We start from the raw sequence: 89529 nt of genomic DNA, 5'->3' as shown, positions 1-89529 counted from the left end.
CGGGGATCGACACCGCAACGCCGACATCGGCATGCTTGTGCTTGACCATGGCGCTTTCGGTCCACGAGGCGTTGGCATCCGGCACCGCCTTCAGCGCCATCGCCATCGCCTTGATGACCATGTCGTTGACCGACAGCTTGTAGGCCGGGACATCGCCCTTTTCGGTCTTCTTCATCGGCGCCGCGGCATTGATCTGCGTGCGCAGCGCCAAGAGCGCATCGAGTTCGCAGTCTAGCGTCAGGTAGAAATGCGGGATGGTGGTCTTGGCCTCGACCAGGCGGCGCGCGATGGTCTTGCGCATGTTGTCATGCGGAACGAGCTCGTAGGAGCCTTCCTCGAACAGTTTCAGCACCTGATCGTCCGACATCGCCTTTACTGGCGCGGCAGGAGCAGAGGCCGGAGCCCCAGTGGGCGCAGCCTTCGCGGCAGGCGCCTTGGCACCACCGCCGGCAATCGCCGCGTCGACATCGGCCTTCACCACCCGGCCATGCGGGCCTGTGCCGGTCACGGCGGACACATCGACGCCGGCTTCCTTGGCGATACGACGCGCGAGCGGCGAAGCGAAGATGCGCTCGCCACCTGCATGGCCGTTGGCAACCGGAGCCGCCTCTGCCTTGGGCGCGGCAGGGGAAGGTTCAGCCTTTGGTGCCTCGGCCTTCAGTGCTTCAGCCTTGGGCGCTTCAGCCTTGGGAGCCTCGGCTTTCGCCGGCGCAGCTTCACTACCGCTTTTCGCGGCGGCGCCGGCGTCCTCACCTTCGGCGGCGAGCACGGCGATCAGCGCATTGACCTTGACGCCTTCGGTACCCGCGGGAACGACGAGCTTTGCAACCGTGCCTTCATCGACAGCCTCGACTTCCATCGTTGCCTTGTCGGTTTCGATCTCGGCGATCACATCGCCCGGCGAAACCTTGTCACCTTCCTTCACGAGCCACTTTGACAGATTGCCTTCTTCCATCGTGGGCGAAAGGGCCGGCATGGTGATGTTGATTGGCATTTTGTCCTCCCGCCGGGTTCAGCGATACGCGACGGCTTTGACCGCCTCGATGACCTCGCCGACGTTCGGCAACGCCAGCTTTTCGAGGTTGGCCGCATAAGGCATCGGCACGTCCTTGCCGGCAATGGTGATCACCGGAGCATCGAGAAAATCGAAGGCGCGCTGCGAGACCTGGTTGGCGATATGGTCGCCGACCGAGCTCTGCGGGAAGCCTTCCTCCACCACGACCAGCCGATTGGTCTTCTTGACCGAAGCGATGATGGTGTCGAGGTCGAGTGGGCGGATGGTCCTGAGATCGATGATCTCGGCATCGATGCCCAGGCCGCGCAGTTCCGCCTCCGCCTTGACCGCGTAAGTCATGCCGATGCCGAAGGAGACGATGGTGACGTCCTTGCCGGTCTTGTGAATGCGCGCCTTGCCGATCGGCAGCACGAAATCATCCAGCTTCGGCACGTCGAAGGACTGGCCATAGAGGATTTCGTTCTCGAGGAAGATGATCGGATTCGGATCGCGGATCGCTGCCTTGAGCAAGCCCTTGGCGTCGGCCGCGGTGTAAGGCATCACCACTTTCAAGCCCGGAATGTGGCTGTACCAGGCGGCATAGCACTGCGAATGCTGGGCGGCGACGCGGGCGGCGGCGCCGTTCGGTCCACGGAACACGATCGGCGCGCCCATCTGGCCACCGGACATATAGAGCGTCTTGGCGGCGGAGTTGATGATCTGGTCGATCGCCTGCATGGCGAAATTGAAGGTCATGAACTCGACGATCGGCTTCAGGCCGGCCATCGCCGCACCGACGCCAACACCGGCAAAGCCATGCTCGGTGATCGGCGTGTCGACAACGCGCCGCGGCCCGAATTCCTGCAGCAGCCCTTGCGTGATCTTGTAGGCGCCCTGGTATTCGGCGACCTCCTCGCCCATGACGAAGACATCGCCGTCGCGGCGCATCTCCTCGGCCATCGCGTCACGCAGAGCTTCGCGCACCGTGGTCGAGACCATTTCGGTGCCGGCCGGAATGTCCGGATCTGCGGCGATTTCAGTTTTCGGGGCGGCGGCGACAGGTGCCGCGGCCGGCTTTGCGGCTTCCGTCTTGTCGTCGGCGGCCGGAGCCTCTGCCTTCGCCGGCGCTTCCGCCTTGGCGGGAGCCGAGGACTTGCCGACGTCGGCAGCGCTTTCGCCGTCCTGCAGCAAGACGGCAATCGGCGTGTTGACCTTGACGCCTTCGGTGCCGGCGGCGATCAGGATCTTGCCCAGCGTGCCTTCGTCAACGGCTTCGACTTCCATCGTCGCCTTGTCGGTTTCGATCTCGGCGATGACGTCGCCGGCGACGACCTTGTCGCCCTCGTTCTTCAACCACTTGGAAAGATTGCCCTCTTCCATGGTCGGCGAAAGGGCGGGCATGAGAATTTCGATCGGCATGTCCTTGCCCTCCCGTTACAGTACGATATCGGTCCAGAGCTCGGACGGATCCGGCTCCGCGTCGTTCTGGGCAAATTCGGCGGCGTCGGCGACGACGTCGCGAACCTCCTTGTCGATGGCCTTCAATTCGTCCTCGGTCGCCCACTTCTTCTCGATCAGACGCGCCTTGACCTGCTCGATCGGGTCATGCTCGGAGCGCATCTTCTGCACTTCTTCCTTGGAGCGGTATTTCGCCGGATCGGACATCGAGTGGCCGCGATAGCGATAAGTCTGCATTTCGAGGATCAGCGGCCCGTTGCCGGCGCGGCACCATTCGGCGGCGAGATCGCCGGCGGCCTTCACCGCGCGCACGTCCATGCCGTCGACCTGGATGCCGGGAATCTTGAACGAGGCACCGCGATGCGAGAAGTCGGTCTCCGCCGACGAGCGCGAGACCGAGGTGCCCATGGCATACCGGTTGTTCTCGATGATGTAGATGACCGGCAGCTTCCACAGCGAGGCCATGTTGAAGCTTTCATAGACCTGGCCCTGGTTGGCCGCACCGTCACCGAAATAGGTCAGCGAGACATTGTTGTTGTCGCGATAGCGATTGGCAAAGGCAAGCCCGGTACCGAGCGACACCTGTGCGCCGACGATGCCATGGCCGCCGTAGAAGTGCTTTTCCTTGGAGAACATGTGCATGGAGCCGCCCTTGCCCCTGGACAGACCACCGCGGCGGCCGGTCAGTTCGGCCATGACGCCGCGCGGTGAAAGCTCCATGGCCAGCATGTGGCCGTGGTCGCGATAGGCGGTGATCATCTGGTCGCCCTCGATCAGCGCCATCTTCATGCCGGTGACGACCGCCTCCTGGCCGATATAGAGATGACAGAAGCCGCCGATGAAACCCATGCCGTAAAGCTGGCCGGCCTTTTCCTCGAAGCGACGGATGAGCAGCATGTGCCGGTAGGCGGCAAGCTCTTCATCCCTGGTGAATTCGGCGGGCTTGGGGGCAGCAAGCCCCGATTTACCGTCGGATCTGGATTTGGCAGGCGCTTTTCTGGCTGCGGTGGCCATGCATCACTCCCTGTTGGCGTCTCTTTGCGGACATTAGAGCAGGATGAAATCTGCTCTGGGGAGATCAGCTCCTCCCCACCGATTTATGGGAAGGCTAACACGCGCCAAAGCGTTGCGCCATGCCGAATTTGCATAGCTGGCATGCGCCTAAGCGATTAAAAACATTGAAAATATTGGCGATTAACTTGATATCGGTTATTTCGCTGAGACCGGCAACATGATGGTTATTTCGTCAGCCTGGGACAGATTGAGCGCCCTGCGTGCCTGCTCGTCGAGCATGTCCTTCTCGATCGTACCTTCATGCATGAGCCGAACGCGCCGTTCGAGTTCCATCCGGCGCGCCTTGATCGCATCGAGCTGACCTTGCAGCGCAACCGTCTGGGCTTCCAGCTGATATTTCGAGTTGATGCCGAATTCACCGTGATAGGCATGGAAGCCGAAATAGGCGAGGAACGCCACGCAAAGCGAGGGGATTATCAGCCGGCCGGTGTTTCTCTGTTTGTGCTGACGCGTCCACATCGCTCGAATCCTCGCGGCCGCGAACTCGGGCGACCCAGGATCTTTTTCGCCCGATTGTGCTTAACGGACGGTTACGGATGACCGCCCTAGCAGCGCCGAAATGAAAAAGGGGCGGTAATGCTCCCGCCCCTTCATGCGACGTCCGAGAATCCGAATGTTTTCGGATCAACCCTTCAGCATCGACTTGCCGGCGTAGCGCGCCTGCTTGCCGAGTTCTTCCTCGATGCGGATCAGCTGGTTGTACTTGGCCATGCGGTCCGAGCGCGACAGCGAGCCGGTCTTGATCTGTCCGCAATTGGTGGCAACGGCGAGATCGGCAATGGTCGAATCCTCGGTTTCGCCCGAGCGGTGCGACATGACGGCGGTGTAGCCGGCCTTGTGCGCGGTCTCGACGGCGTCGAGCGTTTCCGTCAGCGAACCGATCTGGTTCACCTTGACCAGGATCGAATTGGCAACGCCCATGCGGATGCCGTCGCGCAGCCGCGCCGTGTTGGTGACGAACAGATCGTCGCCGACCAACTGGGTCTTCTTGCCGATCAGGTCGGTCAGGTACTTCCAGCCTTCCCAGTCGTCCTCGGCCAGGCCGTCCTCGATCGTGATGATCGGGTAGTCGGCGGCAAGCTTGGCCAGGTATTTTGCCTGGGCCTTCGGGTCACGCGTCTTCTTCTCGCCCTCATAGACGTAGTTGCCGTCCTTGAAGAATTCGGTCGCCGCGCAATCGAGGCCGAGCGCGACCTGTTCGCCCGGCTTGAAGCCGGCCTGCTCGATCGATTCCATGATGAAGTCGAGCGCGACCGGCGCGCTCTTCAGATTCGGAGCAAAGCCGCCCTCGTCGCCGACATTGGTGTTGTGGCCGGCGTCCTTCAGCTTCTTCTTCAGCGTGTGGAAGATTTCCGATCCCCAGCGAACGCCTTCGCGAAGCGTCGGCGCGCCGATCGGAAGGATCATGAATTCCTGGAAATCGATCGGGTTGTCGGCATGCGCGCCGCCATTGATGATGTTCATCATCGGCACCGGCAGGACATGCGCCTTGGTGCCGCCGACATAGCGGTAGAGCGGCAGGCCGGCGGCATCGGCGGCCGCCTTGGCCACCGCCAGCGAGACGCCGAGAATGGCGTTGGCGCCAAGCCGGCTCTTGTTGGGCGTGCCGTCGAGCTCGATCATGGTCTGGTCGATGTGGATCTGGTTTTCGGCTTCCATGCCGCCGATCGCCTCGAACAGCTCTCCATTGACCGCCTCGACGGCCTTGAGCACGCCCTTGCCGAGATAGCGGGCACCGCCGTCGCGCAGTTCGACAGCCTCGTGGGCACCGGTCGAGGCGCCCGACGGCACCGCGGCACGGCCCATCGAGCCGTCTTCGAGAACGACATCGACCTCGACGGTCGGATTTCCACGGCTGTCCAGGATTTCACGCCCGACAATGTCGATGATGGCGGTCATTGCGATGTCCCCGATTGATCGATTGAAAGCGTCGCGCACGTCTTAGCCAAAGTGCCGCAAAAGGCAATCGGCCTGCTTGCAATTATTGCCGTGGCGTCAGACCCGGCGATTCACGAAGCACAAATCGCTGTCATCATAAGTCATGCCATCGGGCACGGATTTCGGGTATGGCTGTTGTCGCGCGGGGCGAAACAGGAGGAGTTTCGCCATGTCTGAGTTGAGCGGTATCGTGAGTCTGTTCCTGATCGCGGCTGCGTTTCTGACGTCGTGCGACAATCAGCAGTCGCCACCCAAAGCCTTGGCGCCGCTACCGGCCTTGCACATCAGCGAATAGGCCGCGACCTGAATCAAAAAAGGGCCCCGTCTTCGCGGGGCCCTTTTTGATTGCAGCCGTCAATGCCAGTAGGGCGTAACCTTGTAGTAGTCGTAAGATGCGTCACGCGCCGTCTCGCCATCCGCGCCGGCCAGCTCGTTGATCGAATAGGCAGGCGCCGCTTTCAGCTGCTCCTTGGAGAACGGCACGATGTAGCCGCCCTTGTCCTCGTCATAGTCGAGACTCGCCCACGGGATGGCGTGATACTTCTCGCCGATACCGAGAAATCCGCCAAAGCCAATCACCGCGAACATGATGCCGTTCGACGTCTTGTCGAGCATGATATCCTCGATGCTGCCAATGCTTGTGCCTTCGGTATTGTAGACGGACGTGCCGATGACGCGCGAAGCAGCAATGGCTTCGGTATGGCCTGTCTGCGTTGTCATGGTGTGCTCCTCGTTGTCGTTGATCTAGACTTTGACAATGAGGGGCGGAAGCGAAAGTTCCCGACTTTTTTCGGCTACGGGCAGCTACTCCGCGAGGATGAAGGTAACCTTCATATTGACGCGATAGGCAGCGATCTTGCCGTCCTCGACGACGATCTTCTGGTCCTGGATCCAGGCGCCTTCGACGTTCTTGAGGGTCTTCGATGCGCGCGCAATCCCCTTTTCGATGGCGTCCTGAAAGCTCTTCTTCGACGACGATGTGATTTCGGTGACGCGGGCAACGGACATGGCTTCCTCCTGCCAAAACGCTTATTTGCCAGGCAAGCGTACAGCCGGCTTGTGCCTTCCACAAGCGCCGGCAGGATGCGCCTGGCTCAGCGAGCCTTCGCCACCCGGTCGAAAGCCATCAGCCTCTCCAGGAGTGCCGGCATATCCTTCAGCGGCAGCATGTTCGGGCCATCGGAAGAGGTCGAGTTGTCGGGATCCTGGTGGGTCTCGATGAACACGCCGGCAACGCCGACGGCGACAGCCGCGCGGGCCAGCGTCTCGACAAAGCGACGTTCGCCACCCGAGGAACCACCCTGCCCGCCAGGTTGCTGCACCGAATGCGTGGCATCGAAGATCACCGGCGCGCCGATCTCGGCCATGATCGGCAAGGCACGCATGTCGGAGACCAGCGTGTTGTAGCCGAATGACGCGCCGCGCTCGGTGGTCAGCACATTGGCGTTACCCGAGCCGGTGATCTTGGCGACCACGTTCTTCATGTCCCAGGGAGCGAGGAACTGCCCCTTTTTCACGTTGATGACCTTGCCGGTTTTCGCGGCGGCGACCAGCATGTCGGTCTGGCGCGACAGGAAAGCCGGAATCTGCAGGACATCGACATGCGGCGCGACGATCGCGCACTGTTCCTCGGTATGGACATCGGTCAGCACCGGGAGCGAAAATTCCTTGCGCAGCTCGTCGAAGACGGGAAGTGCGGCGTCCATGCCGGCGCCGCGCGTCGCCGACAGCGAGGTGCGGTTGGCCTTGTCGTAGCTGGTCTTGTAGACGAGGCCGATCCCGAGCTTGCCTGTCAGTTCCTTCAGCGCGCCAGCCATGTCGAAGGCATGCTGGCGCGATTCGAACTGGCAGGGGCCAGCGATCAGCGACAGGGCCGCGTTGTTGTCGAAGACGACATTGCCGACGGTTACCGACGAATTGGGCGCCGTCGAAGTGGACGCTTGGGGCTTGCTCATTTGATCTCCCGGAAGATGAAAGCCGCGCCCTGTCCGGATGCCGGCTGCACGACGATATCATTGCCCGATATATCGTGTTTGATGGAATTGGCTGCAAGCAGCCTCGAGGTGACATCGGCGTGCCGGACCGAAAAGACCACCGCGGCGAAGCGAAGCTCGGTTGGCGCGCCGGCCGACACGCCAAAGCGTGAGGTGAAAGACGCAGGGTCAAGCACGTTCAAGATTGCATTCGGCAAATGAAAGGTGCCGCCCTGCCCGCTGGCGGTTGGATCGTCCATCGCTACCGAAATCAACCGGCGCTGCTCGGCAGGCTGGCCGCTGACCGCCACCACTTCGACGATGCCGGTGGCACCGTTGGCGTGGGCCTGCAGCGCCGCGCGGTCCACTTTCGGAGCATTGACCCGCTCGCAGGCAAAGAGAAAGGCATCCGTAGCCTTGCTGCCAGACGCAAAGGCGAGCTTGAACGATGCAATGTCGCTCTTGCCCGCTGTGTCGGTGAAGGCGCGCGAAAAGCCCAGCATGTCTCCCGCCGAGATCCCGGCCTCGACATAGCGTGCATGGTCGGCGTCGGCATTGCCGGTGGCAAGAACCATGGCGGAAAAGCCGTCGTCTCCTTGGCTGTCACGATAGACGCGGTCGCGCGCGACGAACACATTGCCGTCGGCAATGGCCTTCGTCGCTGCCTGTTCATCGCCGATCGAGATCGGCTCGAGATAGGTGCCATCGGCGAGGAAAACACAGCAATTTTCCGTTCCGAAGGGATGGATGCCGGTCGGTGCGACGACGAAGCCAAGCGCGGTGAGCCGAGCTCGCGCCACGTCGAGGCTGCGCACAGGCAGCACCAGATGATCGAGCGGATAGGTACCGGCAGCTGTTGTTCGGGTCATGGAGCGCGATGTGCATCATTCCGCAAAGCGGTTCAAGGCTTGATCGCATCCCGACCGCCGGCGACCTCGTAACCACCACCAGGGATGGTTCCGATCTCCTCCTGATTTGATGATTTGCGTCCGGACATCCCCCGCGCGGGGGATGCCGCGAATTCCGCCTTGGACGATTGTCGCGGCGTCGCGATTCGACATCGAACGGCGACTATTGCCCTGCTTGCATGGCTGGACTGAACGACGGATGACGGGCAACAGCATGCTCAGGATCTTGCGGATCACGCCGCATTTCTACCGGCCTGGCAAGTGGCCGATCGGGTTCGATCCGGTCGGTGGATTGCAGAACCAGTCATGGACGATCGCGCAAGGCATGGACAGGGCCGGCGCAGCCCAGACGGTTCTGACCACCTACATTCCCGGCAGCCCAAGGCACGTGCAACTGTCCGCGACGATGCGGGTCAAATGCACCGGCTTCTGGCTGCCGGAATTCCTGGCCGGCCCGTTGCTCTGCTTCAGCTGGTTTCTGGGCGCGATACCGGAGCTGCTTCGGGCCCGACACCGCTATGATGTCGTCCACATCCATTTCAACCACTCGATCTGGTGCAGGATCATCGCCGTCATCGTCAGCAGGTTGAAGATACCGCTCGTGGTGTCGATGAATACCCAGCTGTGGTCCGGGTTCCAGAGTGCGCTTCGGCTCAAGGGCAGGCCTTACGACATCACGCGCTGGCTCGAAAAACTGGCTTTGAGGTCAGCCGACCGGGTCGTCGCGCTGACCGAGACATTTGGCAGGAACACGGCGAGCGAGTTGGGACTTGATGCCTCGCGCGTCGATGTGATCCCCGACGCGGTCGATGTCGACGCTTTTCGACGGCCGATCACTCCGGCGGCGCTCAGGGCCTTTCGGGCCGAGCACGGCATCCCCGAAGGGCGGGCTATCGTCAGTTTCATCGGTCGGGTCAGCGCGGAAAAGGGCTGGCAGGATCTGCCCAAGCTTGTCGAGCGCCTGTCCGAAAAAGGCGCGTTTCTCTTGATCTGCGGGGACGGCCCCGACCGCCGCAAGCTTGAAGCGGCACTGACCGCGATTTCGCGCCCAGGCTGGTGGGCCATTACCGGATTTGTCGCTCCGAGCGAGGTCAAGAAGGCACTCAAGATTTCCGACGTCATGATCCTGCCGTCAAGGCGCGAAGTGTTTGGCAGCGTGCTGCTCGAAGCGATGGCGGCAGACGTGCCGGCGGTTGCCTATGCGGTCGGCGGCGTGACTGACGTGGCCGGCACTCCCGGGGCATTGGCACTCGTACCCGAAGGACGGCGAGAGGAGTTCGCCGACCGTACACTTCAGCTGGTTGCCGATGGCGAAGCAAGGGATGTGCTGGTTGCGCGAGGGCATCGGCGGGTAAGAGATTTTTCGCTGGATTCGGCGGTCGCGCTCAACCTCGACCTCTATGCTTCGGTTCTCGCTGGCTCGAAGAACGGATCCCGACACCCGATCGAGATTCTGGCTCTGCAGGAGGACGGCGGCTCGCCGGATGGTGTTTGATCAATTTCGTCACCACCCGCAGCCACGGCTATACCGTTCGCCATCTGGTCAACCAGTTGGGCAATGCGCGCCGCTGGAGTTACGAGCGCCTGTTCCGGCAGAAGGAACTGCGTTCCGGCACCTGGGTGTTCACCGATCACGAGCGGCTTTCGAATTTCGAGATCGCATTGGCTGCCAAGGTCGCAAATCGGCTCGAGCGCGGCGGGGCCCGCGTTCTCAATCACCCGGCCCATGTGCTGGGCCGCCATGATTTGCTGAAAGCCCTGAGCGCGGCAGGGATCAATCGCTTTTCGGCCTGGCGTTGCGAAAGTCGGCCACGCCCGAATTCCTTCCCCGTCTTCATCCGCAACGAGTTCGACCATCTCTCCGCCGACCTCGAGTTGATCGCGGATCAGCCAGCGCTTGACGCAACGTTGAGCCGGATGCGGGAAAACGGCATCCCTTTGGCCGGCAAGCTGGTGATCGAATATGCCGGCCAGGAGGTGAGTCCCGGTGTCTGGCAGCGTTTCGCCACCTACCGCGTCGGCCATCGGCTGATCGCTCATCACAATGTCGTCGATTTTCGCTGGGCGGCCAAGGACGTGCAGGACAAGCAGCGTCTGCTTGCCCACCCGATGTTCGAGACATTCCTCGAGAACGAGCGCCGCTTCGTCGAAGGCAATATGCATGAGGGCGTGCTGCGCCAGGCCTTCGACCTTGCCGGCATTGACTATGGGCGCGCCGATTTCTCGCTGGTCGACGGGCGTCCGCAGATATTCGAGATCAACACCAATCCGGCGCACGGTTCCCACAACACAATCTATCGGGAAACACATCCCCAAAGGGTCGAGACCCAGAGACTCGCGGAAGACAGGCTGTACGCGGCACTGCGGGATGCGAACCTGCCGGTCGGTGCCCGCATCGCTCTCGACGATCCCGCGCTGTTTCCACAACAGGCGTTCAGAAGACTTTTTACGGGGTTGAAGCGTGCTTGACCTCGCCGCACGAAATTCCAATCGGCCGATCCTCATCGAAGCGACCGATCGCTTCGATTTCGGTTCGGACGAATATCGGCGGCTGTTCCCCAATGCATCGGCATCGGCTTTCCAGCACCCGGACTGGCTCACGGCTTTCTACCGCAATGTCTCGCCGGCACATGACGCCGAACCGCTGGTGGTTACCGGTCGAGATGGGCGCGGCGAACTCCAGCTGCTCGTCCCGCTGGTCCGGCGCAAGAGCGGCGATGCGGCCGGCTCGGTCGAATATGCCTCTCTCGGCGTCACCGACTACGTCTGTCCGATCGTCGCCAGGGGCATAAGGGTCGGCGTGCAAACCGCGCAGCATTTTCGCGATGTCCTCGGTTTCCACGCGGGCCTGAAAATCGGACCCGTTCATCATAACCATCTGCATCAATGGCGTTCGCTGCTGGGGGTCGAACCATCCACGCTCGACTTCGGCGCGCACGCCGTGCGCTACGGTTCTCCCTACTTGGAATGGCGCAGGATCAACCTTCGCCCCGAACGCGCGGCTGGGCTTGACCGAAAGGCGCGCAAGCTTGCCGAAGCCGGCGGGCTGCAGTTGGAGCTGGTCGAGCCAGGCGACGAGCGTCAGGCGCTGGTCGCTGCGCGTGACTTCCGCGCCGGGCGCTTTCCGGGCGACCCGCTGCAGACGGCACACGGCCTCGAGTTCTATGTCGATGTCGCCACGAACGGTGCACGTTCCGGCCTGGCGCGAACCTATCGCCTAGCCTCGAAGGCTGGTCCGGTCGCCTTTGTCTTCGGGTTGGTGGATGGCGAGTGCTTCCGCTACATCCTGCTTGCCTGCGATTACGGCGCCTATGCGCGCTATTCTCCGGGTTTCCTCGTGCTCGACCATGTGATGGCAGAGTGGGCCGCCGACGGCGGCACCATCTTCGATTTCACCATTGGTGACGAACCGTTCAAGGCCGACTTCGGCTGCAGCCGCACGACGATGCACGAGTTCCGCTTGTGACAATCCTGCCGCCCCTGCCAATGGAAACCAGCGGCGTTGCCACGCGCCGCCTTGCCGTCGTTATCCCGGCCAGAAACCGCCGCGAAAGCCTGCCGCGCACGCTGGCGTCCGTTCTTTGCAGCCCGCGAGTGGATATCGAACTGGTGGTGATCGACGATGGCTCGACCGACGACACCGACAATTATCTGGCGTCCCTCGATGACCCGCGCCTCTCATGGCGCCGCATGCCGGTGCCGGCCGGCGCCAACCGGGCTCGCAATGAAGGCGCGGCACTGTCGCGTGCACCGCTCATTGCCTTTCTCGATTCCGATGACGCCTTCCGCCCCGGACGCATCGACAGGTTGATCGGCTTCTTCGACGAGAACCCCGATATCGCCTGCACCATAGACGGCTTCAGCGACATTTCGGACAGCACCGAACGTGTACACCGATTGCCCCGTCTCACACCCGATGGAGAAAAACTGCGGCAGCTCCTGCTGTGCCACTGTATCCCGCTGACCAATTCGACCGTCACTGTTCGCCGCGAGGCCTTTGCCGCGATCGGCGGCTACGATCCGGACCTGCGCCGCCATCAGGATCGGGAACTGCTGCTGCGGCTGGCGAGGCAGTACCGCATCGCTTTCGGCACTGCTACCGACGTCCTCAAATATCGATCGGCGAACTCGATCTCACGCACCCATGCCGGCTACATAAGAGGGCTGGACGATTTCGTGGCCCGCTGTCCCGATTATCAATCTGAAGGCTACGGGCCGATCCTTAGCTATCTGACGATACGCGGCGCGCTGAAAGCGGCGGCGCAAGGCCATTTCGGCACCGCGTTGGCCGAAGTGAAGGCCTGGCGGAAGGCTGGCAACCTGCCCGGCGGCCTTCACGTGCTACCCGGCTATTTCGTGGGACGCCGAAAAAGGCACCTATTGCAACAAGGCCTCGATCAGCTGCCGGCCACGACATCGGCCGAATAGCGCAGTTCGCGCAACGGTTTGACCTTGCTGGTGGTCTGCGCATAGAGCGGGTGCGCCTTGTAGGCGGCCAGCGCGGCGTCATCGGCGAACTCCGCGTAGACCACCACATCGACCTCATCCGACAGCGGATCCACCTTGGTGTTCAGCGTCACCTCGAAGAGGCTGGAATGAGGAATGTTGCCGAGCGCAAGCAGGCCCGTGCGCACCGCCTCCACATCCTCCTTGCGCTGCGCGCTGAAGAAAACAATGTGCCGGATCAACCCCGCCTCCTCGATCGAAATGCCGGGGTCTTTTGTGATGACAGAACGGTCACGTCAACCGACAACGATGTCGCGGCGGCGGTCGTTCGGATGGGCGCTAGATCTTGCCGGTCACGTATCGCACGACATGCGTTACGTCCCTGACCGTCGTGTCGAGATACCGGCCCTGATTGTAGAGGCCGTCCCAGATCAGGAAAAACGCGGCGGCGGCAATGACGATTACATAACGCATGGCTAAAACTATCGCACAAGCGCGGTTGCAGCCATAGGCGTTTTTGGTGCGTTCGGCCTATGCTGTGCAAAGGCAGATCCAAGCCTGCGATCGCCGGCCGCCTTGGCACAGCCCAGCTCGCAGCCTGCCTCTTGAAGTTCCCCCTCATGACGTGGAAGATTGTCGCGGGGATTCACTGGGAAGCGCTGAAGCTCTGGTCAAAGGGCGCGCGCTTTCGTTCGAGCCCGCCCGTCGCCGAACCGGTCAGCTACCGGGAACAGGCAACGGCGTTCGAACCTGGCGAATGAACCGCGAGAAGAGGAGGTCGGCAATTTGCGCCGACACCGCGGAAGTCCGGGGGCATGCGATGGCTTACAAGGAACATCATGGCGTAGCGTCGGGCGACGCGGTCAGGCTGGATGAATTCAATTTCGCCGAGATCGTCAAGGGCCTGCCGGCCAAGGCGCGCATGGTGCTGTCGGCAGCGATGAACCTGCCGCGCGGTACGCTGAAGGTCAGGATGCCGGACGGCCGCGCCGTCCTCGTCGGAGGCAAAGGACCCGGCCCCGACGCCGAACTGGTGCTCAAGAACTGGCGCTTGCCCGGCCGTGCCTTTTCCGGCGGTACAATCGGCGTTGCCGAATCCTACATGGACGGCGACTGGGAAAGCCCTGACGTGACCAGCTTCCTGGAGCTGTTCGTGGTGAATTCGGCCATCGGCGAACGTGTCGCCGGCGGCGCCAGCTGGCTCATCAACACCGTTCAGCGTATTCGCCACTGGTTCAACGAGAACACGCGCACCGGCTCGAAGCGCAATATTTCGGCGCACTACGACCTCGGCAACGCCTTCTACAAGGAATGGCTCGACCCGAGCATGACCTATTCCTCGGCGCTCTACGCGACCGGTGCCAACGACCTGGAGGGCGCCCAGGCCGCCAAATATCGCGCCCTGGCGAAGGACACGGGGATCGGCCCGAAGGACCACGTGCTGGAAATCGGCTGCGGCTGGGGCGGCTTCGCCGAATTCGCGGCGCGAGAGATCGGCTGCCGTGTGACCGGGCTGACGATCAGCCGCGAGCAGCACGACTTCGCCAAGGCACGCATCGAAAAGGCCGGGCTTGCCGACAAGGTCGACATCAAGCTGCAGGACTATCGCGACGAAACCGGCACCTACGACCGCATCGCGTCGATCGAGATGTTCGAGGCGGTCGGTGAGAAATACTGGCCGGTGTTCTTCGGCAAGATGAAAGCCTGCCTGAAACCCGGCGGCACCGCGGGCCTGCAGATCATCACCATCAACGAAGCCGCTTACGACACCTATCGCGCAAGGCCGGATTTCATCCAGCGCTACGTTTTCCCCGGCGGCATGCTGCCGACCCCGTCGATCCTGAAGGCGCTCGGCAAGGATCATGGCCTTGCCCATCTGCGCGAGCGCGTATTTCCCGATGACTATGCGCGCACGCTCGCCGAATGGCGGCATCGCTTCTGGGCGTCATGGGAGAAGATCGTCCCGCTCGGCTTCGACGACCGCTTCAAGAAGCTCTGGGAGTTTTACCTGCACTACTGTGAGGCCGGCTTCCGCGCCAGCTACATCGACGTGCGCCAGGTGGTCTACAAGGCGTAATTCCACGCCGTGACGGCGTGGAATCGAGTTTGCGCTGCCCTTCTTTCAAGCCTCGCTCAAGGGCAGAGCCGACTCCCCACGATCTCGGATGACAAAGGATCATAGAAGGATGCGATACTTCGCGAATCCTGCCTCGCCTTCACCCACCGGTTCGATCTTCAGCGATTTCACCTCCGCTATGAAATCCTTCGCCTTGGCGCCGGTTTCGAACAAAGCGCTGGTTCCAGGCAGTGGGGCAAACGACCAGTTGTCGTCCGCCGACGGGTTGATCGTGCCCTGGCTTACGATGTAGCGAACGATGACGTCACGATTGGTGTCCGGCGCTTCGTAAATGATCTTCGAGGCATTGATGTCGGGGAAATTGCCGCCGCCGCCGGCACGATAATTGTTGGTCGCGACGACGAATTTTTGTTTTATATCAATTGGTTTGCCATCGAACATCAAGTCGATGACACGGTTGGCGCCGGCATTCGCCAACCCGCCCTTGGCATCGTATTTCGGCGGCTGCGAGAGATCGATCTTGTAGGTGACGCCGTCGATGACGTCGAAATTGTAGGATGGGAAGTCTGTGTTGATGAGCGCCTGGTCCGCCTGGCCCGGCTCGATCCTGTTGAAGATGCCGGCAGACATTTCCAACCATTCCTTGACCTCGGCCCCGGTGATTTCGACGGCCCGTACGGTGTTCGGATAGAGATAGAGATCGGCAACGTTCTTGATGGCGATGTCGCCTGCCGGCACATCGGTATAGTAGTCGGCGCCGTTGCGCCCGCCTGCCTTGAAGGGAGCGGCGGCCGACAGCAGCGGTACATCCTTCCATTGCGTGTTCTTGAGAATATCCCTGAGGTACCAGGTCTGCGCCTGGCTGACGACCTGCACCGACGGATCGTCGGCGACCAGCGCAAAATAAGAATAGAGCGGGGCAGAGGTCTTGCCGACCGGGCGGCGCACATATGCCAAGGTCGCCTGGTGGTCCTGCTCGAGCGCCGCTATGATGCGCTTGTCGTCCGGGACGGTCGGCTTGTTCTTGTTGTCGACACGTTCGAAGATCGGCCGCGCCTCGGAAGTCGCGGAAACGACCTTCCATTTCGATCCGTCGCGCTCCAGCATCAGGTCGATCAGCCCCATATGCGAGCCCCAGAAGCCGGCCATTACGGCGGGTTTACCCTGCAGCGTGCCCTTCTGTGTATCGACGCCCTCGAGCGACTGGAAATCCTTCTTGCCCGGGAAAACCAGGTGCTGGTGCCCGGTGAACACCGCATCGATGCCGACGACGCCGGCGACGAAGAACGATGCGTTCTCCATCATGCCGCCCTGCTTCACGTCGATGCCGGAATGCGAGAGCGCGATCACGATGTCGGCGCCTTCCTCCTTCATCTGCGGCACCCAGGCCTTGGCCGCCTCGACGATGTCGCGCGTCTTGACGTTGCCCTCGAGATTCTTGAGGTCCCAGACCATGATCTGCGGCGGCACGAAGCCGATGATGCCGATCCTGATCGGTTGCTCGGCGCCCGAGCCGTCCTTGATCTTCTTGTCGAGGATGACATAGGGCTTGAGGTAGAGCTTGTCGTCGCGCGGGCTCGCGGCGAGCTCGGTACCACGGATAAGGTTGGCGCAGACGAACGGAAAATTGGCGCCTGCCAGCACCTTGTCCAGGAACGACAGGCCGTAATTGAACTCGTGGTTGCCAAGCGTCGAGCACTCGTAGCCGAGCAGGTTCATGCCTTTCATGACCGGATGGAGATCGCCGTCCTTCATGCCCTTCTCGTAGGCGATGTAGTCGCCCATCGGGTTGCCTTGCAGCAGGTCGCCATTGTCGATCAGCATCGCATTGGTGGCTTCCTTGCGCACCGCGTCGATGAGGGAAGCCGTGCGCGACAGGCCCATCGTGTCGTTCGCTTTGTCGGCGTAGTAATCGTAGGGCAGCACGTTCACATGGATGTCGGTGGTCTCCATGATCCTGAGATGCGCCTGATTGGCCTGCGCGCGGGCGGAGAACGGATGCAGCACGATCAGCGCTCCTGCGGCGGCGGCTCCTGCAAGGAGATCGCGGCGGGAGACGGGATGGAGCAGTCGGGACATGTTTTCTCCTTCTTCGACGACGTGACACGCCCTGCCCCGAAGCGAACTTGGCGCTGAAATCCATCCGAGTCCATTCAAGAAGTTGCGCGTATCGGATCGTCAGTCGATCAGGAGCAGACGACATGCGGATGAATGATCCGGACGGAGAAATCAGCCCTTGTCGTCGTCGCCTTGCGTGATCAGCCGCGCGCTGCGCTGGCCCGTCACGTAAATCCACAGCCAGCTCAATGAAACCGCCAGCCGGTTGCGAAAGCCGATCAGGACATAGATGTGCGCGATTCCCCACAGCCACCAGGCCGCCCAGCCGGTCAGCTTGATCCAGCCGAAATCGATCACCGCGGCGCGCTTGCCGATCGTGGCGAGATCGCCGTCATGCCTGTAGCGGAATGGCCGCGGGGTTGCGTCTCCGGCAAGCCGCGCCCTCAGCGTCGCGGCAACATGCTTGCCCTGCTGCTTGGCGGCGGGCGCCACGCCGGGAACGGGGCGCCCATCGGGGCGCAGCACGTGCGCGGCGTCGCCGATGACGAAAATCTCCGGACTGCCGGGTACAGTCAGATCGGGCTCGACGAGCACCCTGCCCGCCCGATCCGCCGCCGCTCCGAGCCATTCGGCGGCTGGCGAAGCGGCAACGCCTGCGGCCCACAGGATGGTCCTCGCCGCCAGTTGCTTGTCGCCAAAGACGACGCCCTCGGCATCGCAACGCGTGACGGCCCGGCCGAGTTCGATTGTCACGCCGAGCCGTTCGAGCGCTTTTCTGGCATAGTCGGAGAGTTTCGGCGAAAAATTGGCAAGTATGCGATCGCCGGCCTCGATCAGAACCACGCGCGTCTGCTGTGTATCGATGTTGCGGAACTCACCGCGCAACGTGTCATGCGCCAGTTCGACGATGGTGCCGGCAAGCTCCACGCCGGTTGGCCCGCCACCGACGATCGCCAACGTCAGCAACGCCTGGCGTTTGGCGGGATCGGTTTCCCGCTCGGCCTGCTCGAAGGCCAGAAGAATACGGCGCCGGATCGTCGTGGCGTCCTCCAGCGTCTTCAGGCCCGGTGCGAAAGGCTCCCACTCGTCATGACCGAAATAGGCGTGGCGCGCTCCGGTCGCGAGCAGCAGCGTGTCGTAGGCAACAGCACTGCCATCATCGAGCAGCACGCGCTTGCCGGCACGGTCGATGCCGGCGACATTGGCGAGCAGCGTCGTAACGTCCTTGCGGTTGCGCAGGAGGTGGCGGATCGGCCAGGCGACCTCGGACGTGGCCAGTGCCGTGGTCGCGACCTGGTAGAGCAGCGGTTGGAAAAGATGGTGGTTGCGCTTGTCGATCATGGTGATGCGCACCGGCGCTCCGCCAAGCGCGCGGGTGAATTCGAGACCGCCGAAACCCGCGCCGACAACGACGACATGATGGCTGGCTTGGTTCACTTCATTTCACCCTGACGGTAAGAATGCCTGTCCTAGATGTAGGTATTTTTGTGCAATGCAGCAACAGAAGGGACGGTGCCCGGGACTCGCCGTCCCATGTCGTGAATGCACAAGTTATATCGTGTCGCGAGGTATAGCGTCATCCAACACGCTATGAGGTGATGCATGGCCAACGATCATGACGACCAAGGTCCGGCGCAGTATTCTTCGCCGCCTTGCTTCATGCATGAACTCGACCCCGAATTCCGGGCGCCGCTGTCCGACTGGAGCGATGTGAGGCGCTGGCGCAAGGCAGAGCGGGAACGGTTGATCGCCGCTCGTCTTGCCGTTTCGGCCGACGCGCGGACGGTGATGTCGCAGCGCATTGCAGAAGGCCTCGACTCGGTTATCAGCGAGATCAGTGGTCGCATGGTCAGTCTCTACTGGCCGTTCCGCGGTGAACCGGACTTGCGGCCATGGATGGCGTCCATCAACGAGCGTGGCGGCCGCACCGCGCTGCCCATCGTCGTCGAGAAAGGGCAACCGCTGATCTTCCGTGCCTACAAATCCGGCGACCGGTTGGAAAAAGGCATCTGGAACATCCCGATCCCCGCCGAGGGCGACCCGGTTCTGCCCGACATCGTCATTTCGCCGATCGTCGGCATTGATCCGGCAAATTATCGCCTGGGCTATGGCGGCGGCTTCTTCGACCGCACGCTGGCCGCGATGCCGTTCAAGCCACTGGTCATCGGCGTCGGCTATCAACTGCAGCGCATCGCCACCATCTATCCGCAGCCGCACGACATCCCGATGGATCGGATCGTCACCGAGGCCTAAGAGCCTGCATGGAAAATGAGACCGGTCGGATTTCTGTCTCGCCGCGAATATGATTCACCCTTGAAATATGGACACGACAGCAGCGAGGCCGGTTGGCCGGGATCGCCTGACGTAAAAACACGTCAGGTACGGACCGACGCGTTTCAATCGACCCATAATCCACCGTGCGGTAGCGCAAATGTAACGTGACAAAAAACCGACTTGGTCGATAAATAACCATGCCGCAGCGGAGCGTTTCGACATGCGGCCTGGGCGGATCCAGCAGTGTCAGGTCGCTCTTGGATTGTCTGCTCCACAACGGGTGACAAGATGATCGGACGAACTTTAGCGGCTGCCCTTGCCATCGCGTTTTCCTTGTCGCCTTCGCATGCCCAACCACAGCATCGTTTGCCGAGCGGTTACAAATGGGGCCGCTGCCTGCTTGTTGTTGACGGTCAGACCCGCATATCCGGAAGATGCTCCTATCAAATCGAGACGGGCGGCGATTTCAATATCCAGGGGCCTCGGCAAGTTTTTGCAGGTATCGACTATCCCGATACGCATAGTGGGGCCGGTGAAATGTCCGAAGATTACTGGGCAGTTGTCTACAAGGACGGTGATGTTTGGGATGGCTATGCGAACTCGGACATTCGCGAAACTCACGGTGATGAACGTTGGGCAGAACTTCGCCGCGAAGGCGCATGCTATGTTGGAAAGGGCGTCCGGGTATGCCTTTGGCGTTAAGCCATTTCCGGCTTCATGCCCATCGCCGTGCGGTCGACGATCTCACGCAAGGCGAATGACGAGTTGATCTTCGTCACATGCGGCATGGCCGACAGCCACTCCTTGTGAATGCGCTCGTAGTCGACCAGATCCTTTGCCGCGATGCGCAGGATATAGTCGTATTCGCCCGACATCAGGTGGCACGACAGCACGTTGGGGCAGCGCTTGATCGCAGCCTCGAAATCCGACAGCGTCTTCTCGAACTGCCCCGACAGCGATATGTGCACGATCGCCGTCATCTGATGACCAAGGGCCGCATTGGAGAGCCGGGCGTGGTAGCCGCGAATGGTTCCGGATTTCTCCAGATTGTCGAGACGGCGCGAGCAGGCCGACTGCGACAGGCCAACCTTCTCTGCAAGAGCGGCATTGGGTATCCGTCCATCCTTCTGCAAAGCCTCGAGAATGGCGATATCAATCCTGTCGAGCGGCATTATTCGTGAATCCTGCGAAAATCTGGCTGTTCCACGCAACGATTATCGAAACTTGCCCACGCCCGCAAGCGCATTCGCAAACACATGCGCAGCGATTCATGGTTCACTCCGCCAATACAGGGAACGAGCCCAAAAGGGCCGGATCAGGAGAAGAAAATGCGCGTCGGCTGCCCCGAGGAAATCAAGAACCACGAATATCGTGTCGGCCTCACGCCCGGCTCGGTCCGCGAATATGTCGCTCATGGCCACGAAGTGCTGGTCGAGACGGGTGCCGGTGCCGGCATCGGCGCCGATGACAACGCCTATCGCGCCGCCGGCGCGACGATTGCCAAGACCGCTGCCGATGTGTTCGCCAAGTCGGACATGATCGTCAAGGTCAAGGAACCGCAGCCCAATGAATGGGCGCAGCTTCGCGATGGCCAGATCCTCTACACCTATCTCCACCTGGCTCCGGATCCGGAGCAGACCAAGGGGCTGCTCGCTTCCGGCGTCACGGCAATTGCCTACGAGACCGTGACGGACGACCGTGGTGGCCTGCCGCTCCTGGCGCCGATGTCGGAAGTTGCCGGACGACTGTCGATCCAGGCCGGCGCGACGGCGCTGCAAAAGGCCAATGGCGGCCGCGGCGTGCTGCTCGGCGGCGTGCCCGGCGTGCTGCCCGGCAAGGTCACCGTGCTCGGGGGCGGCGTCGTCGGCCTGCATGCCGCCAGGATGGCGGCGGGCCTTGGCGCCGACGTCACCATCATCGACCGCTCTATCCCGCGCCTGCGCCAGCTCGACGACCTCTTTGCGGGCCGTGTCCACACCCGCTACTCGACCGTCGAGGCGCTCGAGGAAGAATGCTTCTCGGCCGACATCGTCGTCGGCGCCGTGCTCATCCCGGGCGCCGCCGCGCCGAAGCTCGTCACCCGCGAAATGCTGTCCGGCATGAAGAAGGGGTCCGTGCTGGTCGACGTTGCCATCGACCAGGGCGGTTGCTTCGAGACCTCGCACGCGACGACTCACGCCGAACCCACCTACGAGGTCGACGGCGTCATCCACTATTGCGTCGCCAATATGCCTGGCGCGGTGCCGGTCACCTCCGCCCATGCGCTCAACAACGCAACGCTGCACTACGGCCTGCAGCTCGCCGACAAGGGACTGAAGGCGCTGGTCGACGACCATCACCTGCGCAACGGGCTCAATGTCCACAAGGGCAAGATCACCAACCGCGCGGTCGCCGAGGCGCTTGGCTACGAACTGGTCGAGCCGAAGGCTGTCCTGGCTGCCTGATTCCACGAAAAGACAGCTTCCCCCGTCTAAGTCGCCGGCCTATGCCGGCGACTTTTTTTGGGGGGATCGAAGGCAGAGAAGCCCGCTTTCCAGGCAAATCGGAAACGAAAACCCGTGGCGCAACGGCACTTTGCCTATTGTTGTTGCATTTTTGTCATTCCCTAAATTAGCCACCCCCTGCTAGAGGCATTTCGGGCTTATTATTGAGGGGTACGGGCTATGTTCATTCGCACGTCTGCGAAATCTATTCTCTTTTCCGCTGTTTCGATCGTGGCTTTGATGTCTGCTGCTCATGCGGCCGACGTCGTGCAGCCGGTTGAAGAAGCAGCAGGCTTCAACTGGAGCGGTGTCTATGTCGGTTTCGGCGTCGGCGCCGGCGCCAACGTGCACGAACTGGGCAGTGATTTCACTCCCATCTCGCTGAACGGCATTGGTGGAGAAGGCGTCTATGGTGAATTGACGGTTGGCTACGACTATATGGTCTCGCCGCGCTTCCTGCTCGGCGGTCTGCTTGACGCTCACGTCGGTAACATCGAAACCTCGCTGGATGTTGGCGGATTGAGCGCTTCGATCCAGGAGACCTATGGTTTCGACGCCGGGTTGCGAGTGGGCTACCTCTTCACGCCGAACACTCTGGGCTACGTGCTGGGTGGCTATTCCTGGCAGAAGTACAAGCTCGATACGAACGCTGGATTCGGCTTCGATTGGGACCAGAGCGGATATTTCGTCGGAGGCGGCATCGAAACGGCCATCAACAGCAATTGGACGATCAAGACCGAATATCGTTATACCCGCTTCGGCACCAAGGGGGATCTCCTTTCCGAGGCCGGCATCCCCTCGCCGGATGGCGCGCTCAACCTCGACACCTCGCGGCACACTTTCCAGGTTGCAGCCAATTATCGCTTTGGCGCCCGGAACGGCGGCGCGTCTACCTTTGAAACTCCGACTTACAACTGGACCGGTTTCTACGCCGGCGGTGCCCTGGGCGCAGGCGCATCCGTGCACCAGATCGAAATCCCACCGCTTGCCGGTGCCAAGTTCAACGGCCTCGGTGGCGAAGGCGCGTTTGGCGAGTTGAACGTCGGCTATGATCATGACTTCGGCAACTGGGTCGCCGGCGTCATGGTCGATGCCCGCTACTCCGGCATGACCTCGAAGCTGGACCTTGGCGGCGGATCCATCAATGTCGATACCGACTACGGTTTCGATGTGCTTGGCCGCGTCGGCATGAAAATGAATGAATCGACCCTCGCCTACGCACTCGCTGGCTACAGCTGGCAGCATTTCGATCTGAACGCTTCCGACCCGATCGGCGATATCCTCGACTGGGGCTCCAGCGGTTTCTCAGTTGGTGGCGGTTTGGAAACGGCTGTGTCTAGCAACGTCACCGTCGGTCTCGAGTATCGCTATTCGCAGTTCGCCAAGAAGGATTTCTCGTCGGAGTTGGGGCTGCCCGAGGACTCCATCACCTCCACTTCTTCCTTCCATACCGTGCGTCTCGGCGCGAAGTACAAGTTCAACTAAAAGCCCTCCAGGCAAACAGTTGCAGCCCGTCGGCCTGGCCGACGGGCTTTTTCTTTGCTCGGAGAACTGTTCGGGCAAACCGCAGGCAACAAAAAAGCGGAGCCAAAGCCCCGCTTCCTCGGTATCGAGATTTCCCGCCGGTTCATCCGCGGTCGGCAAATCGATCGACAATCGCTTTCTATCGCGACTATGCGACGGGAGTAAGACAGCCGCATCCAGCCGCTATCTTCGCCTCACGCGCGCTCGATGCGGCACTGGTAGCAATTGTTGCGCGCCGAGCGAACATGGACGTAGGCGATATCGTCGCGTTCGAACAAGGTCTCGGCTCGCGCGGTAATTGCTCCGGTCGGGATGACACCACCGCTGCCATAGACGATGCGGTCGTCCCTCCCGTAGCCGCGCACGATGTAGTCCGGGCTTTCGAGAATCTCGGGCAACACCTCACTCTCGGCGGCGCGTTCGCATTCTTCGGCATGCAGGAAGATCGGCCCGGTTTCGGCGTAGGGCTGAGGGTCCGGAAATGGCCGATAAGCCAGAATGAGATAGGCGTCGCCAGCGGCGATGTTCTTCAGACAATGCCGGCAAGGCATGCCGTCACCGTCGGAAACCTGTCGCTCGGGCGTGTGGCCGTAGGCATCCGGGCCGCCAAACTGCAGGGCCCTCACATCTTGGGTCGGCAGGGCTTTGAACTGAATGGTCATGGTGAAAATCTCCGGTGTCGTCGACCAGAAATTATGCGCCAAGGCCGATGCTTCCCACCCGATTCCTGCCAAGTATCGAGGACGGTCGACTTTCAGCGATCGGCCCTCGTCCAACTCCGAACGCATCAGCGATCTCTCGATCCGGCTTTGAATGAGCCGGCAAAGTAAGAACCATCGACGTTCGTCAATCAGCGGATGAAATCGTCGAAGCGGCGCAACGTCACCCTGCGGTTTCGCCAGTTCTCGTTTTGCGTCGGCACGAGCAGGAATTCCTCGCCATAGCCGACAGTCTCGAGCGCATAAGCCGGCACGCCGAACTCGTGCACCAGCGTGCGCTTCAGCGAGGCGGCGCGCTGTTCGGACAGGATCTGGTTCGACTGGAACGATCCGACGGCGTCGGTGTGCCCCTCGATCAGGACGCGGGCGCCTGGGTTGCGGCGCAGGATGCGCTGCAGCGCGTCGGCGATGGTCTCGATCTTGTTATATTGCGAACTGGAAATGGCCGCCGAGCCGAAAGCGAAGTTGATCGACTGGATGTCGATCGAGCGTGCCATGCGACGCAAATCCGGCCGGCGCTTGAATTCGCGGATGGTGACGCGCTCGTTCGGCCGCAGCTTCACCCGGGGGGCTGCCTCGAGCTTTCGCTCGATGGTCGCGGCCGACGGCGTTGTCGCCTGGGCAGATGCAAGGCTCGGCATGGCAATTGCCGCGATCAGCGCGGCGGCAAGTGTACGGCGGGTCAGCATGTCTTTGTTTCCTTCGGGCTCGGCCGCGTTGATAATGCGGCAACATGCCAAAGGCAGCCTGAAGCGCCGATGAACGGAGGGTTCAGATTCCGGCTGATGTCACGGCCGCATCACGCTGGCCGAACGCTCGGCGAAAGGCAGCGGATGCACGATCTCCTTCTTCTGCGCCACCGGCGCAAAGCCGAGCTTCTGGTAGAGCGGCAGGGCCGCCGGATGATCGAGGGTGCAGGTCTGCACCGCCACCCGCTTCGGCCCGTACGACCATGCGGCGGCAATCGCAGCACCGAGAAACCAGCGGCCGATGCCTTGCCCGGTCGCATGTTCCATCATGCCGAAATAAGCGAGTTCCACTTCTTCCGGCAAATGTGGCTTGAGGTCGAAGAAGCCGGCCGGCGCGCCATCGAGATAGAGCACCCTGATATCGCGATCTTCGCGGTGGATGCCGGCCGCAAGCTCGTCGTCATCCAACCTCAGTACATTGACCCAGTGCCATTTGCGCCCCACCCGGTCCATCAGGTAGCGGTAGAAATGCAAGGGAATGTCCTTGGTCTTCAGCAGTGCGATCTGACGGTTGTAGGGCACAGGTGGCGAATAGGCCGGCGGCACATGCATCTCGAGAAATGTCACGGTGACTTCGATGTCTTCCAGCACGCCGTTGTCCATCGTCGTCATTCCTTGCCGGTCACAACAGGCGTGTCGGAGAGCCCGCCCCACTCCGCCCATGAGCCGTCGTAAAGCCTGTTGTCGGTATGGCCAAGCGTTTCCAGCGCCAGCGTGACCACCGCGGCAGTGACACCAGAACCGCAAGAGGTGACGACAGGCTTCGACAGGTCGATGCCGGCCTCCTCGATCACCTTGCGCAGACGATCCTTTGACAACAGCACGCCGTTTTCCGACAGCGCCGAATAGGGCAGATTGCGCGCGCCCGGCATATGGCCGGAACGGACGCCGGCGCGGGGCTCGGGCTCGGTGCCGGCAAAGCGGCCCGGTCCACGGGCATCGGCGATCTGGCTTTCCCTGGTGTCGACGATCCGGCGCATGTCGGCGAGGCTGGCGACGCGACCAGCGTCGAAATCGGTGTAGAATACGCTTGGCGCGATCTTCGTGGGTTCGGCCGTTACCGGCCAGCCGGCCGCTTTCCAGCCATCGAAGCCGCCGTCCAGAATATAGGTCTGGAAAACACCCATCACGCGGAACATCCACCATGCCCGGGGGGCGGAGAAGAAGCCCGGGCCATCATAGACGACGATGGTATCGTCGGCCGAAACCCCCATGGCACCGACATATTGTGCAAAATGCTGCGGCGACGGCAACGTGTGCGGCAGGGCAGAATCGGGATCGGAAACCGCATCCTGATCCAGGAACCGAGCGCCCGGAATGTGCGCCGCCTCGTATTCGGCGCGCGCGTCGCGTTTTTGCGCAGGCAGATACCAGGACGCATCGATGATCACCAGGCCAGGCTGGCCAAGGCGCGTCCGCAGCCAATCCGCATCGACAGTGAAGGGGCTATCCTCGGCCATTCTTGTTCTCTCTACCCTGGGCAAAAGCGTTTTGTATCAGGCCGCCGGCATCGGGCCAAAGCGGATGCGGAAGCGCCGGTTCTCGCGACCCTTCTTCTCGATCTTGCCGATGTGGATTTCGCCGACTTCGCCGGTGCTTTTGACATGTGTGCCGCCGCAAGGCTGGCTGTCCACCGAGGCGTTCTCGCCGATACAGACAAGGCGGATCCTGCCGGTACCGACCGGCGGCCGAACGTTCTTGGACTTCACCAGGCCAGGGTTGGCAGCCAGTTCCTCATCGCTTATCAGCCTGGTGAAAATCGGGTGGTCGGCGCGCACCAGGTCCATCAGGCGCGCCGTCACCTCTTCCTTGCTGAAGCTGGCATCCGGAATGTCGAAATCGACACGGCTGTCGTCCTCGGAAACGGAAGCACCCGTGATCGGGAATGGGCAGACGACGGTAAGCAGATGGCAGGCGGCGTGCATGCGCATCAAGAGGTGCCGCCGCTCCCAGTCGATCGCCAGGCTCACCTTCTCGCCGACCTCCGGCACGGCATGATCCGGCGCCGGCACGTGGATGATCTCGTCCTTGGTCTCACCGGAAATGGTGGCGGCAATGGCGACGCGGCTGCCATCGGCGCGTTCGAGATGGCCCGTATCGCCCGGCTGGCCGCCTGAGGTGGCGTAAAAGATCGTCCGGTCGAGAATGATGCCGCCACGATCGTTGACGGCGACGACCGTGGCGTCGGCCGTCTTCAGATAGGCGTCGTCGCGAAACAGCGCTTCCGTCCTGTACGCCATCACGCGACCTTTTCGAATGGCACCGAAATCCTGCTCTTTAGCTCCATCCAGCCTGGTACAGGCAGCTTCTTTTCGCGCAGGAATTCCGGGTTGAACAGCTTCGACTGGTAGCGGGTGCCGTAGTCGCAAAGAATGGTCACGATGGTGTGGCCGGGGCCCAATTCCCTGGCCAGCCGGATCGCGCCGGCAATGTTGATGCCGGTCGAGCCGCCGACGCAAAGGCCTTCCTCCTGGATCAGATCGAAGACGATCGGCAGCGCATCCTCGTCCTTGATCTGGAAGGAGAAGTCAGGCGTGAATCCTTCGAGATTGGCGGTGATGCGCCCCTGCCCGATGCCTTCGGTGATCGAGCTGCCCTCGGACTTCAGCTCACCGCTGGTGTAGAAACTGTAGAGCGAGGCGCCCAGCGGATCGGCGAGTGCGATCTTGACGTCCTTGCTCTTTGCCTTCAGCCCGAAGGCGACGCCGGCCAGCGTTCCGCCCGAACCGACAGCCGAGACAAAACCGTCGATCTTGCCTTCGGTCTGGTTCCAGATTTCCTGTGCCGTGGTGCGGATATGGCCGTCGCGGTTGGCGACATTGTCGAACTGGTTGGCCCAGATGGCGCCGTTCGGCTCCGTCCTCGCCATCTGCTCGGCCAGCCGGCCCGACAGTTTCACGTAATTGTTGGGATTCTTGTAAGGAACGGCAGGCACTTCGATCAGCTCGGCGCCAAGCAGCCTGATCGTATCCTTCTTCTCCTGGCTCTGCGTGTCGGGAATGACGATGACGGTGCGGTAGCCGAGCGCCTTGGCGACCAGCGTCAGCCCGATACCGGTATTGCCGGCGGTCCCCTCGACGATGACGCCGCCGGGCTTCAGGAGCCCGCGCTGTTCGGCGTCGCGGATGATGAACAGACCGGCGCGATCCTTGACCGACTGGCCCGGATTCATGAATTCGGCCTTGCCAAGGATCTCGCAGCCAGTTTCTTCGGAAGCTTTGTTGAGGCGGATCAGAGGCGTGTTGCCGATCACGTCGATCACAGAACGGGGCATTCAGGATTCCTTTGTGCGGTGCGCCGAAACCCTAGAAACCCGAAGCTTCGGTTTCAAGGCAAGAATTTGTCTGGTCCAGTCGCATTTGCAGTGCTGTTGTTGCGACAACGCTTCCCGGGACCGACCTCATGCCCCACTGTTCATTTCCGCCTGGCGTTGAAAAGCAGCTTTTCATTCGATTTCTTCATCGCTAGAGCAAAGCAGGCACAAGTCGACAGGGCGCAGCATGACACTCTACCGGGCCAACCCGAAGCACGGCGTCGCCTGGATCACGGGCGGAAGCAGCGGTATCGGCCGCTCGTTGGCCAGGGATCTGGCGTCCCAAGGTTATGCCGTCGCGGTGACGGCGCTCGACGATGATCCGATCGACACGCTCGTCGTCGAGACCGCACAGATGCCGGGCAGTGTCACCGCTTTTCCCTGCGACGTCACCGACGAGCCGCGCATGGCCAGAACCGTCGCCGCGATCGAGAAGGAACTCGGGCCTATCGTGCTCGCCGTCTTCAATGCCGGAAACTACATATCGACACCGGGTGAGGCCCTCGTCGTCAAGGACTTTCGCCGGTCCTTCGAGGTCAACTATTTCGGCATCGTCAACGGCCTGGTGCCGCTCATCGAGCGCATGCGTGTCAGGGCACGCGGCCATGTGGTGCTGGTCGGTTCGGTCACCGCCTATTTCGGTTGGCCGACCACGGCCGCCTATGGCGGCACCAAGGCGGCGATCAACATCCTGGCGGAATCGCTGAAATATGATTTCGACAAGATGAATGTGCGCATCCAGGTGATCAATCCGGGCTTCATCGACACGCCGCTGACCGAGAAGAACATGCTGCCGATGCCGGGGCTGATGCCGGTCAGCCGGGCGTCGCGCCGCATGGCGCGGGGCATCAAGTCCGGCGGCTTCGAGGTCACCTTCCCGCGCCGGACTAGCTGGCCCCTGAAGCTGCTCAGCCTGTTGCCGAGGCCGCTGTGCAGAGGGGTGATCAGCCTGATGACCAACTGGAAGGCGCGGCCGCTGCACTACGACCGCAAGCCGCCAATCGAATAGAACGCCGCCGAAAATTGGCGGCTCCCTGCCGGCCGTTGCCTGTTTTTGGCCGCGGCCATAGGTTGAGAATTGTAGCGTGGAGTCCGCGATGGGGCGACGGGTTGTGCTTGCTGTGCTGGTCCTTGTCACCGTCCTCGCACTGGCCTTCGTGCTCGGCCCGCGCGTTGCTGTCGACACCACGATCCATTTCGATCCTTCGGCCATCGGCGACGACCCGCAGGCCTATGTGGCAAGAGTGGAAGCAGCCGTGCCCGGAATCCGCGATGGGCTGGACAAGGAGATCGTCTGGGCAAATCCTATGGTTCATGCCAGGACGCCGCTGTCGATCGTCTATATCCACGGCTTTTCGGCATCGAAGGGCGAGATTCGGCCGCTGCCTGACGACGTGGCCGACCAGCTCAACGCCAACCTCTTCTACACCCGCCTTACCGGTCACGGGCAGGATGGCGCGGCTATGGCGCGAGGCAGCGTCAATGCCTGGATCAACGACTATGAGGAGGCGATCGCCATCGGCCGGGCAATCGGCGACAAGGTGATCGTCATCTCGACCTCGACCGGCGGCTCGCTGGCGGCATGGGCCGCGACGCAACCGGGCGCGTCGGACGGGGTGGCGGCGATTGCGTTCATCTCGCCCAACTTCGGCGTCAAGGCATCCGGCGCCGAAATCCTGACCATGCCGTGGGGCAAGCTGATCGCCAAACTCGTCGCCGGCAAGGAACGCAGCTTCGTGCCGCGCAACGCGCTGCATGAGAAATTCTGGACCTATCGCTACCCGATCGAAGCGACCTTGCCGATGCAGGCGCTGACCGAACTTGCCTATGGCGCGCCGGCCGAGAGGGCGACCATCCCTGCCCTGTTCATCTTTTCGGATTCGGACAAAGTGGTACGGCCCGATCGCACCCGCGAAATCGCCGGGCGCTGGGGTGGTGCGCACGAACTGGTGCCGGTCGACGACACTGGCGACCCTGATAACCATGTCATCGCCGGCGACGCGTTGTCGCCGTCGACCACCGCCTTCCTCGCGCAGAGGATTGTTGTCTGGATCGAAGCGGTGGTGAAGTAAGGCGCGGACGAAAAGGGCGGCCGAAGCATCGCTTCAGCCGCCCTTTTCTGTATCAGTCACGGGCAGTCAGCCAGCCCGAAGCTTGGCCGACTACAACCCAAACTGGTTTACGCAGCCCGCGCCGCGGGCCGCTTGCCGCCGAAGCGGCGCTTGTTGTTGCCCTTGAAGGGCTTGGCGCCTTCCGGCTTGCGCTCGCCAGCGAAAGCCGGCTTGTCGCCGAAGCGCTTCTTCTCACCGCCCGGCCGCCGGCCGTCACGACGACCATTGCGGTCGTTGCGGTCATTGGCGGGCTCGAAGCGCTCGTTCTTTTCAGCCGGATTGCGCTGCGGATCGGGGCTGCCGAGATGGTCGGCAACGATCGGCAGCTTGGTGCGGATGATGCGCTCGACCTGGCGCAGCTTGCTGTTTTCGGAGGGATCGCACAGCGTGATGGCGATGCCGTCCATGCCGTTGCGGCCGGTGCGGCCGATGCGGTGGACGTAGCTTTCCGCTTCGTCCGGCAGGTCGAAATTCACGACATGGCTGATGCCGGGCACGTCGATGCCGCGTGCCGCGATGTCGGTCGCGACCAGAATGCGTACCGAACCTTCACGGAAATCGTTCAGTGCCTTCTGACGGGCATTCTGCGACTTGTTGCCGTGAATGACGGCGGCCTTGAAGCCGTCGCGCTCGAGGTCCTTGGTCACCCGGTCGGCGCCATGCTTGGTGCGCGAAAAAATGATGACGGATTTCATCGCTTCGTCGGCGAGCATCGTCGACAGCACCTGGCGCTTCTGCTTGGTGCGGGCGAAGACGACGCCCTGCACGATCTCGACCGCCGCGGTGCTATGCGGCGAGACTTCGATGCGAACCGGATTCTTCAGCAGGCCCTTGGCCAGCTCTGCGATCTCATCCGGCATGGTGGCCGAGAACAGCGCCGTCTGGCGATCGGGCGCGGTCGCCTTGGCGATGCGCTTGACGTCGTTGATGAAGCCCATGTCGAGCATGCGGTCGCCCTCGTCCAGCACCAGCCATTTGGTGTCGGAGAGAATGAGGTCGCCTTCGCGCACCAGGTCGGTCAACCGGCCGGGCGTGGCAATAAGGATGTCGACGCCGGGGGCTACCTTCTTCACCTGGCTGAAGCGCGAGACGCCGCCCAGCACGAGTGCGGTCGAGACATGCGCGCCCTTGGCGAGGATCTTGATCGTGTCCTCGATCTGCACGGCGAGTTCGCGCGTCGGCGCCAGAATCAGAGCGCGCGTCGTCTTGGCGCGCCGCTTGGTGCCGAGTGCGATGATCTTCGACAGGATCGGCAGTGCGAAGGCCGCGGTCTTGCCGGAGCCGGTCTGCGCGATGCCGAAAATGTCACGGCCTTCCATCTGCGGCGGAATTGCCTGCGCCTGGATCGGCTTGGGCTCGGTGAAACCGGCGGCATGGGTGGCCTTGAGCAGCGCACCCGTAATTCCCAGTGCTGCGAAACCGGAGAGTTCCCCAGAGTCCTTACCGGGCAAAGTGTTTTCGTTGGTCAAAATAATCTTCTTTCACGCGGCCTCTGGCCGCAAACATCAATGGCGGCAGGGCGCAACCTACCGTCGGATAACATTGTCATGGAACGACAAGGCGGCGGACGATTTCGTCCGCGCGGCTGCGCTGTCGTGCCCGCAGGCATCATGCCACGGGGCTTTTTCGCCACCTTGCCGATCAACCGGAAAGAGGGAAAACAGACGCAACCAGTCTCATTCGTCGAGAAGGCCGGATAGTCCCGGCCCAAGCGCCTATGCCGCCGCATATGGCCCAGTTCGCCGCCAAATGCAAGGGGCGCCATGCTGCAGCGCAACAAAACCATGATCAAGGGGGTGCTTGCACTCGCCTGCGAGCATCATTACCACGAAATGCAGCCTGCGCGGGAGATCGGCCATGAAAGATGTACTCAAGGAACTCGAACGCCGTCGCGACATAGCCCGCATGGGCGGCGGCCAGCCCCGCATCGACGCCCAGCACAAGAAGGGCAAGCTCACCGCGCGTGAACGCATCGAGGTCTTTCTCGACGAGGGCTCGTTCGAGGAGTTCGATATGTATGTCGAGCATCGTTCGACCGATTTCGGCATGGAGAAGACGAAGATCGCCGGCGATGGCGTCGTCACCGGCTGGGGCACGGTCAATGGTCGCCCGGTCTACGTCTTCGCCAAGGATTTCACCGTGTTCGGCGGTTCGTTGTCGGAAGCCCATGCCGAGAAGGTCATCAAGGTGCAGGAGATGGCGCTGCGCAACCGCGCACCGATCATCGGCCTTTACGACGCCGGCGGGGCCCGCATCCAGGAAGGCGTGGCCGCACTCGGTGGCTATGCCGAGATCTTCCAGCGCAATGTGCTCGCTTCCGGCGTCATCCCGCAGATTTCTGTGATCATGGGGCCCTGTGCCGGCGGCGACGTCTATTCGCCGGCCATGACCGACTTCATCTTCATGGTGCGCGACACCTCCTACATGTTCGTCACCGGACCGGACGTGGTGAAGACCGTCACCAACGAGACGGTCACCGCCGAGAGCCTCGGCGGCGCCTCGGTGCACACGACGAAATCCTCGATCGCCGACGGCGCCTATGACAATGACGTCGAGGCGCTCCTGCAGATGCGCCGCCTGGTCGACCTGCTGCCCGCTTCCAACACATCGGAGCTTCCCGAGATCGAATGCTACCAGTCGGTCACCGACCACGATCCGTCGCTCGACCGGCTGATCCCCGACAACGCCAACAAGCCCTACGACATCAAGGAACTGATCCTCAAAGTTGCCGATGAGGGCGACTTCTTCGAGATCCAGCAGAATTTCGCGAAAAACATCGTCACCGGCTTCGGGCGGGTCGAAGGCCGCACGGTCGGCTTCGTCGCCAACCAGCCGATGGTGCTGGCGGGCGTTCTCGATTCGGACGCCAGCCGCAAGGCGGCGCGCTTCGTGCGCTTCTGCGACTGCTTCTCGATCCCGATCGTCACCTTCGTCGATGTTCCCGGCTTCCTGCCCGGCACGGCTCAGGAATATGGCGGGCTGATCAAGCACGGCGCGAAACTCCTGTTCGCCTATGCCGAAGCGACCGTGCCGAAGATCACCGTCATCACCCGCAAGGCCTATGGCGGCGCCTATGACGTGATGGCGTCGAAACATCTGCGCGGCGACATGAACTATGCCTGGCCGACGGCGCAGATCGCGGTGATGGGCGCGCGGGGCGCAGTCGAGATCATCTATCGCAAGGACATCGGCGACGCTGAGAAGATCGCAGCTCATACAAAGACTTACGAGGATCGCTTCCTGTCGCCCTTCGTCGCCGCCGAACGTGGCTATGTCGATGAAGTGATCATGCCGCACTCGACCCGCCGCCGTATCGCGCGAGCGCTCAGAATGCTGCGCAACAAGGATATGCAGAACCCCTGGAAGAAGCACGACAACATTCCGCTGTGAGCTGAATGTCGCCGGCATCGCAAGCGCCGTTGATCAACGCCTGCCTTGGGCAGCGACCAGTTCGCGCAACACTGGCACCAGCGCCAGTGGCAGATCCTCGGCGATCAGACCCGGCCCGAACCGGCTGCCGGCTTCGGCATGGATCCAGACCGCGGCGCAGGCCGCTTCGAAGGCTGGCATGCCTTGCGCTAACAGGCCGGCGGTGATGCCGCACAGCACGTCACCCGAACCGGCGGTGGCAAGCCAGGGCGCGCCGTTGGAATTGATCGCCGCCCGGCCATCGGCAGCAGCGATCACCGTGTCGGCGCCCTTGTAGACAATGATGGCATTGGCACGCGTGGCCGCCGCGCGCGCTTTGTCCAGCTTGGACGAGGCATCGTTGCCAGCGATGTCGGGGAACAGCCTGGCGAACTCCCCCTCATGCGGCGTCATCACCAGGGCCGGCGCGTTCGCTTGGCGAGCGGCTTCGAACAAAGCGTCCGGTGCCTCGCGAAACGAGGTGATCGCGTCGGCGTCGAGGACCAGCCCCTCAATCCTGGTGGAGGCGTCCCTCGGCTGGCTGGCCAGTAACGTGAGTGCGAAGGTCCGCGTTCTTTCACCGACACCAAAGCCGGGCCCGAGAACAAAGGCCGACGGCCGGCGTTCGCCGACAAACGCCTCGATGTCCGCGATGTCGTCGGTCTTGCGCAGCATGATCGAGGTCAGATGCGCGGCATTCGCTTGAATGGCGCTGCCGGGCGAAAGCACGGTCACCGCCCCTGCCCCGCTTCGGGCCGCGGCCAATGCCGACAACCGCGCCGCGCCCGTCGCGCCAGGGCCGCCGGAAAAGATGCCGGCGTGGCCGCGCTTGTATTTGTGCGCGTCGACGGCTGGCACCGGAAAATGGTCCAGCCAGAGCACCGGCGTGTTCTCGAACGTCCGCGGCTGGAGCCGCGCGATGATGCCGTCGCCGATGCCAATATCGGCGAGCACGATCTCGCCGCATCGTTCACGGCCCGGCAAGAGCAGATGGCCGGGTTTCTTCCGCGCGAAGGTCACGGTGGTGTCGGCGAAAAATGCCTTGCCGAGCACTTTGCCGCTGTCACCGGAGACACCGGAAGGCAGGTCGACCGCGATGACCGGCAAATGCAGATCGGTGGCGATGTCGACCGCCCTGACGGCATCGCCGGACAGCGGCTTGGACAGTCCTGCCCCATAGAGCGCATCGACCACGATCGAGCCGGCCTCGGGATCAAATCCAGACAGGGGCCGAGGCTTGATCGGACATTCGGCGGCAGCGAGCGCTGCATCGCTTTGCGGCCGCGGTGCGCCGGATGCCCAGATGGTGACGCCGACGCCACTGCTGGCCAGGAAGCGTGCGACGACGTAGCCATCGCCGCCATTGTTGCCGGGGCCGCAAAGCACATGGATGTGCGTCGCCGCCGGATAGCGCTTGAGGACCTCGGCCGCGACCGCTTCGCCGGCCCGGCGCATCAATCCGATACCGTCGGCCGGGCCGTCGGAAATCGTCAGCCGGTCGGCCTCGCCCATCTCGGCGGAAGAAAGAAGTTCGTTGCTCATGGATTGCCGATCCGCATTCGATCAAGCATTGTCCGGTTTTCGATCCGAAGCAAAGAGGAGTTGTCGCGATCTGCGGCCATATCGTCGGGACGGGACGTGGCAGGCGCAAAACTGCCCACCAAATGGGCGATATGCCTAACTATTATGCGGGCGCAGGCGCTGGCGCTGTGTAGGCTCCAGCAGCCCATGCCGTATCCGATGCAGCGAATGACGCGAATTTGCATTCGCGCGCGGCTCGGCTTTGAAATCGTAGGAGACCGCTTCGAATCCGTCCAATTGGCACAGTTCGTGCTAGATGGAGGCGCAAGCGGGGGCTCACAACCCGTTTTTTTGGCAGTGGAGGCCACTTTTTACATGAAAAAGATCGAAGCGATCATCAAGCCATTCAAGCTGGACGAAGTGAAGGAAGCGCTTCAGGAGGCCGGACTGCAAGGCATCACCGTTACAGAGGCCAAAGGTTTTGGCCGCCAGAAGGGCCATACCGAACTCTACCGCGGCGCCGAATATGTCGTCGATTTTCTGCCCAAGGTTAAGATCGAGGTGGTACTTGGCGACGACGCCGTCGAAGGCGCGATCGAAGCCATCCGCAAGGCGGCCCAGACCGGCCGTATCGGCGACGGCAAGATCTTCGTCTCCAACATCGAGGAAGTCGTGCGAATCCGCACCGGCGAAACAGGCATGGACGCGGTCTGAGCCGACCCCGCCATCCTTCGAAACGTCATCATCAAAAAACGTCATCACACAGGGATAAATGACATGACGACAGCCAAAGACATCATGAAGCAGATCAAGGACAACGACGTGAAATTCGTCGACCTGCGCTTCACCGATCCGAAGGGCAAGCTGCAGCACGTGACGATGGATGTCATCGAGGTCGAGGAAGACATGTTCGCCGACGGCGTGATGTTCGACGGCTCTTCGATTGCCGGCTGGAAGGCCATCAACGAGTCCGACATGGTTCTGATGCCCGACCCGGAAACGGTCCACATGGACCCGTTCTTCGCGCAGTCGACCATGGTCATCCTGTGCGACATCCTCGATCCGGTTTCGGGCGAATCCTACAACCGCGATCCGCGCGGCACGGCCAAGAAGGCCGAAGCCTATATGAAGTCGGAAGGCATCGGCGACCAGATCTTCGTCGGCCCGGAAGCCGAATTCTTCGTGTTCGACGATGTGAAGTACAAGGCCGATCCCTACAACACGGGCTTCAAGCTCGACTCGACCGAACTGCCGTCGAACGACGACACCGACTATGAAACCGGCAATCTCGGCCACCGTCCGCGCATCAAGGGCGGTTATTTTCCAGTGCCGCCGATCGATTCCGCGCAGGACATGCGCTCCGAGATGCTGACCGTGCTCGCCGAAATGGGCGTGCGCGTCGAAAAGCATCACCACGAAGTGGCCGCCGCGCAGCACGAACTCGGTATCAAGTTCGACACGCTGGTCCGCAACGCCGACAAGATGCTGATCTACAAATATGTCGTGCACCAGGTTGCCAACGCCTATGGCAAGACGGCCACCTTCATGCCGAAGCCGATCTTCGGCGACAATGGTTCGGGCATGCACGTCCACCAATCGATCTGGAAGAATGGCAAGCCCACCTTCGCCGGCAATGAATATGCCGGCCTTTCGGAAAGCTGCCTGTTCTACATCGGCGGCATCATCAAGCATGCCAAGGCGATCAACGCCTTCACCAACCCGCTGACCAACTCCTACAAGCGTCTGGTGCCGGGCTACGAAGCGCCAGTGCTGCTCGCCTATTCGGCGCGCAACCGCTCGGCCTCCTGCCGCATCCCGTTCGGCTCGTCGCCGAAGGCCAAGCGCGTCGAAGTCCGCTTCCCCGATCCGGGCGCGAACCCCTACCTCGCTTTCGCCGCCATGCTGATGGCCGGCCTCGACGGCATCAAGAACAAGATCCATCCGGGTCAGCCGATGGACAAGGATCTCTACGACCTGCCGCCGAAGGAACTGAAAAAGATCCCGACTGTCTGCGGTTCGCTGCGCGAAGCGCTGCAGAGCCTCGACAAGGATCGTGGCTTCCTGAAAGCCGGTGGCGTCTTCGACGACGACCAGATCGACAGCTACATCGAGCTGAAGATGGCCGAAGTGATGCGCTTCGAAATGACCCCGCATCCGGTCGAGTACGACATGTACTACTCGGTCTAATATCCCGATTTAACACTCAAAGCCCTTGAAGGAGTTTCCTCCTTCAAGGGCTTTTTGCTGACATCCGGCAGGCCACGCGTTACCGCGGGCGCCCTCCGGTCGCGCGACCGTCGGACGTGAGCGTCGCATCTGCTTTTTGGGCTTTCGACGATCGCACGCATGCCTGGGCTGATGGGCCTGTGGTCCATTGGCAGACAATGCCCCTCAGTCCAAAGACACGAGCTTGGCCCAGCAGGTTCGATCGATGATGAGGGATGGTGTTCGACTACGGAAATGAAGCCAGGAGCGAGCGGCGCACTGTCTCAGGCTACAGTGACCGCTCGTCCGGCCCCCCCGCCAATGCCGCCGTTCAAGAAAACCCCGCCCGTCCGAACAGCACCGCGTGACGTAACCCCAAGGCCTCCGAATACGCATGCTGCACTGCGATCTGTCAACGCCGCCAACCATGCTGCCGATAGCCGATTTAACAGCCCGAACAGGCGCTTATGGGAAGGGTCACAGCCACTCACAATGCCTGGAAAGGCGGTTTTCCGGGCTTTCTGACAAGTTGCCGCTGGAACGGGCATGGCCGCAGCCGGGGCTTTGGCGGGATTTGCGACCGCCTGAATTGTCTGACTTTTTCTGGGTCCTTTTTTGCCGGAGATCCGATCTGTCGCGCACCGGCAGAAAAGAACCCCGGCACAACAAGCCGAGGTTCCTGCAGGCTACGGCCATATCGACTTCATTCCCTGGAGCGTATGGACACCTTCAACGCCGCCGAGGTGCAGGCGACCGAGGAGGCCGCACTGAATGCGTTGGTTGCCAACCGTGACATGATCTGCCGCGACGGTAGCCGCACGCCGGCATCCAGCCCGGCCAAACAAAAAAGCCCCGGCGAGCGAACGCCGGGGCTTTCTGTTTCTACCGACGCGACGCTTAGGCGGCGGCCGAGACCTCGGCGCTTCCCGCCACCGAAGCAATCGTCTTCAGGATCTGCGAGGCGATCTGGTAGGGGTCGCCCTGCGAGTTCGGACGACGGTCCTCCAGATAGCCCTTGTAGTCGTTTTTGATGAAGGAATGCGGCACGCGGATCGAAGCACCGCGATCGGCGATGCCATAGCTGAACCTGTTCCACGGTGCGGTCTCATGCTTGCCGGTCAAACGCTTGTCGTTGTCCGGTCCGTAGACTGCGATGTGATCCATCAGGTTCTTGTCGAAGGCCGCCATCAGCGCCTCGAAATACGCCTTGCCACCCACTTCGCGCATATAGGCGGTCGAGAAGTTGGCGTGCATGCCAGATCCGTTCCAGTCGGTGTCACCGAGCGGCTTGCAGTGGTATTCGATATCGATGCCGTATTTCTCGGTCAGGCGCTGCATCAGGTAGCGGGCCATCCACATCTGGTCGGCCGCCTTCTTGGAGCCCTTGCCGAAAATCTGGAATTCCCACTGGCCCTTGGCCACTTCGGCGTTGATGCCTTCGTGGTTGATGCCTGCGGCAAGGCAGAGATCGAGATGCTCCTCGACGATCTGACGGGCGACAGAACCGACATTCGAATAGCCGACGCCGGTGTAGTACGGGCCCTGCGGTGCGGGGTAGCCGCTTTCGGGGAAGCCGAGCGGGCGGCCATCCTTGTAGAAGAAGTATTCCTGCTCGAAGCCGAACCATGCGCCCTCGTCATCGAGGATGGTGGCGCGCTTGTTGGAGGCATGCGGCGTGACGCCGTCGGGCATCATCACTTCGCACATGACGAGCACGCCGTTTGTGCGCGCAGGATCCGGATAAACAGCGACCGGCTTCAACACGCAATCGGAGCTGTGGCCTTCGGCCTGCTGCGTCGAGGAACCGTCAAAGCCCCACAGCGGAAGCTGCTCGAGCGTCGGGAATTCGGCGAACTCCTTGATCTGCGTCTTTCCGCGAAGGTTGGGGACCGGGGTGTAACCATCGAGCCAAATGTACTCGAGCTTATATTTCGTCATTCTAGCCTCTCGTTGCTTGATCACCGAACCCTGGGCGGCGCCGATATGTGGGAACCACCCAGCAGCCGACCTGCCGGATCACTAAAATGCAATTCGTGTGCCACTCTCGCTCCGGAAGGTGCGGCAAAATTGACGCCGTATTCGGGTGAAGTTGGCAAGCCGCCTAAGCAATGCGTCCGGATCAACCACGATCATAATTCGCCCAAATCTTAGGCAACTACTGATCTTTTCGTAGGCATGTTGCCTAACTTGATCGCAGACCTTATCTTCAGAACAAGTTGAATCGACAAGGTTCGGCAGAAGAAAGGACTCCGACAATGGAAATCATTTCCACGCGTCCGTCGGCCAAAATTCTGATGTTCCCGGCGGCAGCGCGCGCCTCTGCCTCAAATTTGAGCGGAAAGGCTAAGTTTGCGGCAGAGCTTGCCTCGCTGCGCGGTATTCGGACGGATTTCGGCGACGGCTGGTATCATGAGGCAGCTATCGAGGATGCGAAGCAGGACCGGCAGAGCTAGTCCCTGCTCCGCTCGGATTTCTACCACGCATTGAAAAACCCGGCGCGATCGCTCGCGCCGGGTTTTCTTTAGCCTACCGAGCCGTCTGCTATTGCTTGGTATGCAGGTCGGTTCCGAGAGTATCCCTGACGAAGATGACGCCGATGATCAGCGACATCGCCGCAACCGCGATCGGATACCACAGACCAAAGTAGATATCGCCCTTGGCGGCGCTCAAGGCGAAGACCGTCGCCGGAAGCAGACCGCCGAACCAGCCATTGCCGATGTGGTAAGGCAGCGACATGCCGGTGTAGCGGATGCGGGTCGGGAACATCTCGACCAGGATCGCCGCGATCGGCCCGTAAACCATGGTCACGTAGAGGATCAGGATGAACAGGATCGCGACGATCTTTGTCCAGTTGACCTGCGCCGGATCCGCGAACATCGAGAAAGTGCCCGACGCGGGTATGCTGTAGATGGTCACATCCTTGGCGCCGGCGGCTTCCTCGGACGTCAGCACCTTGTCCTTGACTGCCTGCTCGGGCGGAACCGTCGCCTTCTCACCGGCGCGGATGGCCGCTGGATCGAGCTTCAGTTCGGGATTGGCCGCGACGAAGGCGTCGAGCTTCTGGTCGGCCACCTTGGACGCGGCACGCTTCAGCGGATAGCCACCATCCTTGAGTGCCATGCTGACTGCCTTGGTGAAGGCAGCATCCTTGGCCTTGGCCTGATCGCCGGCGGCGATGGCGTCGTAGGATTCGACCGTCTCACTGCCGACCTTCACCGTTGCCGGGGTCCCGGGCGCCGCCGTGGTGACGATGTCATACGGCACAGAACTCTTGGCAAGGAACGACGTGGCAATGTCGCAGGACGTGGTGAACTTCGCCGTGCCGACCGGGTTGAACTGGAATTTGCAGTCGCCGGGCGCCACGGTAACCGTCGCACGCGTATTCTGCTGCGCGGCGGCCAAGGCCGGATTGGCCGCCCAGGTCAATGCCTTGAACAGCGGGAAGTAGGTGAAGATCGCCAGAGCCAGCCCCGCCATGATGATCGGCTTGCGGCCGATCTTGTCGGAAAGCCAGCCGAACACGACGAAGAAGATGGAGCCGATCGCCAAGGCGATGGCAATCAGGATGTTGACCGTCTGCAGGTCGACCTTGAGCACGTTCTGCAGGAAGAACAACGCATAGAACTGGCCGGAGTACCAGACCACGGCCTGGCCGGCGGTCAGGCCGAAAAGGGCCAGGATGGCGATCTTGGCATTCTTCCACTGTCCGAAGGCCTCCGAAAGCGGAGCCTTGGAGCCTTTGCCCTCGTCCTTCATGCGCTGGAAGGTCGGCGATTCACTCAGCGTCAGGCGAATCCAGACAGAAACACCGAGCAGGATGACCGAGACAAGGAACGGAATACGCCAGCCCCAGGCGGCGAAGTCTTCCTTGCTCAACATCGCCTGAACGCCGAGGATGATGATCAGCGACAGGAACAGGCCGAGTGTTGCCGTTGTCTGAATCCACGAGGTGTAGAAACCACGGCGGTCGTCGGGTGCGTGTTCGGCGACATAGGTAGCCGCACCGCCATACTCACCGCCAAGCGCCAGACCCTGGAGCATGCGTAGCCCGACCAGGATGACCGGAGCTGCAATGCCCCAGCTCGCTGAACCAGGAAGCAGGCCGACCAGGAACGTCGAACTGCCCATGATCAGGATGGTGACGAGAAACGTATATTTGCGGCCGACGAGATCGCCGATGCGACCGAACACCAGCGCGCCGAACGGACGCACAAGGAAGCCCGCGGCGAAGGCCAGCAGGGCAAAGATGTTGCGCGTTGCTTCCGGATACTGGCTGAAGAAGGTCGCGCCGATGAAGGCGGCAAGCGAGCCATAGAGATAGAAATCGTACCATTCGAAAACGGTGCCGAGCGAGGAAGCGAAGATGACTTTCTTCTCTTCCCGCGTCATGCCGCGGCTTGCTCCGCCGGCGGTCGATGCCATTGCCATTGATATGTCCTCCCGTGAGACCCTTGTCCTCGATGCTGCCCGTCATCGTCCGCGTTCTCCTCCGAACACGGACTCAAGGACAGCAATCACGGAAAAATGACAGAAAGCGCCCCCCAACGGCAGAGCGCCTTTGGGATTATGACTTTGGTCTAATGTGCAGTGCGGGATGGGCGCTCGAACGAGCGGTGAAACCGTCAGCCCTTGAGCGCTTCGAGCAGACCGGCGGCGGCCATCATGTCGCGCTTGCGGGCGGAGCGGCGCGCGACCGCCTCCGCGTCCTGGCCCCACTGCTCGATCTGCCAGTCCTCGTCGACATGGCCGGCGGACCAGGCCGCCTCCGTGTCGAGTTCACCGAAATCGACAGCCAGCGCCAGCAGCGCCGAGCCGGTCAGCGACGTCATGACATGAATGGCCGCCAGCCGCAGCGGATCGGCACGCTGGCTGAGATGGACACCAAGCACTGCAATGGTCTCGCTTGGCTGCTCGACATGGATGATGCCTTGAGCGAGGTTGAAACGAGCTCCTAATGTCGCCCTCGCCCAGTCGATGACCGGATCCCAATGCTGGTTCTGCCGCTCGATCAGCCCTTGCGGCGCATCGGCGCGATAGCAGAGCAGGTCGGTGGAAGCGAAGCGCAGAATGTCTTCCAGCACCGCCTGCGGGTCGCTGGCGACGCCGTCGATGGCGGTGTTTACGAGGCGCATCACTGGCATCGTCACCGGATTGATGGTCTCGCCCTGGGCGGCGAACTCGGCAGCGACGAGCGCTGCTGCTCTTTCCGTCGGCAGCGCCAGCAGCGCCTTGCCCGGCGTGCGTACCGGCTTGCCGTCGAGATGCACGGCAAAGCCGTCTTCCACCGGCGCCACCGTGGCCGTCTTGTAAAAGCGCTTCGGCAGATGTGTTTTCATCTGGATCTGGGCGCGGCGCACCGGGTCCGGATCGGAAAGATATTTGCCCGCTTCTAGGTCGTCGAGGATATCACGCATAAGAAATCTCTCTCACATCGGCACGAGCTTGCGCGCCGGCCGGTTGACGATGATCAGTCCGGCGGCAATGAGGCCAAGTGCCAGAAAAATGCGAATGGTCAGCGGCTCATTCAAGAAGATGGCGCCGCACAGCACGCCGAAAACCGGTGACAGGACGGTGAAACTGGACAGGCCCGAGGCCGGATAGCGGCGCAGCAGCCAGAACCACAGCACATAGGTGAAGGCGACGATATAGACCGCCTGGAAAAGCAGGGCCAATGTCGGCAGCACAGACGGGTCGCTAACGGGCGGACCAGCGAGAGGCAGCACCAGCACGCCAACAATTGCCGCGCCGGCGAGTTGATAAAGCAGCAGCTTTTCGGCGCTCGCCCCAACCAGCTTCGACCGTTTGATGAGGATGTTGGTCAGGGCCCAGAAAAATCCGGAGCCGAGGCTCAAGAGATCGCCGAACAACATGTCGCCGCCACCGCCAAGCTTGTCGGAGAAGACCGCGGCAAGGCCGCCAAAGGCAAGCAACAGACCGAGGAACTTGCGCAAGGTGATCTGCTCGCCGAGCAGGAAGTGGCCGCCGAGCAGCATCCAGAAAGGCATCGTGTTGACCAGCAGCGTGTTGCGGGCGACGGTGGTGTGCTCCAGGCCAACATAGAGGCAGAGGAACTCGATGCCGAAAAGCGCGCCTACGGCGATGCCGGCAAGCAGCGTCCCATCGCGGGTGAACAGCGCTATGCCGCGCCAACGGCACCAGAGGAAAACGCAAAGACCGCCGATGATCGACCGGGCAATCGACAGGAAAACAGGATCGTAGCCGGCGTAGGAGATCTTGGCGGCGACGTAGTTCAGCCCCCAGGAAAAGGTCAGGCCGACCATGATGGTGGCGGCGGCCATATCGACCGTATCGCGCCGGTCGAGCGCGTCGGTGGCGCCGCTCAAGATCAGTCCTCCGCGCTGGCGTCGTCGAAGCCGATCAGGTTCCAGCTCTGGCGCATGTGCGGCGGCATCGGCGCGGTGACATCGATGACACCCTTGTCCGGGTGCGGAATTATGATGCGGCGCGCGTGGAGATGCAGGCGGTTTTGAATGCCGCCGGGGAAATCCCAGTTGGTGTCGGCCTCGAAATACTTCGGATCGCCGATGATCGGACAACCAATGTAGGCGGCATGGACACGGAGCTGGTGGGTGCGGCCCGTATAGGGTTCCATTTCGAGCCAGGTCATCGTCTGCGCCGCCTGCTCGATGATGCGGTAGTAGGAGACGGCGTGGTCGGCGCCCTTTTCGCCATGCGCGGCGACGCGAACCCGGTCACCGTCAGGCGTCGGCTCCTTGATCAGCCAGGTCGAGATCTTGTCCTCACGCTTGGGCGGTACGCCCTTCACCAGCGCCCAATACGTCTTCTTGGTCTCGCGAGCGCGAAACGCCTCGGACAGCTTCATGGCGGCAAGCCGGGTGCGAGCGACGACCAGCACGCCCGATGTGTCGCGGTCGAGCCGGTGCACGAGCCGCGGCTTCTCACCCTTCTGGTTGCGCCACGCCTCCAACATGTCATCGACATTGCGGGTGACGCCCGAGCCGCCCTGCACGGCAAGGCCCGCCGGTTTGTTGAAGACGAAAACCTTCGGATCCTCGTGGATGAGCATTTTCGCCAGAACGTCGGCATCGCCCTGGTTGCGAATGGAATGACCGGTCAGCGCGCTTTCGCCCTTCTTGTCGACCTCGAGCGGCGGAACGCGCACCATCTGGCCGGGCTCGACACGGGTGTCGGCCTTGACACGGCCGCCATCGACGCGGATCTGGCCGGAGCGCAGCAGCTTCTGCAGATGGCCGAAGCCAAGGCCCGGAAAATGGGTCTTGAACCAGCGATCGAGCCGCATGCCCGCCTCGCCGGCCTCCACCGTGATCTGTTCAACACCTGCCATGGTTCTCGCTTTATCCGTTTTCCAAGCAGGACCGGGCCTGCTCTCGGCGCGGCAATAGCATTAAGGCAGGCTTCTTGCGAGCCAAAGACCAAAAAACAGGGCGAAGATCGCTCCAATGACGCTGGCCAGCGCGTATCCGAATGCCGGCAACGTCGCACCCCGTTCCCACAATGTCGCGAAATCGAGCGAGAACGCGGAAAAGGTGGTGAAGCCGCCAAAGATGCCAGTGGCGACGAACAGCCGAAGCTCGTTCGACCCGCCGCGACGTGACAGGGCTGCGATGAACAGGCCCATGGCGAAAGAGCCGACGATGTTGATGGCCATCGTGCCCCACGGAAAATTCGGACCGATGAGGCGCAACGCGCCCATATTGGCCAGGTGGCGGATGCCGGCGCCAATGCCGCCGCCCAGAACAACGAGAAGGAGATTGAGCATGCGGTTTTCTGCCCTCGCGGGGCGGCCCGGTCAATCCCCTGCGCGTGTGGGCGCTGGCACCGCACAAACAGTTGAACGCGTCAGGAATCGCCTCTCGCGTCCATTGTCGAGCGAGAACATGCCGCCCCTGCCCGGCACCACATCGATGATGAGATCGGTGTGCTTCCACACCTCATGTTGCGAAGCGCTGATGTAGACTGGCGTCTCGCCGATTTCGCCGAGCATGACGTCCTTGTCGCCGACGATGAAATCGCCCCGGGGATAGCACATCGGCGAGGATCCATCGCAGCAACCACCTGACTGGTGGAACAGCACCGGGCCGTGATCGGCGATGATTTCGGCCAGAAATGCCCGGGCCGCCGGCGTGGCCGAGACTTTTCCAAGGGAAACCTTGTCGAGCATGCAGTCTTCCATCACGAAGCGTGTTCCTTCACGAAGGGACCGAGGCGCGGCGATGAAAGCCGCGCCTCTTGTGAAGATCGCGCATGATCCTTGCGACAGGATCATGCGCTGGCTGGGGAGGTGATCAGAAGAAACCGAGCTTCTTCGGGCTGTAGCTGACCAGCATGTTCTTGGTCTGCTGATAATGGTCGAGCATCATCTTGTGGTTTTCACGACCGATGCCCGACTGCTTGTAGCCGCCAAACGCCGCATGCGCAGGATAGGCATGGTAGCAATTCGTCCAGACGCGGCCGGCCTGGATGGCACGGCCGAAACGGTAGCAGCGGTTCGCGTCACGGCTCCAGATGCCGGCGCCAAGGCCGTAGAGCGTGTCGTTGGCGATCGACAGCGCCTCGTCGTCGTCCTTGAAGGTCGTCACCGAGACCACCGGTCCGAAGATCTCCTCCTGGAAGACCCGCATCTTGTTGTGACCCTTGAACACGGTCGGCTTGACGTAGTAGCCGCCCGCCAGATCGCCCGGCAGGTGGTTCTGCTCGCCACCGGTCAGCACTTCGGCACCTTCCTGACGGCCGATGTCGAAGTAGCTCAGGATCTTCTCCAGCTGTTCGCTCGACGCCTGCGCACCGATCATCGTTGCCGGGTCAAGCGGATCGCCCTGGACGATCGCCTCGACGCGCTTCAGCGCACGCTCCATGAACTTGTCGTAGATCTTCTCATGCACCAGCGCCCGGCTCGGGCAGGTGCAGACCTCGCCCTGGTTGAGGGCGAACATGACGAAGCCTTCGATCGCCTTGTCGAAGAAGTCGTCGTCCTCGGCGGTAACGTCCTGGAAGAAGATGTTGGGCGACTTGCCGCCGAGCTCCAGCGTTACCGGGATGAGATTCTGGCTGGCATATTGCGAGATCAACCTGCCGGTCGTCGTCTCGCCAGTGAAGGCGATCTTGGCAATGCGGTTCGACGAGGCGAGCGGCTTGCCGGCCTCGAGGCCAAAGCCGTTGACGATGTTGAGCACGCCATCCGGCAAGAGGTCACCGACCAGGTCCGCCCACAACATGATGGTGGCGGGCGTCTGTTCGGCTGGCTTCAAGACGACGCAGTTGCCGGCGGCAAGCGCCGGCGCCAGCTTCCACACCGCCATCAGCAGCGGGAAATTCCAGGGGATGATCAGGCCGACAACGCCGAGCGGCTCATGGAAATGATAGGCGACGGTATCGTGGTCGATTTCCGAAATGCCGCCCTCCTGGGCACGCACGGCCCCGGCAAAATAGCGGAAATGATCGATGGCGAGCGGAAGGTCGGCAGCGGTCGTCTCGCGGATCGGCTTGCCGTTGTCCCAGGTCTCGGCGAGCGCCAGAAGATCGAGATTGTCCTCCATGCGGTCGGCGATGCGGTTGAGGATCAGCGCACGGGCGGCGGCACTTGTCTTGCCCCAGGCATCCTTGGCTTTGTGAGCGGCGTCGAGTGCCGCCTCGATATCGCTGGCGTCGGACCGGGCAACCTCGCCCAGCGGCCGGCCGTTCACCGGCGAAATGTTTTCAAAGTATTTTCCGGAAAGCGGGGCGACCCATTTGCCGCCGATAAAGTTGTCGTAGCGCTTGGCGAAGGGAACCTTGGCCGTGCGAGAAAATTCTACCTTGTTCATCATCTTCCTCCCAAGAAGCAACGCCACGGGATGCGGCGTGTCGCTGGGAGAGTTGCCGATGGAGCAGGACTTGTCAGCCCAGGTCCATTACTCGCCGACGCCGACTGTCGCAGAACTGCGACAGTTGCGGGCCTCAAGGTCAATGTGGACGGCGGATGCCGAAGCGGGCAAGCTTGCGGTGCAAGGTAGCCCGCGAAATTCCAAGATTGCTGGCGGCGGCCGAAACATTGCCTTCGGCGCGCGCGATGGCGCGCTGAACCACGCCGCGCTCCGCTTCATCCAGGTCTTCGGCAGTGTTGGCCGAGCCGCCAAGGATGTCGGCGGCCGGCAGTCCCTTGGCCAGCGCCTGTTGTGTGATACCGAGGGCCAGCCGCGCAGAGCGCGTTGCCCCCACCACGAGATCGTCGCCATTGACCGCGATCAGCGCGCCGGCGCCGCGCTCCGCCGCCGAGGCAAGCAGAATGCGGGCATTGGGAAAAGACAGGCGAAAATTCTCGGCCTCGATGCGGCGCGCGGCATCGCCGACCGCGATGGCGATCAGGCCGACAAAGCCTTCGGTCAGGTCCGACCTGCACGACGAGACGTCGAGCGCGGCCGCCAGATTGCCCTCGTGGTCATAGATCGGCGCGGTGGTGCAGCTGAGCAGCGTGTTGCGTGAAAAGAAATGCTGGTCTCGGTGAATGGTCAGCGCGCGCTGATCGGCAAGGCATGTGCCGATGCCGTTGGTACCCTCGGAGTCCTCACTCCAGACGGTTCCCGTCCACAGTCCCCACTCGTCGAACGTGTCGTCGTCGGCGACGGCGCCACGGCGTTCTACCGGGATGCCATCGCGATCGGCAAGAAGCACGCAGCAACCAACACCGCCGACAGCCAGGTACAGCCGGTCCAGGCTCGCATCGGCGGCGCGACGCAATGGTTCCATGCGCTGCCTTGCTTCGTTCAGCTCGGCCTCGGTCAAGCGTCGCGGCGCCTTGCGCTCGGCCGGATCGAGACCATGCAATGCAAGCGAACGCCGCCAGGAAGCGACCAGCGCCGAGCGGGCCGCATCGCGGCTGGCAATGGATGCCTGTATGAAATCCGCATGATGGCCGGTCGGCTGCTGTCCGCTCACCTATCCTCCCAAGGCGAATGTCGCTTCCAACTCACAGTAGCGTTATATCTATTGAGATACATCCGCTGCGTCGAGTTGTAGAGGAACAAGGCCCGGTCGCGCTATAGGACGTTGGTTCAAGACCAGCCTCGGAAACGTTCCGGGCTTGGCGGCAATTCCCGCAAAGCGGAAACCTCTGCCGGCAAGGCTGGCAGCATCGATGATCTTTCAGTTCAGGGGGTTCCGACCTTCTTCGGCTTGGTCGAACCGATCATCTTCCAGTTCTTGTAGAACATCGAATTGATGCGCTCGACGCTCACCGAGACGATGGCAAGAAGGCCCGCAATGAGCCCGGGGACCGGGGACGGGCGAATGATGTCCATGAACACGCAATAGCGCCGCCCGTCATATTCGTTGACGGAGCGGTGCAGCAGCGTGTCGTCGAAGATGAACAGCGGATTGTCGTACCAGTAATTCTTGACGTTGCCACACTCGACGAAGATCTCCGATTTCACCGGAATCAAATTGTAGAGAATGCGCAGGCTGAGCCGCAGCGGGCCAAAGTGCCAGGACGTCGATTCACGCTTGCTGAAGACGGAAACGGCGATGGTCTTGATGTATTTGAAATCCTTGTTGAACTCGGCGACGTTGTCGATCTTGTGCTTGCCGTACCACTGATAGACATACATGCCGCGCCGGCCGGCGCCAAAATTGGCGTCGATGTCGGCGATGATCTCGTCCTTGCGCACCTTGAAGACGTCCAGGACCTCGTTGACCTCGCGCTGATAATCCTCCGGAAACTGCTCCAGCTTCCACACGCCCGGGTTCCTGTAGCACAGGAGATCGACCAACAGGTTGAACGGCGAAAGCAGCCAGGTGAACAGGCCGTTGCCAAGAAAATAGCCTGAGAACAGCGACATATCCTTGCGGTCGTTGCGCAGGACATCGATGAGGCCGAGGACAATGAAGAGCGTCGTCAGGATCGGAATGAAATAGAAGCCGAGGGCCAGAAGCGGAATGGCAATGGCGAATTTGCGAAGGGCTTTGCGAAGGGTTTTTGTCATTTTTCCACGCGCAGAGCGCGATCCTGTTGCGAAAGAGTAGCGCCAAATCATGGCAACGACCACCGCCCCGGCCGCGCGCCTTGATAAGGTTTTTTGGTCCGCCACACAACGCCCATGGCGTTGCGGGTCGTCAGCCGGAAGAACCGATATCGGTCAATGCACCGCCGGCAGGCCGAGTTCGTCCCATTTCTCCCTGGCCACGGGATCGCCAACCAGAAACTCAAAGCCGACGACGCTTTCGCCGTCATGCGCGAGTTGGCATCTGAACTTCAGCCCGTACCAGTTTCTGCGGCTGCGAAAGGCAGCACCGTTGGCGGCGATCGTCGTGCCGGTGATCTTCTCCTCCGCCGTTGCATAAGGCACGACCTGCTCTGGCTGAAAATCCGCGCGCCATCGGCGAATCTGATCCATGGCCTCAAGATTGCACAATTGCACCATGCGCTCGTCGGAAGCGAAGGTCGCGAGATCCGCGCGCGCCTGGCGGCTGCGTGGATCGGCGAGCGTCTTAGCCGACAGCATTTCGGTCGGCCGGATCATGGCCGCTGCGCTGGACGGTTGAGGTCGAGGCGGGCTCGAAGCCGATGGCGGCTCTGCTGCCCGCGCCTGCGGCGCCACCGGGGCCGCCGGTGCCGGCAGCGGTTTGGTTGAAGCCTCGAACTGTTGAGGCGTCAGAATTTCGACCGACACCCGTTCTTCCTCCGGTCGATTCGTGCGCTTCGGTATCGGCATCAAGGCCAGTATCGCGGCGAACAACGCGTGGAGAGCGACCGAGCTTGAAATGCCCCAAGGCGAAGCCTCGTTTTGAAGCGTGACGACGGCCGGGCCACGCAAGCCTGCTATTCCCGCTCTTTACGCAGCTTTGCCCAATAGTCGAGCCGCTTCCTGATGTCTCGCTCGAAACCGCGTTCAGGGGGATCGTAGAAGGTCTGGCGGCCCATCTTTTCGGGGAAATAGTCCTGGCCCGAAAAGGCATCCGGCTCGTCATGGTCGTAGCGATAGCCGGCGCCGTAGTCCTCCTCTTTCATCAGCTTGGTCGGCGCGTTGAGGATGTGCTTGGGCGGCAGCAGCGAGCCGTATTCCTTGGCGGCGCGCGTGGCCGCCTTGAAGGCGGTGTAGATGGCGTTGGATTTGGGTGCGGTGGCGAGATAGACGGTGGCCTCGGCAAAGGCGAGTTCGCCCTCGGGCGAGCCGAGATAGTCGTAGGCGTCCTTGGCGGCGTTGGCGACGACCAGCGCCTGCGGATCGGCAAGGCCGATGTCCTCCATCGCCATGCGCACCAGCCGGCGGCCGAGATAGAGCGGATCCTCGCCGGCATCGAACATGCGCGCGAGATAATAGAGCGCGGCGTCTGGATCGGAGCCGCGCACCGATTTGTGCAGCGCCGAGATCAGATTGTAGTGGCCGTCCTGGCCCTTGTCGTAGATCGGCGCGCGGCGCTGGACGATGCGCTGCAGCCCTTCGGCATTGAATATCTCGCCTGGCTTGGCGGCGCGCCAGACCTCTTCGGCGAGCGTCAGCGACGCGCGGCCGTCGCCATCGCTCATGCGGATGAGCATCGCCTTCGCCTCGTCATCGAGCGGCAGCGCCCTGCCCTCGGCTTCCTCCGCCCGCGCCATTAGCTTGGCGATGCTGTCCTCGCCAAGCGAGTGAAAGACCAGCACGCGCGCGCGTGACAAAAGAGCCGCGTTGAGTTCGAAGGACGGATTTTCGGTGGTGGCACCGACAAGCACGACGGTGCCGTCTTCCATGACCGGCAGGAAGCCATCCTGCTGCGCACGGTTGAAGCGATGGATCTCGTCGACGAACAACAAGGTCTGGCGGCCGTTGGCGCGGCGCAGCTTGGCGGCTTCGAACACCTTCTTCAGGTCGGCGACGCCCGAGAACACCGCCGATATCTGCTCGAAGGCGAGGCTGGTTTCACCGGCAAGCAACCGTGCCACCGTGGTCTTGCCGGTGCCGGGCGGTCCCCAGAAGATCATCGACCCCAGCGAACCCGAACCGATCAGCCGGGTCAGCGCGCCGTCAGGGCCGGTCAGATGTTCCTGGCCGACGACCTCACCGAGGTTTCTCGGCCGCAGCCTGTCGGCCAGCGGCCGCCCGGGCGGTGCCTTTTCCGGTTCGTCGACGCTGAACAGATCGGCCATGCACTTCTTTTTGGTTGGAGCATGAGCCCGATTGCACGGACCCCAGCTCTAATAACGCAACACCTGACGCAGTATCTGCCCGCCGCGCTCGACGGTAAAGCGCCACCAGCGCGTATCCTGCTGGGCGACCTGCGCCAGCGTTGCCGCGGTATCGATGGTCGTGCCGTTCACCTCGCGCACGATGTCGCCGGGCTGGAAGCCGAAATCGGCGGCCGGCGAATCGCGGTTGATGTCGATCACCGTCACGCCCTTGAGGTCAGTGCGCAGTCCAAGCTTCTGGGCAAGCCGCGGCGACAGTTCGGCGACCTTGGCGCCCGAGAACGGGCTGCGGCCATGCAGCGTCACTTCCGAGGCTTTTGCACCCTCCGGCGCACGCTCGAGCGCGATGTCCATCGCTGCTTGTTGTCCCTTGGTCAGGATCGCGAAATTGGCCTTGGTACCGATCGACAGCGTCGCCATGCGATAGTCCAGTGCCTCGATGCTCTCGACAGGCTTGCCGTTGATCTGCAGCACGACATCGCCGGGCTTCAGCCCGGCCTTGCCCGCCGGGCCCGCCGCGTCGACGGAAGACACCAGCGCGCCGGTCGGCTTCTCCATGGCAAGCGATTCGGCGATCTGTGGCGTCACCGCTTCGAACTCGGCGCCGATATAGGGCCGCTCGAAGAAATCGAGGCCGGCCTTGGCGGCATCGGCAAAAGCCCGCACCATATTGGCGGGGATGGCAAAGCCGATGCCGATCGAGCCACCGCTACGGCTGTAGATGGCGGTGTTGATGCCGACCAGCTGGCCACCCATGTTGATCAGCGCACCACCGGAATTCCCGGGATTGATGGCGGCATCGGTCTGGATGAAATAGCCCGAATCCGAAACACCGATATGGCTGCGGGCAAGCGCCGAAACGATGCCGCTCGTCGTGGTCTGTCCGACGCCGAAGGGATTGCCGATGGCCAGCACCAGGTCGCCGACCTCGAGCGCATCGGAATCGCCAATGGCGATGACCGGAAACGGCTTGTCGGATTCGATCTTGAGCACGGCAAGATCGAGCGTCTCGTCTTTTAGCATCACCTTGCTGGTGAATTCGCGCCCGTCGGCGGTCGCCACCTTGACCTCGTCGGCGTCCTTGATGACGTGGAAATTGGTAACGATGACGCCGCTTGGATCGACAAGCACGCCCGAGCCCAGCGAAGACTGCGCCCGCGGCTGCGCGCGGCCGAAAAACTCCTCGAAGAACGGATCGCCTTCAAAAGGCGACGTGACCTTGGCCGTCTGCGAGGCATAGACATTGACCACGGCGGGCGCCGTCTGCTTGACCAGCGGCGCGAACGACAGTTGCACTTCCTCGCGGCCGAAGGGCACGCGCTTGTCCGGCCCCGAAGTGGTGTTCTCGCCTTCCACGCCGTGCAGCAGGTCGGTCAGGACGTCGGAAAGTCCCGGATCTGCCTTGGGGGCATCCTCGGCAAGAGCCTGCCTGACTGCCGGCGCGGCTGCGAAAGTCAGCATGGCGCAGAGCAGAACAAGGGACAGTCTTTTGGCGCGCATTCGCGAATCCTCCAAGGCGAGTTCGGGCGCATTGTCCCGACGATTGTGCAAAATGAAAGGCTAAGCCCCTGAAATCCGAATATTTCAGCCAAAAGACCCCCGGTTCCTGGCAAGAAATCCGGTTCGCCGCAAATTGCCGCTTCAAGAAAACAAAAGGGGCCCGCAGGCCCCTTTGAATTCTTTGGGAAAAGCCGAGCCTTATGCGGCAGCGGCTTCCTCGTCGGTGCCTTCGGCCTCGATGCGGGCGCGGTCGCCGGCGCCCTTGGCCGAGGTGTCGCGATCGACGAATTCGATGACCGCCATCGCTGCATTGTCACCGTGGCGGAAACCAGCCTTCATGATGCGCAGGTAGCCGCCGTTGCGGGTGGCGTAACGCGGGGCGATGGTGTCGAACAGGCGCTTGACGACGCCTTCATTGCCGATCTGCGCGATCACCTGACGGCGGGCGTGCAGGTCGCCGCGCTTGCCGAGCGTCACCAGCTTCTCGACGATCGGACGCAGGTCCTTCGCCTTCGGCAGGGTAGTGAGGATCTGCTCGTGCTCGATGAGCGACACCGCCAGGTTGGCGAACATCGACTTGCGGTGGCTTATGCTGCGGGCGAACCGGCGGCCCTTAAATCCGTGGCGCATGGCTCTTCTCCTTCATTGCGGGTTCGAGAGGCCTCAGCCTCAATACTGATCTTCGTAACGCTTGGCGAGGTCTTCGATGTTTTCCGGCGGCCAGTCCGGCACTTCCATGCCGAGATGCAGGCCCATCGCCGCCAGCACTTCCTTGATCTCGTTCAGCGACTTGCGGCCGAAGTTCGGGGTGCGCAGCATCTCTGCTTCGGTCTTCTGGATCAGGTCGCCGATATAGACGATGTTGTCGTTCTTCAGGCAGTTGGCCGAACGCACCGAAAGCTCGAGTTCGTCGACCTTCTTGAGCAGCGCCGGGTTGAAGGCGAGCTCGGTGACGGCTTCCGCCGCGACTTCCTTCTGTGGCTCGTCGAAGTTGACGAACAGGCCGAGCTGATCCTGCAGGATGCGCGCGGCGAAAGCCACCGCGTCCTCGCCGGTGATCGAACCGTCGGTCTCGATCGTCATGGTCAGCTTGTCATAGTCGAGAACCTGGCCCTCGCGGGTGTTCTCGACCTTGTAGGAGACCTTCTTGACCGGCGAATAGAGGCTGTCGACCGGGATGAGGCCAATCGGCGCGTCCTCGGCACGGTTGCGGTCTGCCGGCACGTAACCCTTGCCGGTGTCGACGGTGAATTCCATGCGGATTTCAGCGCCTTCGTCCAGCGTGCAGATGACGTGGTCGGGATTGAGGATCTCGACGTCGCCAACCGTCTGGATGTCGCCGGCGAGAACCGCACCCGGTCCCTGCTTGCGAACGACCATGCGCTTGGGGCCGTCGCCTTCCATGCGGATGGCGATTTCCTTGATGTTCAAGACGATGTCGGTCACGTCCTCGCGCACACCGGCGATGGACGAGAATTCATGCAGGACACCGTCGATCTGCACGGCGGTGACAGCCGCACCGCGCAGCGAAGACAGAAGCACGCGACGCAGCGCGTTGCCCAGCGTGAGGCCAAAGCCGCGCTCGAGCGGCTCGGCGACCAGCGTGGTCAGTGTCTTCTTCTTCGACGAGAACTCGATCTTGTTCGGCTTGATCAGTTCCTGCCAATTTTTCTGGATCATGATGCTTTCCTTCCGTTGACCCGCCACCATCCAATCGTGGCGGGCGACCTGGAATACCGCGGAGGAACGCTCTTGGCGTTCGCGCGGCGTTCGGTAATTTCTTAGACGCGGCGCTTCTTGCGCGGGCGGCAACCATTATGCGGGATCGGCGTCACATCACGGATCGAGGTGATGGTGAAGCCGGCCGCCTGCAGGGCGCGCAGCGCCGATTCACGACCGGAGCCGGGTCCGCAGACCTCGACTTCGAGCATGCGCATGCCGTGTTCCTGGGCCTTCTTGGCAACGTCCTCGGCAGCCATCTGGGCGGCAAACGGGGTCGACTTGCGCGAACCCTTGAAGCCCTGGGCACCGGCCGACGACCAGGCAATCGAATTGCCCTGCGCGTCGGTGATGGTGATCATCGTGTTGTTGAAGGTCGAATTGACGTGGGCAACGCCCGACGAGATATTCTTGCGTTCGCGACGGCGAACACGAGCGGCTTCCTTGGCCATGATAGTCCTTTCAGTTGATCTCTACACCGCCGTAATGCCAGCGGCTCCACCCTTCCCGTTTTTCAGTTGCCGGGAAAACGCAACCGGCAGCCGAAGCTGCCGGGCGAGACGGACAAGCCGTCCGAAACTTACTTCTTCTTGCCGGCGATCGACTTGGCCGGGCCCTTGCGGGTGCGCGCATTGGTATGCGTGCGCTGGCCGCGAACCGGCAGCGAGCGGCGGTGACGCAGGCCACGGTAGCAGCCGAGGTCCATGAGCCGCTTGATGTTCATCGACACTTCGCGGCGCAGGTCGCCCTCGACCTGATAGTCGCGGTCGATCGTTTCGCGGATCTGCAGCACTTCGGCGTCGGTCAGCTGATTGACGCGACGTTCGGCCGGGATGCCGACCTTGTCGACGATCTCCTGGGCGAACTTCTTGCCGATGCCGTGGATGTACTGAAGCGCGATGACGACGCGCTTGTTGGTCGGAATGTTAACGCCGGCTATACGAGCCATGTTCTTCTCTTCTCCATGTGGGCCGGACGAACCGGCGCTATCTTAAGTTGCCCCGCGTCCGGTGGAGGCCGGCCCATGCGGGAGTTTCCAGTTCAAAGCGGCTGCCTTGCCCTTGCGGACAAGCAAAGCCCATGCCTGATAGGAAGACGGGCCGCCATACCGCAGCGAGCCGCTCCCGTCAAGCGCAATCGTTAATTTCGCCGCGTTGCCGCCTTGAGCACTGCCTCGATCTGCTCCGTCACCTGATCGATGTCGGCCATGCCGTCGACGCTCCTGAGCTTGCCCTTGGCATAATAGTAGCCAATCAGCGGCGACGTCTTCTTGTAGTACTCTCTCAGGCGTTCCTCGAAGACGGCCGGATTATCGTCCTTGCGTACGGGCAGACCGGCGGCCTGTGCCTCATTGGCGCGCTTGACGATTCGACCAACCAGCGCCTTGTCGTCGACGACAAGTTCGATGACGGCATCCAGGCCCTGGGAACGATCCGAAAGCATTGCTTCCACCGCGTCCGCCTGCACCAGGGTTCGCGGGTATCCGTCGAGGATGAACCCCTTCGCGCAATCGGCCTGATCGATACGCTCGGCGACGATCGCATTGACGATGGCATCCGACACCAGTTCACCGGCATCCATCACCGCCTTGGCGCGCTTGCCGACTTCGGTACCGGCCTGAACGGCAGCACGCAGCATGTCGCCCGTCGAAAGCTGGGGTATGCCGTGTTTCTCTACCAGTCTTTGTGCTTGTGTCCCCTTGCCCGCCCCTGGCGGCCCAAGCAAAATCAACCTCATCTGGCTTTCTTCCCCCCGCGCAGCTTCGACTTCTTGATCAGGCCTTCATACTGGTGCGCGATCAGGTGTCCCTGAATCTGCGCAACCGTATCGAGCGTGACACTGACCACGATCAGAAGCGATGTGCCACCAAGGTAGAATGGTACGCCAGTCGCCGAGATCAGGAACTCCGGCAGCAGGCACACCAGCACCAGATAGATGGCGCCGACGACGGTGATGCGGGTGAGAACGTAATCGATGTAATCGGCGGTGCGCTCGCCCGGACGATAGCCCGGGATGAAGCCCGAATGCTTCTTGAGCTGGTCGGCTGTGTCCTTCGGGTTGAAGACAATCGCAGTATAGAAGAAGGCGAAGAACACGATCATCGCCGCATAGAATGCCATGTAGAGCGGCTGACCGTGGCCGAGCGAAGCCAGGATGGTGCTCGCCCAGGCCGGCATGTTGGTCGTCTGCGAGAAGCCGGCGACGGTGGCCGGCAGCAACAGCAGCGAGGAAGCGAAGATCGGCGGAATGACGCCTGACGTGTTGAGCTTCAGCGGCAGATGCGAGGTGTCGCCCTGGAACATGCGGTTGCCGACCTGACGCTTCGGATACTGGATCAGCAAGCGACGCTGGGCACGTTCGAAGAACACAATGAGGGCGATGACGACGATGGCCAGGACGATGATCGCCAGGATGAGGCCCGTCGACAAGGCGCCGGTGCGGCCAAGCTCCAGCGTGCCGGAAATGGCGCGCGGCAGGCCGGCGACGATGCCGGAGAAGATGATCAGCGAAATGCCGTTACCGATGCCGCGCGCGGTGATCTGCTCGCCGAGCCACATCAGGAACATGGTGCCACCGACCAGCGTGACGACGGTCGAGAGGCGGAAGAACATGCCGGGATCATTGACGATGCCGTTGCCGTTCTCCAGGCCCACAGAAATGCCATAGGCCTGAACCAGCGCCAAAAGCACGGTGCCATAGCGCGTGTACTGGTTGATGACCTTGCGGCCCTGCTCGCCTTCCTTCTTCAGCGCTTCCAGCGACGGGATGACCGAGGTCATCAGTTGCATGATGATGGAGGCGGAAATGTACGGCATGATGCCCAGTGCAAAGATCGCCATGCGCTGCACGGCACCGCCGGCGAACATGTTGAACATGCCGAGCACACCCTTGCTCTGCGAGGAGAAAGCCTGCGCGAAGGCGTCGGGATTGATGCCGGGAAGCGGAATATAAGTGCCGAGCCGATAGACGAGCAACGCGCCGATGGTGAACCAGATGCGTTTCTTCAGGTCCTCCGCCTTGGCGAAGGCCGAGAAATTCAGATTCGAGGCTAGTTGTTCAGCAGCCGAAGCCATGCCTGATTCTCCGCTTGGTAACGCTTGATGGCCCGAAGGTCAGGCGGTGCGTTTCACCGAAGCTCACGAGATAAGCTCCGGGCTCTAAACATGCAAGCGGCCGCGTTGACGCGGCCGCCTAATTGAGCAGATCAAAGCGCAATCGTGAGCAAAAACGGATCCCACTCTTGCCGATCGCGCTTCAAATTGCCGTTACTCGGCAGCTGCCTTTTCCGGCAGCTTGACCGAGCCGCCGGCCTTTTCGATCTTCTCGATCGCGGCCTTAGAGGCGCCGGCAACGTCAAAGGCGAGCTTCGCCTTGATTTCGCCGTCGGAGAGGATGCGCACGCCGTCCTTGACGCGGCGAATGACGCCGGCAGCAACGAGCGATTCAGCCGTCACGGTCGCCTTGGCATCGAGCTTCTTGGCGTCGATGGCGACCTGGATACGAGCCAGCGACACAACGGTGAAGCTCTTGGCGAAGATGTTGTTGAAGCCACGCTTCGGCAGACGCCGATAGAGCGGCATCTGGCCACCCTCGAAGCCGTTGATGGCGACGCCGGAGCGCGCCTTCTGGCCCTTGACGCCGCGACCACCGGTCTTGCCGGAGCCGGAGCCGATGCCGCGGCCAAGACGCTTCTTGGAGTGCGTCGCGCCGTCCTTGTCACGCAGATCGTTGAGTTTCATCTGGGTTCTCCTGCGCTTTGGCTCAGCCCTCGTCCACGACGCGGACGAGATGCTGGACGGCGGCGATCATGCCGCGCACGGAGGGCGTATCTTCCAGCGTGCGCTGCTTGTGCATCTTGTTGAGGCCGAGCCCGACCAGCGTTGCGCGCTGTTCCTTGGGACGGCGGATCGGCGAACCGATCTGCTCAACGGTGATGGTCTTGGTTGCTTTCTTGGCCATGGTCAAAATCCCTGGTCAGATCGACTATTCTTCAGCCGCAACGGCGGTGCCGCGGCGGGCCTGAAGGGTCGAATACTTGATGCCGCGCGCAGCAGCCACATCCTTGGGATGCATCTGGCTCTTCAGCGCGTCGAACGTGGCGCGAACCATGTTGTAGGGGTTCGACGAACCCATCGACTTGGCGACCACGTCATGCATGCCGAGCGTCTCGAAGACAGCGCGCATCGGGCCACCGGCGATGATGCCGGTACCTTGCTTGGCGGCGCGCAGCAGAACACGGCCAGCGCCCCAACGTCCCTCGACGTCGTGGTGCAGCGTGCGGCCCGAGCGCAGCGGCACGAAGATCATGTCGCGCTTGGCCGATTCAGTAGCCTTGCGGATCGCTTCCGGCACTTCGCGTGCCTTGCCGTGACCAAAACCGACACGGCCCTTCTGGTCGCCGACGACGACGAGTGCTGCAAAACCGAAGCGACGGCCGCCCTTGACGACCTTGGCGACGCGGTTGATGTGGACGAGCTTGTCCACCATGCCGTCATCACGTTCTTCACGATCGCGGCCGCGGCCGCCATCCCTACGTTCCTGTGCCATATCCTGTTCCTTGTTTTTTTCCGGAAGCACGGTTGCTGATAAGATCCGGCGCCTCAGTGGGTCACCGGGGGCGAAATTTAGAAGCTCAGACCACCTTCACGGGCAGCCTCGGCGAGCGCCTTGACGCGGCCGTGATAGATGTAGGCGCCGCGATCGAAGACGACTTCCTTGACGCCAGCCTTGGTGGCGCGCTCGGCGATCAGCTTGCCGATCGCAGCAGCGGCGGCGGTGTCGGCGCCGGTCTTGAGCGAACCCTTGAGGTCCTTCTCGAGCGTCGAGGCCGCGACGATGGTGTGACCCTTGGCGTCGTCGATGACCTGCACATAGATGTTCTTCGATGTGCGGTGGACCGACAGACGCGGACGCTCACCGGCGACCTTCTTGATCTGACGGCGGACGCGCTGCGCGCGGCGCTGGATGGATTCCTTGCTAGCCATGATAGTTCCTTGCCTTCAAAAAACGGGGGCCGCCCTATGCGGTAGGCGAAAGCGCCTCCCGCGACCGCTCCCCGCGGCGTTACATCTCTTTAGCTTGGTCCTTTCCCAAAAAGTCTTCAACTTTTCGGGGCCAAGCCCACTACTTCTTCTTGCCTTCCTTGCGGACGATCTTCTCGCCAGCGTAACGGACACCCTTGCCCTTGTAGGGCTCAGGACCGCGATATTCGCGGATCTCGGCGGCAACCTGGCCGACCTGCTGCTTGTCGATGCCGGTCACGGTGATTTCCGTCGGCTTCGGCACAGTGATCGTGATGCCAGCCGGGGTCTCGTAAACGACATCATGGCTGAAGCCAAGGGCCAGCTGCAGGTTCTTGCCCTGCATGGCGGCGCGATAGCCGACGCCGGTGATCTCGAGCTTCTTCTCGAAACCGTCCTTGACGCCCTGCAGGATGTTGACGATCTGCGTGCGCGACATGCCCCACTTGGAGCGGGCCGTCTTGGTCTGGTCGCGCGGCTGGACAGCGATCTCGCTGCCTTCCATCTTGACCAGGACTTCTTCGTTCACCACGAACTTCAGCTCGCCCTTGGGGCCCTTCGCCGTCACGGTCTGGCCGTTGACGGTCGCGGTCACGCCCTGCGGCAGCGAAACGGGTTTCTTTCCAATACGAGACATTTTGTTGTCCTCGTCACTTCTCTTGTTTCAGGTCTCTGTCTTCGGGCATGATCCCGAAAACCGGATTCCGATTTTGCCGGTCACACGCCAGATCAGAAGATCTGGCAGAGGATTTCACCGCCGACGTTCTGTTCGCGTGCTTCGTGGTCGGCCATCACGCCCTTCGGTGTCGAAAGGATGGCGATGCCGAGGCCGTTGGCGACGTGCGGGATCGACTTGGCCGAAACATAGACGCGGCGGCCAGGCTTCGAGACGCGGGCGATTTCGCGCACGACCGGTGCACCGTCGAAATACTTCAGCTCGATTTCGATCTCGGACTTGCCGTTGTCGAAGTCGGTCTGGCTGTAATCGCGGATATAGCCTTCAGCCTTCAGCACGTCGAGGACGCGGGTACGCAGACGCGAAGCCGGCGTCGAAACACTCGACTTCTTGCGGCCGTAGGCGTTGCGGATGCGGGTCAGCATATCGCCGAGAGGATCGCTCAATGACATGTTATGTCCTCCTTACCAGCTCGACTTGACCAGGCCCGGGATCTGGCCGTTGTTGCCGAGATCACGAAGCGCGATGCGCGATACTTTGAGCTTGCGATAGTAGGCGCGCGGACGGCCGGTGACTTCGCAGCGGTTACGGATGCGGATCTTGGCCGAGTTGCGCGGCAAGGCAGCAAGCTTGAGCTGAGCGCGGAAGCGCTCCTCCATCGGCTTGGACTGATCCATGATGATCGCCTTGAGGGCTGCACGCTTGGGACCGTACTGGTCGGCAAGCTTGCGGCGCCTGTTGTTCTTCTCGACTGAGCTGGTCTTTGCCATTTCAGATTTTTCCTTTTCTCGCTGCCGTTACTGGCGGAAGGGGAAGTTGAAGGCCTTGAGCAATGCCCTGGCTTCGTCGTCCGTCTTCGCAGTCGTACAAACGATGACGTCCATGCCCCAGATCTGATCAACCTTGTCGTAGTTGATCTCCGGGAACACGATGTGTTCCTTGATGCCCATGGCGTAGTTGCCACGGCCATCGAAGCTCTTCGGATTCAGCCCGCGGAAGTCGCGGACGCGTGGCAGTGCGATGTTCACGAGGCGGTCGAGGAACTCGTACATGCGTTCCTTGCGCAGCGTGACCTTGGCGCCGATCGGCATCTTCTCGCGGACCTTGAAGCCGGCGATCGAATTGCGGGCGCGGGTGACGACAGCCTTCTGGCCGGCGATCATCGCCAGGTCCTCGGCGGCGATCGAAGGCTTCTTCGAATCGCCAGTCGCTTCGCCGACGCCCATGTTCAGCACGATCTTGTCGATGCGCGGAACCTGCATTTCGTTCTCGTAGCCGAACTGCTCCTGCAGCGCCTTGCGAATGGTCTCGTTGTAGACCTGCTTGAGACGCGGCGTGTTCTGGGCAGTCGCCTGCTTGGATTGAGCCTTAGCCATTGATGACTTCTCCCGAGCGCTTGGCGACGCGCACCTTCTTGCCGTCCTTCTGGAAGATGAAGCCGACGCGGGTCGGCTTGCCATCCTTGGGGTCGGCCAGCGCGATGTTCGACAGCTGGATCGGCGCTTCCTTGGTTATGATCCCGCCCTCTTGGGACTGGGATTGCTTCTGGTGACGACGGATCATGTTGACGCCGCGCACCAGCGCGGTGTCTTCCTTCGGCTGTACCGAGAGGACTTCGCCCGAACGGCCCTTGTCCTTGCCGGCCAGCACGACGACCTTGTCGCCTTTTCTAATCTTTTGCATTGGTCCGGCTCCTTACAGCACTTCAGGCGCGAGCGAGATGATCTTCATGTGGTTCTTGGCGCGGAGTTCGCGCGGAACCGGTCCGAAGATACGCGTGCCGATCGGCTCTTTCTTGTTGTCGACGAGAACGGCCGCGTTCTTGTCGAAACGGATCACGCTGCCGTCCGGGCGGCGGATGTCCTTGGCCGTGCGAACCACGACCGCCTTCATCACATCGCCCTTCTTAACGCGGCCGCGCGGAATGGCTTCCTTGATCGACACCACGATGATGTCGCCCACGGAAGCGTATTTCCGCTTCGAGCCGCCCAGCACCTTGATGCACATGACACGACGGGCGCCGGAATTATCCGCGACGTCGAGGTTTGTTTGCATCTGAATCATGACTGGCCGCCTTCTTCTTTTCTAACGGGACGGGCTCAAAGCCCCTCCCCGGTCTGTCCAAAATTCGTTTGTTTACGCCTGGTCCGAAGACACGACGATCCAGCGCTTATCCTTGGAAATCGGCTTCGATTCCTGGATGAACACCTGATCGCCAACCTTGTGGGCGTTGTTTTCGTCGTGCGCCTTGTACTTCTTGGTCATGCGCACGGTCTTCTTCATCACGGGATGCGTGAAGCGCCGTTCGACCTTGACGACAACCGTCTTCTCGTTCTTGTCGCTGACGACGGTGCCCTGCAGAATGCGCTTTGGCATGGTTTTCGTCCTTAAGCCTTCTTAGCCGCGGACTTTTCCGCAGCGATGGTCTTGATACGCGCGATGTCCTTGCGGACCTGCCTCACGCGTGCGGTCTTCTCGAGCTGGCCGGTGGCCTTCTGGAAGCGCAGGTTGAACTGCTCCTTCTTCAGGCTGGCCAGGTCGTCGGTCAGCTGGTCCTGGGTCTTGGTCCGGATGTCTTCGGCTTTCATGATCAGCCCGTCCTTATTCTGCGATGCGCTGCACGAAGCGCGTCTTGACCGAGAGCTTGGCCGCGCCGAGACGCAGTGCCTCACGGGCGGTTTCTTCATTGACGCCGTCGATCTCGAACATGATGCGGCCGGGCTTGACGCGCGCCGCCCAGTAGTCGACCGCGCCCTTACCCTTACCCATACGAACTTCGGTCGGCTTCGAAGTGACCGGCACGTCCGGGAAAATACGGATCCAGACGCGTCCAGCGCGCTTCATTTCGCGAGTGATCGCGCGGCGGGCCGCCTCGATCTCGCGCGCGGTGACGCGGTTCGGCTCAAGCGCCTTCAGCCCGAAACCACCGAAATCCAGATTGGTGCCGCCCTTTGCGGTACCATGGATACGGCCCTTGAACTGCTTGCGGAACTTTGTGCGCTTTGGCTGCAGCATCGTTCTAACTCCAAATTCCTAAATGTCTCAGGCGTTTTCGCGACGACGACCGCGTTCGCGATCACCACCACCGCCATGCGCATTGTCGCCTTCAGTGGCGCGACGCTCCGAAGCCATCGGGTCATGCTCGAGGATCTCGCCCTTGAACACCCAGACCTTGACGCCGCAGATGCCGTACGCCGTATGCGCTTCGGCCGTGCCGTAATCGACATCGGCGCGCAGCGTATGCAGCGGCACGCGGCCTTCGCGGTACCATTCCATGCGCGCGATCTCGGCGCCGCCAAGACGGCCGGCGCAGTTGATGCGGATGCCTTCGGCACCGAGGCGCATCGCCGACTGAACGGCACGCTTCATGGCGCGGCGGAACGCGATGCGGCGCTCGAGCTGCTGGGCGATCGACTGGGCGACCAGGGTCGCGTCGATCTCCGGCTTGCGCACTTCAACGATGTTGAGGTGCGTCTCGGACTTCGTCATCTCCATCAGCTTCTTGCGAAGCTTCTCGATGTCAGCGCCCTTCTTGCCAATGATCAGGCCCGGGCGCGCGGCATGGATGGTCACGCGGCACTTCTTGTGCGGACGCTCGATCACGACCTTCGAGATCGCGGCCTGCTTGAGTTCCTTCTCGAGATACTTGCGGATCTTGATGTCCTCATGCAGCAGCTTGCCGTACTCGCCGGTGTTCGCGAACCAGCGCGAATCCCAGGTGCGGTTGATGCCGAGGCGAAGACCGATCGGATTGACTTTCTGGCCCATTATGCGGCCTCCCCTTTTTCTTCGACTTCACGAACGACGATCGTGAGGTGCGAGAACGGCTTCTCGATACGGCTGGCGCGACCACGTCCACGGGCATGGAACCGCTTCATGACGATCGACTTGCCGACATAGGCTTCCGCCACGATAAGCGCATCGACGTCGAGGTCGTGGTTGTTTTCCGCGTTGGCGATCGCCGATTCCAACGTCTTCTTGACCGTGCCGGAAATCCGCTTGGCCGAGAATTCGAGGTCGGATAGCGCTGTCGCGACCTTCTTGCCGCGGATGAGCGCGGCAACGAGGTTCAGCTTCTGCGGGCTGATACGGATCGTGCGCAACACGGCGCGCGCTTCGTTGTCAGCAAGCCTGCGCGGAGCTTTGGCCTTGCCCATGATTATTTCCTCTTCGCCTTCTTATCCGCGCCGTGACCGTAATAGGTCCGGGTCGGAGCGAATTCACCGAACTTGTGACCGACCATGTCCTCGTTCACCGAGACGGGAACATGCTTCTGGCCGTTGTAGACACCGAAGGTGAAGCCGACGAACTGCGGCAGGATGGTGGAGCGACGGCTCCACATCTTGATCACCTCATTGCGACCACCTTCACGAACCTTGTCCACCTTCTTGAGAAGGTAGCCGTCAATGAAGGGGCCTTTCCAAATCGAACGAGTCACTTGGCGTTACCTCTTCTTAGCTCTTGCGCTGATGGCGCGAGCGCAGGATGAACTTGTCGGTCGCCTTGTTGGACCGCGTCTTCTTGCCCTTGGTCGGCTTGCCCCAGGGGCTGACCGGATGACGGCCACCCGAGGTGCGGCCTTCACCACCGCCGTGCGGATGGTCGACCGGGTTCATGGTCACGCCGCGATTGTGCGGACGCTTGCCGCGCCAAACCGTGCGACCTGCCTTGCCGTCGTTGATGTTGCCGTGGTCCGGATTGGACACGGCGCCGACGGTGGCCATGCAGGAGCCGTGAACGACACGCTGCTCGCCCGAGTTGAGGCGCAGGATCGCCATGCCCTGGTCACGACCGACCAACTGGCCATAACCGCCAGCCGAACGGGCAACCTGGGCGCCCTTGCCCGGCTTCAGCTCGATGTTGTGGACGATCGTGCCGACCGGCATCGAAGCCAGAGGCATCGCATTGCCCGGCTTCACATCGACCGATTCACCGGACACGATCTTGTCGCCGGGAGCCAGACGCTGCGGAGCGATGATGTAGGACAGCTCGCCATCGTCGTACTTGATCAGCGCGATGAAAGCGGTGCGGTTGGGATCGTATTCAATGCGCTCGACCGTGCCGACGACGTCGAACTTGCGGCGCTTGAAGTCGATGATGCGGTACGAACGCTTGTGACCACCACCGATGAAGCGGGCGGTGATGCGACCGTGGTTGTTGCGGCCGCCCGACTTGGTCAGGCCTTCGGTCAGGCCCTTGACGGGCTTGCCCTTGTAGAGGCCCGAGCGGTCGACGATGACCAGCTGGCGGGTGCTCGGCGTTACCGGGTTGAATTTTTTCAGTGCCATTGTTCTGTCCTCGCGGCCTTGCTCAGAGACCCGTCGCGACGTCGATCGACTGGCCGTCGGCCAGCGTCACAATCGCCTTCTTGACGTCGCTCTGGCGGCCGATCGTGCCGCGGAAGCGCTTGATCTTGCCCTTGCGGACAAGCGTGTTCACGGCCATCACCTTGACGCCGAACAGCGCTTCGACGGCAGCCTTGATTTCCGGCTTCGACGCCTTCTTGGCGACATTGAAGACGACCTGGTTCTGCTCGGAAGCCATGGTCGACTTTTCGGTGATCGCCGGGCTGACGATCACGTCGTAGTGACGAAGGTCGGTCATTTAAAGCGCTCCTCGAGAGCCTCGACGGCGGCCTTCGAAAGGACCAGCGTGCCGCGGCGCAGAATGTCGTAGACGTTGATGCCCTGGATGGGCAGCACGTCGATGTTCGGGATGTTCGTCGCGGCCAGCTTGAAGTTCTTGTCAAGCTCGGCGCCGCCGATCACCAGGGCGTTGCTCAGGCCCAGCGTCGCGAAATTCGCGATCAGCGCCTTCGTCTTGGCCTCGGTCAGCTTCAGCTCGTCGATGATGATGATCGACGCGCTCTTGGCCTTGGCCGAGAGAGCATGCTTGAGGCCGAGCGCGCGAACCTTCTTCGGCAGATCGTGCTCGTGGCTGCGGACGACCGGGCCGTGGGCCTTGCCACCGCCGCGGAACTGCGGAGCGCGTGCCGAATGGTGACGGGCGCGGCCCGTACCCTTCTGCTTGTACATCTTGGCGCCGGTGCGCGCGATCTCGGCGCGGCCCTTGGCCTTGTGCGTGCCCTGCTGCTTCTTGGCCAGCTGCCAGCGCACGACGCGCTGCAGAATGTCCTCGCGCGGATCAAGGCCGAAAATCTCCTCGGAGAGTTTCACCTTGCCGGCGTCCTTGCCGCCAAGCGTTGTGATCTTGAGATCCATTATTCCGCTCCCTCTGTGGCCGGAGCCTCGTTCTTAGCAGCTGCCGCAACTGGGCGGATCGCGGCGGGCTTCGGCGCATTGGCCGGCAGTGCCACCTTGGCCGCATCGCGGACCAGGATCCAGGCGCCCTTCGATCCGGGAACCGCACCGCGGATCAGGATCAGGCCGCGGTCGGCGTCGGTCGATACGATCTCGACATTCTGCGTGGTGACGCGGGTGTCGCCCATGTGGCCAGCCATATGCTTGCCTTTGAACACCTTGCCGGGGTCCTGGCGCTGACCGGTCGAACCGTGCGTACGGTGCGATACCGAGTTACCGTGGGTCGCGCGGCCACCACCCATGTGGTGACGCTTGATCACGCCCTGGAAGCCCTTGCCGATCGTCGTGCCCGTCACATCGACCTTCTGGCCGGGAACGAAGTGCTCGACAGTGATCTCGGCGCCGACATCGATCATGTTGTCGGCAGAGACGCGGAACTCGGCGACCTTCGCCTTCGGCTCGACGGAAGCGGTCGCGAAATGGCCGCGCATCGCCTTCGACGTGTTCTTCACCTTGGCAAGGCCAACGCCGAGCTGAACGGCGGTGTAGCCATTCTTCTCCTGCGTGCGCTGCGCCACGACCTGGCAGTTCTCCATCTGGAGAACGGTGACGGGAACATGTTCCCCGGCATCGTTATAGATGCGGGTCATTCCCACCTTCTTTGCAATCACACCTGAACGCATCGGTTCAATTCCTTTAGAGTTCCGGGCCAGGGGCACCGCCCCTTACCGCGCTCTCATTCCCTTAGAGCTTGATCTCGACGTCCACACCGGCGGCCAGATCGAGCTTCATCAAAGCATCGACCGTCTGCGGGGTCGGATCGACGATGTCGAGCAGACGCTTGTGCGTGCGCATCTCGAACTGCTCGCGGCTCTTCTTGTCGACGTGAGGCGACCGGTTGACCGTGAACTTTTCGATCCGCGTCGGCAGCGGAATGGGGCCGCGGACGTTGGCACCGGTGCGCTTGGCCGTCGACACGATTTCCTTTGTCGAGGCGTCGAGCACGCGGTGGTCAAACGCCTTCAGGCGGATGCGGATATTCTGTCCGTTCATGCGTCACTTCCTTGTTCTGGCGCGGCGCGGGCATATCCTGCGCCCGCGACAGATCGGTTTAAGTCCAAATTACTCTTTGATGGTGACGACGATACCGGCACCGACGGTGCGGCCGCCTTCACGGATGGCGAAGCGCAGCTTCTCTTCCATGGCGATCGGCACGATCAGCTCGACATCGACCGTGATGTTGTCGCCCGGCATCACCATCTCGGTGCCTTCCGGCAGCGACACGATGCCGGTCACGTCCGTCGTGCGGAAATAGAACTGCGGACGGTAGTTGGTGAAGAACGGCGTATGGCGGCCACCCTCGTCCTTGGTCAGGATGTAGGCTTCGGCCACGAACTTCTTGTGCGGCTTCACCGTGCCCGGCTTGGCCAGAACCTGGCCGCGCTCGACACCTTCACGGTCAACGCCGCGCAGCAGCGCGCCGATGTTGTCGCCAGCCTGGCCCTGATCGAGCAGCTTGCGGAACATCTCGACGCCCGTGCAGGTCGTCTTGGTCGTCGGACGGATGCCGATGATCTCCAGCTCCTCGCCGACCTTGACCACGCCGCGCTCGACGCGACCGGTCACCACCGTGCCACGGCCCGAGATCGAGAACACGTCCTCGATCGGCATCAGGAACGGCTTGTCGAGCGGACGAACCGGGGTCGGGATGTAGGCATCGACCGCAGCCATCAGCTCGCGGATCGCGTCCTCGCCGATCTTCTTGTCCGAATCCTCAAGAGCAGCCAGCGCCGAACCCTTGACGATCGGAATGTCGTCGCCGGGGAACTCGTTCTTGGTCAGAAGCTCGCGAACCTCGAGCTCGACCAGTTCGAGCAGCTCGGCGTCGTCGACCTGGTCGACCTTGTTCAGGAACACAACGATCGACGGCACGCCGACCTGGCGGGCAAGCAGGATGTGCTCGCGGGTCTGCGGCATCGGGCCGTCGGCAGCCGAAACAACCAGGATCGCGCCGTCCATCTGCGCGGCACCGGTGATCATGTTCTTCACATAGTCGGCGTGGCCGGGGCAGTCGACGTGAGCGTAGTGGCGGTTGGCCGTCTCGTATTCAACGTGAGCCGTCGAGATCGTGATGCCGCGCGCCTTCTCTTCCGGCGCCGCATCGATCTGGTCATAGCGCTTGTATTCGCCAAAATACTTCGTGATCGCCGCCGTCAGCGACGTCTTGCCATGGTCAACGTGACCAATCGTGCCGATGTTCACATGAGGCTTAGTGCGCTCGAATTTACCTTTTGCCATGTGATGTCTCCAATCCTGCTCGCCCGTGCGGGCCTTGAATTAAGTTACCGCTGCAACCCGTTCGAGTTACGCGTATTTCTTCTGGACTTCCTGGGCGACCGCGGTCGGCACAGGCTCGTAATGATCGAACTGCATCGTGTAGGCCGCGCGGCCCTGGCTCATCGAGCGCAGGTTGTCGACGTACTTGAACATGTTGGCGAGCGGCACCATCGCGTTGATGACAACTGCAACACCACGCGCTTCCTGGCCCTGGATCTGGCCGCGACGGCCGTTCAGGTCGCCGATGACGCTGCCGACGTAGTCTTCAGGCGTCACCACCTCGACCTTCATGATCGGCTCGAGCAGCTGCACGCCAAGCTTGGGTGCGGCTTCCCGGAAGCAGGCGCGGCCGGCGATTTCGAAGGCCAGAACGCTGGAGTCCACATCGTGGTAGGCGCCGTCGATCAGCGTCGCCTTGACGCCGATCATCGGGAAGCCCGCGAACGGACCCGAGGTCATGACACTGTTGATGCCCTTTTCGACACCGGGGATGTATTCCTTCGGCACGGCGCCGCCGACGATCTTGGTCTCGAACTCGAATTCGCTGCTGTCCGGATTCGGTTCGAAGAGGATCTTGACGCGAGCGAACTGGCCGGTACCACCGGTCTGCTTCTTGTGCGTGTAGTCCTGCTCGTGCTTGCGGGTGATCGTCTCGCGATAGGCCACCTGCGGCGCGCCGACATTGGCCTCGACCTTGAACTCGCGACGCATGCGGTCAACGATGATGTCGAGGTGCAATTCGCCCATGCCGGAGATGATGGTCTGACCGCTTTCCTCATCGGTCTTGACGCGGAAGGACGGATCCTCGGCGGCCAGACGGTGAAGGGCGAGGCCCATCTTTTCCTGGTCGTTCTTGGTCTTCGGCTCGATCGCGATCTGGATGACCGGGTCGGGGAATTCCATGCGCTCGAGAATGACCGGATGCAGCGGATCACTGAGCGTGTCGCCGGTGGTCGTGTCCTTGAGGCCAGCCAGAGCGACGATGTCGCCGGCGAAAGCCTCTTCGACGTCGGCGCGCGAATTCGCATGCATCTGCAACATGCGGCCGATGCGCTCTTTCTTGCCCTTGACGGTGTTGTCGACCGAAATGCCCTTGGTGAGCTTGCCCGAATAGATGCGGGCAAAGGTCAGCGAACCGACGAACGGGTCGTTCATGATCTTGAAGGCGAGCATCGACAGCGGCTCGTTGTCGTCGGCGTGACGCTCGATCTCGGCGTCGGTCTTGGCGTCGACGCCCTTGATGGCGGGAACATCGGCCGGCGACGGCAGATATTCGACGACGGCGTCGAGCAGCGGCTGCACACCCTTGTTCTTGAAGGCCGAGCCGCAGAACATCGGATAGAACTTCACCGCGATGGTGCCCTTGCGGATCAGCGCGCGGATCTCGTCATTCGACGGCATCTTGCCTTCGAGGTAGTTCTCAAGCGCCGTCTCGTCCATTTCGACGGCGGCCTCGATCATCTTCTCGCGGTATTCTTCCGCACGAGCCTTGAGGTCGGCGGGAATCTCGACGACGTCCCAGGCAGCGCCCAGCGTCTCGTCGCGCCAGACCAGCGCATTCATCTCGACCAGGTCGACAACGCCCTTGAACTCGGTCTCAGCGCCGATCGGCAGCTGCATGACGACCGCATGCGCACCGAGGCGCGAACCAATCATCTCGACCGAGCGGTAGAAGTCGGCGCCGATCTTGTCCATCTTGTTGCAGAAGATCATGCGCGGGACGCGGTATTTGTCGGCCTGACGCCAGACGGTTTCCGTCTGCGGCTCGACACCGGCGTTGGCATCGAGCAGCGCGATGGCGCCGTCGAGAACGCGCAACGAACGCTCGACTTCAATGGTGAAGTCGACGTGTCCGGGGGTGTCGATGATATTGAAGCGGTACATCTTGCCGCTGCGACCCTTCCAGAAGGTCGTGGTCGCTGCGGACGTGATGGTGATGCCGCGCTCCTGCTCCTGCTCCATCCAGTCCATGGTGGCAGCGCCGTCGTGGACTTCGCCGATCTTGTGCGACTTGCCCGTGTAATAGAGGACGCGCTCGGTGGTCGTCGTCTTGCCGGCGTCAATATGCGCCATGATACCGAAATTGCGGTAGTCTTCGATTTTGTATTCGCGGGCCATCGTAGCTGCCTCTCAGTCTCGTTCGCGCTTTACCAGCGGTAGTGCGCGAAAGCGCGGTTGGCTTCAGCCATCTTGTGGGTGTCTTCACGCTTCTTGACAGCCGTGCCGCGGTTGTTGGCCGCATCCATCAGCTCGCCGGAGAGGCGGTCGACCATGGTGGTCTCGTTGCGGTTGCGGGCAGCAGCGATCAGCCAGCGGATGGCCAAGGCCTGGCGGCGCTCGGGGCGCACGTCGACCGGAACCTGGTAGGTGGCGCCGCCGACGCGACGCGAACGCACTTCGACATGCGGCGCGACATTGTCGAGCGCCTGATGGAAGACGGTGACCGGCTCCTGCTTGGTCTTCGACTGAACCTGGTCGAGCGCGCCGTAGACGATGGTCTCGGCAACCGACTTCTTGCCGTCATACATGACGGCGTTCATGAACTTGGTAACGATCAGATCGCCGAACTTCGGGTCCGGATTGATCTCACGCTTTTCTGCACTGTGACGACGGGACATTTTTTCTCTGCCTCAATTATGCGTGGTGGCCTGGATCCCGGATACTTGTCCGGGATGACCTTCGCTACGCTTCGGTCACTTCGGACGCTTGGCGCCGTACTTCGAACGACGCTGCTTGCGGTTCTTCACACCCTGCGTGTCGAGCACGCCGCGGATGATGTGGTAGCGCACGCCCGGAAGATCCTTGACGCGGCCGCCGCGGATCATGACCACGGAGTGTTCCTGAAGGTTGTGGCCTTCGCCGGGGATGTACCCGATCACTTCAAAACCATTGGTCAGGCGGATCTTGGCCACCTTGCGCAGCGCCGAGTTCGGCTTCTTCGGCGTCGTGGTGTAGACGCGCGTGCAGACGCCCCGCTTCTGCGGGTTCTGCTGCATGGCCGGGACCTTGTTGCGCTTCACCGGCGCAATGCGCGGCTTGCGGATCAGCTGGTTGACGGTAGGCATTAAACCCTCTTGTCTCTCAATTCCGTGTCTCGCCCGGTCAGGGCCGCTCAAAGCGTCATTTCCATACGCAAATTCGGGCCACAAACCGCGCCTCGCGGTCTTGCCCGAACAAATGGCAGAGGAAGCGGAAGCCGCTTCGTGCACGCCGGAAATGTCTTTTCGCTCGTAAAACGAACCCTGTTTGAAGCAAACTCCAAAGCGTGTCGCTTCGGAAAGGAGAGCCTCACATCGGTTCTGACTGGCCGGCTTCTACTCGTAAGCCCGCGAACCGTCAACCCCGGAGTGGCAAATATTGCATTGAAGCCGGGGCTTGGCAGCCATGCGAAAACCGCATGTAATTTTCTTTCGCCATTTTGCAAGGGCGAGGAAGAAAGTGACCGGCTTCAGGCTGTTGCGCGGCCATGCTTTCATGCGAGAAAGCCGCATGAGCAGTCAAGATCCCCTCGCCCGGAGGAATCGGCCCGTGAACGACAATGAAGAACGCCCGGTCACCATCATCACAGGCAGGGTGTGGAAGAGGAAGGGCGGCAAGCCGGAAGGCGTGCACGTAATGCTGGTTGCCCCCGATGACGATTCGGCGGTGCGCCGGGCACTCGAATCGCTTGCTGCGGAAGGTTACGCCGAGGCTGAGCTCGACCAGATCGGCGACATGGACGGCGTGCCCGACGAAGAGCCGCATCTTTCCGCTTTCCAGGGCGCGCTCGAAGGCGAAGTGTCGATCGTTACTTTCGACGTGGCGCTCTAAAACCAGGACACCGCCCCCTCGAACCGGCAATCGAAGCCTTTCTGGCGTGTTGAAAGCTGGAGCCGACCTTCCGGCTCCGGCTTGCCCGGGGCAAGTGTTCTGATAAGAAACGCCCACCATCATCCAACAGACGGAGCGGCCGTGTCCCAGCCCATCAAGATAGGCATCGTCGGTGTCGGCAAGATCGTCCGCGACCAGCACCTGCCGGCCCTGGCGAAAGACCGGGACTATCGCCTCATCGCGGCCGCCAGCCGGCATGGCAAGGTGGATGACATCCCGAATTTTCCCGATATCGAATCCATGCTCGAGGCGGTGCCGGAGCTTGAGGCCGTATCGCTCTGCATGCCGCCTCAGTTTCGTTATGACGCCGCGCGCACGGCGCTCGAAGCGAAGAAACATGTCTTCCTGGAAAAGCCGCCCGGCGCCACCGTCAGCGAGGTCGAGGACCTGAAGGCATTGGCGGTGAAAAACGGCGTCTCGTTGTTCGCCAGCTGGCACTCGCGCTATGCGCCGGCGGTCGAGGCCGCGCGTGCGTTTCTGAGTTCTGCCCGTATCAGCTCGGCCGCCATCAACTGGAAGGAAGATGTGCGCCGCTGGCACCCGAACCAGGAGTGGATCTGGACCCCCGGCGGCTTCGGCGTCTTCGATCCCGGCATCAATGCGCTGTCGATCGTGACCCACATCCTGCCGGCACTGTTCATCACCTCGGCGGCTCTCGACTTTCCAGCGAACCGCGACGCTCCGGTCGCGGCACACGTCGCCTTCCGCACCTCGAACGGGTTGCCGGTGACGATGGAACTCGACTGGCTCCAGACCGGCCCGCAAAGCTGGGACATCCTGGCCGACACCGACAAGGGCGCGATGGTATTGTCGGGCGGCGGCTCGAAGCTCGCCATCGACGGCCGCGTCGTTCATGACGAACCCGAAGCGGAATATCCGATGCTCTACAAGCGCTTTGCGGAGATTGTCCGTGCCGGCGCCTCGGATGTCGATCTCGCTCCGCTCCAGCATGTGGCCGACGCTTTCATGCTCGGCAAGCGCAACGTGGTCGAGGCATTTTTCGACTGAGCCACGAGGTCGCAAGAAGCGGCCTTTGCTCCGATTCTCAGATCATTTCACGAGCGATGCACCGCCCCTCACTCCGTCGCCATTGGCATGAATTGGCGACTTCAACGCACAAAAGATCAGGCCGCCGGGTTGCCCCGACGGCCTTGTTGCCTGAGATTCTTGCCGCCGCGCTTACTGCGCGGCGGTGACCATGTCGGTCAGCATCGGCTCGGCGACTTCCACACCGGAGGCCTTGCGGCGCTCGTCGATGATCAGTTCGTCGCGCGAGGTGGCGATGCGCCGGATCTGGCTCATCGTGCCGCCGGTACCGGCCGGGATAAGTCGGCCGACGATGACGTTTTCCTTCAGCCCCTGCAGCATGTCGGTCTTGCCGGCAACCGCGGCTTCCGTCAGCACCCTTGTCGTCTCCTGGAAGGAGGCGGCCGAGATGAAGGACGGCGTCTGCAGCGACGCCTTGGTGATGCCCAGGAGCACCGGCTGGCCTTCGGCCGGCTTCTTGCCGTCCTCGATCAGGCGCTCGTTGACCTCTTCCAGTTCGATCACGTCGACGTGGTCGCCCGGAATGTAGGTCGAGTCGCCCTGCGTGGTGATCTCGACCTTCTGCAGCATCTGGCGAACGATCACCTCGATGTGCTTGTCGTTGATCGACACGCCCTGCAGACGGTAGACTTCCTGGATCTCGTTGACGAGGTAGGAAGCAAGTGCCTCCACGCCCTTGATCGCCAGGATGTCGTGCGGCGCCGGATTGCCGTCGAGGATGTAGTCGCCCTTCTCGATGACGTCGCCGTCCTGGAGATGGAACGGCTTGCCCTTCGGGATCAGGTACTCGACCGGCTCAAGCGTCGAGTCATGCGGCTCGATGATGATGCGACGCTTGTTCTTGTAGTCGCGGCCGAAGCGGATCGTGCCGTCGATCTCGGCGATGATGGCGTGATCCTTCGGACGACGTGCCTCGAACAGTTCGGCAACACGCGGCAGACCGCCGGTGATGTCCTTGGTCTTGGCGCTTTCCATCGGGATACGCGCCAGCACGTCGCCGGGGCGAACCTGCGCACCCGGCTCGACCGAAAGAATGGCCTCGACCGAGAGCAGGAAGCGGGCGTCGCCACCCTTCGACAGCTTGCCGACCTTGCCTTTGGCGTCCTGGATGGCAATCGCCGGCTTGAGGTCGTTGCCGCGTGGCGTCGAGCGCCAGTCGATGACCTCACGCTTGGTGATGCCGGTCGACTCGTCGGCCGTTTCCTGCACGGAAATGCCGTCGACCAGATCCTCGTACGACACCCTGCCCTCGATTTCGGTGAGGACCGGACGGGTATAGGGATCCCACTCGGCGATACGCTGGCCGCGCTTCACCTTGTCGCCATCGTCCACGAAGATACGCGAACCATAGGTGAGACGGTGCGTGGCGCGCTCCTTGCCGGCTTCATCGAGGATCAGCACCGCCATGTTGCGGCCCATGACCATCTGCTGGCCGTCGGAGTTGCGCACCACGTTGCGGTTGCGGATCTCGACCTTGCCCTCATACGAGGCTTCAAGGAACGAGCTGTCCACCACCTGCGCGGTGCCGCCCATGTGGAAGGTACGCATGGTGAGCTGGGTGCCCGGCTCGCCGATCGACTGCGCCGCGATGACGCCGACAGCTTCACCCTGGTTGACCGGGGTGCCGCGAGCCAGATCGCGACCGTAGCAGACCGCGCAGACGCCAACCCTGACTTCGCAAGTCAGTGCCGAGCGAATGCGAACCGACTGGACGCCGGCCTTTTCGATCTGTTCGACGTCACGCTCGTCCATCAGCGTTCCGGCCTTGACCAGGATCTCGCCCGACACCGGATGGGTGATGTCGTCGAGCGACGTACGACCCAGCACGCGCTGGCCGACCGAAGCGACGACCTGGCCGGCATCGACGATCGGCTGCATGGTGAGGCCCTTGTCGGTGCCGCAGTCGACGGAGTTGACGATGCAGTCCTGCGCCACGTCGACCAGACGACGGGTGAGATAACCCGAGTTCGCCGTCTTCAAGGCGGTGTCGGCCAGACCCTTGCGGGCGCCGTGGGTCGAGTTGAAGTACTCGAGCACGGTCAGGCCTTCCTTGAAGTTCGAGATGATCGGCGTCTCGATGATTTCACCCGACGGCTTGGCCATCAGGCCGCGCATGCCGGCGAGCTGGCGCATCTGGGTGGGCGAGCCACGCGCACCGGAGTGCGACATCATGTAGATCGAGTTCATCGGCTTCTGACGGCCATTATCCTCGAACTCGACCGCCTTGATGCGGGCCATCATTTCGTCGGCGACCTTTTCCGAGCACTTGGCCCAGGCGTCGACGACCTTGTTGTACTTCTCGCCCTGCGTGATCAGGCCGTCATTGTACTGCTGCTCGTATTCCTTGGCCAAAGCCTCGGTGTCGGAGACCAGCTTGATCTTGGCGTCCGGGATCAGCATGTCGTCCTTGCCGAACGAAATGCCGGCGCGGCAGGCATGAGCGAAGCCGAGTGCCATGATGCGGTCGCAGAAAATGACCGTCTCCTTCTGACCGCAATGGCGGTAGACGGTGTCGATCATCTTGGAGATGTTCTTCTTGGTCATCTCCTGGTTGGCGGTCTCGTAAGGCACGTTGACGTTCTTCGGCAGAAGCTCGCCGATGATCATGCGGCCAGGGGTGGTGTCATGGATCTTCGACACGACCTTGCCTTCGGCGTCGACCGTGCGGAAGCGACCCTTGATCTTGGCGTGCAGCGTCACCGCCTTGGTCTCGAGCGCGTGCTGGAGTTCGCCCATGTCGGCAAACACCATGCCTTCGCCCGGCTCGTTCTGGTTGACGATCGAGAGATAGTAGAGACCGAGAACCATGTCCTGCGACGGCACGATGATCGGCGCGCCGGAAGCCGGGTGCAGGATGTTGTTGGTCGACATCATCAGCACGCGGGCTTCAAGCTGCGCTTCCAGCGACAGCGGCACGTGAACGGCCATCTGATCGCCGTCGAAGTCGGCGTTGAAGGCCGTGCAGACCAGCGGATGCAGCTGGATCGCCTTGCCTTCGATCAGGATCGGCTCGAACGCCTGGATGCCGAGGCGGTGCAGCGTCGGCGCACGGTTCAACAGCACCGGATGCTCGCGGATGACCTCGTCGAGAATATCCCAGACTTCCGGACGCTCCTTCTCGACCAGCTTCTTGGCCTGCTTGACGGTCGAGGAGTAACCCTTGGCGTCAAGACGGGCGTAGATGAAGGGCTTGAACAGCTCGAGCGCCATCTTCTTCGGCAGACCGCACTGGTGGAGCTTGAGCTCCGGACCGGTGACGATGACCGAACGGCCGGAATAGTCGACGCGCTTGCCGAGCAGGTTCTGGCGGAACCGGCCCTGCTTGCCCTTGAGCATGTCGGACAACGACTTCAGCGGACGCTTGTTGGCGCCGGTGATGACGCGGCCGCGACGGCCGTTGTCGAACAGCGCATCGACGGCTTCCTGCAGCATGCGCTTTTCATTGCGCACGATGATGCCGGGGGCGCGCAGCTCGATCAGCCGCTTCAGACGATTGTTGCGGTTGATGACGCGGCGGTAGAGGTCGTTCAGATCCGACGTGGCGAAGCGGCCGCCGTCCAGCGGGACGAGCGGGCGCAGATCCGGCGGGATCACCGGAACCACCTTCATGATCATCCATTCCGGACGGTTGCCGGATTCCATGAAGTTCTCGACGACCTTGAGCCGCTTCAGATACTTCTTCTGCTTGAGCTCGGACGTGGTCGAAGCCAGTTCCGAACGCAGGTCGCCGGCGATCTTCTCCAGGTCCATGCCGGCCAGAAGGTCATGAATGGCCTCGGCGCCGATCATGGCGGTGAACGAATCCTCGCCATACTCGTCGACGGCGATCATGTACTCTTCCTCGCTGAGCAACTGGTGCTCCTTCAGCGCGGTGAGGCCAGGCTCGGTGACGATGTAGTTCTCGAAGTAGAGGACGCGCTCGATGTCCTTCAAGGTCATGTCGAGCAGCGTGCCGATGCGCGACGGCAGCGACTTCAGGAACCAGATATGGGCGACGGGCGCGGCGAGCTCGATATGGCCCATGCGCTCGCGACGGACGCGCGACAGCGTGACTTCGACGCCGCACTTCTCGCAGATGACGCCCTTGTACTTCATGCGCTTGTACTTGCCGCACAGGCATTCGTAGTCCTTGATCGGGCCAAAAATGCGCGCGCAGAACAGGCCGTCACGCTCCGGCTTGAAGGTGCGGTAGTTGATGGTCTCCGGCTTCTTGATCTCGCCGAACGACCAGGACAGAATCTTCTCAGGGCTGGCGAGCGATATCCGGATGGAATCGAACACCTGCGCCGGCGCCTGGGGATTGAAGAGATTCATGACCTCTTGGTTCATGCCGTTCTCCTTTTCGGGGTCCTCGAAAACCCCTTGCATCTAGTCGCGAGCCAAACGCCCGCCGTCTTTGTCGGCCACTGGCCGTCGAATTCTCTTGGCGCGCCGCAAGTTTGCGCGGCGCGCCGTAGCCTTACTCGGCCGCGTCGGGCAGCCGGACAGGGTTGTCGTCGAGCTTGGTGTTCTCCAGCTCGACATTGAGGCCGAGAGACCGCATTTCCTTGACGAGCACGTTGAAGCTCTCCGGGATGCCGGCCTCGAAAGTGTCGTCGCCACGGACGATCGCCTCGTAGACCTTGGTGCGGCCGGCGACGTCGTCCGACTTCACCGTCAGCATTTCCTGCAGCGTGTAGGCGGCGCCGTACGCTTCCAATGCCCAGACCTCCATCTCGCCGAAGCGCTGGCCGCCGAACTGCGCCTTGCCGCCCAGCGGCTGCTGGGTGACGAGCGAGTACGGACCGATCGAACGCGCGTGGATCTTGTCATCCACGAGATGGTGAAGCTTGAGCATGTAGATGTAGCCCATCGTCACCTTGCGATCGAACGGCTCGCCGGTGCGTCCGTCATAGAGCTGCGACTGACCGCTGGTGTGCAGACCCGCCTGCTCCAACATGATATTGATGTCAGCCTCGTGCGCGCCGTCGAACACCGGCGTCGCGATCGAGACGCCGCGGCGCATCTGCTCGCTGAGGCGAACGATGCTCTCGTCGTCATACTCACGAATCGGCTCGTTGCGGTCGTTGGCCGGCATGAAGCTTTCGAGCGTCTTGCGCAGCGGCTTGATGTCGCCGGCTACCTTGTACGCGTCGATCAGCTCGCCGATCTTCTTGCCCATGCCCGCGCATGCCCAGCCCAGATGCGTTTCCAGGATCTGGCCGACGTTCATGCGGCTCGGCACACCCAGCGGGTTGAGCACGATATCGGCATGCGTGCCGTCCTCGAGGAAAGGCATGTCCTCGACCGGAACGATCCGCGACACGACACCCTTGTTGCCGTGACGGCCGGCCATCTTGTCGCCGGGCTGCATCTTGCGCTTCACGGCCACGAAGACCTTGACCATCTTCATGACGCCGGGAGGCATCTCGTCGCCGCGCTGCACCTTCTCGACCTTGTCCATGAAGCGCTGTTCGAGCGCCTTCTTGGAGTCGTCGTACTGGCCACGCAGGGCTTCCAGTTCGCTCTGGAGCTTTTCGTTCTCCACGGCAAACTGCCACCACTGCGAACGCGGATACTCGTCGAGCGTATCCTTGGACAGCGTCGAGCCCTTCTTGAAGCCCTTCGGTCCAGCGATCGCTTCCTTGCCGACGAGCACGTCGGAAAGGCGCGCGTAGACGTTACGGTCCAGAATCGCCTGTTCGTCGTCGCGGTCCTTGGCGAGGCGTTCGATCTCCTCGCGCTCGATCGCCATGGCGCGCTCGTCCTTCTCCACACCGTGGCGATTGAACACGCGCACCTCGACGACGGTGCCGAAGGTGCCCGGAGGCATGCGCATCGAGGTGTCGCGCACGTCCGAAGCCTTCTCGCCGAAGATGGCGCGCAGAAGCTTCTCTTCCGGCGTCATCGGGCTTTCGCCCTTCGGCGTGATCTTGCCGACCAGGATGTCCCCCGGCTGAACTTCAGCACCGATGTAAACGATGCCGGCTTCGTCGAGGTTCTTCAGCGCTTCTTCCGAGACGTTGGGAATATCGCGCGTGATTTCTTCCGGTCCGAGCTTGGTATCGCGCGCCATGACCTCGAACTCCTCGATGTGGATCGAGGTGAAGACGTCGTCGGCGACGATGCGCTCGGACAGGAGGATCGAGTCCTCGTAGTTGTAGCCGTTCCACGGCATGAACGCGACCAGCACGTTACGGCCGAGCGCCAGATCACCGAGTTCGGTCGACGGACCGTCGGCAATGATGTCGCCCTTGTTGACCCGGTCGCCCATGCGCACCAGCGGACGCTGGTTGATGCAGGTGTTCTGGTTCGAACGCTGGAACTTCATCAGCCGGTAGATGTCGACGCCGGACTTGCCCGGATCGAGATCCTCGGTGGCGCGAATGACGATACGCGTCGCGTCCACCTGGTCGACGATGCCGCCGCGGCGGGCACCGATGGCGGCGCCCGAGTCACGAGCAACGATCGGCTCCATGCCGGTGCCGACAAACGGCGCTTCGGCGCGCACCAGCGGTACGGCCTGACGCTGCATGTTCGAGCCCATCAGAGCGCGGTTGGCGTCGTCGTTCTCGAGGAACGGGATCAGGGCCGCGGCCACAGACACCATCTGCTTGGGCGACACATCCATCAGATCGACGTTTTCGCGCGGCGCCATCATCACTTCGCCGGCGCTGCGGCAAATGACGAATTCGTCGACGAAACCGCCATTCTTGTCGAGCTCGGCGTTGGCCTGCGCGACATGGTGCTTGGCCTCTTCCATCGCCGACAGATAGACGACGTCATTGGTCAGCTTGCCATCGACGATCTTGCGGTACGGGCTCTCGATGAAGCCGTACTTGTTGACGCGTGCGAAGGTCGCCAGCGAGTTGATCAGACCGATATTCGGGCCTTCCGGCGTCTCGATCGGGCAGATGCGGCCGTAGTGCGTCGGGTGCACGTCGCGCACCTCGAAGCCGGCGCGCTCGCGGGTCAAACCACCCGGTCCAAGCGCCGACAGGCGGCGCTTGTGGGTGATTTCCGACAGCGGGTTGGTCTGGTCCATGAACTGCGACAGCTGCGAAGAACCGAAGAACTCGCGCACGGCGGCAGCCGCCGGCTTGGCGTTGATCAGGTCCTGCGGCATCACCGTGTCGATCTCGATCGAGGACATACGCTCCTTGATCGCGCGCTCCATGCGCAGCAGGCCGACGCGATACTGGTTTTCCATCAGCTCGCCGACCGAACGCACACGACGGTTGCCGAGATTGTCGATGTCGTCGATCTCGCCCTTGCCGTCGCGCAGTTCGACCAGCGTCTTGACCACGGCCAGAATGTCGTCCTTGCGCAGCACGCGCACGGTGTCCTCGGCCTTGAGTTCAAGGCGCATGTTCATCTTGACGCGGCCGACGGCCGACAGATCGTAGCGCTCGCTGTCGAAGAACAGCGAGTTGAACATGGCTTCGGCGGTCTCGAGCGTCGGCGGCTCGCCAGGGCGCATGACACGATAGATGTCGAACAGCGCGTCCTGACGGCTCTCGTTCTTGTCGACGTTGAGCGTGTTGCGGATATAGGCGCCGACATTGACGTGGTCGATGTCGAGAACCTTGATCTCGTCTTCGCCGGTGCCGAGCAGCACTTTCAGCGTCTTTTCGTCGATCTCGTCGCCGGCTTCGAGGAAGATCTCGCCCGTGCCGTAGTTGACGATGTCCTCGGCCAGGTAATTGCCGAGCAGGTCCTCATCGGTCGCCTTGATCGCCTTCAGACCCTTCTCGCCAAGCTGACGTGCCTGGCGGGCGGTGATCTTCTTGCCGGCTTCGACAACGATCTCGCCCGTATCGGCATCGACCAGGTCGCCGACGGCCTTGAGGCCGCGGAAACGCTCGACGTTGAACGGAATGCGCCAGTGGTCACCGGCCCGCTTGTAGGTGATCTTGTTGTAGAAGGTCGACAGGATCTCTTCGCCGTCCATGCCGAGCGCCATCAGCAGCGACGTCACCGGAATCTTGCGGCGGCGGTCGATGCGGGCGTGCACGACGTCCTTGGAATCGAACTCGATATCGAGCCACGAGCCGCGATAGGGGATGACGCGCGCGGCAAACAGCAGCTTGCCCGACGAATGCGACTTGCCCTTGTCGTGGTCGAAGAAGACGCCCGGCGAACGGTGCATCTGCGAGACGATGACGCGCTCGGTGCCATTGACGATAAAGGTGCCGTTCAAGGTCATGAGCGGCATGTCGCCCATGTAGACGTCCTGCTCCTTGATGTCCTTGATCGACTTGGCGCCGGTATCCTCGTCGATATCGAACACGATGAGGCGCAGCGTCACCTTCAGCGGCGCGGCATAGGTGAGGTCGCGCTGACGGCATTCGTCAACGTCGAATTTCGGTCCTTCGAACTCGTACTTCACGAACTCCAGCATCGAGGAGCCGGAAAAGTCCTGAATCGGGAAAACCGACTTGAAAACGGCCTGCAGTCCCTCGTCCGGACGCCCACCCTTGGGCTCCGCCACCATCAGGAACTGGTCATAGGATGCCTTCTGAACCTCGATCAGGTTGGGCATCTCCGCAACTTCCGGGATCTTTCCGAAGAACTTGCGTACGCGTCTGCGGCCATTGAAAGTCTGGGTCTGGGCCATCGTCGCTCCTTAGCTCTAAACTCGGGACGAGCCTCGCCGCGGCCCGCCTTGCATTCTGAGCCACCTCGGCGGCGGCCCTCTGTCTGTTCTCCGGCCGCCTGTCGGCGCCGGCTAAAACGGGAGAAAACCCGTTTCCTGAAGGCCGGTTGGCGGCCCTCAGGAAAGAGGTTCTCGTATGTCTCGCGCTACGCGTGCTCCCTTGGCGCCAAGGGAGTGGCGGACGGCGCGAGGCCGTCCGCCGCTTTTACGCTTACTTCAGGTCGACCTTGGCGCCAGCTGCTTCCAGCTGAGCCTTGAACTTGTCGGCGTCGGCCTTGGAAACGCCTTCCTTGACCGGCTTCGGAGCCGCTTCGACCAGATCCTTGGCTTCCTTGAGGCCAAGGCCGGTGATGGCGCGGACTTCCTTGATGACGTTGATCTTCTGAGCGCCAGCGTCGGTGAGGACGACGTCGAATTCCGTCTTTTCCTCGGCCGGAGCAGCAGCGGCAGCACCACCACCAGCGGCGGCAACAGCCACCGGAGCAGCGGCGGAAACGCCCCACTTTTCTTCCAGAAGCTTCGACAGCTCGGCCGCCTCGAGGACGGTCAGCTTCGAAAGGTCGTCTACGATCTTTGCGAGATCAGCCATTGTTGTATTCCTTCATAAGGTTCGAACGTGTGTTTGTGATAGCGAGGAACGGCCTCATGCCGCCTCGTCCTTCCGGGCGTAAGCGCCGATGACGCGCGCGACCGAGGCCGCTGGCGCATTGACGATCTGGGCGATCCGGGTTGCCGGCGTGGCGATCATGCCAACCAGCCTGGCGCGCAGCTCATCGAGCGACGGAAGTGTGGCGAGTGCCTTCACACCGTCGGCGTTGAGCGAGGTGGTGCCCATTGCGCCGCCGAGAATGACGAGCTTGTCATTTCCCTTGGCGAAATCGGACGCGACCTTCGGCGCCGCAATCGGATCCTCCGAATAAGCGATCAGCGTCTGTCCCTTGAACAGGTCGATGATCGATGCGGAGTCCGTGCCCTGAAGAGCGATTTTGGCGAGACGGTTCTTCGCGACTTTGACGGTGCCACCGGCGGCGCGCATTTTCGACCGAAGGTCGTTCATTTGCGCGACGGTGATACCGGCGTAGTGGGCCACGACCACTGAACCTGCGTTCGAGAACGCACCGTTCAGGCCCGTGACGAGTTCGCGTTTTTCCGCTCTGTCCACTGCCTATCTCCAGTTGACCCCCATCCTGTTAACGGGAACATTCCCATTCACGAGGACAGGCGTCGGGTTGCCTTTTGTCGGCCGGGCCATCCAGTAACGGATCTCCCGAACGACGCTCGAGGATCCTGCCCCCTTTCGCCACACCGGCCGGCAAGCCGGACGATGCGCAGACAAAAGGCAAACACGGTTCGAACCTTTCATTGGAGCAATCGCTCCGTTGTCAGGTCTTCACCCGTCTCATGCAGGCCCACATGAATTAAGGCCCCCCTTTTCAAACCAAGGCTCGGGCCGCCTGCAATCTCGGACAGGATGTCCGGAAGCCTTTCGACTTCCGGCACCGGGCCCAGGATAAATCCGAGGCCCGGAATTCTTTTGCGGATCAGCTATTCAGCAGCCGATCCGGATGGTCGTATCAGGACGCTGCGAGCGTCGCGACGTCGAGCTTGAGGCCCGGCCCCATCGTCGAGGTGACCGACACCTTCTTGACGTAGTTGCCCTTGGCACCAGCCGGCTTTGCCTTGTTCACCGCGTCGGTGAAGGCGCGGATGTTCTCTTCCAGGGCCTTGACCTCGAACGAGACCTTGCCGACGCCGGCATGGACGATACCGGCCTTTTCGACGCGGAACTCCACAGCGCCCCCCTTCGATGCCTTGACGGCGGCGGCGACGTCGGTGGTGACGGTGCCAACCTTCGGGTTCGGCATCATGCCGCGCGGGCCGAGCACCTTGCCGAGACGGCCGACCAGCGGCATCATGTCCGGCGTGGCGATGCAGCGATCGAAATCGATCGTGCCCTTCTGGACGATGTCGACCAGATCCTCGGCACCGACGATGTCGGCGCCGGCAGCCTTGGCTTCCTCGGCCTTGTCGCCACGTGCGAACACGGCGACACGAACCGAGCGGCCGGTGCCGTTCGGCAGATTGACGACGCCGCGGACCATCTGGTCGGCATGGCGAGGATCAACACCGAGGTTCATGGCGACTTCGATGGTCTCGTCGAACTTGACCGAAGAACGGTCCTTGAGCAGCTTCAGCGCTTCGCCCAGGGCATAAGCCTTGTTGGGATCAATGCCTTCGCGGGTCTTCGATACACGCTTTGCAATCTTTGCCATGATCTTAGCCCACCACTTCCAGACCCATCGAGCGGGCGGAGCCCTCGACCATGCGCATGGCCGCTTCGACGTCGTTTGCGTTCAGATCCTTCATCTTCTGCTCGGCGATGGCGCGCACCTTGTCGCGGCCGATCGTGCCGGCCTTGATCTTGCCCGGCTCCTTCGAACCAGACGTCAGGTTCGCCGCCTTCTTCAGGAAGTAGCTCACCGGCGGCGTCTTCATGACGAAGGTGAAGGACTTGTCCTGGTAGTAGGTGATGACGACCGGAATCGGCGATCCCTTTTCCATTTCCTGGGTCTGCGCGTTGAACGCCTTGCAGAATTCCATGATGTTGATGCCACGCTGACCAAGCGCCGGGCCGATCGGGGGAGACGGCGTGGCCGATCCCGCTTTCACCTGGAGCTTGAGCTGGCCTGCAATTTTCTTAGCCATCTCTTTTCCTGCCTTTGTCTATGCCGGCCCCCACTATCTGGGAAACCCCGGCGGTTGCAGTCTGGTGGTGCGGTTCCCGCGGCCGGCTAAGCCGCCTTCGCCTCCCACCGTTCTCAAGACCGCGCAATCGCTTGCGCCGTCTGCCCTGATCGCCTAACCGGCGCCAGGGGTTCCGGATCAGCCCTTTTCGACCTGTCCGAATTCCAGATCGACAGGCACGGCGCGCCCGAAGATCGAAACTTCCACCTTGAGCCGCGCACGCTCCTCGTCCACTTCCTGGACGAAACCGTTGAACGACGCGAAGGGACCATCCGAAACGCGGATCGCCTCGCCGATCTCGAACGTGACCGAGGGCTTCGGCCGCTCGACGCCCTCCTGCACCTGGTTCAGGATGCGCTGGGCCTCGACCTCGGTGATCGGCACCGGCTTGGAGTCGCCCAGGAAGCCTGTGACCTTCGGCGTGTTCTTCACCAACGAGAACACAGCGTCGGTCAGGTTGGCCTTGATGAGCACGTAGCCCGGGAAGAACTTGCGCTCGGCATCGACCTTGCGGCCGCGACGAACCTCGACGACCTTCTCGGTCGGCACCACGATCTGCTCGATATCGGCGGACAGGCCCTTCTGCTTGGCCTTGTTGACGATGTCCTCGGCGACCTTCTTTTCAAAGTTCGAATAGGCGTGGACGATGTACCAGCGCGCGGTCATTTCAAGACTTCTCCGTAATCGCCGGACTTAGCGTCCGATGCCCAGAATCTGTTCGACCGCTAGGCCCATGAGCTGATCGGCGGTGAAGAAAAAGATCATCGCAATCACAGCGAAGGCCAGAACCATCACCGTCGAGATCATCGTTTCGCGCCGCGACGGCCAAGTCACCTTGGCGGTCTCCGCGCGGACCTGCTGGAGAAAGACGAAAGGATTTGTGGTTTTCGAAGCCATATGCCGCTCTGTCTTCAAGACCCGTTGGCCGGGTCTCCTGGATGATCCCGCTGGCCGGGACGTGCCGCCTGAGCTCAAATTAGCGCCGACTCAGCGCAATCATTTCGCCCATGCAAATCAGACGCGTAAAGCCGGCTTCCCAGCTCCACGCGTCGCGTGTCTGTTTCGTCTACATAAAACCGATTCTTGATCCACGCAAGTGGCAAGTGTCCGCTTTATGACCAAACGCCGCCTCGGAACCATCCAGTCGTTCCGTCCCGGCTATGGGGCTCTTATGCCTCAGTCGGCCTAATATGGCAAGCGGGTCGCCAATTTTCAAAGGCACGCCGTCAGAAATATCGTTTTTGATGGCCATTTTCGAGAAATGGCACGGGCAGCAGGGCTCGAACCTACGACCTGCGGTTTTGGAGACCGCCGCTCTACCAACTGAGCTATGCCCGTATCGTGCGCGCATGTCGGCGCAGCAGGCGCTTCCTAAAAGCTTCCGCACGCTCTGTAAAGAGTGGTTTGCAAGCAAACGCCTACAAGTTCGCCGGTGCCTCGGCCTATGCGTTGGGCGAAACCTTCGCGGGACAATCCCCAGGTCTCGGCGTCGCGTCGCAGATCATGGCGCCGGTCAGCGAGTCGACCGAATGCGGTGCCGTTGCCAGCCCCGCCTTCAGAAATCCATTCCGGACAAGTGGGCTCGCAACCTGAGCGCTGCTGCGCACGACGACAAAGCGCGTGGTAGGGCCGTAAGCCGGCGGCGCTTTCCTTGCTTGGGCGACAAAAGCGGCCGGCACCGCCACAAGGACCGTGGCCAGCCGGACAAGCCCGCGCTCTCACAAAATGCTCGTTGAACGAAATGCAGAAATCATGCCTCGCAAGCCCTCGATACAACCCGTGCTAATTGCGGCGACGGGGGTTGCAACAGGTTTGCGGACGCTTGCTTGTTTAGGCTGACTCCGGAACAAAACGCAGCCTCGACCGCCATCTTCACGGCTTCATGTTCATTAAACTGTATGGGCGACCTACCGTTCCTCCGCTCCAAACTGGCCACGACTCCGCCCCACGGGGGGTGGGGCATGCCTCGCCGAGGGCCACCGCAATCAACTTCGATTTGCCATCTGTATCGGGGCACAGCATCAAACGGGATTCAAACCCGCCCGACGGGGATTCGGACCCGCTCGACGATGGTTTGGTCTCTGCGACATTAGCCACCGGCTTGGCCTTATCGGTAGGCGACATGATTACCCTGCAATTCTCCGGCATAGGATTGGCCCTGCAGATACTTGCCAGAGTCAGCAGTCCAGAATAGTCGCCGCTGGTGACCAGCTTCATCCGAAGCATGTTCTGCAGCTCCAACTGGTGGATGGCACTGGCCGGCGTATTCTTCATCGTCAGAAGCACGCCTTTTTCGACACCCATCTCACTGAGATAGCAGGCGAGCCTTCTCTCAAGCGACTTGCTCATCGTGTAGACCTTATAGCTGTCGCCCTGGATAATGTATTCGGTGGTGTACCGATACTTTTTGCCCCGCACGGTCCGATAAGTGGTCCGATATTGTCGCTTGGTTGGGAAGTAGGTCGTGGTGATCTGATGTACGCCGACATAGGCCTGCCCGCCGGCCAGACGTCTGATGCCACCGGCAAACATCAGTGGACAAGCGGAATTGCACATGGCACCGCTGTCGGATGCAATTCCGAAATAGGTGGCGCCCTCGCCCGGCTGGCATAAATCCATGCCCGGCGGACAACCGGTGAAGGTGGTCATACCGACGGCAATTTCGAACTTGTTCTTGCGGATCATGCGACCAAGCTGCAGCGCGGCGTCGACGCTACCACCTGGGGAATTGACGATGATGGGCAACTTTCGTCCATCGAGCGTCTTGAGGAAGCGTTTGAAAAGCACCGGCGTGCCCGCCTCGATCGAACCTTGAGCCGATATCCATTCCGGGCAGATCGGCTCGCATCCCGGCGCATTGCTGCGGACAATACCGAACTGCATCGGTGGACCCAAGTTGGTTAGCGTCTCTTCTGCAAATGCCATCCGTGTCGCAGCGAACAACGCAAGCAGGCAAATAAACTGTAGTGACCATAGTGATTGAGAATGAAACCGCCCCGGAACCATTTGAAAACACCCCTTACCACAACGGATAATAGTTGCGGCAACCGCACTTGCAATAGCCCAGAAACAACCGCACGAGACCTGTTCCGCACGGCGCAAGTAAACGAAAAAGGGCGGTCCGAAGACCGCCCTTTCCTGTCGATCCGGCAAAGCCGGCTTCGCTTATTCCTTGATCGTCACGACGATACCGGCACCGACGGTGCGGCCGCCTTCACGGATGGCGAAGCGCAGCTTCTCCTCCATGGCGATCGGCACGATCAGCTCGACATCGACCGTGATGTTGTCGCCCGGCATCACCATCTCGGTGCCTTCCGGCAGCGACACGATGCCGGTCACGTCCGTCGTGCGGAAATAGAACTGCGGACGGTAGTTGGTGAAGAACGGCGTATGGCGGCCACCCTCGTCCTTGGTCAGGATGTAGGCTTCGGCCACGAACTTCTTGTGCGGCTTCACCGTGCCGGGCTTGGCCAGAACCTGGCCGCGCTCGACACCTTCACGGTCAACGCCGCGCAGCAGCGCGCCGATGTTGTCGCCAGCCTGGCCCTGATCGAGCAGCTTGCGGAACATCTCGACGCCCGTGCAGGTCGTCTTGGTCGTCGGACGGATGCCGATGATCTCCAGCTCCTCGCCGACCTTGACCACGCCGCGCTCGACGCGGCCGGTCACCACCGTGCCACGGCCCGAGATCGAGAACACGTCCTCGATCGGCATCAGGAACGGCTTGTCGAGCGGACGAACCGGGGTCGGGATGTAGGCATCGACCGCAGCCATCAGCTCGCGGATCGCGTCCTCGCCGATCTTCTTGTCCGAATCCTCAAGAGCAGCCAGCGCCGAACCCTTGACGATCGGAATGTCGTCGCCGGGGAACTCGTTCTTGGTCAGAAGCTCACGAACCTCGAGCTCGACCAGTTCGAGCAGCTCGGCGTCGTCGACCTGGTCGACCTTGTTCAGGAACACCACGATCGACGGCACGCCGACCTGGCGGGCAAGCAGGATGTGCTCGCGGGTCTGCGGCATCGGGCCGTCGGCAGCCGAAACAACCAGGATCGCGCCGTCCATCTGCGCGGCACCGGTGATCATGTTCTTCACATAGTCGGCGTGGCCGGGGCAGTCGACGTGAGCGTAGTGGCGGTTGGCCGTCTCGTATTCAACGTGAGCCGTCGAGATCGTGATGCCGCGCGCCTTCTCTTCCGGCGCCGCATCGATCTGGTCATAGCGCTTGTATTCGCCAAAATACTTCGTGATCGCCGCCGTCAGCGACGTCTTGCCATGGTCAACGTGACCAATCGTGCCGATGTTCACATGAGGCTTAGTGCGCTCGAATTTACCTTTTGCCATAG

At 61.9% G+C, this 89529-nt stretch carries 95 protein-coding genes and 1 tRNA gene; 19 read left to right on the top strand and 77 right to left on the bottom strand.

Features of this window, described 5'->3' with window-relative positions:
• From NR193_RS26640 to eno, 5 genes are all read right to left on the bottom strand, one after another.
• On the bottom strand, positions 1 to 994 hold a 994-nt coding region (locus NR193_RS26640; protein WP_256753683.1), incomplete at its 3' end, for a 2-oxo acid dehydrogenase subunit E2.
• An 18-nt stretch (positions 995 to 1012) separates the two neighbouring features.
• Positions 1013 to 2413: a pyruvate dehydrogenase complex E1 component subunit beta gene (locus tag NR193_RS26635; RefSeq protein ID WP_256753682.1), complete on the bottom strand. Its 1401-nt coding sequence runs from the start codon at positions 2411 to 2413 to the stop codon at positions 1013 to 1015.
• Between the two features lie 15 nt (positions 2414 to 2428).
• Positions 2429 to 3466, bottom strand: coding sequence for a pyruvate dehydrogenase (acetyl-transferring) E1 component subunit alpha (gene pdhA, locus NR193_RS26630; RefSeq protein ID WP_256753681.1), 1038 nt, complete (start codon positions 3464 to 3466; stop codon positions 2429 to 2431).
• 195 nt (positions 3467 to 3661) lie between these two features.
• A complete protein-coding gene (locus tag NR193_RS26625; RefSeq protein WP_256753680.1) occupies positions 3662 to 3985 on the bottom strand; it encodes a septum formation initiator family protein in 324 nt (107 codons plus the stop codon).
• 165 nt (positions 3986 to 4150) lie between these two features.
• A complete protein-coding gene (eno, locus tag NR193_RS26620; RefSeq protein ID WP_256753679.1) occupies positions 4151 to 5425 on the bottom strand; it encodes a phosphopyruvate hydratase in 1275 nt (424 codons plus the stop codon).
• Positions 5426 to 5633: 208 nt separating this feature from the next.
• On the opposite strand from eno, the gene NR193_RS26615 reads away from it, so the two are divergent.
• On the top strand, positions 5634 to 5759 hold the full coding sequence (locus tag NR193_RS26615; protein WP_091584815.1) for a hypothetical protein: 126 nt from the start codon (positions 5634 to 5636) through the stop codon (positions 5757 to 5759).
• Positions 5760 to 5818: 59 nt separating this feature from the next.
• Here the strand turns inward: NR193_RS26615 and NR193_RS26610 are convergent, their stop codons facing one another.
• The 4 genes from NR193_RS26610 to NR193_RS26595 all read right to left on the bottom strand — a co-directional run bounded on the left by NR193_RS26610 (position 5819) and on the right by NR193_RS26595 (position 8306).
• A complete protein-coding gene (locus tag NR193_RS26610) occupies positions 5819 to 6184 on the bottom strand; it encodes a PRC-barrel domain-containing protein (protein WP_091584703.1) in 366 nt (121 codons plus the stop codon).
• Between the two features lie 84 nt (positions 6185 to 6268).
• Positions 6269 to 6472, bottom strand: coding sequence for a dodecin family protein (locus NR193_RS26605; RefSeq protein ID WP_027045027.1), 204 nt, complete (start codon positions 6470 to 6472; stop codon positions 6269 to 6271).
• Positions 6473 to 6558: 86 nt separating this feature from the next.
• Complete coding sequence (kdsA, locus tag NR193_RS26600) at positions 6559 to 7419, bottom strand: 3-deoxy-8-phosphooctulonate synthase (RefSeq protein ID WP_256753678.1); 861 nt, start codon at positions 7417 to 7419, stop codon at positions 6559 to 6561.
• Positions 7416 to 8306 (bottom strand): VOC family protein, encoded by an 891-nt coding sequence (locus NR193_RS26595; protein WP_256753677.1) that lies wholly within the window; start codon positions 8304 to 8306, stop codon positions 7416 to 7418. The genes kdsA and NR193_RS26595 overlap by 4 nt, the downstream gene beginning before the upstream one ends.
• A 238-nt stretch (positions 8307 to 8544) precedes the next feature.
• On the opposite strand from NR193_RS26595, the gene NR193_RS26590 reads away from it, so the two are divergent.
• The 4 genes from NR193_RS26590 to NR193_RS26575 are packed head-to-tail and all read left to right on the top strand — an operon-like array spanning position 8545 to position 12773.
• Positions 8545 to 9840: a glycosyltransferase gene (locus NR193_RS26590; RefSeq protein ID WP_256753676.1), complete on the top strand. Its 1296-nt coding sequence runs from the start codon at positions 8545 to 8547 to the stop codon at positions 9838 to 9840.
• Complete coding sequence (locus NR193_RS26585) at positions 9837 to 10814, top strand: hypothetical protein (protein ID WP_256753675.1); 978 nt, start codon at positions 9837 to 9839, stop codon at positions 10812 to 10814. The genes NR193_RS26590 and NR193_RS26585 overlap by 4 nt, the downstream gene beginning before the upstream one ends.
• Complete coding sequence (locus NR193_RS33575; RefSeq protein WP_256753674.1) at positions 10807 to 11811, top strand: GNAT family N-acetyltransferase; 1005 nt, start codon at positions 10807 to 10809, stop codon at positions 11809 to 11811. Before NR193_RS26585 ends, NR193_RS33575 begins: the two co-directional genes overlap by 8 nt.
• Positions 11808 to 12773, top strand: coding sequence for a glycosyltransferase family A protein (locus tag NR193_RS26575; protein WP_256753673.1), 966 nt, complete (start codon positions 11808 to 11810; stop codon positions 12771 to 12773). The genes NR193_RS33575 and NR193_RS26575 overlap by 4 nt, the downstream gene beginning before the upstream one ends.
• Here the strand turns inward: NR193_RS26575 and NR193_RS26570 are convergent.
• Positions 12743 to 13033: a Dabb family protein gene (locus tag NR193_RS26570; protein ID WP_256753672.1), complete on the bottom strand. Its 291-nt coding sequence runs from the start codon at positions 13031 to 13033 to the stop codon at positions 12743 to 12745. The two genes, NR193_RS26575 and NR193_RS26570, sit on opposite strands and share 31 nt — an antisense overlap.
• Positions 13034 to 13130: 97 nt before the next feature.
• On the bottom strand, positions 13131 to 13265 hold the full coding sequence (locus NR193_RS26565) for a hypothetical protein (protein ID WP_256753671.1): 135 nt from the start codon (positions 13263 to 13265) through the stop codon (positions 13131 to 13133).
• Positions 13266 to 13324: 59 nt separating this feature from the next.
• Here NR193_RS26565 and NR193_RS26560 point away from each other — a divergent pair, with 59 nt between their 5' ends.
• Both NR193_RS26560 and NR193_RS26555 read left to right on the top strand, forming a co-directional pair.
• Positions 13325 to 13552, top strand: coding sequence for a DUF1365 family protein (locus tag NR193_RS26560; protein ID WP_256753670.1), 228 nt, complete (start codon positions 13325 to 13327; stop codon positions 13550 to 13552).
• A gap of 59 nt (positions 13553 to 13611) precedes the next feature.
• Positions 13612 to 14868: a cyclopropane-fatty-acyl-phospholipid synthase family protein gene (locus tag NR193_RS26555; protein WP_256753669.1), complete on the top strand. Its 1257-nt coding sequence runs from the start codon at positions 13612 to 13614 to the stop codon at positions 14866 to 14868.
• Positions 14869 to 14967: 99 nt separating this feature from the next.
• Here NR193_RS26555 and NR193_RS26550 read toward each other — a convergent pair whose 3' ends face one another.
• The gene (locus NR193_RS26550; protein ID WP_256753668.1) at positions 14968 to 16947 is read right to left on the bottom strand and encodes a bifunctional 2',3'-cyclic-nucleotide 2'-phosphodiesterase/3'-nucleotidase; all 1980 of its coding nucleotides are present in this window, start codon (positions 16945 to 16947) and stop codon (positions 14968 to 14970) included.
• A gap of 150 nt (positions 16948 to 17097) precedes the next feature.
• A complete protein-coding gene (locus tag NR193_RS26545) occupies positions 17098 to 18363 on the bottom strand; it encodes an NAD(P)/FAD-dependent oxidoreductase (protein ID WP_256753667.1) in 1266 nt (421 codons plus the stop codon).
• 165 nt (positions 18364 to 18528) lie between these two features.
• Between NR193_RS26545 and NR193_RS26540 the strand changes: the two genes are divergently transcribed.
• Positions 18529 to 19179: a 5-formyltetrahydrofolate cyclo-ligase gene (locus NR193_RS26540; RefSeq protein ID WP_256753666.1), complete on the top strand. Its 651-nt coding sequence runs from the start codon at positions 18529 to 18531 to the stop codon at positions 19177 to 19179.
• Between the two features lie 309 nt (positions 19180 to 19488).
• Entirely contained in the window at positions 19489 to 19902 is a 414-nt protein-coding gene (locus tag NR193_RS26535) for a hypothetical protein (RefSeq protein WP_256753665.1), read from the top strand.
• Here NR193_RS26535 and NR193_RS26530 read toward each other — a convergent pair.
• The gene (locus tag NR193_RS26530) at positions 19899 to 20372 is read right to left on the bottom strand and encodes an Lrp/AsnC family transcriptional regulator (RefSeq protein WP_013531467.1); all 474 of its coding nucleotides are present in this window, start codon (positions 20370 to 20372) and stop codon (positions 19899 to 19901) included. The two genes, NR193_RS26535 and NR193_RS26530, sit on opposite strands and share 4 nt — an antisense overlap.
• Positions 20373 to 20528: 156 nt before the next feature.
• On the opposite strand from NR193_RS26530, the gene ald reads away from it, so the two are divergent.
• Positions 20529 to 21644 carry an alanine dehydrogenase gene (gene ald / locus NR193_RS26525; RefSeq protein WP_256753664.1) on the top strand — a complete coding sequence of 372 codons (1116 nt, stop codon included), beginning with the start codon at positions 20529 to 20531 and terminating at the stop codon, positions 21642 to 21644.
• 219 nt (positions 21645 to 21863) lie between these two features.
• A complete protein-coding gene (locus NR193_RS26520; protein WP_256753663.1) occupies positions 21864 to 23168 on the top strand; it encodes an outer membrane protein in 1305 nt (434 codons plus the stop codon).
• A gap of 233 nt (positions 23169 to 23401) precedes the next feature.
• Here the strand turns inward: NR193_RS26520 and NR193_RS26515 are convergent, their stop codons facing one another.
• The 6 genes from NR193_RS26515 to NR193_RS26490 all read right to left on the bottom strand — a co-directional run bounded on the left by NR193_RS26515 (position 23402) and on the right by NR193_RS26490 (position 27949).
• Complete coding sequence (locus NR193_RS26515; RefSeq protein WP_256753662.1) at positions 23402 to 23869, bottom strand: DUF1203 domain-containing protein; 468 nt, start codon at positions 23867 to 23869, stop codon at positions 23402 to 23404.
• Between the two features lie 188 nt (positions 23870 to 24057).
• On the bottom strand, positions 24058 to 24615 hold the full coding sequence (locus tag NR193_RS26510; RefSeq protein ID WP_256753661.1) for an OmpA family protein: 558 nt from the start codon (positions 24613 to 24615) through the stop codon (positions 24058 to 24060).
• 99 nt (positions 24616 to 24714) lie between these two features.
• Positions 24715 to 25278, bottom strand: a complete 564-nt coding sequence (locus NR193_RS26505; RefSeq protein WP_256753660.1) for a GNAT family N-acetyltransferase — start codon at positions 25276 to 25278, stop codon at positions 24715 to 24717.
• Positions 25279 to 25283: 5 nt separating this feature from the next.
• Entirely contained in the window at positions 25284 to 26135 is an 852-nt protein-coding gene (sseA, locus tag NR193_RS26500) for a 3-mercaptopyruvate sulfurtransferase (protein ID WP_256753659.1), read from the bottom strand.
• A gap of 36 nt (positions 26136 to 26171) precedes the next feature.
• Complete coding sequence (locus NR193_RS26495) at positions 26172 to 26915, bottom strand: alanyl-tRNA editing protein (RefSeq protein ID WP_256753658.1); 744 nt, start codon at positions 26913 to 26915, stop codon at positions 26172 to 26174.
• On the bottom strand, positions 26915 to 27949 hold the full coding sequence (locus tag NR193_RS26490) for a cysteine synthase A (protein ID WP_256753657.1): 1035 nt from the start codon (positions 27947 to 27949) through the stop codon (positions 26915 to 26917). The genes NR193_RS26495 and NR193_RS26490 overlap by 1 nt, the downstream gene beginning before the upstream one ends.
• A 226-nt stretch (positions 27950 to 28175) precedes the next feature.
• On the opposite strand from NR193_RS26490, the gene NR193_RS26485 reads away from it, so the two are divergent.
• Positions 28176 to 28997, top strand: a complete 822-nt coding sequence (locus tag NR193_RS26485; protein WP_256753656.1) for an SDR family oxidoreductase — start codon at positions 28176 to 28178, stop codon at positions 28995 to 28997.
• An 88-nt stretch (positions 28998 to 29085) separates the two neighbouring features.
• Positions 29086 to 30060 (top strand): carboxylesterase, encoded by a 975-nt coding sequence (locus NR193_RS26480; RefSeq protein WP_256753655.1) that lies wholly within the window; start codon positions 29086 to 29088, stop codon positions 30058 to 30060.
• A 107-nt stretch (positions 30061 to 30167) separates the two neighbouring features.
• Here the strand turns inward: NR193_RS26480 and NR193_RS26475 are convergent, their stop codons facing one another.
• Positions 30168 to 31568, bottom strand: coding sequence for a DEAD/DEAH box helicase (locus NR193_RS26475; protein WP_256753654.1), 1401 nt, complete (start codon positions 31566 to 31568; stop codon positions 30168 to 30170).
• A 388-nt stretch (positions 31569 to 31956) separates the two neighbouring features.
• Here NR193_RS26475 and NR193_RS26470 point away from each other — a divergent pair, with 388 nt between their 5' ends.
• Complete coding sequence (locus NR193_RS26470; protein WP_256753653.1) at positions 31957 to 33489, top strand: acyl-CoA carboxylase subunit beta; 1533 nt, start codon at positions 31957 to 31959, stop codon at positions 33487 to 33489.
• Between the two features lie 33 nt (positions 33490 to 33522).
• On the opposite strand, the gene NR193_RS26465 is transcribed toward NR193_RS26470, so the two are convergent.
• Positions 33523 to 35049 carry an NAD(P)H-hydrate dehydratase gene (locus NR193_RS26465; RefSeq protein ID WP_256753652.1) on the bottom strand — a complete coding sequence of 509 codons (1527 nt, stop codon included), beginning with the start codon at positions 35047 to 35049 and terminating at the stop codon, positions 33523 to 33525.
• A gap of 354 nt (positions 35050 to 35403) precedes the next feature.
• On the opposite strand from NR193_RS26465, the gene NR193_RS26460 reads away from it, so the two are divergent.
• Together NR193_RS26460 and glnA are read left to right on the top strand one after the other, a co-directional pair.
• Positions 35404 to 35742 (top strand): P-II family nitrogen regulator, encoded by a 339-nt coding sequence (locus NR193_RS26460; protein ID WP_006205430.1) that lies wholly within the window; start codon positions 35404 to 35406, stop codon positions 35740 to 35742.
• 63 nt (positions 35743 to 35805) lie between these two features.
• Positions 35806 to 37215 carry a type I glutamate--ammonia ligase gene (gene glnA, locus NR193_RS26455; protein WP_256753651.1) on the top strand — a complete coding sequence of 470 codons (1410 nt, stop codon included), beginning with the start codon at positions 35806 to 35808 and terminating at the stop codon, positions 37213 to 37215.
• A 915-nt stretch (positions 37216 to 38130) separates the two neighbouring features.
• Here the strand turns inward: glnA and NR193_RS26450 are convergent.
• Positions 38131 to 39171: a glutamine synthetase beta-grasp domain-containing protein gene (locus NR193_RS26450; RefSeq protein WP_256753650.1), complete on the bottom strand. Its 1041-nt coding sequence runs from the start codon at positions 39169 to 39171 to the stop codon at positions 38131 to 38133.
• Positions 39172 to 39488: 317 nt separating this feature from the next.
• On the opposite strand from NR193_RS26450, the gene NR193_RS26445 reads away from it, so the two are divergent.
• Positions 39489 to 39686 (top strand): DUF2735 domain-containing protein, encoded by a 198-nt coding sequence (locus NR193_RS26445; protein ID WP_256753649.1) that lies wholly within the window; start codon positions 39489 to 39491, stop codon positions 39684 to 39686.
• 88 nt (positions 39687 to 39774) lie between these two features.
• Here the strand turns inward: NR193_RS26445 and NR193_RS26440 are convergent, their stop codons facing one another.
• The 43 genes from NR193_RS26440 to rpsL form a co-directional block, all read right to left on the bottom strand.
• Positions 39775 to 41661 carry an MFS transporter gene (locus NR193_RS26440; RefSeq protein WP_256753648.1) on the bottom strand — a complete coding sequence of 629 codons (1887 nt, stop codon included), beginning with the start codon at positions 41659 to 41661 and terminating at the stop codon, positions 39775 to 39777.
• Positions 41662 to 41855: 194 nt separating this feature from the next.
• Positions 41856 to 42647, bottom strand: coding sequence for an ATP12 family chaperone protein (locus tag NR193_RS26435; RefSeq protein WP_256753647.1), 792 nt, complete (start codon positions 42645 to 42647; stop codon positions 41856 to 41858).
• A 12-nt stretch (positions 42648 to 42659) separates the two neighbouring features.
• Entirely contained in the window at positions 42660 to 43532 is an 873-nt protein-coding gene (locus NR193_RS26430; RefSeq protein WP_256753692.1) for a DMT family transporter, read from the bottom strand.
• A 47-nt stretch (positions 43533 to 43579) separates the two neighbouring features.
• Positions 43580 to 44560, bottom strand: a complete 981-nt coding sequence (locus NR193_RS26425; protein WP_256753646.1) for an RluA family pseudouridine synthase — start codon at positions 44558 to 44560, stop codon at positions 43580 to 43582.
• A 60-nt stretch (positions 44561 to 44620) separates the two neighbouring features.
• Positions 44621 to 44995 carry a fluoride efflux transporter CrcB gene (gene crcB, locus NR193_RS26420; RefSeq protein ID WP_256753645.1) on the bottom strand — a complete coding sequence of 125 codons (375 nt, stop codon included), beginning with the start codon at positions 44993 to 44995 and terminating at the stop codon, positions 44621 to 44623.
• A 30-nt stretch (positions 44996 to 45025) separates the two neighbouring features.
• Positions 45026 to 45397 (bottom strand): DUF779 domain-containing protein, encoded by a 372-nt coding sequence (locus NR193_RS26415; protein ID WP_256753644.1) that lies wholly within the window; start codon positions 45395 to 45397, stop codon positions 45026 to 45028.
• 124 nt (positions 45398 to 45521) lie between these two features.
• Positions 45522 to 47039, bottom strand: coding sequence for an aldehyde dehydrogenase (gene adh, locus NR193_RS26410; protein WP_256753643.1), 1518 nt, complete (start codon positions 47037 to 47039; stop codon positions 45522 to 45524).
• 139 nt (positions 47040 to 47178) lie between these two features.
• Positions 47179 to 48150, bottom strand: coding sequence for a helix-turn-helix domain-containing protein (locus tag NR193_RS26405; RefSeq protein WP_256753642.1), 972 nt, complete (start codon positions 48148 to 48150; stop codon positions 47179 to 47181).
• Between the two features lie 212 nt (positions 48151 to 48362).
• Entirely contained in the window at positions 48363 to 49193 is an 831-nt protein-coding gene (locus tag NR193_RS26400) for an aspartyl/asparaginyl beta-hydroxylase domain-containing protein (protein WP_256753641.1), read from the bottom strand.
• Between the two features lie 153 nt (positions 49194 to 49346).
• On the bottom strand, positions 49347 to 49880 hold the full coding sequence (locus tag NR193_RS26395; protein ID WP_256753640.1) for a DUF930 domain-containing protein: 534 nt from the start codon (positions 49878 to 49880) through the stop codon (positions 49347 to 49349).
• Between the two features lie 149 nt (positions 49881 to 50029).
• The gene (locus tag NR193_RS26390; RefSeq protein ID WP_256753639.1) at positions 50030 to 51337 is read right to left on the bottom strand and encodes a replication-associated recombination protein A; all 1308 of its coding nucleotides are present in this window, start codon (positions 51335 to 51337) and stop codon (positions 50030 to 50032) included.
• A 48-nt stretch (positions 51338 to 51385) separates the two neighbouring features.
• Complete coding sequence (locus NR193_RS26385; protein WP_256753638.1) at positions 51386 to 52876, bottom strand: DegQ family serine endoprotease; 1491 nt, start codon at positions 52874 to 52876, stop codon at positions 51386 to 51388.
• Between the two features lie 198 nt (positions 52877 to 53074).
• The gene (rplQ, locus tag NR193_RS26380) at positions 53075 to 53506 is read right to left on the bottom strand and encodes a 50S ribosomal protein L17 (RefSeq protein ID WP_023799277.1); all 432 of its coding nucleotides are present in this window, start codon (positions 53504 to 53506) and stop codon (positions 53075 to 53077) included.
• A 39-nt stretch (positions 53507 to 53545) separates the two neighbouring features.
• On the bottom strand, positions 53546 to 54556 hold the full coding sequence (locus NR193_RS26375; RefSeq protein WP_013531438.1) for a DNA-directed RNA polymerase subunit alpha: 1011 nt from the start codon (positions 54554 to 54556) through the stop codon (positions 53546 to 53548).
• Positions 54557 to 54657: 101 nt separating this feature from the next.
• Entirely contained in the window at positions 54658 to 55047 is a 390-nt protein-coding gene (rpsK, locus tag NR193_RS26370; protein ID WP_006205444.1) for a 30S ribosomal protein S11, read from the bottom strand.
• A gap of 128 nt (positions 55048 to 55175) precedes the next feature.
• Positions 55176 to 55544 carry a 30S ribosomal protein S13 gene (gene rpsM / locus NR193_RS26365; protein WP_006205445.1) on the bottom strand — a complete coding sequence of 123 codons (369 nt, stop codon included), beginning with the start codon at positions 55542 to 55544 and terminating at the stop codon, positions 55176 to 55178.
• Positions 55545 to 55735: 191 nt separating this feature from the next.
• A complete protein-coding gene (locus tag NR193_RS26360) occupies positions 55736 to 56332 on the bottom strand; it encodes an adenylate kinase (RefSeq protein WP_256753637.1) in 597 nt (198 codons plus the stop codon).
• Positions 56329 to 57669, bottom strand: a complete 1341-nt coding sequence (gene secY, locus NR193_RS26355; protein ID WP_091584616.1) for a preprotein translocase subunit SecY — start codon at positions 57667 to 57669, stop codon at positions 56329 to 56331. The genes NR193_RS26360 and secY overlap by 4 nt, the downstream gene beginning before the upstream one ends.
• 192 nt (positions 57670 to 57861) lie before the next feature.
• A complete protein-coding gene (gene rplO, locus NR193_RS26350) occupies positions 57862 to 58335 on the bottom strand; it encodes a 50S ribosomal protein L15 (protein WP_027028844.1) in 474 nt (157 codons plus the stop codon).
• A gap of 22 nt (positions 58336 to 58357) precedes the next feature.
• On the bottom strand, positions 58358 to 58555 hold the full coding sequence (gene rpmD / locus NR193_RS26345; protein WP_006205449.1) for a 50S ribosomal protein L30: 198 nt from the start codon (positions 58553 to 58555) through the stop codon (positions 58358 to 58360).
• A gap of 24 nt (positions 58556 to 58579) precedes the next feature.
• Positions 58580 to 59143: a 30S ribosomal protein S5 gene (gene rpsE, locus NR193_RS26340; protein ID WP_006333394.1), complete on the bottom strand. Its 564-nt coding sequence runs from the start codon at positions 59141 to 59143 to the stop codon at positions 58580 to 58582.
• Between the two features lie 77 nt (positions 59144 to 59220).
• Positions 59221 to 59580: a 50S ribosomal protein L18 gene (rplR, locus tag NR193_RS26335; RefSeq protein WP_256753636.1), complete on the bottom strand. Its 360-nt coding sequence runs from the start codon at positions 59578 to 59580 to the stop codon at positions 59221 to 59223.
• A gap of 139 nt (positions 59581 to 59719) precedes the next feature.
• Positions 59720 to 60253, bottom strand: coding sequence for a 50S ribosomal protein L6 (gene rplF, locus NR193_RS26330; RefSeq protein WP_091584610.1), 534 nt, complete (start codon positions 60251 to 60253; stop codon positions 59720 to 59722).
• 92 nt (positions 60254 to 60345) lie between these two features.
• On the bottom strand, positions 60346 to 60744 hold the full coding sequence (gene rpsH, locus NR193_RS26325) for a 30S ribosomal protein S8 (protein WP_006205453.1): 399 nt from the start codon (positions 60742 to 60744) through the stop codon (positions 60346 to 60348).
• A 12-nt stretch (positions 60745 to 60756) separates the two neighbouring features.
• Positions 60757 to 61062: a 30S ribosomal protein S14 gene (gene rpsN, locus NR193_RS26320; protein ID WP_010909282.1), complete on the bottom strand. Its 306-nt coding sequence runs from the start codon at positions 61060 to 61062 to the stop codon at positions 60757 to 60759.
• A gap of 27 nt (positions 61063 to 61089) precedes the next feature.
• On the bottom strand, positions 61090 to 61668 hold the full coding sequence (rplE, locus tag NR193_RS26315) for a 50S ribosomal protein L5 (protein ID WP_091584608.1): 579 nt from the start codon (positions 61666 to 61668) through the stop codon (positions 61090 to 61092).
• The gene (rplX, locus tag NR193_RS26310) at positions 61661 to 61975 is read right to left on the bottom strand and encodes a 50S ribosomal protein L24 (protein ID WP_013531428.1); all 315 of its coding nucleotides are present in this window, start codon (positions 61973 to 61975) and stop codon (positions 61661 to 61663) included. The genes rplE and rplX overlap by 8 nt, the downstream gene beginning before the upstream one ends.
• A 12-nt stretch (positions 61976 to 61987) precedes the next feature.
• Complete coding sequence (rplN, locus tag NR193_RS26305) at positions 61988 to 62356, bottom strand: 50S ribosomal protein L14 (protein ID WP_006205457.1); 369 nt, start codon at positions 62354 to 62356, stop codon at positions 61988 to 61990.
• Positions 62357 to 62428: 72 nt separating this feature from the next.
• On the bottom strand, positions 62429 to 62668 hold the full coding sequence (gene rpsQ / locus NR193_RS26300; RefSeq protein ID WP_010909280.1) for a 30S ribosomal protein S17: 240 nt from the start codon (positions 62666 to 62668) through the stop codon (positions 62429 to 62431).
• Between the two features lie 11 nt (positions 62669 to 62679).
• On the bottom strand, positions 62680 to 62880 hold the full coding sequence (gene rpmC / locus NR193_RS26295; protein ID WP_006205459.1) for a 50S ribosomal protein L29: 201 nt from the start codon (positions 62878 to 62880) through the stop codon (positions 62680 to 62682).
• A gap of 13 nt (positions 62881 to 62893) precedes the next feature.
• On the bottom strand, positions 62894 to 63307 hold the full coding sequence (rplP, locus tag NR193_RS26290; RefSeq protein ID WP_013531427.1) for a 50S ribosomal protein L16: 414 nt from the start codon (positions 63305 to 63307) through the stop codon (positions 62894 to 62896).
• Between the two features lie 27 nt (positions 63308 to 63334).
• Positions 63335 to 64060, bottom strand: coding sequence for a 30S ribosomal protein S3 (gene rpsC / locus NR193_RS26285; RefSeq protein ID WP_091584605.1), 726 nt, complete (start codon positions 64058 to 64060; stop codon positions 63335 to 63337).
• The gene (gene rplV / locus NR193_RS26280) at positions 64060 to 64449 is read right to left on the bottom strand and encodes a 50S ribosomal protein L22 (RefSeq protein WP_006205462.1); all 390 of its coding nucleotides are present in this window, start codon (positions 64447 to 64449) and stop codon (positions 64060 to 64062) included. The genes rpsC and rplV overlap by 1 nt, the downstream gene beginning before the upstream one ends.
• A gap of 2 nt (positions 64450 to 64451) precedes the next feature.
• Positions 64452 to 64730 (bottom strand): 30S ribosomal protein S19, encoded by a 279-nt coding sequence (rpsS, locus tag NR193_RS26275; protein WP_006205463.1) that lies wholly within the window; start codon positions 64728 to 64730, stop codon positions 64452 to 64454.
• A gap of 16 nt (positions 64731 to 64746) precedes the next feature.
• On the bottom strand, positions 64747 to 65580 hold the full coding sequence (gene rplB, locus NR193_RS26270) for a 50S ribosomal protein L2 (RefSeq protein ID WP_024505067.1): 834 nt from the start codon (positions 65578 to 65580) through the stop codon (positions 64747 to 64749).
• Positions 65581 to 65602: 22 nt separating this feature from the next.
• Complete coding sequence (locus tag NR193_RS26265) at positions 65603 to 65896, bottom strand: 50S ribosomal protein L23 (protein WP_010909275.1); 294 nt, start codon at positions 65894 to 65896, stop codon at positions 65603 to 65605.
• Positions 65893 to 66513 carry a 50S ribosomal protein L4 gene (rplD, locus tag NR193_RS26260; RefSeq protein WP_008875667.1) on the bottom strand — a complete coding sequence of 207 codons (621 nt, stop codon included), beginning with the start codon at positions 66511 to 66513 and terminating at the stop codon, positions 65893 to 65895. The genes NR193_RS26265 and rplD overlap by 4 nt, the downstream gene beginning before the upstream one ends.
• Positions 66513 to 67235, bottom strand: a complete 723-nt coding sequence (gene rplC, locus NR193_RS26255; RefSeq protein ID WP_091584603.1) for a 50S ribosomal protein L3 — start codon at positions 67233 to 67235, stop codon at positions 66513 to 66515. The genes rplD and rplC overlap by 1 nt, the downstream gene beginning before the upstream one ends.
• A 61-nt stretch (positions 67236 to 67296) precedes the next feature.
• Entirely contained in the window at positions 67297 to 67605 is a 309-nt protein-coding gene (gene rpsJ, locus NR193_RS26250; RefSeq protein ID WP_010909272.1) for a 30S ribosomal protein S10, read from the bottom strand.
• Positions 67606 to 67674: 69 nt separating this feature from the next.
• Entirely contained in the window at positions 67675 to 68850 is a 1176-nt protein-coding gene (tuf, locus tag NR193_RS26245) for an elongation factor Tu (protein ID WP_256753628.1), read from the bottom strand.
• Positions 68851 to 68916: 66 nt separating this feature from the next.
• Entirely contained in the window at positions 68917 to 71007 is a 2091-nt protein-coding gene (gene fusA, locus NR193_RS26240) for an elongation factor G (RefSeq protein WP_256753635.1), read from the bottom strand.
• Between the two features lie 29 nt (positions 71008 to 71036).
• The gene (gene rpsG / locus NR193_RS26235; protein ID WP_008875664.1) at positions 71037 to 71507 is read right to left on the bottom strand and encodes a 30S ribosomal protein S7; all 471 of its coding nucleotides are present in this window, start codon (positions 71505 to 71507) and stop codon (positions 71037 to 71039) included.
• A 75-nt stretch (positions 71508 to 71582) separates the two neighbouring features.
• The gene (gene rpsL / locus NR193_RS26230; RefSeq protein WP_006333356.1) at positions 71583 to 71954 is read right to left on the bottom strand and encodes a 30S ribosomal protein S12; all 372 of its coding nucleotides are present in this window, start codon (positions 71952 to 71954) and stop codon (positions 71583 to 71585) included.
• A 463-nt stretch (positions 71955 to 72417) separates the two neighbouring features.
• Here rpsL and NR193_RS26225 point away from each other — a divergent pair, with 463 nt between their 5' ends.
• Together NR193_RS26225 and NR193_RS26220 are read left to right on the top strand one after the other, a co-directional pair.
• Positions 72418 to 72699 carry a transcriptional regulator gene (locus NR193_RS26225; RefSeq protein WP_256753634.1) on the top strand — a complete coding sequence of 94 codons (282 nt, stop codon included), beginning with the start codon at positions 72418 to 72420 and terminating at the stop codon, positions 72697 to 72699.
• Between the two features lie 141 nt (positions 72700 to 72840).
• Positions 72841 to 73767: a Gfo/Idh/MocA family protein gene (locus NR193_RS26220; RefSeq protein WP_256753633.1), complete on the top strand. Its 927-nt coding sequence runs from the start codon at positions 72841 to 72843 to the stop codon at positions 73765 to 73767.
• A gap of 171 nt (positions 73768 to 73938) precedes the next feature.
• Here NR193_RS26220 and rpoC read toward each other — a convergent pair whose 3' ends face one another.
• The 11 genes from rpoC to tuf (NR193_RS26165) all read right to left on the bottom strand — a co-directional run bounded on the left by rpoC (position 73939) and on the right by tuf (NR193_RS26165) (position 89527).
• Positions 73939 to 78135, bottom strand: a complete 4197-nt coding sequence (rpoC, locus tag NR193_RS26215; RefSeq protein ID WP_091586456.1) for a DNA-directed RNA polymerase subunit beta' — start codon at positions 78133 to 78135, stop codon at positions 73939 to 73941.
• Between the two features lie 130 nt (positions 78136 to 78265).
• Positions 78266 to 82402, bottom strand: a complete 4137-nt coding sequence (gene rpoB / locus NR193_RS26210; protein ID WP_256753632.1) for a DNA-directed RNA polymerase subunit beta — start codon at positions 82400 to 82402, stop codon at positions 78266 to 78268.
• 250 nt (positions 82403 to 82652) lie between these two features.
• Positions 82653 to 83030, bottom strand: coding sequence for a 50S ribosomal protein L7/L12 (gene rplL / locus NR193_RS26205; protein ID WP_256753631.1), 378 nt, complete (start codon positions 83028 to 83030; stop codon positions 82653 to 82655).
• A 54-nt stretch (positions 83031 to 83084) separates the two neighbouring features.
• Positions 83085 to 83603 (bottom strand): 50S ribosomal protein L10, encoded by a 519-nt coding sequence (gene rplJ, locus NR193_RS26200; RefSeq protein ID WP_095089664.1) that lies wholly within the window; start codon positions 83601 to 83603, stop codon positions 83085 to 83087.
• A 412-nt stretch (positions 83604 to 84015) separates the two neighbouring features.
• Positions 84016 to 84714, bottom strand: a complete 699-nt coding sequence (gene rplA / locus NR193_RS26195) for a 50S ribosomal protein L1 (protein ID WP_091586448.1) — start codon at positions 84712 to 84714, stop codon at positions 84016 to 84018.
• Between the two features lie 4 nt (positions 84715 to 84718).
• Positions 84719 to 85147 (bottom strand): 50S ribosomal protein L11, encoded by a 429-nt coding sequence (rplK, locus tag NR193_RS26190; protein WP_006333334.1) that lies wholly within the window; start codon positions 85145 to 85147, stop codon positions 84719 to 84721.
• A 177-nt stretch (positions 85148 to 85324) separates the two neighbouring features.
• Complete coding sequence (gene nusG / locus NR193_RS26185) at positions 85325 to 85852, bottom strand: transcription termination/antitermination protein NusG (protein ID WP_256753630.1); 528 nt, start codon at positions 85850 to 85852, stop codon at positions 85325 to 85327.
• 27 nt (positions 85853 to 85879) lie between these two features.
• Positions 85880 to 86083, bottom strand: coding sequence for a preprotein translocase subunit SecE (secE, locus tag NR193_RS26180; protein ID WP_013531408.1), 204 nt, complete (start codon positions 86081 to 86083; stop codon positions 85880 to 85882).
• Between the two features lie 365 nt (positions 86084 to 86448).
• A tRNA-Trp gene (locus NR193_RS26175) sits at positions 86449 to 86524 on the bottom strand.
• Positions 86525 to 87058: 534 nt separating this feature from the next.
• Positions 87059 to 88111, bottom strand: a complete 1053-nt coding sequence (locus tag NR193_RS26170; RefSeq protein WP_256753629.1) for a hypothetical protein — start codon at positions 88109 to 88111, stop codon at positions 87059 to 87061.
• Positions 88112 to 88351: 240 nt separating this feature from the next.
• Positions 88352 to 89527 carry an elongation factor Tu gene (gene tuf / locus NR193_RS26165; protein WP_256753628.1) on the bottom strand — a complete coding sequence of 392 codons (1176 nt, stop codon included), beginning with the start codon at positions 89525 to 89527 and terminating at the stop codon, positions 88352 to 88354.
• Between the last annotated feature and the right edge of the window lie 2 nt (positions 89528 to 89529).

This window comes from Mesorhizobium sp. Mes31 (assembly GCF_024519675.1).
Lineage (GTDB): Bacteria > Pseudomonadota > Alphaproteobacteria > Rhizobiales > Rhizobiaceae > Mesorhizobium.
This window is presented reverse-complemented; position numbering and strand designations above follow the sequence as displayed.

Excerpts from the sequence above, each read along its gene's own strand:
- rplO (WP_027028844.1), bottom strand. The coding sequence starts at position 58,335 with ATGAAACTCAACGATCTGCGTGACAAGGACGGCGCGACGCACTCCAAG.
- rpsC (WP_091584605.1), bottom strand. The coding sequence starts at position 64,060 with ATGGGCCAGAAAGTCAATCCGATCGGTCTTCGCCTCGGCATCAACCGC.
- NR193_RS26535 (WP_256753665.1), top strand. The coding sequence starts at position 19,489 with ATGATCGGACGAACTTTAGCGGCTGCCCTTGCCATCGCGTTTTCCTTG.
- NR193_RS26360 (WP_256753637.1), bottom strand. The coding sequence starts at position 56,332 with ATGAGGTTGATTTTGCTTGGGCCGCCAGGGGCGGGCAAGGGGACACAA.
- secY (WP_091584616.1), bottom strand. The coding sequence starts at position 57,669 with ATGGCTTCGGCTGCTGAACAACTAGCCTCGAATCTGAATTTCTCGGCC.
- rpsH (WP_006205453.1), bottom strand. The coding sequence starts at position 60,744 with ATGTCATTGAGCGATCCTCTCGGCGATATGCTGACCCGCATCCGCAAC.
- pdhA (WP_256753681.1), bottom strand. The coding sequence starts at position 3,466 with ATGGCCACCGCAGCCAGAAAAGCGCCTGCCAAATCCAGATCCGACGGT.
- rplF (WP_091584610.1), bottom strand. The coding sequence starts at position 60,253 with ATGTCTCGTATTGGAAAGAAACCCGTTTCGCTGCCGCAGGGCGTGACC.
- NR193_RS26390 (WP_256753639.1), bottom strand. The coding sequence starts at position 51,337 with ATGGCCGATCTGTTCAGCGTCGACGAACCGGAAAAGGCACCGCCCGGG.
- NR193_RS26430 (WP_256753692.1), bottom strand. The coding sequence starts at position 43,532 with ATGGCCGCCGCCACCATCATGGTCGGCCTGACCTTTTCCTGGGGGCTG.
- rpsG (WP_008875664.1), bottom strand. The coding sequence starts at position 71,507 with ATGTCCCGTCGTCACAGTGCAGAAAAGCGTGAGATCAATCCGGACCCG.
- NR193_RS26435 (WP_256753647.1), bottom strand. The coding sequence starts at position 42,647 with ATGCGTGATATCCTCGACGACCTAGAAGCGGGCAAATATCTTTCCGAT.
- NR193_RS26445 (WP_256753649.1), top strand. The coding sequence starts at position 39,489 with ATGGAAATCATTTCCACGCGTCCGTCGGCCAAAATTCTGATGTTCCCG.
- NR193_RS26595 (WP_256753677.1), bottom strand. The coding sequence starts at position 8,306 with ATGACCCGAACAACAGCTGCCGGTACCTATCCGCTCGATCATCTGGTG.
- rplL (WP_256753631.1), bottom strand. The coding sequence starts at position 83,030 with ATGGCTGATCTCGCAAAGATCGTAGACGACCTTTCGAAGCTGACCGTC.
- rpsN (WP_010909282.1), bottom strand. The coding sequence starts at position 61,062 with ATGGCAAAGACCAGCTCAGTCGAGAAGAACAACAGGCGCCGCAAGCTT.
- rplE (WP_091584608.1), bottom strand. The coding sequence starts at position 61,668 with ATGGCTAAGGCTCAATCCAAGCAGGCGACTGCCCAGAACACGCCGCGT.
- adh (WP_256753643.1), bottom strand. The coding sequence starts at position 47,039 with ATGAACAAGGTAGAATTTTCTCGCACGGCCAAGGTTCCCTTCGCCAAG.
- NR193_RS26515 (WP_256753662.1), bottom strand. The coding sequence starts at position 23,869 with ATGACCATTCAGTTCAAAGCCCTGCCGACCCAAGATGTGAGGGCCCTG.
- NR193_RS26565 (WP_256753671.1), bottom strand. The coding sequence starts at position 13,265 with ATGCGTTATGTAATCGTCATTGCCGCCGCCGCGTTTTTCCTGATCTGG.
- rpsJ (WP_010909272.1), bottom strand. The coding sequence starts at position 67,605 with ATGAACGGACAGAATATCCGCATCCGCCTGAAGGCGTTTGACCACCGC.
- rplQ (WP_023799277.1), bottom strand. The coding sequence starts at position 53,506 with ATGCGCCACGGATTTAAGGGCCGCCGGTTCGCCCGCAGCATAAGCCAC.
- NR193_RS26505 (WP_256753660.1), bottom strand. The coding sequence starts at position 25,278 with ATGGACAACGGCGTGCTGGAAGACATCGAAGTCACCGTGACATTTCTC.
- NR193_RS26495 (WP_256753658.1), bottom strand. The coding sequence starts at position 26,915 with ATGGCGTACAGGACGGAAGCGCTGTTTCGCGACGACGCCTATCTGAAG.
- rpsE (WP_006333394.1), bottom strand. The coding sequence starts at position 59,143 with ATGGCACAGGAACGTAGGGATGGCGGCCGCGGCCGCGATCGTGAAGAA.
- rpsK (WP_006205444.1), bottom strand. The coding sequence starts at position 55,047 with ATGGCCAAGGAAGCCGCTCGTGTTCGCCGTCGCGAACGCAAGAATATC.
- NR193_RS26510 (WP_256753661.1), bottom strand. The coding sequence starts at position 24,615 with ATGCTGACCCGCCGTACACTTGCCGCCGCGCTGATCGCGGCAATTGCC.
- NR193_RS26590 (WP_256753676.1), top strand. The coding sequence starts at position 8,545 with ATGACGGGCAACAGCATGCTCAGGATCTTGCGGATCACGCCGCATTTC.
- rpoC (WP_091586456.1), bottom strand. The coding sequence starts at position 78,135 with ATGAACCAAGAGGTCATGAATCTCTTCAATCCCCAGGCGCCGGCGCAG.
- rplD (WP_008875667.1), bottom strand. The coding sequence starts at position 66,513 with ATGGATCTCAAGATCACAACGCTTGGCGGCAAGGACGCCGGCAAGGTG.
- NR193_RS26550 (WP_256753668.1), bottom strand. The coding sequence starts at position 16,947 with ATGTCCCGACTGCTCCATCCCGTCTCCCGCCGCGATCTCCTTGCAGGA.
- rpsL (WP_006333356.1), bottom strand. The coding sequence starts at position 71,954 with ATGCCTACCGTCAACCAGCTGATCCGCAAGCCGCGCATTGCGCCGGTG.
- rplN (WP_006205457.1), bottom strand. The coding sequence starts at position 62,356 with ATGATTCAGATGCAAACAAACCTCGACGTCGCGGATAATTCCGGCGCC.
- NR193_RS26400 (WP_256753641.1), bottom strand. The coding sequence starts at position 49,193 with ATGACAAAAACCCTTCGCAAAGCCCTTCGCAAATTCGCCATTGCCATT.
- NR193_RS26265 (WP_010909275.1), bottom strand. The coding sequence starts at position 65,896 with ATGACCGACCTTCGTCACTACGACGTGATCGTCAGCCCGGCGATCACC.
- NR193_RS26470 (WP_256753653.1), top strand. The coding sequence starts at position 31,957 with ATGAAAGATGTACTCAAGGAACTCGAACGCCGTCGCGACATAGCCCGC.
- rplR (WP_256753636.1), bottom strand. The coding sequence starts at position 59,580 with ATGGCTAGCAAGGAATCCATCCAGCGCCGCGCGCAGCGCGTCCGCCGT.
- nusG (WP_256753630.1), bottom strand. The coding sequence starts at position 85,852 with ATGACCGCGCGCTGGTACATCGTCCACGCCTATTCGAACTTTGAAAAG.
- NR193_RS26425 (WP_256753646.1), bottom strand. The coding sequence starts at position 44,560 with ATGGCAGGTGTTGAACAGATCACGGTGGAGGCCGGCGAGGCGGGCATG.
- rplC (WP_091584603.1), bottom strand. The coding sequence starts at position 67,235 with ATGCGTTCAGGTGTGATTGCAAAGAAGGTGGGAATGACCCGCATCTAT.
- NR193_RS26520 (WP_256753663.1), top strand. The coding sequence starts at position 21,864 with ATGTTCATTCGCACGTCTGCGAAATCTATTCTCTTTTCCGCTGTTTCG.
- NR193_RS26485 (WP_256753656.1), top strand. The coding sequence starts at position 28,176 with ATGACACTCTACCGGGCCAACCCGAAGCACGGCGTCGCCTGGATCACG.
- NR193_RS26530 (WP_013531467.1), bottom strand. The coding sequence starts at position 20,372 with ATGCCGCTCGACAGGATTGATATCGCCATTCTCGAGGCTTTGCAGAAG.
- NR193_RS26560 (WP_256753670.1), top strand. The coding sequence starts at position 13,325 with ATGCTGTGCAAAGGCAGATCCAAGCCTGCGATCGCCGGCCGCCTTGGC.
- rpsQ (WP_010909280.1), bottom strand. The coding sequence starts at position 62,668 with ATGCCAAAGCGCATTCTGCAGGGCACCGTCGTCAGCGACAAGAACGAG.
- NR193_RS26440 (WP_256753648.1), bottom strand. The coding sequence starts at position 41,661 with ATGGCAATGGCATCGACCGCCGGCGGAGCAAGCCGCGGCATGACGCGG.
- rplB (WP_024505067.1), bottom strand. The coding sequence starts at position 65,580 with ATGGCACTGAAAAAATTCAACCCGGTAACGCCGAGCACCCGCCAGCTG.
- NR193_RS26605 (WP_027045027.1), bottom strand. The coding sequence starts at position 6,472 with ATGTCCGTTGCCCGCGTCACCGAAATCACATCGTCGTCGAAGAAGAGC.
- NR193_RS26450 (WP_256753650.1), bottom strand. The coding sequence starts at position 39,171 with ATGACGAAATATAAGCTCGAGTACATTTGGCTCGATGGTTACACCCCG.
- rplV (WP_006205462.1), bottom strand. The coding sequence starts at position 64,449 with ATGGGCAAGGCCAAAGCTCCGCGCAGGCTTGCTGACAACGAAGCGCGC.
- NR193_RS26385 (WP_256753638.1), bottom strand. The coding sequence starts at position 52,876 with ATGCGCGCCAAAAGACTGTCCCTTGTTCTGCTCTGCGCCATGCTGACT.
- rplX (WP_013531428.1), bottom strand. The coding sequence starts at position 61,975 with ATGCAAAAGATTAGAAAAGGCGACAAGGTCGTCGTGCTGGCCGGCAAG.
- NR193_RS26540 (WP_256753666.1), top strand. The coding sequence starts at position 18,529 with ATGGCCAACGATCATGACGACCAAGGTCCGGCGCAGTATTCTTCGCCG.
- rpoB (WP_256753632.1), bottom strand. The coding sequence starts at position 82,402 with ATGGCCCAGACCCAGACTTTCAATGGCCGCAGACGCGTACGCAAGTTC.
- NR193_RS26635 (WP_256753682.1), bottom strand. The coding sequence starts at position 2,413 with ATGCCGATCGAAATTCTCATGCCCGCCCTTTCGCCGACCATGGAAGAG.
- NR193_RS26375 (WP_013531438.1), bottom strand. The coding sequence starts at position 54,556 with ATGATCCAGAAAAATTGGCAGGAACTGATCAAGCCGAACAAGATCGAG.
- rpmD (WP_006205449.1), bottom strand. The coding sequence starts at position 58,555 with ATGGCCAAGAAAGCAACCAAGACCATCACCGTTGAGCAGATCGGTTCG.
- crcB (WP_256753645.1), bottom strand. The coding sequence starts at position 44,995 with ATGCTCAATCTCCTTCTCGTTGTTCTGGGCGGCGGCATTGGCGCCGGC.
- NR193_RS26415 (WP_256753644.1), bottom strand. The coding sequence starts at position 45,397 with ATGCTCGACAAGGTTTCCCTTGGAAAAGTCTCGGCCACGCCGGCGGCC.
- NR193_RS26480 (WP_256753655.1), top strand. The coding sequence starts at position 29,086 with ATGGGGCGACGGGTTGTGCTTGCTGTGCTGGTCCTTGTCACCGTCCTC.
- rplK (WP_006333334.1), bottom strand. The coding sequence starts at position 85,147 with ATGGCTAAGAAAATTGCAGGCCAGCTCAAGCTCCAGGTGAAAGCGGGA.
- NR193_RS26625 (WP_256753680.1), bottom strand. The coding sequence starts at position 3,985 with ATGTGGACGCGTCAGCACAAACAGAGAAACACCGGCCGGCTGATAATC.
- kdsA (WP_256753678.1), bottom strand. The coding sequence starts at position 7,419 with ATGAGCAAGCCCCAAGCGTCCACTTCGACGGCGCCCAATTCGTCGGTA.
- tuf (WP_256753628.1), bottom strand. The coding sequence starts at position 89,527 with ATGGCAAAAGGTAAATTCGAGCGCACTAAGCCTCATGTGAACATCGGC.
- NR193_RS26460 (WP_006205430.1), top strand. The coding sequence starts at position 35,404 with ATGAAAAAGATCGAAGCGATCATCAAGCCATTCAAGCTGGACGAAGTG.
- rpmC (WP_006205459.1), bottom strand. The coding sequence starts at position 62,880 with ATGAAAGCCGAAGACATCCGGACCAAGACCCAGGACCAGCTGACCGAC.
- NR193_RS26555 (WP_256753669.1), top strand. The coding sequence starts at position 13,612 with ATGGCTTACAAGGAACATCATGGCGTAGCGTCGGGCGACGCGGTCAGG.
- fusA (WP_256753635.1), bottom strand. The coding sequence starts at position 71,007 with ATGGCCCGCGAATACAAAATCGAAGACTACCGCAATTTCGGTATCATG.
- NR193_RS26170 (WP_256753629.1), bottom strand. The coding sequence starts at position 88,111 with ATGGCATTTGCAGAAGAGACGCTAACCAACTTGGGTCCACCGATGCAG.
- NR193_RS26490 (WP_256753657.1), bottom strand. The coding sequence starts at position 27,949 with ATGCCCCGTTCTGTGATCGACGTGATCGGCAACACGCCTCTGATCCGC.
- glnA (WP_256753651.1), top strand. The coding sequence starts at position 35,806 with ATGACGACAGCCAAAGACATCATGAAGCAGATCAAGGACAACGACGTG.
- NR193_RS26615 (WP_091584815.1), top strand. The coding sequence starts at position 5,634 with ATGTCTGAGTTGAGCGGTATCGTGAGTCTGTTCCTGATCGCGGCTGCG.
- sseA (WP_256753659.1), bottom strand. The coding sequence starts at position 26,135 with ATGGCCGAGGATAGCCCCTTCACTGTCGATGCGGATTGGCTGCGGACG.
- eno (WP_256753679.1), bottom strand. The coding sequence starts at position 5,425 with ATGACCGCCATCATCGACATTGTCGGGCGTGAAATCCTGGACAGCCGT.
- rplA (WP_091586448.1), bottom strand. The coding sequence starts at position 84,714 with ATGGCAAAGATTGCAAAGCGTGTATCGAAGACCCGCGAAGGCATTGAT.
- NR193_RS26610 (WP_091584703.1), bottom strand. The coding sequence starts at position 6,184 with ATGACAACGCAGACAGGCCATACCGAAGCCATTGCTGCTTCGCGCGTC.
- rpsM (WP_006205445.1), bottom strand. The coding sequence starts at position 55,544 with ATGGCTCGTATAGCCGGCGTTAACATTCCGACCAACAAGCGCGTCGTC.
- rplP (WP_013531427.1), bottom strand. The coding sequence starts at position 63,307 with ATGCTGCAGCCAAAGCGCACAAAGTTCCGCAAGCAGTTCAAGGGCCGT.
- tuf (WP_256753628.1), bottom strand. The coding sequence starts at position 68,850 with ATGGCAAAAGGTAAATTCGAGCGCACTAAGCCTCATGTGAACATCGGC.
- secE (WP_013531408.1), bottom strand. The coding sequence starts at position 86,083 with ATGGCTTCGAAAACCACAAATCCTTTCGTCTTTCTCCAGCAGGTCCGC.
- NR193_RS26465 (WP_256753652.1), bottom strand. The coding sequence starts at position 35,049 with ATGAGCAACGAACTTCTTTCTTCCGCCGAGATGGGCGAGGCCGACCGG.
- ald (WP_256753664.1), top strand. The coding sequence starts at position 20,529 with ATGCGCGTCGGCTGCCCCGAGGAAATCAAGAACCACGAATATCGTGTC.